This is a genomic window from Bradyrhizobium sp. UFLA06-06 (assembly GCF_054820065.1).
This window is the reverse complement of sequence record NZ_JADFUD010000018.1, coordinates 1-115,343: the sequence shown is the minus strand read 5'-3', so window position 1 is coordinate 115,343 and position 115,343 is coordinate 1. Positions and strand designations below refer to the sequence as shown.

Sequence of the window (115,343 nt, the reverse complement as noted above, 5' to 3'; positions counted from 1 at the left end):
CTGACGCGGTGGGCGATATCTGCCTGCTTCCGGACATCGCGCGACCGACGCATTAGCGGAAGCCTGCGGGGAACACCGTCCGCTGACATCGCGGCTCGGCGGCGCCTGCCGCCAAGCCGGTTCGACAGCGCCAACGCGTCAGGTGACGTCGTTGGCGATATCCTCCTCCTTGACCTCGCGCGGCTTGCCCATCAGCGCCGGCTGGAACAGCAACACCGCCGCGAGCGTGGTGACGAGCGAGAGCGCCAGCAGCTTGCCCATGCTCGCGGTGCCGGGATGGCTGGACAGCCACAGGCTGCCGAACGCGGTCGCCGTGGTCAGCGCGCTGAAAAAGATCGCGCGTGTCAGGCTCGACTGCAGCAGATTCGTCCTGCCCTGCCGCCACGCCGTGACATAGTAGATCTTGAACGCCACGCCGACGCCGAGCAGCAGCGGCAGCGCGACGATGTTGGCGAAGTTGAGCGGCAGCCCGATCAAGACGCAGATCTCCAGCGTGACGATGCCGGCGACCAGAAGCGGTACCAGCGTCATCAGCACGTCGACGACGCGGCGCAGCGTGAGCCACAGCAGCAGACCGATCGTGACCAGCGCCAGGATGCCGGCGTGGATGAACGCCTTCACGATGACGTCGCCCGACTTCAGGATCGAGACCGGCCCGCCGATCGCGGTCGGCTCGGCGGCGAGCACGGCGTCGGCAAAGCGCCGCAGATTGTCGTTGTCGTTCGGATCGCCCTTCGGCTCCACCTCGACACGCATAAGGCCGTCCTTGGTCTTCCAGCTGTCGACGAGTTCCGGCGGCAGACTCTGCAGCGTGACGGTCTGGGCCTGCAGCGTATTGCGGAGCTGATCGAACACGATCTTCATCGGCGCGACGAAGACGTCCTGCGCCTTGTCGCGGGTCGCCTGGTTCGAACCGGCGAGCTTCTGCAGCGCGTCGGCGAGCCGGCGCGCGGCCACCGCGCCCGGCCCCTTGCCGTCGCCCGCGGTCTTGCGCAGGCTGTCGACCGAGCTCTTCAGCGACTCGACATTCTCCTGATCCGACGGCGCCGGATCTACCGAATCCGGGTTGAGCGCGGGGCCGAGCGTCTTGGCCGCCTGCGCGATCAGCTTCAGCTTGGCCGGCTGGTCGTCGGGCACGAAGCTGTCGAGCGACATCACGCGCGACACTTCCGGCAGCTTCTCGAGCTTGGCCTCGATCTTCTTGGCGTCGGCTTCCGAGCGCGTCATCACGTTGATGGCGTTGGCGCCGGTGTTCGGATCCTTCCGCAGGTCGAGGAAGGTCGCGATCGATTCCACCTTGGAATTGCGCAGATTGATCGGGTTGAAGTCGAACTTCATGTAATGGAGCAGCGGCAGGCCCGCGACCGTGACCAGCAGCGTGCCGACGATGATCGGAACACGATGCTTCTCCAGGAAGAGATCGAGCGGCGCCAGGAAGGCGTAGCCGACCGGCTCCTTCTCGCCGGGCGGATTGAGCAGGTCGAGCAGCGCCGGCAGCACCGTGATGCTGGTAACGAACGCCACCAGCATGCCGGCGCCGGCGATCTTGCCGAGCTCCGAGATGCCCTTGTAGTCGGTCGGCAGGAAGCAGAGGAAACCGGCGGCGGTTGCCATCGCAGCGAGCGACAGCGGCACCGCGGAGCGGCGCGCCGCGTTTTCCAGCGCCAGCGTCAGATTGTCGTTCTTGAAGCGCTCGGAGCGGTAGCGAACGCTGAACTGGATGCCGAAGTCGACCCCGAGGCCGATGAACAGCACGGCGAAGGCGATCGAGAGCAGGTTCAGCGAGCCGACCATCATCAGGCCGACCGCTGTGGTGATGGCAAGCCCGATGAACAGGTTCACGAACACGGCGAAGATGATCTTGCCGGAATGCAGCGCCATCCAGAGGATGACCAGCACGATCACCACGGTGCCGATGCCGTTGGTGATCGCGCCGTCCTGCACGGTAGCGTATTCCTCGTTGGCGATCGGCACGGGTCCGGTCAGGCGAACGCGCGCGTGATATTCGGTCGGAAATTTCAGATCGGCCGCCGCCTGGCGGATCGCGTCGGTCGCGCCCTTGCCCGGCTCCAGCGCCGAATAGTCGATGATCGGCTTGATCTCGATGAAGGCGCGCTTGTCCGAATCGGTCAGCGGCTTGTCGCTGGTGAGCTCGCGCCAGGAGAAGGTCGCGTTGCCCTTGGCGAGGACGGTCTCGACCGTCTCGGAGATCAGGTTGAAGGGCGGCGCCGTATTGTCGAGCTTGACCTGCCCGCGCTTGACGCCGGCAAGGCCGGTCTCGAGCGCGCCGGTCAATCCGCGAATCGAGGGATCGCCGGCCATGATCTCGATCAACGGTGCGGCCGCTTCGAGCTGGCCCGCGACCTTGCCGACCTCTTCGGTCGGCAGGAACAAGAGGCCGTTCTTCTCGAAGAATTCGCCGGAGCCGAGCGCGGTGATCGCTTCGAAGTTCTTCTTGTCGGCCTGCAGCTTCGCGGTGAGCGCCTTCGCGGCCGAGCTGGTCAGCTCGGGCGTCGCTGCCTCGACCACCGCCAGGATCAGCCGCTCGCGATCAAACGCTTCCTCGAACTGGTTGTCGCGCTTGCGCCAATCCAGATCCGGCGAGATCAGCTTGTTGATGTCGGTGTTGATCGAGAAGTTGCGGGCCGTGTAGAAGCCGGCGCCGATCGACAGCAACACAGAGATAATCACAACCGGAAGGGCAAAACGCGTACAGGTCCTAACAACGGAGACGACAATATTTGTCAGCACTTCGTTTCTTTCTAATCTCGGGGAAGCATGGCCGAAAACGCCCGCTCTGTAGCGGAGTTCCCGGGACCGATCTAATGTTGTTTTGGTTATCTTCCTCGACGGGACGGCGAGGAGGTTCCAAAGCACAGGAACGGCCACGAATGGCCGGTATAAACCGCATGAGTGGGCGATAAAGTGACGAACAAGTGAGGGAGACGGACGGTCGCAGGAGGCAAAACCAACACTATATTACCTCCAATGCCCCCTCCTTCGTGATCCAGCCCCACTCGAAACGCTACCTTTTTGCCACAAATCCCTGTATTTCCATGCGCTTGGGGCACAGATCCCTTCCAGGAACTGTGATGGCGCGGACGTTGCAACTGACGTTGCGAGGTCCGACGTGTGGAGTGCGTTGCCGAAAAGGCCGCAGGGCATTGAACGAGATTGGTGCAATTTGCGTAACGGACGTCCGATGGAAGTGTTTCTTGCTCAGCCGCGCGGCTTTTGCGCGGGCGTCGTGCGCGCGATCGAGATCGTCGAACGCGCGCTCGAGAAGTATGGCCCGCCGGTCTATGTCCGCCACGAGATCGTGCATAACAAACACGTCGTCGAGAGCCTGAAGAAGAAGGGCGCGATCTTCGTCGAGGACCTCTCGGAAGTGCCGGCCAAGGCGGTGACCGTCTTCAGTGCCCATGGCGTTGCCAGGAGCGTCGAGGAGGAGGCGGAAGCCCGCGACCTGCCGGTGCTCAATGCCACCTGCCCGCTCGTCACCAAGGTCCATAACCAGGGCAAGCGTTATATCTCGAAGGGCCGCGCCCTGATCCTGATCGGGCACGCCGGCCACCCCGAGGTCGAGGGAACCATGGGACAGGTTCCGGGGCCGGTTCTGCTGGTCCAGAGCGTCCAGGATGTGGCGGAACTGAGGCTGCCGAGCGATGCGCCAGTCGCCTACATCACCCAAACCACCCTGTCCGTGGACGACACCAGGGACATTATCGCGGCCCTTCAGGCAAAATTTACAGATATTCAAGGCCCGGACATCAGGGATATCTGCTATGCGACACAGAACCGCCAATCTGCGGTAAGGGACCTGAGCAAACTGGTGGACATCATTTTGGTGGTGGGGGCCGCCAACAGTTCCAACTCGAACAGGCTTCGTGAAATCGGCACCGAGGTCGGCGTCGCGAGTTATCTCATTGCCGATGGGAGCGAACTCAATCCGGATTGGCTCAAGGATGCGAAGGCCGTCGGCATTACGGCGGGCGCTTCTGCGCCTGAAGTTTTGGTCGACGATGTGATCGAGGCCCTGCGCCGCATCGGACCTCTGTCGGTCTCGGTCGTTCCGGGCCGAGAAGAGAATATCGAATTCCGGCTGCCAGCCGAACTGACTGCGGGCTGATCTGAACCCACATCCCTTTGATAAGTGCAGAAAGAAATCGTCTAATGGCTATACCGTTCTTCAAGGAAATGCGTATCGGCGGTTATCTGATCAAGCAGAAGCTGCTTGGCCGCAAACGCTATCCGCTCGTGCTGATGCTGGAACCCTTGTTCCGTTGCAACCTCGCCTGCGTCGGCTGCGGCAAGATCGACTATCCCGATGCGATCCTCAATCGCCGCATGACGGCGCAGGAATGCTGGGATGCGGCCGATGAATGCGGCGCGCCGATGGTGGCGATTCCCGGCGGCGAGCCGCTGATCCACAAGGAGATCGGCGAGATCGTGCGCGGCCTCGTGGCGCGCAAGAAGTTCGTCTCGCTGTGCACCAATGCGCTGCTACTCGAGAAGAAGCTCGATCTGTTCGAGCCGTCGCCCTATCTGTTCTTCTCGGTGCATCTCGACGGCCTGAAGGAACATCACGACAAGGCGGTGTCGCAGAAGGGCGTGTTCGATCGCGCCGTCTCCGCGATCAAGGCGGCGAAGGCGCGCGGCTTCACGGTCAACGTCAATGCCACCATCTTCGACGGCCATCCGGCCGAGGAGATCGCCAAGTTCCTCGACTTCACCACCGAGCTCGGCGTCGGCGTCTCGATGTCCCCGGGTTACGCCTATGAGCGTGCGCCCGATCAGGAGCACTTCCTCAACCGCACCAAGACCAAGAAGCTGTTCCGCGACGTCTTTGCGCTCGGCAAGGGCAAGAAGTGGAACTTCATGCATTCCGGCCTGTTCCTCGACTTCCTCGCCGGCAACCAGGAATACGAGTGCACGCCCTGGGGCATGCCGGCGCGTAACATCTTCGGCTGGCAGAAGCCCTGCTATCTGCTCGGTGAAGGCTACGCCAAGACCTTCAAGGAGCTGATGGACACCACCGACTGGGAGACCTACGGCACCGGCAAGTACGAGAAGTGCGCCGACTGTATGGCCCATTGCGGCTACGAGCCGACCGCGGCCACCGCTGCGATCAACAATCCGCTGAAGACGATGTGGGTCGCGCTGCGCGGCATCAAGACCACGGGCCCGATGGCGCCCGAGATCGACATGTCGAAGCAGCGTCCGGCGCAGTACATCTTCGCCGAACAGGTGCAGAAGAAGCTCTCGGAGATCCGCCGCGACGAGGCTGCGGCCGCCGCCGCCAAGCAGCAAGCGAAGGCCTCGACCGCCGCCTGAAGCTCGATGTGAGCGAAAGCAGAAACATGAAAGCCCCGGTTCAGCGAACCGGGGCTTTTTTCTTGGATCAGGATGCCGCCTGCTCTTCCAGTCTCGTGCGCTGAAGCAATTTCTCGATCTCCACCGCGCGCGGCGCGCTGAGTGTGCCGCGCTCGATCCCGAGCGGGACATTGCGCAAAGCGAGCTCGCGATACAGCGCGCCGGATGGAGGAAATCGCTCATCCAGCGCCCGGAGGTGCTTGAGGATCGTTCCGACGTCGCCGCGCGCCACGCAGCCGCCCATGCCATTCGCCAGTCCGCCGTCGAGAACGGCCGCGACCGTCCCGCGCAGCAGCGGCATCATCGCGCGCAACGCGTCGGCCTCGCTGGCGCCAAAGCTCTTCCAGAGCTCGACGCCTTCCTTGAGCAGCGCGATCAGGAACGGACCGACGTAATATGCCGACGCATGATAGAGCGCCCGCGCACCGGCCGGCAGCGCCAGCGGTTCGCACCCGATCCAGGTCGCAAGCAATTCCAGGTCGCGCCTGAAGTCGCCCTCTGCCTCGATGCCGACGGTGCATCCGCGCAATCCCTCGAGCGCGACGTCCGGATTGGCAAACATCTGCATCGGATGAAATCCGCCTGTCGCTGCGCCCGCGAATTTCGCATGATCGAGCGCCGCCAATTCGGTCGCGCCGCTGCAATGAACCACGCGGTGACGCGGCTCCCAGCGCAAATCGCGGCACACCGGCAGGATCGCGTCGTCGCTTACGGTGAGGAAAACCATGTCGCAGCAGTCGACGACATGCTGCGCGTCGGTCATCGGCCGCGCCGACAGGATGCGGGATCCGAGCCGCTGCGCGGCATCGGCACCGCGGTTGTAGAACGCCGCGACGTTCAGCCCCGCGCGGGCGAAGGCCGGCGCGAGCGTTTGCGCCACGCGGCCGGCGCCGATGAAGCCGATCCGCAACGCCGCCAGCGCCGTGCTCATTGCGCATAGCTCCCGTCGATGCGGTCGAGCCTCCGCCGCAGCGCCGGCCATTCCAGCAGGCCGTAACCGGCCTGCAGATTTTGCGCCGCTTCATTCAGCACCGGATTGGTGTCGCGCTCATTGTCCAGCGTGATCTCGGTGCCGGCAAAGCAGGTCACCGTGTTGCCGATCGCCATCTCGGTCGGCGCATGCAGCGGCCGGCCGCAGCCGAGCGCGTCGACCTGGATCCGACAGGCCTGCTCAAGCCAGTAGATCGCATTGAACGCCTGCGGAATCGTGTTGCCGCAAACCAGGAGGCCATGATTGCGCAACACCAGCACATTGTTGCGGCCGAGATCGGCGACAACCCGGTCGCATTCGTCGCGATCGATCGCCGGCCCCTCGAAATCGTGATAGCCGATCCGTCCGTGAAACCGCATCGCCGTCTGCGACAACGGCAGCAGCCCCTCGGCAAGCGTGCTGACCGCGGTGCCGGCTCTGGTGTGAGTATGCAGGACGCAGTTCACGTCGGGCCGCGCGCGATGGATCGGGGCATGCAGATAGAAACCGGCGACGTTGACGTTGTAGCCGTGGTCGGGCTGCAGCAGGGTGCGGCCCTCGATGTCGATCTTGACGAGGCTCGACGCGGTGATTTCCTCGTAGAGCATGCCATAGGGATTGATCAGGTATTGATCGTGATGCCCCGGGACCTGTGCACTGATATGGTTGTAGATCAGGTCGGTCATTCCGTAGAGCGCGACCAGGCGGTAGCACGCCGCAAGATCGACGCGGGTCGCCCACTCCTGTTCTCCCACGACGGCCCTGATATCGTTGACGGCACAAACTTCGATCTGACGCATGTTACTGGGGCCCTTGGTGTCGGATGACGGAGGCGCGCTCGACGATACGGCTGAGGTCTTCCGATGATGGAAGCCCGCCGAATACATGCATCCCGTCCGCGCCAAGCCTGGATTTCACGAACAGATCGGCGGCAGCGGCGTCGCCATGCCGCAGCATCTCGGCAGCCTGCAACGCGTGTGCCATGCGGGTGACGAGCGCCCGCGCGTGCCCGTCGTCCGGATATTTTGCACGCAATCGATCGGCGAGATCGTCCGTGCTTCGGTCATAGACCGGATTGAGGCCCCTGCTCGCACGCAACTCGTCGACGAATGCGTCCCGGCAATTCGCATCGCGTTGCATGGCCCGCAAAACGTCCATGCACATCATGTTCGAGGTGCCTTCCCAGATCGAATTCAGCGGCGCTTCGCGATACAGCCGCGCCATCGGATTCTCCATGATGAAGCCGTTGCCGCCGTGCACCTGCAGGCATTCGTAGGTGAAGGCCGGCGCGCGCTGGCAATTCCAGAACTTCATCACGGGTGTCGCGACCCGCGCCAGCAATCGCTCGTGTTCGCTTGTTTGCAGACCGTCGGTCGCACGCGCGACCCGAAATGCGCCGAGCATCGCCGCCTCGCTCTCGAGCGCGAGGTCGGCGAGCACGTTGCGCTGCATCGGAAGCTCGGACATCGGCTTGCCAAACGCCGTTCGCGTTTGCGCGTGGTTGAGGGCGAGGCTCAGCGCCTGGCGCATCAGCCCGGCGGAGCCGACCGCGAAATCCAGTCGCGTCAGATGGGCATGCGAAAGGATTTCCGCGATGCCGCGGCCCTCTTCGCCGACCAGGATCGACCACGTATCGTGGTACTCGATCTCGCTTGACGCGTTCGAGCGGTTACCGCACTTGTCCTTCAAGCGCTGAATGTGGATACGGTTGGCGCTGCCGTCGGGCAACAGGCGTGGCACGAACAGGCAACTGACGCCGGACTGGGTGCGCGCCAGCGTGTAGAATCCGTCGGCCACCGGCACCGAGAAGAACCATTTGTGGCCGGTGATCGCATAGATCTCGCCATGCGCGCCGCGCTCGACGAAGCGCGCGGTGGTCTGGGTCTCGCGCAGATCGGAGCCGCCCTGCTTTTCGGTCATGGCGTAACCGATGACCGCGGCGCGCTTGGCCTCGATCGGAAGCCGCCGCGGATCGTAGTCCGCCGCCAGCGTTCGCTCCCGCCACAGATCGAATTGCGGCTTGCCGGAGAACCCGGCGATCGCGGCGTACGCCATCCCGGTGGGGCAGCCGACGCCGTTCTCGATCTGATTCCAGAGATAGCTCAGCGCCGCACGCGCCAGATGGCCGTGTGGTTCGCGCGTCGACCAGGCGAGGCTATGCACCTCGCTCCGGAACGCCAGCGCCATCAATTGATGCCAGGCAGGATGATATTCGACCCAATCATTGCGGTTGCCATACCGGTCATGGGTCAAGAGTTTCGGTTCGTGCTCGTTGGCCAGCCGTGCCGCCTCCTGCACGGATTCGCTGCCGGCATGGGCGCCGAGCGCTGAAAGCTTGTCTTTCGCCCACGGCGCGATCGATACGATCAGGCCACTCAACGCGCGGTCGTCATCGAATGCATTGAAGCCGAGCGCCGGCCGCGCCTGATTGCGCACTTCATGGGTCGCGAACGGAGCGGCTTTCGCTTCAGCGACGGCAACCGGCTGGACGCGCGCGTTCATGCGGAGACTCGCGATACAGGGATGAGTTCAGGCGTGGCGTGGCGAAACAGCATGCGCGCGGAAAGCCCTGCGATCGACTGTGCGATCGCCTTCGCCGCGTCGGAATCGGGGGCCGCTTCGGGCGCAAGGGGACCAACCAGCGCCTCCATGAAGGCGCCGGTCACGCAGGATGCCGCGACGTTCGCGTCGATCTCGACGAACTCACCGCCGGCGATACCGCGCCGAACCAGCCTTGCGATCTGATCGGCCAGGGCCGCCCGGTATTTCAGGCGCGCCGCGTCGATCTCGGGTTCACAGGGTTCGGCGATCAACGCGTAGGCCAGGCGGCGGCCGCGCATCGCCCGGACCGCGAATGTGTAGATCGCGTCGACCAAGCACTGGGACGCCGAGCCTTCCGCCTCGACGATCGCGGCAACCACGGCCACCTCGCGCTCAGACACCAAGGCGAGCACCTGGGCGTACAGGTCCGCCTTGGAGTCGAAGTAGCGATACACGCTGCCCGTGGCCACGCCAGCCCGTGAGGCGATCAGGGCGATCTGGGCGTCCTTCCAGCCACTCAGCGCCACGGCCTCCCTGGCGGCATCGAGAATGCGCGCTTTGGTTTCGACCAGTTGGTTGAGGCGAACGGCAGCGATTGCCATAGTGAACCTTAATTCATGAATAAAGGATCATAGTTCATTCTCGGACGGATCGCCGTGGCTGTCAAGTATATCGACCCGCCCTGCGACCGCAGGACCGTTCCGTGGGCGCCGGCACGCTGCCGGAAGGTCGTTAGAGGCTGCGGCGCGACGCAGGGGCGCGAGGAACAGGGATACGGGGGTCTCACCCCACAGCCGACGCGCACGCCGCCGCTGGGCGCGTGGAACCGGAACAGCGTGGCATCAAGCGAAACCTTCGGGCATCAAAGCAAAAGGCCCGATCGCGATGCAACCGGGCCTGTGTGTTGAGCTTGATGCGGCGAGAAACCCGGTCCCGGCCCGGCGCAGCGGATCAGGCCGCCTTCGCCGTGATCAGAACGTCTTCCACCGGCATCAACACCTCGTTGCCGAGCAGGAAGCCGCGGCAGCTGCGCAGCGAGCGCAACGCGCGGTTAAAGTCGATACCGGTCGAGACCAGCGCGCGCAGCGTGCGCGGGTTGCGCGCGATGCCGCGCAGCACCTTGCGCAGGTCGATGTCGCCGTTCGGCTTCACCGCGGATTTCGCAAGTTCCGGTAGCGCTCGGTGCGCGGGATCGCTGATTACGCGCAGCGCGGCGAACGGAATGCCGGCTTTGGCGGCATAGGCCGCCGCGATATGGCTCTCCATGTCGACCGCTGCTGCGCCCGTCATCGAGCGCAGAGCGGCCTTGCAGGCCTTCGCCGCGATCACCTCTTCCACGCCGGCGAGACCGCCGCGGACGATCCTGCGGCGCTTCAGCGCGGCGCTGGCGATCATCTCTTCGTTCAGCGCGGATGCGGCCAGGAAACGGGTATCGCCCGACATCACCTCGGTCGCGACCACGACGTCGCCGGACTTGAGCGACGGGTCGAGCCCGCCGGCCACGCCGAACGAAATCACGCCACGGAAGGTGGTCGGATCCAGCGTCGCCAGCAACTCACGCAGCTGCTGCGGATCGCTCGAACTGCAGATTACGATCATGCCGGGGCCTGCCGCGATGCGGGCCTCCTGCACCAATCCAGTCACAATCAATACCGGCCGAGGATCAATTCTACTGCCCACGGTCTCGGCGGCCCCCGCCTCAACAATCACATCCCGACCCCTACCACCCTGCTATTGGTGCTTCTCAAATTTCGATACCGCGCCAGCGCCCAGAGCGGAAAGAACTTCGAGTAGCCATGATATCGCAAGTAAAATACCCGCGGAAACCCCGTAGCTGTGTATCGCTGCTCGTCCCACAGCCCTTTTTCCGTCTGTGTTGCCTTTAGGTACTCCACCCCACGCGCAACAGCGGGATTTTCGACCTCTCCGGCCGCCATCAATCCAAGCAAAGCCCATGCCGTTTGCGAGGAGGTCGAAGGCGCGACTTCATAACCCTTGTAATCCAGCCGGTAACTGACGGCGTCTTCGCCCCAGCCGCCGTCCTGATTCTGGACTGACGCCAGCCAGTCGACCGCCTTCCGAATCATCGGGTCGTTGCGATCGATCCCTGCGACATTTAGCGCCGAGAGCACCGACCAGGTGCCGTAGATGTAGTTCAGGCCCCAGCGGCCGTACCAGGAGCCCTCGGCAAGCTGGGTGCGGCGCAGATAGGCGACGCCGTCAGCCATCGCCTTGTTGCTCTCGGCGGTCTCGCCGAGCTGGCCCAGCATCGAGATGCAGCGCGCGGTGACATCCTCGGTCGGCGGATCGAGCAATGCGCCGTGATCGGAGAACGGGATGTTGTTGAGGTAATATTCGAGGTTGTTGACGTCGAACGCGGCCCAGCCGCCGTCGCGGCTCTGCAGCCCCTCGATCCACTCGCGGCCGCGCGCGATGGCCTCGTCATATTCCCTGGTTCCGGTGTGGCGCCGCACGCGGTCCATCGCCATCACGACCACCGCGGTGTCGTCGAGATCGGGATAATGGTCGTTGTTGTACTGGAACGCCCAGCCTCCCGGGCGGACGTCCGGCGCCTTGACCGCCCAATCGCCCTTCAGCTCCAGCACCTGGCGCGGCTTCAGCCAGTCGAGGCCCTGCTTGGCCTTGGCCAGGGTGTCGTCGCCGCCCGCCTCCTGCAGCGCATGACTGGCCAGCGCGGTGTCCCACACCGGCGAGACGCAGGGCTGGCAATAGGCCTCGTGTTCGCTAATCACGAGCAGCTTGTCGATGCCGCGGCGCGTGATGGCGCGCGGCGGGAAATTCTCGTCCTTGCCGAGCGCCTCGTACATCATGACGATGTTGGCCATCGGCGGATAAATCGCGCCCATGCCGTCTTCGCCATTCAGCCGCTCTTCGGTGAAGGCGAGCGCGGCATCGATCGCTCGCTGGCGCAGGCTCTTCGGAAACATCGGCTCGATCACCCGCAGCACGGCGTCGAGCGAGCGGAACAGATAGAACCAGCTCGCGCTCTGATGCGGCGCCTTCGGCGCCATGCGGACCGATTTCGGATCCTCCAGGAACAGCTCGTCGATGCCGACGCCTTTCGGATTCTTCGCACGCGGCTTCAGCGCGGCAAGCACCATCAGCGGCACCATGGTGGTGCGCGCCCAGTAGGAGATCTTGTTGATGTGGAACGGCGACCACATCGGCAGCAGCATGATCTCGATCGGCAGCACCGGCGTCGCGCGCCAGGTCACGACGCCATAGAGCGCAAGCAGGAAGCGCGTGAACACGTTGCTGCCCGAAGCACCGCCGCGCGAACGGATCGCCTCGCGCGCCCGCACCATGTGCGGCGCGTCGACGGAATCGCCGATCATCTTCAGCGCGAAGTAGGACTTCACGCTGGCGCTCATGTCGAACGGGCCGTCATGCACCAGCGGCCAGCCGCCATGCGCGCCCTGGACGCGGCGCAGATAGTTGCCGATCTTGGCCTCCAGCCCGGCATCGATCGACTCGGCCAGATAGTGACGCAGCAGGATGTACTCGGCCGGAATGGTGCTGTCGGCCTCGAGCTCGAATATCCAGTGCCCGTCGGACTGGCGGTAGCCGAGCAGCGCTTCGGTTGCCTTGGAGATGCTCTTCTCCAGCGCGACCGGGTCGACTGCAACGCTGTGATCTCTCGCAAGCATTTCGCTCGATATCCTCTTCATCGCGGGCCGGCTGATCGAAAGCCGCGGCCGCTCCAGAGCATGATCCGATTGCTTCGGATCACGTTCTTGTCCTTTTGTTTGGTCGCGTTTTCTTCACGCGAACCGGTAACCACTTCGCTCGAAAACGTGCCAACAGGTCGAATCTAACGCCTGGCCAGAACCAGATCTGCGGCGCGATCACCGGATCGCACCGATCCCTCGATGGTTGCCGGCAACCCGGTAGCAGTCCAGTCGCCGGCAAGGAACAGGTTTTTTTGCGCCGTCGCGGGCCCCGGACGCAGGGCATTCTGTTCCGGCGTTGCCTCAAATGTGGCACGGCGCTCGCGCACGATTTGCCACGGCGGCAGGTCGCCGGAAACCCCCGACGCCTCGCAGATGTCCTGCCAGATCGCCTGGGCAAGCTCCTCGCGCGGCATGTCGACCAGACGGTCGCCGTTGCTGATCGTCACCGACAGCCGTTGCGGGAACGCGAACAGCCACTCCACGAGGCCGCCGACCACGCCGAGAATGGGCGCGGCATCGCGCGGCGGATCGACACGGAAATGCGCGTTCACGATGGCGCGGAATTTGGTCGGGGTTTTCAGGCCGGGCAGCAGGGATGCCGCAGCGCGCGGCGGCACGGCGAGCACGACCGCATCGTCGGCTCCCAGCGCAACCTTGTCGCCATTGCCAAAGTCGAGCTCGCTGATGCGATCACCCGACATGCCGAGCGCACGCAATTCGTGACTGAACTGGACGCTGTGGCCCCCCTCCTGCAGCAGCTTCACGGCCGGCTCGATCAGGACCGAGCTCAGGCCGTCGCGCGCGATCAGCGGGCGGCAGGCCTGCCCGCCCGCGAGCAGCGTCTCGCGCACGATGGCGCCAGCGAGCCCGGCCGAGCCCTCCGGCGGATCGACGTTCAGCGCGGCCAGCAGCAGCGGCTGCACCAGGCGCTCATACAGCGTGCCCTTGCAGGGAATGGTGTTGCCGACCAGCGCTCCGGCGCCGGCCCAGGCCAGCGGCGCCAAGGCGAGATAGTCGCGCAGGCTGGTGTCCGGGACGCGGCGCGCCTCGTCGAACACCCACAGCGGCAGGCGGGAATCGCCGAGGTCGAGCTGCCAGCGCTGGCCGCTGGCAAGATCGACGAACGGAAACTGCGCGCGCGCGGGCCCGACGAGGCCGGCCTCGGTGCCGATCGCGCGCGCATAGCTCAGCGCATGGCGGTTGCCCGACAGCAGCAGATGGTTGCCATTGTCGATGGTGAGATTGGTGGCGGCGTCGAAATAAGAGCGGCAGCGGCCGCCGGCCTGCTGCGTCGCCTCATGGACGAACACCTTGTAGCCGCCATTGGCTAGGCGCACGGCTGCGGAGAGGCCGGAAATGCCGGCACCGATGATATGAACGGTCTTTTGCATCAGATGATCGCGTAACGAAGAAGGATGCCGATCTTGGCGGCCTTGGACACACGTACTGGCGCACGCGGGGCGGTGAAGCCGCGCGCGATCAGGAGATCGAGAATCGCGCGGTAGTATTTCGACATGATCCGCGGCGCGCGCACGGCGCGGCGCGAATTGCGCTTCATGATCTCATCGGATTTCTGGAAATGCATCTTGGCCCGCTCGGCCAGCGGCGCGCACACTTTCGGCAGCGCGCGGTCGGCGGTGACGCGGGCCGGATCGTTATTGGTGATGCCGGCGTGCCAGAGCCACTCGCGCGGCAGATAGAGCCGGCCGAGGCCGGCATCCTCGTCGATGTCGCGCAGGATATTGGTGAGCTGCAGCGCACGGCCGAGGTGGTGCGCGAGCTGGATGCCATCGTCCTCGGGCAGGCCGAATACGCGCACCGACAATCGGCCGACCGCGCTCGCGACGCGATCGCAATACAAATCGAGCGTCGCAAGATCCGGCGCGCGGATATCCTGCGGCACGTCCATTTCCATGCCGTCGACGATCGCAACGAAATCCTCGCGCTTCAGGCCGAAGGTCTTCACCGAGGCGACATAGTCCTTCAGGCGCTCCGGCGGACGTCCCTCATAGAGCGCGTCGATATCGTCGCGCCACTGCTGCAGCGCGGCCAGCCGCTCCGGCCGCGGGCCGTCGGAATCGGCGATGTCGTCGACCTGCCGGCAGAAGCTGTAGATCTGGAACATCGCCTCGCGCTGAGCGTGCGGCAGGATGCGCATCGCGGCATAGAACGAGCTGCCCGACGCGGTGCTTCCGTAATTTGCGTTGGCCGCCGCCTCAGCACTCATGCGCCTGCCGCCGTCTTGGAGACCGTACGCCGTCCAGTCGCACGCTGCGCGGTCTCGCCGGCGACGCCGCCGAGACTCTGCAGCAGCAGTTCAACCTTGCTCAGATGCACGCGCTCGCTGAGCGGATCGCGCACCTTCAGCATGTTGACGATCTTGTCGGCGAACGCCTGGATCACGGAAATCTCGAGCCCCAGCCTGAAATCCTTCACTTCGGCGGCGAGCGACTTGCTCTGGTCGAGCAGCGCTTCGGTGCGCACCGCGAGCGCCTGCAGGCATTCGAGCAGGGCCGGCTGCGACTTCGCCTCGCCGAGCATCTCGACGGTCGCGCCCGCAGCGGCCAGGGCATCGCGCGGCAAGTAGACACGGTTCAGGTTGCGGTAGTCCTTGCCGCAGTCCTGCAGATGGTTGTTGATCTGCAGCCCGGCGCAGAGCGCGTCCGACGCCGCCCAGGTCGAGGTATCCTCGCCGTGCACGTCGAGCATGAACCGCCCGACCGGCATCGCCGAGTATCGGCAATAATCGATTACATCGTCCCAATTCTCGTAACGCAGCTTGGTGACGTCGAGGCGGAACGCCACCAGCACGTCGAGCGCGTGCCGCGGCGGCATGCCGCGCTCGGCGAAGGCGCGGCGCAGATTGACCGCTTCCTTCTGGGTGTCGCCATTGCCAAGCAGCTCGGCCTCCATGAGGTCGAGGTAGCGCAGCTTCTCCTCGGCGGGCAGCGTGGCGTGATCGGCGATATCGTCGGCGGTGCGGACGAAATTATAGAAGGCCAGGATCAGGGCACGATGCCGCGGATGAATGATCCACGACGCGACCGGAAAATTCTCGTCGCGGTGGGTCTTTCCGGATCGCAGGTCGCTCGCGGTGGTCATGGGAAATTTGGGCTACACTGGTCATGGCACGACGCAGGCGCGAAAGGTCAGCGCATGCGGAGGGATTTGCGAGCCCCATATAGGGGAATACGCCACCAAAACCAATGCTGTCTGTGACCGCCAGCATACGAAGCCCGTGGCCGGCACGCATGCCGAGCACGGGCCTTGCGGCGATCCATGGGACCTGAAGCGGCCTTACTGGCCGTGGGTCTTCAGCACCTGGTCGCAGGCGGCGCTGATCTTGCTGCGGTTCTGCTGCAGGCAGGCGAGAATGGTGAAATCGCCCTGATCGATCACGGCGCGGCAGTGACGCTGCACGTCGCGCGTGCAGGCCTTCTGTTCATCGGGTGTCCCGCGCGTCTGCTGGGCGAAGGCGCTGGAGGAGAGCGGGATCGACAACAGGGCAAGAGCCAAGAGAAATTTACGCATCGTATTCCTTCATTTCCGACAGCAGAAAATCTGTTCCCGAAAAGCGCTTCGGCGTGGCCGGGACGGATTTTGGGGATTGCAGACGCCACGTAACGCGGCAACGGATTGACGACAAGCACCGTTAAATGCGGCTAAATTTGCGGCGCTGTAAACCCCTACATAAGTTATTGATTCACAATGACGATTCGTGCCATCACTTTGTCGCGTTCGGCTATTGCGGATAGCAGTTGCGCAAAGCTACATGCCGTCACGAAGCCGACGGTTTCTGATTCTGTTCGATGACAATATGGGCGCCGCGCGCCGCTTCTGTCGTTTGAACCTAACATTCTTCGGTGACACTAAACCTTCGATGCGGCGAGACGCTTTCTTGCGTAGGAAGCGTTGATTTTGATGGGAAAATTCACAATGAAACTGTTTGGTTCCAGCCTTTATGGTCAGGCTCTCAGGGCTGTGGGCGTCGGCGCCGCACTGATGCTCTCTGCCTCCGCCGTCCACGCCCAGGCCAGCGGGCCGTTTGCCGGTTTTGCCGGCTCGTGGACCGGAACGGGCACGGTGGCGCTGTCCAACGGCACGACTGAACGGATTCGTTGCAAGGCGGATTACAAGGTCGCGCCGTCGGGCATGAGCCTGAAACAATCCCTGCATTGCGCCAGCGACAGCTACAAGTTCGACCTTTCCAGCGACGTCACCAGCCAGGGCGACCGGATCTCCGGCAACTGGAGCGAGGCGAGCCGCAACATCTTCGGCAATCTGCAGGGCACCGCAGGCGGCGGGCGGATCGACGTGTTCGTCGAGGCGTCCGGCTTTGCCGCGAACCTGAACCTGCAGACCAACGGCTCCAAGCAGGTCGTGCAGATCGACTCCAAGGGCGAGATCCGCGGCGTCTCGATCACGATGACGAAGAGCTGACGCTCCCGGCCGATTGCGCCCACAAGACACAAAGGCCCGGTTCCGAACGCTTCGGAACCGGGCCTTTTTGCTGCAGCTTTTTGATTGCTCGTCGATCAGGCCTTTTCGATCGGCGCGGGCTGGCCGCCCCTGCCGCGGAGCTTTTGCGACAGGTTGATCAGGAACATCGAGGTCGGCCGCAGGATGAAGAGGTCCGCGACCAGAGCTGCGACCATCGAGAACGCGCTGAGCCAGCCGAACAGGCGCAGCGACGGCAGGTCGGAGAACACGGTGACGACGAGGCCGCAGGCCAGCACCACCGTGGTCAGGATCAGCGCAGGACCGACCAGGACGGTGGCGCGCTCCACCGCAAGTTCCGGCGTGACACCCGGCTTGGTCTCGAGCCGCAGGCGATTGAGGAAGTGGATGGTGGCGCTGAGGCCGAGGCCGAACGACACCGTCAATGCCACGACGCTGGCGAATTGCAGCCCCTCCCCGAGCAGCCACAGCACGGTGCCCGACAGCACCACCGGGAAGATGCCGGGCAGGATGCAGGAGAACATCACCACGATCGAGCGGAATGCGAGCCCGATGAAGATCGCGACCAGCAGGAATTCGATGGTGAGGCCGTGGTTGAGCTTCTCGATCATGCTGGCGCTGTTGCGTGCGGCAATCACCGACAGACCCGTGACCGCGATCTCGTAGCCGGGATGCTCGGCGCGCACCTTGTCTAGCGAATGATCGAGTTTGTTCACCACCGGAAGCAACTGGCTCGAGTCCACATCCGGGACGCGGCCCGACACCACGACAGCATCCTGATTCTTGTCGATGAACCGGCGCACCAAGTGTTCGGGGATGAGGTCGACATATTCCTTCAGCGTCGCGACATCATTGCTGCCGGCCTTTTCGGCGAGCCAGCGCCGCAAGGTCTCCAGCGACCAGACGTTGCCGACGCCGGCAGAGTCCTCGACCATCGCATGGACATCGGCAATCGTCTTCAAGGTCTCCGGCGAGTATAGCGATTGCCCCTTGGGGAATTCGATCAGCACATCGACCGGATTGGCGCCGGTCAACTTGGCGTCGAGCCGGCTCGACGCCGCCACCGCCTGCCGCTTGTCCGGCACCTGATCGGCGAGCCGGTAGCGCGGCTCGAGATTGGCGTAGATGATGCCGAGGCCGCCGACCACGATCAGCGCCAGCAGGCTGAACAACCCGGGACGGCCGACCATGCGCACCGCGATCCAGTAGCAGAAATTGCGCAGCGCCTGCACGCCGGCATCCGCGCTCTGGAACTTGACCGCAAAGATCTTCTCGTTGCGCACGAACAGGACGCCGAACACCGGCACCAGCGACAGCACCGCGATCAGCGCGATGATGGTCGCCGCAAGCCCGGCCTCGCCGAACTTGCGGATCAAGTCGGAATCCGAAAACTGCAGCGCGATGAAGGAAATTCCGGCCGTGCCGTGCGTCAGCACGCAGGCCGGTCCGACCACCAGCACCGCATTCTTGAACGCGGTGAACTTGTCCTGCCCCGCGATCAGCCGGTCGCGCGCCGCGAATGTCAGCTGCATCGAGTCGGAGAAGCTGATCACCATGATGAGCGGCGTCATCACGTTGAGGAACATGTTGAGATTGAAATTGGCCCAGCCGAGGCCGCCGAGCGCGAGCAGGATCGCGATCATCGGCGGGAACGCCGCCGCCACCATGAAGGATATCTTGCGGAAGAAGATGATGGCGATGATGCAGCCGGCGAGGATGCCGAGGATGTTGTAGGTCAGGCCGTCGCGCTCGACCGCATTGCGGATCTCGAGTTGCATCACCGGCACGCCGGACAGCTGCGCGTTGAGCCCGCTGCCGCCGAGATCGTCGGCCATGATCTTCCTGATGTCGCCGACCACCTTGCTGAGCTTGTTGCTGCCGACCACCTCGGGCTCGAGCGACAGCACGATCAGCGCGAGCGTGCCGTCCTCCGACAGCAGCTTGCCGCGGATGATCTCGTTGCTTTTGACCGTCTCGACGAATTTGTCATAGGCCGCGCCCTCGGGCAGATCGTTCGGGAACAACGCCGCCGGCAGCTTGCCTCGCTCCGGCGCCTGGCGCGCGGAGAACAGCGACACCAGGCCGCGCACGCCCTCGACGAGTTGCAGATCCGTGACCATGTCACGCAGCTTGCCGAGATTCTCGCGCTCGAGCAGCGTCTTGCCTTCGACCACGACGAGCACGTCGAACTCGGTCGCCGGGAAGCGCTTGGTCACCGCCTCATATTGCTTGTAGTCCTTGGAGTCGGAGCGGAACAGCTGCGACAGCGAGTCGTCGATCTTGATCCGGTGCACGCCGAACACGGCGCCGATCAGCAACAGAACGAGGACGATGCAGGACAGGATCGGCGCCCGCATCGGGATCAGCCCGAGACGCTCGATCCCGAACGCGATGCTGAGGCCCGACCGCGGCTCTTCGATCTTCTCGACGTGGACCTGACTTTCGGAATTCTTTTCGAGCATGCCCTGTCCAGTTCTGAAAACGGCTCAATCTGTCTAGCTTGGGTCTAGGGGCGCGAATGAGGCGGGTGAGCGCAACTGATCGGCGCTAGTCCTTGAAAACACGCGAATATTGACCGGCGCCGGTTTTACCTGCCCGCCCCTTTGCTCGCAAGCGCGAGGGGCTGACCAAATCGGCAGGGAACCGCCGATCACCGCCATTAAGTATCTGATTTGTCACACCCCGGTAGCGCATTCCTCGACGATCCACCGCCGCTTTCATCTTTCAACGCGACCCCTGTGATCTGGCGTGCCAGGCCCTCGCGCACAAGCCACGAAATCCTGAAAGCGGCTTCCGCATAGCTCAGCCCGGCATGGTGGATGTTGGAGATGCAGTTGCGGTCGGCGTCGGTGAGGCCGATTCGCGGCGCGAAGGTGAGATAGGCGCCAAGGCTGTCGGGTGCGGACAGCCCGGGCCGTTCGCCGATCAGCATCACCAGCATGCGCGCGCCGATGATGGCGCCGATCTCGTCACCGAGCGCGACCCGCGCGCCGGACGCTGCGATCACCGCGCCGACGTCGATGTTGTCGGCCGCAAGCCGCGGCACGAGATGCCGGATCAGTTCGACGGCATGCACGTTGACCGCCGTCGGCGACAGGCCGTCACCGATCACGACGGCGCAGGGGCATGCGGTGATGCCGCTGCTCTCGAGCGACCGCCGCGACGCAGAATCCAGCATGCGCCCGAGATCGGGCCGCCGCAGGTAGTCGGGCCGGCTGTGCGCCTGGCTCGACACCTCAAGCGGGGTGATGCCGAGGCCGGCAAGACCGGCCGCAATCCCGCTGACGTCGAAGGCGGCGTGGACGGCGTCGCGGGCGCGGGCATGGTCGAGCGTGAAGGAGAGCAGCGCATTGGTCGGCAGGCTGGCCCCGGACCGGCCAAGACCGACGCGCGCCGGCGTGAGCTCGCGCAGATCGGCAAGCGAAGGGGACAAGGGCACCGGCGGTGTCGTCATGCTGTTATTCGGCGGGGACGGAAGCCTCGCGCAGCCGGATCGAGTAGTTCGAGGCGTTCTGCCGGCCGCTGGAGGCTGCACGCGCAAAGGTGATCAGGTGATGCGCAACCAGCGTCGCCGAGATCAACCCCTCGATGTCGCCGCGCTTGAGCCGGCCGAGCGCAAACTTCCAGAACACGCGCTTGTAGTCGCCGAGCACGCCGACCTTCCAGAAGATGTTGCGGAGCATGATCAGGCCGCGCCGGATGTTGGCCCAGCTCTTCATTTCCGGGCTGACCGGCACCTTGATGCGATTGGCATAGGTGTAATTGCATTGATGCAAATAGCGCGCGAACAGCTTCTTCGGCTCGTAGGCAACTTCCATGCATTTGCGCCAGGAACTGACCACGTCCTCATAGGGCAGCAGGAACTCGACATTGGAGTCGCGGCCCTCGTCGTCGATCAGACGCCCGGCTTTTTCGAGCCGATCCCACAATGGCGTCTTCGGCAGCGCCTGCAGCAGGTTAATGGTGAGCAGCGGAATCCGCGACTCCTCGACGAAGGAAAGCAACGCATCGCCGGTCTGGGGCTTGTCGGTATCGAGCCCCATGATGATGCCGGAGACGACCTCCATGCCGAACGAGTTGATGGTGCGCACACCCTCGAGGATCGGAACCATCATGTTCTGATCCTTGTGCATGGCCTTAAGCGCGTCGGGATCGGGCGTCTCGATGCCGACGAAGATCGTTACGAAATAGGCTTCGCGCATCTTCTCCAGGATCTCGGGGCGCTTGGCGATGTTGAGCGTCGCCTCGCAGGCGAGGCGCGTGACATATCCGGTGCGCTTCTGCCACTCGATCAGGTGCGGCAACAGCTCGCTCGCCGCCTTGCGGTTGCCGATGAAATTGTCGTCGACGAAATACACGGTGTCGGTGGCACCACACGCGCGCAGCTTGTCGAGCTCGGCGATGATCTGCTGCGGCGACTTCAGGCGCGGATTGCGGCCATAGAGCCCGGGGATGTCGCAGAACTCGCACTGATAGGGGCAGCCCGAGGAGAACTGGATGCTGCCGAGGAAATACTTCTTGGTTTCGGCGAGCTCATAGGCCGGCAGCGGGAAATCCGTCATCGGCAGACGGTCGATGGTTTTAAGCACCACCTGCTCGTCGGGACGGCTGGTATCATCAGCCAGACGCTTGATCAGCTCATTGGTCGCATCGCCGAGCTCGCCGACGTGGAGGTAGTCGAATGAGGGATAGTAGTCCGGGCAAGCACTGACCGACGGGCCGCCGATCGCGACCACCAGGTCATGGTCATGCGCGCGATGGCAGATGTCGTTCATCTGCTGGCGCTGGATGTGCATACCGCTGACGAACACGGCATCCGCCCACTCGAAATCCTCCGCCGTCGCCGGACGCAGGTTCTCGTCGACGAAACGGACCGGCCAGTTCTCGGGAAGGTATGCGGCGATCAGCAGCAGGCCCTGCGGCGGCATGAACGCCTTGACGCCGTCAGTGAGGGGGTAGGCGTGCTCGAAGGTCCCAAACGACGACGTATAGCGCGGAAAAACGCAGAGGATACGTCGTACTGTCTCTATGCCCTCAGCTCTCATCAAACGACCCCGAAGCACCGGCAAATCTAACCACGGCGCGGAACGCTGGGCCAGAAATTCTTCAACATTGTGGCACTACTTAACGTCATAACGACGAGATAGTTGCTCTGCAGAATTTCGCTATCCCCCTCAGGTCAGGAGCCTGGCAGCGAGGTCGGGCAACCGCTCCGCATCGGCCACGAGGCGGAAGTCCTGCCCGGCAAGGCCGACGCGCGCGAGCCAGTCGTCGAATTCGGGGGCCCGCTTCAGGCCGAACAGGTCGCGGACATAGAGCGCATCGTGAAACGATGTCGACTGATAGTTCAGCATGACGTCATCCGCGCCCGGCACGCCCATGATGAAGTTCACGCCGGCCGCCGCAAGCAGCGTCAGGAGATTGTCCATGTCGTCCTGATCCGCCTCGGCGTGGTTGGTGTAGCAGACGTCGATCCCGAGCGGCAGGCCGAGCAGCTTGCCGCAGAAATGATCCTCGAGCCCAGCGCGGATGATTTCCTTGCCGTCATAGAGGTACTCAGGACCGATGAAGCCGACCACGCTGTTGACGAGCAGCGGATCGAACGCGCGCGCCACCGCATAGGCCCGCGCCTCGCACGTCTGCTGGTCGACCTGGTGATGGGCATTGGCGGACAGCGCCGAGCCCTGCCCGGTCTCGAAATACATCACATTGTCACCGACCGTGCCGCGGCGCAGCGACAGCCCGGCTTCCCGGGCCTCCCGCAGCAGCGAGAGGTCGACGCCGAAACTGCGATTGGCCGCCTCGGTGCCAGCGATCGACTGGAACACGAGATCGACCGGCAGCCCCTGCCCGATCAATCCGAGCGTGGTCGTGACATGGGTCAGCACGCAACCCTGCGTCGGAATCTCGAATCGCGTGATGATGTCGTCCAGCAGCCGCAGCAGCGTGCCAATGACGTTCGGGTCGTCGCTCGCCGGATTGATGCCGATGCAGGCATCGCCCGCTCCCAGCAGCAGCCCGTCGAGAATCGAGGCGGTGATGCCCTTGGGATCGTCGAAAGGATGGTTCGGCTGCAGCCGCGTGCTCATTCGCCCGCGCAAACCGATGGTGTTGCGGAAGCGGGTCGTCACCTCGCATTTCTTCGCGACCAGGATCAGATCCTGGTTGCGCATCAGCTTCGACACCGCCGCAACCATCTCTGGCGTGATGCCGCGCGAGATCTTCTTGATCGCATCCCCGCTGGCGGCATCCGACAGCAGCCAGTCGCGGAATCCGCCGACGGTGAGCGACGACACCGGCAGAAAGCCGGCAACGTCGTGGCTGTCGAGGATCAGGCGGGTGACTTCGTCAGCCTCATAGGGGATTAGCGGCTCATCGAGGAATTGCTTGAGCGGAACATTGGCCAGCGCAAGCCGCGCTGCGATCATCTCCTCCGCGCTGTCGGCGGCGATGCCGGCCAGGCGGTCGCCTGAACGCGGCGGCGAGGCCCTGGCAAGCAGGATGCGCAGATCGTCGAATGCGTAATTGGTGGCGTCGATGGTGTGACGATAGAGCATGGGGGGTTCGTCGCGGGCTGGGGCAGCGCAATCTAGCACCTCTTTGCGAAAGGCGTGCCATCGGCTTCGCCCCGCGTGCTGGCGCCTTTGCCGGTAACGGCGGCGCACCCTTGGCACGACCGCAAGCCGCGAGCACCCGGCAGACTCAAAGCGGTCCATAAGGCATTGGGATTATTTACAGATTTTAACGGTTGCGGCTGCACAAATCTCGCGCGTTAAGAAATTGTCCATGAAAATTTTGCATAAGCTTTAATCGGCCGAAGGTACTCCCCGGCCTCTTGGAGTGCCCCGCAATGCCCGCCCCCGTCACATCCCCCATCTCCATGTCCCGGCCTCCAATGGCGTCCCGATTCTCGCTTGCTGCCAGGCTGTACTCGACGTTTGCGCTGATTGCGGCGCTGACCGCGGCCATCACCTTCCTGTCCGAATACAATGCGCGGCGCAATGCCGAGCTGACCGAGGCCGTCGACCTCGCAAGCCGTGCCGCACTCAATGTCGAGCGGGTCAATTCACTGGTCTACGCCGTGGTGATGGAATCCCGCGGCATCTACATGTCGACCGATCCGGCAGCGGTGAAGAAATACGGCGACGGGCTGCTGGCGTTCAACGAACGCATTCTCGGCGTGGTCAAGAACTGGGAAACGCTGGTGCAGGCCGACGACGCCGCCCAGTTCGCGGTGTTCAAGAAGCGCATCGAGCAGTTCATCGATTTCCGCAAAGAGTTGGTACGCCGCGGCATCGAGATCGGCGCCGCAGCCGGGCGGGAGTGGGGCGACAACGACGCCAACCGCAACGTGCGCACCGCGTTGAACAAGGATCTCGAGGCGCTCTCCAAGGTCTATGCCGAGCGCAGCAAGAAGCTGGCGCGGGAGACCGACACCAACCGCACGATGGCACTGGTGCTGACCGGCCTCGGCGCCGCGGCCCTGATTGTGGTGGTACTCGGCGTGCTGATCATCGCCCGCTCGGTGGCCCGGCCGCTGTCGCAGATCACCACGACGATCAAGCGCGTCGCCGAGGGCACCGACCATGTCGAAGTACCGCATGTCGGGCGCAGCGACGAGATCGGCGCACTGGCACGCGCCATCAAGGTCTTCCAGGACGCGATGGACCGCAATCGCAGCCTGAACGCGCAGGTCGTACAGGAGTCCGAGGCGCGCGACGCGCGCGGCCGGCATATCGAGACCTTCGTCGAAGCGTTCCGTGGCACGATCGGCGAGGTGCTCCGCGCGGTGCATGACAACGCTGCGACGATGCGCCAAACCGCGCAGACCATCGCAACCGTCGCGTCGGACGCCAGCGGCCGCGCGGTGGCGGCGGCAGGCGCAACCGAACAGGCCTCGAGCAACGTCTCCGCGGTGGCGGGCGCAGCCGAAGAACTCTCCGCCTCGGTCGAGGAGATCGGCCGCCAGGTCAAGCAGTCGTCCGGCGCCGTCGATCAGGCCGGTGTACGCACCGACCGCTCGATCACCGAGATCGAGGGCCTCGCCGCCACCACCCAGCGCATCGACGGGGTGCTGAGCCTGATCCAGGCGATCGCCGAGCAGACCAACCTGCTCGCCCTCAACGCCACCATCGAAGCCGCCCGCGCCGGCGATGCTGGTCGTGGCTTCGCCGTCGTCGCGCACGAGGTCAAGGCGCTGGCCGGCCAGACCGCGAAGGCAACCGCCGAGATCAGCGAGAATGTGGGCCTGATCCAGGCCTCGACCCGCAACTCGGTGGCCGCCGTGCGCGAGATCGGCCAGGCGGTACGCGAGATCAGCAACGTCACCGCGAACATCGCGAGCGCGATCGGCCAGCAGGACGCGGCGACGCGCGAAATCTCCGCCAATGCACAGATGGCCGCCCAGGGCAACGAGACCCTGGTTACCAATGTCGGCTCGCTCCGCGACGATATGGACCAGACCAGCAAGGCGGCGGAATCGGTGCTCGCGGCCTCAAACGATCTGACCGCAACGGCCGAGACGCTGTCGCGCGAGGTCGAGCAGTTCTTCCGCAACCTGCGCAGCGACGCGGCCGACGGCCTGCAGCGGACCGGAACCTGAGCCGATCCCGCGATGTTGCGAGGCCCTACGACAGGGCCCCGGCAATCTGGATGGTTAAGACTCTCCCAACGCACGGACGCAAATTGCGTCCGCTTCAGGTCGCATTTCTCAATTTGATGCCTCCATAGAAAGCGTCACTGCGCGGGAAAGTGGAAGTGAGCAATGAACGGGCTTTTGCCAAAGCCGAAGGCGGTGCCGACCAAACGGCTCCTTGCGCTCGGGATCGGCCTCGTTCTCTGCTTTTCGGCGATCTGCGCATCCATTCTCTGGGAGATGGCGGGCAAGGACTATCGGCATGCGAAGGAAGGCGCGACCAACCTCGTCGCCTCCATCGCCAGCGAGATCGACCGCAACATCGACCTCTACGACCTCTCGCTCCAGGCGGTCGCCGACGGCGTCAAGCTGCCGGAGCTCGGCAAGATCAGCCCGGAGCTTCGCCAGGTCGTGCTGTTCGACCGCGCCGCCACAGCCAAGGATCTCGGCTCGATCCTCGTGCTGAATGCGGCGGGGGACGTCACGCTCGATTCCAGGACGTTGACGCCGCGGGCCGCAAATTTCGCCGATCGAGACTTCTTCCGGGCGCATCAGACGCGAGCGGACAGCGGCCTGTTCATCAGTGCTCCGTGGATTACTTCTGATGGCGAATATCTGATCAGCCTCAGCCGCCGCATCAACAATGACGACGGCTCCTTTGCCGGCGTGGTCGCGGGCAGCATGCGGCTCAGCTATTTCCACAATCTGTTTCGCAAGCTGAACTTCGGCTTCGGCGACAGCATGGCGCTGTTCAACAGCGATGGCGTCATACTGATGCGCGCCCCGTTCGACATCAGCAAGATCGGGCAAAGCATCAAGGACTCTCTGGTCTTCAAGCAGTTTCCGGCACGACAATCCGGCTCCTACATCACGAAATCGATCGTCGATCATGTCAGCCGGCTCTATGTTTTCCAGGCGGTCGGCCACAATCGCCTGCTCATCGCCGAGGGTCTCGCGCTCGACGGCATCTATGCCGACTGGTGGCAGCAGCTCTGGCTGATCGGCAGCGTGGTTGCAGCGCTCTGTGGCTTCTCGATCGTCCTGATGTTCTACCTGGTGGCCGCCCTCAAACGGCGGGCCGCCGCGGAAGACCGGCTCGCGCACCTCGCGAGCACGGATGCACTGACAGGCCTCGCCAACCGCCGCCGCCTCGACGATACCCTTGACGTCGAATGGCGCCGTGGCATGCGCGCAAAGGCGCCGGTCTCGCTTCTGATGATCGACGTCGATCATTTCAAGATCTACAACGACACCTACGGGCATCAGGCCGGCGACGCCGTGCTCACCACCGTGGGACGGTGCATCGCAAGCAGCGCCAAGCGTGCAACCGATCTCGGCGCCCGCTATGGCGGCGAGGAGTTTTCAGTGTTGCTGCCAGGCATCGGCAAGACGGGCGCCCTGGAAATTGCCGAACGGATTCGTGCCAAGCTGGCGGCTGCGCGGGAATCCGAGCCTGAGTTGCCGACCGTCAGCATCGGATTGTCGTGCCTCGTCCCGGACCACGAGCGCACGTCGCGCGATCTGCTCAAGGCCGCAGACCTCGCGCTCTATCAAGCCAAGCGTGAAGGCCGCGACCGCGTCATCGTCAGCCCGATCGGGTGGGACAAATCGGGCAAGCGGCACGTCGCCTGATCGCGATCGCATTGGCGCGGTCGAGCGCGCCGCGCGCCCATCCCGGCTCACTCCACCGGCAGCACGTCGACCGCAACGGCGAGCTTTTGCTTGCGCGCGCCGACGATGACGCCGTCGACCGGCGAGACGTCGGCAAAGTCGCGGCCGATGGCGAGAATGATGTGGTCGCTCCCGACCATCAGATCGTTGGTCGGGTCGAACCCGACCCAGCCAAGCGCGCTGCCGCACCAGACCGAGACCCAGGCATGGGTGGCGTCCGCGCCCTGCAGCCGCGGCTGGCCCGGCGGCGGAATGGTGCGCAAATAGCCGCTGACATAGGCCGCGGGCAGGCCGAGGCCACGCAGCCCTGCGATCATCACATGGGCAAAGTCCTGGCACACGCCGTGGCGCTTCTCGAACACGTCGCGAAGCGGCGTTGAGATCACGGTCGCCTTGGGATCGTATTTGAAGTCGTTGCGGATGCGGCGCATCAGGTCGGCCGCACAGGCAAGGATGCCGCCACCAGGCAAAAAGCTCGCAGAGGCGTAGGCCGTCACGGGCCGCAGCACCGGCACCAGCGCGCTGGCAAAGACGTAGCCGACCGGCGAGGCCGCATCGAGGCTCAACGCCTCGAACGCGTTGTCACGCACGTCCTCCCAGGGCGGGCTGGCGGCGTCGCGCGCCGGCGGCTGCCGCGCCACCGAGACCCGCGAGCGGGCATCGATGCGCAGACTGCGATGCGCGGTCTCGATCAGGACGCTTTCCGTGAGCGTGCCGAAGAAGTCGCGCCTTGTGGTGCGCTCCGCCGGCCTCGGACGGATCTCGACCGAATGCGAAATCAACTGCTGCCCGTCGCCGCTGATCGGCTCCAGCCGCAGCGAACACCGCGCGAAACTGACCTGGGTCTCGTAGCTGTAGGTCGTGACGTGACGGATGTCGTAGATCACGCCAACCCCGTGAGCTTCTCCGGCCGGCTGGCATTCGGTCCGTGCGGGAAGTAATGCAGCCCGATCGAGTCGGCGAGGTTGAGCAGATCCTGCTCCAGCGCGAACAGCGTCTTGACGTCGAGGCTCGAGGCTTCAGCCGTTGTGAGCATCGCCTCGACCGCGACGGCGAGCCGCTGCGGCCGCTCGATCAGGCCATGCTCCTTCAGGCTCGGCAGCGCGGCGATATGCTCGTTCAGCGCCGCGACCTGGAATGCGACCGAGCGCGGATTGTAGGGGTCGAGCACCGCCAGATCGCGCACCGGTGCGAGCAGCGGCTGCACCAGATAGCGCGAGCGATAGGTGATCTGGCAGTCGACCAGCGTGAGCAGAACGTCGAGATCCTCGTCGCCGGCTTCGTCATAGGCGAACTGACGGGCAAAGCGCGTGGTGTTGACGGCGCGCTCGGCGCGGCGGCCCATCTCGAGGAAACGCCAGCCGGCGGCGCGGTTCATGTTTTCCTGTGCAAGGCCGGCGAAGCTTGCGAGCTCCTGCAGGGTCAGCTCCGCGGCGCTGACGACGCCGTCATCGTCATGAACCTCGATGGCGAGCCGATCAGCCATCTCGGTGATGACCTGCCAGGCGTCCGGCGACAGCCGCTCGCGGAGCGAAGTCGCCGTGCGCTGCGCCGATCGCACCAGCGACAGCGCCGAGCCGAATTTCTCCTCGCTCTGCAGCGCTTCGAGCGCGACCCTGGCGAGATTGGCGCGCGCGGTCTGCGAGGCCGCGCCCCAGGCGACCAGCATGCGCTGGATGCGCTCGGCCGAATGCATCGCCGGCGCCGCGCCGTTCGAATTCGCGCGCGCGGGATCGCGCAGCGGCGTGCACAGGGCGCGGATCAGCCGGATGGTGGCCTCGGCGCGCTCCAGATAGCGGCCGAGCCAGAACAGATTGTCGGCGGCACGGCTCGGCAGCACGCCCGCAATGCGGCGGATGCGGACGGTGTCGCCCGCCGGCAGCAAGGTCGAGGTCGCAACGGCCCTGTCGGAGACCACCCAGACGTCGGCGGACACCGCGCCATCGCCCATCGACACCGCGCGCGCATCGGCCCGATCGGCAATCCGGCAGAAGCCGCCGGGCAGCACGGTCCAGCCGTTCGGCGTCGCCGCCGCAAACACCCGCAACACGAATGGACGCGGCGCGATGCGGCCGTTCTCCCATACCGGCGTGGTCGACAGCCGCACCAGCTCCTGACCGACATAATCGATGCCGCGATGGCTGATCGCATCCTTCAGGCGGTCGCGATCCGCGGCCGACAATTCGCCCGGCAGCACCGGTCCGTTGCCGGGAAAATCCGCGACGCCGCGGCCATAGGCGCCTTCGATCGCGAACTCGTCGAGCCGCGACAGCACATGCTCGCGCGCGGATTTCTGGCCGCACCACCAGGTCGCGATGTGCGGCATCATCAGGTCTTCAGAGAGCAGGCGCCGGCAGAGATTGGGCAGGAAGCCGAGCAGTGCCCTCGCCTCCATCACGCCGGAGCCCGGCATGTTTGCGACCACGACGCCGCCCTTGCGCAGCACCTCGACGAGCCCGGGCACGCCGAGATAGGAGGACGCGTCGAGCTCGAGCGGATCGAGCATGTTGGAATCGACCCGGCGCAACAGAACGTCGAGCCGCTTTAATCCGGCAACGGTGCGGATGTGGATGCGGTCGCCGGAGACCGCGAGATCGTCGCCCTCGACCAGCAGAAAACCGAGATAGCGCGCCAGCGTAGCGTGCTCGAAGTAGGTCTCGCTGAACGCGCCGGGCGTCAGCAGGCCGATCCGCGGCTCGTCGCGGTCAGCGCTGGCGCGCAGTGAATCGCGGAACGCCTCGAAGAACGGCGCGACCCGCTCGACATTCATCGACTTGTAGAGATTGGAAAAGGCGCGCGACAGCACCAGGCGGTTTTCCAGCGCATAGCCCGCGCCCGACGGCGCCTGCGTGCGATCGCCGAGCACCCACCAGCGGCCGTCGGGCCCGCGGCCGATGTCGGCGGCGTAGAGATGCAGATAGCGGCCCCCCGGCGGCTTGATGCCACTGACCGCGCGCAGATACTCGCTGCTGCCGGCAATCGCCGCCGCGGGGATGGCGCCGTCGGCAACAAGGCGGCCCTCGCCGTAGAGATCGGCCAGCACCATCTCCAGAAGCTGCGCGCGTTGCGCGACACCGGCGGCGAGCTGGCGCCAGTCCGCCGCATCGATGATCAGCGGCAGATGGCTGAGCGGCCATATCCGGTCGGAAGTGTCGCCCGGCGCGCGATAGGTGACGCCGGCCTCATGCAGATGGCGGTCGGCGGAGGCGAAGCGGCGCTCAATATCGGCCGGCGACAGCGCGGCAAAGGCGTCGAAGAAGCGCGCCCAGGCCGGCCGCGGCGCGCTGTTGTCGGCAATATACTCGTCGGGAATGCCGGGCAGCCGGACATAGTCGCGGGTCCACTGCGCCATCCGGCGCTGACCGGGACGGGCCCTGCTCTCCTGACTGCTGCCTTGACTATTGCCTTGGCCACCCGATGCGGTCATTCCACTTCCCCTTGACACAATTAGTGCAGGAGCGGCGTCCGCAAGTCGAGGGTCAAGGGAAACTCAATTGTGCGTTCCTCCGGCGGCGTCTCGATCTTGCCGGGGGTGTGGCCGTGCTCCTGGAAGCGCGCCAGCCGCCGCGCCTCGGCCTCGTAGGAATTGACCGGCTTGGTCTCGTAGTTGCGGCCACCGGGATGGGCAACATGATAGACGCAGCCGCCGAGCGAGCGGCCGTTCCAGGTATCAATCAAGTCAAACGTCAGCGGCGCATGCACGGGAATGGTCGGATGCAGGCCGGAGGCCGGCTGCCAGGCCTTGAAGCGGACGCCGGCGACGGCCTCGCCGGCACGGCCGGTCTCGGTCATCGGCATCCGCCTGCCGTTGCAGGTGATGACGTGGCGGCCCTCGACGAATCCGGTCGCCTTCACCTGCAGCCGCTCGACCGACGAATCGACGTAGCGCACGATGCCGCCCGAGGTGCCCTCCTCGCCCAGCACATGCCAGGGTTCGAGCGCCTGGCGCAGCTCGAGACCCACGCCGCCATGATGAACGCGGCCGAAGGCGGGGAAGCGGAATTCAAGCTGCGCCTGGTACCATTCCGGCTCGACGTCGTAGCCGGATTGCTTGAGCTCGGCGAGCACGCCGAGAAAATCCTCCCAGAGGAAGTGCGGCAGCATGAAGCGGTCATGCAACGCGGTGCCCCAGCGTACGAACTTGCCCTGCTGCGGCTGGCGCCAGAGCTTTGCGATCAGCGCGCGGATCAACAGCTGCTGCGCCAGCGACATCCGCGGATCTGGCGGCATCTCGAGCGCACGGAATTCGACGAGGCCAAGCCGGCCGGTCGGGCCGTCGGGCGAATAGAGCTTGTCGATGCAGATCTCGGCGCGATGGGTGTTGCCGGTGATGTCGACCAGGATGTGCCGGAACAGGCGATCGACCAGCCACAACGGCGCATCCATGCCCGGCGGCGGCACGTGCGACAGCGCGATCTCGAGCTCATAGAGCCCGTCATGCCGCGCCTCGTCGATGCGCGGCGCCTGGCTGGTCGGGCCGATGAACATGCCGGAAAACAGATAGGACAGCGACGGATGCCGCTGCCAGTACAGCACGAGGCTCTTCAAGAGATCAGGCCGGCGCAGGAACGGTGAATCCTCCGGCTTGCCACCGCCGACCACGACGTGGTTGCCGCCGCCGGTGCCGGTGTGGCGGCCATCGATCAGGAAACGGTTGGCCCCTAACCGCGTCTTCGCGGAATCCTCATAGAGGCCGAGCGTGATGTCGACGGCCTCGCGCCAGCTTTGTGCCGGCTGCACATTGATCTCGATCACGCCGGGGTCCGGCGTCACCTTGATCACCTCGATGCGCGGATCGAAAGGCGGCGCGTAACCCTCGACGTGCACCTGCAGCTGCAGCTCCTCGGCGGCGGCTTCGATCGCTGCGATCAGGTCGAGATAATCCTCGACCTTTTCGACCGGCGGCATGAAGGCGCACAGCACGCCGTCGCGAACCTCGATCGACATCGCGGTGCGCACCGGCAGCGGCTCGGGAATCTCCTTCAATGCCCGCTGCAGCTCTTCGGAGAGCACGTCGCGCGGCGCCATCGGATCGCGCTCGACGACGTAGGGATAATCGTCCGGCGGGACATATTCGAGCGAGGAGATCGGAAGCCGCAAGCCCAGCGGGGAGTCGCCGGGCGACAGGAACAGGTGGCTGCGCCGGATCTTCCAACGCTCGCTGCGCCAGCGTGCCGGCAGGCGATCGCCAAGTGGCGTCCAGCGCTGGATCGGCAGCACGTAGCCTTTCGGTGTGGTCAGGCCCTCGTCGAACACCCGCGCAAGGCGCGCGCGCTCTTCCGGATCGGTCAGTTTGGAATTCGCAGGGGTCACATTGGCCGGCAGGCCGGCCTCACGCTGCAGCCAGAAGGCGGGATCTTCATAGGCGGGCATGGCATAATCGGCGCTGAGACCGAGCCTCGCTGCAGTCGCCTCGACGAAACGTCTGGCTTCCGCGATCTCGGCCTTGCGCGAATTCTCGATGCCAGCGATCAGCTCGGCATTCTTCCAGATCGGCTTGCCGTCCTTGCGCCAGTAGAGACCGAAGGCCCAGCGGGGCAGGCTCTCGCCGGGATACCATTTGCCCTGGCCGTAGTGCAGCAGGCCGCCGGGCGCGAACCGGGTGCGCAGCTTGCGGATCAATTCATCGGCGAGCGCGCGCTTGGTCGGACCGACGGCGGCGACATTCCACTCCGGCGCTTCCAGATCGTCGACCGAAACGAAGGTCGGCTCGCCGCCCATGGTCAGCCGCACATCGTCCTTCTTCAGATCGACATCGACCTGCTCGCCGAGCCGGTCGAGCCGCGCCCAGGATTGATCTGAGAATGGTTTGGTGATGCGCGGCGCCTCGCCGATGCGCTTGACACTCATCTCAAAGCCGAACTCGACATTGGCAACACCTGCGGTGCCGGTCACCGGCGCCGCCGAGCGATAGTGCGGCGTGGCGCAGACCGGGATGTGCCCCTCGCCAGTCAGCATGCCGGAGGTGACGTCGAAACCGATCCAGCCGGCGCCCGGCAGGTAGACCTCGGCCCAGGCGTGCAGGTCGGTGAAATCGCTCACGACCTCACGCGGCCCCTCGAGCGGATCGATGTCCGGCCGCAACTGAATGAGGTAACCGGAGACGAAACGCGCGGCGAGCCCGAGGTGGCGCAGCGTCTGGATCAAGAGCCACGCCGAATCGCGGCAGGAGCCGGAGTCCGCGGCCAGCGTCTCCTCCGGCGTCTGGATGCCGGCCTCCATGCGGATCACGTAGCCGATCTTCTTTTGCAGCTGCGCGTTCAGCTCGACCAGGAAGTTGACGGTGCTGTCGGCCTGGCGCGGAATCTCCTTCAGGTAAGCCGCGAGCAGTGGCCCGGGCGCATCGGTCTCCAGATAGGGCGCGAGCTCGGTCTTGAGATCGCCGGGATATTCAAACGGAAAGCTGTTGGCATAGGGCTCGACGAAGAAGTCGAACGGATTGACCACCGTCATGTCAGCGGTGAAGTCGACCTCGACCTTGAGCTCGGTGGTCTTCTCCGGAAAGACATAGCGCGCCAGCCAGTTGCCCTGTGGGTCCTGCTGCCAGTTCACGAAGTGATTGGCGGGCGTGACCTTGAGCGAATAGCTCGTGATCGGCGTGCGCGTATGCGGCGCGGGCCGGAGCCGGATGGTCTGAGGCCCGAGATCGATCGGCCGGTCGTATGTGTAGTGCGTGACGTGATGCAGTGCGACGGATATCGACACGGACCGAGGACTCCAGCAGCTTTTTTGAGCAGAACACTGGTTCCGGTCGACATCAAGCACTAACAACGGGCACGGGGTGCCCAAGGTAAGGGCGTGATCCGTAGCTCGGATGGAGCGAAAGCGAAATCCGGGATCTTCTCCGCAGAAAGAATCCCGGATTGCGCGGAGCCTGTCATCGGGCGCGCATTCGCGCGACCCGTTGGCTTCATCCGGGCTACGCGATTGCTAGCGGCCGATCGCGCCGGATACCTGCGAGGCGAGCTGCTCGGCGAGCATATGATAGCCCTCGGGCGTCAAATGCACACCATCGGGCTGATGGGGAAGTCCGCCCAGCATCCCGTTCGGGAGCATGATCACCGCGATGCCACGGGCGCTGAGGCGACTTTGAATATCCGCTGTCCGGTCAGGGCTGCCCTTGCGTCGATCATTGCCGCCTGGCTGCAAGATAACCGCGCGGATCCCGTTCGGGACGGCGCGGTCCAGGCGTTGCAGCATCCCTTCCGTGGTGTCGCCGTTGATGCCGGCGTTCACGACACGGACATTCAGTCCCTTCGCCCGCAAGATCGCTTCGAGCTGCGCGGGATAGGCCTGGTTGCGCGCCACGCCCTTGCCATAGGTATTGCTCGCGCCAAGCGCCACGATGGTTGCGGCGTCGGCCAAACCGGCGCCGAGGCTCAAGGCGGCGAGAAATACGAGGCATCCAACAATTCCCAACGGACGCGCGCGCATGCTTCCTCCGTCCAATCCGTAGCCTGGATGGAGCGCAGCGTAGTCCGGGAAGCTTCATTCGCCAACGTGCTTCCTTGTCGTCCCTGCGAAAGCAGAGACTCATAACCAACGGCCGTGGTGATGCGGAAGGTGTCTGCCACCGCCTTTAATCGATAGATCACGCGGGTATGGGTCCCGGCCTTCGCCGGGACGACAGCGAGAATGCGGCGTGGATTGTAGCTCCTAAGCCTGTAGCCCGGATGGAGCCAACGGGTCGCGCGAATGCGCGCCCGATGACAGGGTCCGCGCAACCCGGGAAGGCTGTTCGGTAAAGGTTGTCGTCCCTGCGAAAGCAGGGACCCATACCGCGTGATCCTATTGATGAAAGACGGTGGCAGACACCTTTCACATAACCACAGCCAGTGGTTATGGGTCCCTGCTTTCGCAGGGACGACACTGGAGTACAGGCTACATCGTAGCCTCTCACTTACATCGTCGCGCCGAGCACCCACGGCGCGAATTCGGCGCCGCCGAAATCAAAGCTCTCGCTCTTGGTCGGCTGGCCCGAGGCGGTCTTGAGGATGAGGTCGAAGATGCGCTGGCCGCATTCCTGCACGCTCTCCTCGCCGTCGAGGATGGTGCCGCAATTGACGTCCATGTCGTCTTCCATCCGCTTGTACATCGGCGTGTTGGTGGCGAGCTTGATCGACGGCGCCGGCTTGCAGCCGAACACGCTGCCGCGGCCGGTGGTGAAGCAGACGAGGTTGGCGCCGCCGGCGACCTGCCCGGTCGCGGCGACCGGGTCGTAGCCGGGCGTGTCCATGAACACAAAACCCTTCTTGGTGACGGGCTCGGCGTAGTTGAGGACGTCGACGAGATTGGTGCTGCCGGCCTTGGCCATCGCGCCCAGCGACTTCTCCAGGATGGTAGTGAGGCCGCCGGCCTTGTTGCCGGGGCTCGGATTGGCGTTCATCTCGGCGCCCTCACGCTGGGTGTACTCCTCCCACCAGCGCATCAGGCCGACCAGCTTCTCGCCGACCTCGCGGCTGACGGCGCGGCGAGTCAGCAGATGCTCGGCGCCATAGGTCTCCGGCGTCTCCGAGAGGATCACGGTGCCGCCGTGACGGACCAAGAGGTCGCTCGCCGCGCCGAGCGCCGGATTGGCCGACACGCCGGAATAGCCATCCGAGCCGCCGCATTGCAGCGCCACGGTGAGCTCGCTCGCCGGCACCGCCTCGCGCTTGACCTTGTTGGCATCGGCGAGCGCTTCCTTCACGAAGGCAACGCCGGCTTCCACCGTCTTGCGGGTGCCGCCGACCTCCTGGATGTCCATCGCGCGCAGCCGGCCCGCAAGCTTCTGCTCCTGCATCAGGCCGCCGATCTGGTTCACCTCGCAGCCGAGGCCGAGCACGATGACGTTGGAGAAATTGACGTGACGCGCATAGCCGCCGAGCGTGCGGCGGAGCAGCGCCAAGGGCTCGTCCTGGGTCATGCCGCAGCCGGTCTTGTGGGTCAGCGCGACGACACCGTCGACATTCGGGAAATCGGCGAGCGGATTGTCGCCGGTGAACGGGTTCTTCTTGAACATGTCGGCCACGATGCCGGCGACATGGGCGCTGCAATTCACCGAGGTAAGGATGCCGATATAGTTACGGGTGGCGACGCGGCCGTCAGCGCGGCGGATGCCTTCGAACGTCGCCGGCAGATCGAAGTTCGGCACCGGCTTGACGTCGACGCCATAGGCATAGTCCTTGGCGAAATCGCCCATGCCGCAGTTCTGGGTATGCACGTGCTGGCCGGGCGCGATCGCCTGGGTCGCAAAGCCGATGATCTGGCCGTAGCGCCTGATCGGCTCGCCTTGCGCGATCGGCTTGATCGCGACCTTGTGGCCGGCCGGAATGCGATCGACCGTCGTGACGCCCTCGGTCACCTCAAGCCCCGGCGGCAGGCTCGCGCGCGCGATCAGGACGCTGTCGTCGGCGTGCAGGCGGATCACTTGTGCCGAGGCCATGGGAGTTCTCCTTCGTCTTTTCTTCACCTCTCCCCGTCCTTTACGGGGAGAGGTCGGATCGCGTCGGCGATCCGGGTGAGGGGCGAGGCACAATGTCACTTACAACGATGGTGCTCGCCGGATAGAGGCCCCTCACCCCAACCCTCTAAGAGCCAGCTTCGCTGGTCTCGACCCCGTGAAGAACGGGAAGAGAGAGAGGATCAGCTTACGCCTTGCCGCCGGACTTCTCGCGGGTCGCGTTGACCTGCATCTTGGCGTAGACCTGCATCAGGCCGACCTCGTTCGACAGCGTCACGAGCTTGAAGCCCATGTTGATCGCGCGCACCGCGCCGTCGGCGCCCGAGCAGTGGATTCCCGGATTGAGGCCGCGCTTGCCGCACTCCTTGATGATCTTCTCATAGATCTTGAGGATCTCCGGCTCGTCGCGATCGAGCTTCGGCACCAGGCCGTAAGAGAAGCCAAGATCGGACGGGCCGATATAGACGCCGTCGATGCCTTCGACATCGAGGATCGCCTCCATGTTCTCGACCGCGGTCTTGGTCTCCATCATCGGCAGCAGCACGATCTCGTCGTTGGCGGTCTGCTGATAGGTGCCGGCCGAGCCGTACATGCCGGCGCGGATCGGGCCGTTGGAGCGTACGCCCTTCGGCGGATACTTGGCGTAGGAGACGAGGTTCTTGGCTTCCTGCGGTGTGTTGACCATCGGGCAGATCACGCCATAGGCGCCGCCGTCCAGCACCTTGCCGATGATGCCAGGCTCGTTCCAGGGCACGCGGACCATCGGAGTGACCGGATGGGCGTGCATCGACTGGAAGCATTGCACCATCGACTGATAGTCCTGCACACCATGCTGCATGTCGACGGTGACGCTGTCGAAGCCACACTGCGCGATCACCTCGGCTGAAAACCCGGAGGGAATCGCGAGCCACGCGTTCACCACCGCCTTGCCGGATGCCCAGACTTGCTTGACCTTGTTTGCCATTGATCGCGTTTCCCTTTGCGGTTTATTGGGGGACGAGCCTTCAGCTGGTCGCCCGCTGGATAGAAACTTCGCTGACGCCGACTTCGCGCGCGGTATTCACTATCGCCGCCCAGGTGTCGTCAGGCAAGGGGATGCCGTTCCTGGTGCGATCGGCACGGGTTTTCCGCTCGGGATCGCCCGGAACCAGCACGGAATCTGTTCCCGCGATCGGCTTGGTGGCGCGGATGAAATCAGTGTAGCGGGTGATTTCGCCATCGAAGAAATTGCTGGTGTCGATCACTTTGGGGTCGATGTAGAACGCCATCATGCCGTTGGCGAAGCGCCGGTCCGACGACGTCGCACCGGTGCCGGTCAGCGCGCCGCCGAGCAGTTCGCAGATGAAGGCGAGACCCGAGCCCTTGTGATCGCCGAAGGCGCGGATCGCGCCAGTTCCCTTGGTGTGGTCGCGCGGTCCGTCCGGCGTGTACGGACCATACAGCACGTGCGGATCCTCGCTCAGCGTGCCGTCGGCATCGACGAGCGCGCCGATCGGCAGCTTCTTGCCGCCGCGGCTTGCCACCAGGCACTTGCCCTCGGCGACAACCGAGGTCGCAAAATCGAGCACGATCGGATCCTGGCCCTGACGCGGAATGCCGACGCAATACGGCGCCGTGGACAGGCGCTTCTCGACGCCGCCGTAAGGCGCGACCAGCAACGAGCCCGCCGCGGTCACGAAATGAATTGAAACAAGACCTTCAGCGGCGGCCATCTCGGCCCAGTCGCCGACGCGGCCGAGATGGCCGGAGTTGCGCAGCGCGACCGCGGCGAGCCCCGCCTTCTTGCACTTCTCGATGCCGAGCTTGACCGCAACCGGCGTGACGGTCTGGCCATAACCGAACTTGCCGTCGACCACCGCGAGCGACGGCGTGTCGACCACCACCTCGGGAGTCTGGTTCGGCACGATCGAGCCCATCTTCTTCCACCTGACATAAACAGGCACGCGGATCACCCCGTGGCTGTCGTGACCTGTAAGATTCGCGGTCGTCAGATAGGTCGCAATGCGCTTCGCCTCTTCCGGAGAGGACTCCGAATGGGAAAACACCTCGGACACGAAGTTGATGAGGTTATCGACCTTGATGGTGACCATGAAAAACCAGCTCGCTCAGTAAAGCACGGGACGTTGTCAGGCGTGGGTCTTGGCGTGGCCGCCGAGATAGGCCGCGGCGATGGCTTCATTGCCCCACAATTCGTCGGGCTTGCCGCCCAGCACGATCCGTCCTGTTTCCAGGACGAAGCCGTGATCGGCAACCGAGAGTCCCATGCGCGCATTTTGCTCGACGAGCAAGACCGTGGTGTCCTTCCTGATCTGCGAAATAATGCGGAACACCGACTGCACGATGACGGGCGCCAGCCCGAGCGACGGTTCGTCGAGCAGCAGCAGCCGAGGCTTGGCCATCAGGCCGCGCGCCACCGCGACCATCTGCAGCTGGCCGCCGGACAGCGTCCAGCCGAGCGCGTTGGAGAAGGCGCGGATGTCCGGGAACAGGTCGAACATCGCGTCGGCCTCGCGCGAGATCTGCGACGCCGACACCTTTCGGTTCGACGCGCCGAGCATGATGTTCTCTTTCACGGTGAGACCCGGAAACACGCGGCGGCCTTCCGGCACATGCGAGATGCCGAGCCGGACGATCGCTTCCGGCCCGAGGCCGGCGATCGAGTGGCCGTCGAACATAATGTCGCCGGAGGCGGGCTTGGCGAGGCCTGAGATCGCGCGCAACGTGGTCGACTTGCCGGCGCCGTTGGCGCCGAGCAGCGTGACCACCTGCCCCTGCTCCACGGCGATGGTGACGCCGCGCAGCGCCTCGATCTCGCCGTAGCGGACCACGAGATTGCGGATTTCGAGCAGCGGCATCATTCGCTCCCGAGATAGGCGGAGACGACGTCGGGATGGCGCAACACCGCCATGGACTCGCCGTCCGCGATGCGGCGTCCGAAGTTCAGCACGGTGATGTGCTGCGCCGCTTCCGACACCAGCGTCATGTCGTGATCGATGATCAGGATGGTGAGACCCTGGGCTGCGATGCGCTTGAGCAGCTCATGCAACTCCAGCTTCTCGGTCGAGTTGAGGCCGGCGGCCGGCTCGTCGAGCAGCAGCAGCGTCGGGTTCGACGCCAGCGCCCGCGCGATCTCGATCAGCCGCTGGTGGCCATAGGAGAAGCTCGAGATCAATTCGTTGGCGCGGCTGCCGAGGCCGACGAAGGTCAGCGCCTCCATCGCGCGCTCGGTCAGCGCGTCCTCGCCCTTCCCGATCATGGTGTTGCCGGGACGCTCGGCGCCGATCTCGACATTCTCGAGCGCGGTCATCGAGCGGAACAGGCGGATGTTCTGGAAGGTGCGTCCGAGGCCGGCCGCCGTGCGCTGATGCGGCGCCATGTTGGTGATGTCGGTGCCGTCGAGCACGATCCTGCCCGCGGTCGCCTTGTAGAGACCGGACAGCACGTTCAGCGTCGTGGTCTTGCCGGAGCCGTTCGGTCCGATCAGCGCATGCACGCTGCCGCGCTTCACCGCGATATCGACGCCGTCGACCGCCTTGAGGCCGCCGAAATGCTTCGAGAGCCCGGTCACTTCGAGCACGATGTCGCCGCCGGACGTCGCGGGCTTGAGCTGCAAGGCCGCCGCGGCCGGCGGCGCCTTGGTGTGCGCACGCCAACGCGTGAATGCGTCCGACACAAAACCCCAGATACCGTCGGGCATGAAGCGAATGATCAGGATCACGAACAGGCCGTAGATCGCCAGATAAAGTCCCGGCACGCTCTTGAGGAAGCGCAGCCATTCCGGGATCAGGATCAGGAGGCCCGTGCCGATCACCGAGCCGATCGGCGAGGCCACGCCGCCGAGCAGCGACATGGTCAGGAACACGATCGATTCCGCGAACGAGAACTGGTCCGGGCTGACATAGGCGAAGCCGCCGGCGAACAGGCCACCGGCCAGACCGCCGAGCAACGCGCACAGCCCGAAGGCGTAGATCTTGGTGCGGAACACGTCGATGCCGTTGACGCCGGCCGCAAGCTCGTTGTCGCGCACCGCACGCATGGCGCGGCCGAGCTTGGTATCAGGAAGATGCCAGACCAGGTAACCGACGATCGCGAGCATCGCGACGCAGAAGGCCAGATAGCTCTGCGAGGACTGGAACAGCTCGGGCCGGCGAATATTGGCGACGCCGTCCGGCCCGTGGGTCACGCCGATGGCGTTGATCATCACCAGCGTCACGATCTGCTGGAACGAGATCGTCACCATCGCAAGGTAGTGTCCGCCGAGCCGCAGCGTCGACATACCGAGGAAAGCGCCGGCAATCAATGTGATCGCGCAGGCGCCAACCAGGCAGAGCCAGAAGTTCAGATGCAGGTCGGCGGTGCCGAGGCCGACCGCATAGGCGCCGAAGCCGAAGAACGCGGCCTGCGCCAGGTTGATCTGGCCGCACAGGCCGAGCACGACCGACAGCCCGAACACCGCGATCGAGAAAGTCGTGGCCTGCAGCAGGATGTTGAGGATGTAACCGTCGAACCGCATGCCGGCGGCGAGCGCCACCAGCACCGCGGCGCCGATGAAATACGGCAGATGACGGATGATCAGCGGCTTCGAGCGCACGGCCGGCGCGGGGATCATGTTGTCGGTGGCGCTCATGCTTTCTCCGCGACACGTTCGCCGAAGATGCCCTGCGGCCGGAACACCAGGAAAGCGATCAGCACCAGGAAGGCGAAGCCGTCCTTGTACGGCACTGAAATATAGGCTGCACCGAACGTCTCGATGACACCGAGCGCGAGGCCGCCGACGATGGCGCCTGCGACATCACCGAAGCCGCCGATGATGGTCGCGGCAAACGCCTTCAGCGCAATCGTCGAACCCATCTGGATCGAGACGAACAGCACCGGCGCCACCAGGATGCCGGCGAGACCGCCGAGCACGGCCGAATAGATGAAGGTGATCATGATCATGGTGGAAACGGAAATGCCGAGCAGCGAGGCCATTTCCTTGTCCTGCGAGGTCGCCTGCAGCTTCTTGCCGAGCAGCGTCTTCTCGAAGAACCAGAAATTGAACAGCACCAAGAGGATCGTGACGGCGATGATCAGAAGATACTGGCTGTCGAGATAGACCGGACCAAGCTGAATGCCGGGCGTATCGAACCAGCCCTGCAGCACCTGCGGCTGCGGGCCATAGATCGCGAGCACCGAGTTCGACAGCAGGATCGAGGCGCCAATGGTGGCGATGATCACGGGCAGATAGGTGCGATTGCGCAGCGGATAATAGACGCCGAGATTGAAGATGACGCCGAACAACGCCATGCCGGCGAGCGCGATCAGGAACGACAGCCAGTAAGGCCAGCCGAGATCGACCGAGAACACCACCATCAGATAGGCGGCGACCATCGAGAACTCGCCTTGCGCGAAGTTCACCACGTTGGTGGCGCGGAAGATCAGCACGAAACCAAGCGCGACCAGCGCGTAGACCGCGCCGATGCCGATTCCGGTAAAGAGCAGTTGGAGGACGAGATCCATGACGAGCGCTCGATCTGAGATTTGTATCGCGGACGAACGGCCTCTCCGAGATGGCCCGGAGAGGCCGAACCGCTATCAATCGTTGAAGTCGATATGCTTGTCGTAGACGATCTTGCCCTTGTCGTTCTTCACGACGTTGTAGCCGTGCAGACCGTCGCCGTTCTTGTCGAAATTGTATTCACCCTCGGCGCCGGCGAATTTCTGCGTCGCAAGGATGGCGTCGCGGACCTTGTTCGGATCGGTCGAGCCCGCCTTGTTGATCGCCGCCGACAGGATGGTGATCGCATCATAGGGCCAGGCGCTCTGGTTGTCGGGCGCGGTCTTGTAGGCATCGCGATAGGCCTTGCCGAACGCCTTCGCGGCATCGCTCGAGTCCTCGGCGAAGTCGGCGACGCCGTAGGTGTTGAACAGCGCGGGACCGGCGAGCTTGGTCGAGGAGACCGCCACCACCGAGGGCGAGCCGACCCAGGGAATATTTACGCCGAGCTGACGCAGCTGCCGGGCAAAGATGCCGAGATCGTTCTCAAAGGTGAAGTAGGTGCCGAGCACGTCAGCGCCGGACTGCTTCACGGCCAGCACGACCGGCGTGAAGTCCTGGCTCTGGTTGGCATAACCCTGGTCGAGCACCGGCGGCGCGCCGAGCTTGGTCAGCGCTTCGGTGAGCGCCTTGCCCCCCGCAGTGCCGAAGGCGTCGGTGGAATGGACGATCGCCCATTTCTTCTTGCCGAGCGTGTTGACGCCGAAGTCGGCGATCACGCGGCCGGAGTAATTGTCGTTCGGGCGGAAGCGGAACAGCCAGGGATTGCCGGAATGGGTGAGGTCGGGATTGGTGCCGCCGATCATCACCGGCTTGCCGACCTTGATCACGTCGGGCGCCATCGCCTGCACCTGAGTCGAACGGATCGAGCCAAGGAAGGCGACGATGTCGGATTGAGCGGCGAGCTTGGAGAACGCCAGCACGATGCCCGGATTGGTGGTCTGATCGTCCTCGATGACGAGCTCGACCTGCTTGCCGAGCACGCCGCCGGCCTTGTTGACCGCAGCCAGCGCCAGCTTGGCGCCGTTCTGGGCCCACAGCCCCTGCTCCGCCGCCGGTCCGGTCACCGGCACGCACATGCCGATCTTGATCGTCGCACCCTGCGCCCAAGCGCTGCGCATCAGCGCGGGTGCAGCGAGACCTGCCGCCAAGCCGGCGGAAAACTCACGCCTCGTCAGTTTCATTCAATCCTCCCTGTGGTGCGCCGAGCTTGCATGTCGGCTGCGTTGAAACGAGCTGACGCGTCAATCTGCTGCCCTATCCGCAGCCATTGAACGGCGCGGCGAACAAACATCAGCACCGCTGCAGCGCACAAGACGTGCAACGACGACCATCGATCTGGCGTTTGACGTAGCTAACCATGATTGCACATTGCACGCAATAGCCAAAAGTTCGCTGGCAGCGGTGCGTAAATGCCTGCTACCAACGACCGTGGCGCGATCACGTGTTAGTGTGACCGGCGGGCAGTCATCGATGTCGATTCCAAGAGCGAAATCGCAGACCAGACGGAAGCAGCCGGCCTACGCGCTGATCAAGAGCGCATTGGCAAAGCACATCCGCGCCGGTGACGTGCCACCTGGCACGGTTCTTTCCGAATCGGCGATCGCGACCTTGTTCGGCTCCAGCCGCTCTCCGGTGCGGCAGGCTTTCGAACAGCTCGAGCATATCGGCCTGGTGCGCCGGTTCGACGGTCGCGGCGTCATCGCCGGCAAGCGCAAGGTCGACCCTCGGCGCGTCCCGATCACGCCGGAAATGTTTGGGCTGACCGACGGCCCCGTCGACGCCGTGCGCAGCGACGCCTGGGATACTCTCTACTACAAGCTCGAACGTGAGATCATTTACCGGTCGCTGTTCGGACGCTTCCGCGTCAGCGAGCTCGCATTGGCGCGGCATTTCCGGGTGGGGCGCACGGTGGCGCGCAACCTGCTGTTACGTGCGCAGGCGATCGGCATCCTCGAGAAAGGCGCCAAGGCGCACTGGTACGTGGTGCCGTTGGACGAGGACCGCCTCCGCGACATCTTCGAGGTGCGCGCAACGCTCGAGCCGCTGCTCCTTAAATCCGCGACGGCAACGATTCCTGCCGCCCTGCTCGACCGGATGGCGGAGCGGCTGCGCGAGGGAATCCAGTATCGCGACCGCGTCGGCGTCGGCGAACTCGATGAGATCGAAGGCGACCTCCATATCCGCTGCCTGGGTTACGGCGCCAATCGCGAGATGATCGAAGCCCTCAAGCGCACCCACTGCGCGTTCGTGATCGGCAAGCACATTCAGGTCGCCCTGACCGCGCCGCAGATCGATTCCTTCATGGACGAGCATCTGGTGATCATCGAGGCTTTGCGCATGCGTGACGGCGACGCGGCGGCAGCCATCTTGCGCCGCCATATCGAATGGTCCCACTCGAAGGTCGCGGGCTGGATTGCCGAATTCCGCGCCATCAACGTGATTTCGCGCGTACCCTACATGACCTGAGCGCGAATGCCGCGCATGATCGCAACTACTCGTCAGCCTCGACCTCGGCGTCATCGGCCGAGCCCATTCCGGCCAGGCTCGCTTCGAGCGCGCCCAGCATCTCCTGCAATTCGGCAAGCTTGCGCGCCCCGAAGCGCCGGGTGATCTCGGCATAGATCGTCTCCGACGTCGGCGCCACCGCCTCGATCAGCTTCAACCCCTTGGCGGAGATCGAGACCACCGCGCGCCGCGCGTCGTTCTCAGCCGCCTTGCGCTCGATCAACGCGCGGCCCTCGAGATCGCGAAGGATTCGCGACAGGCTCGGGCCGAGCAGAAACGCCATGCGGGCGAGCTCGGTGACCTCGATCTCGTCGACCGCGGTGAGCGCGCGCAGGATCCGCCATTGCTGCTCGGTCAGCCCGTGATTGCGCAGCGACGGTCGGAATTGCCGCATCACCGCCTCGCGCGCGCGGAGCAGCGACATCGGCAGCGAGCGCGAGAACTCGCGCATCGGGGTCCGTCGCGCCGCCGCGTCGTCGCCCTGCCCCGGCCGAATGTCGTTCGAATTTTTGCGCGCCATTACCTAATCCTGCGCAACGAAATTTTGCGTTGCAACATGCCTTGATTCAGTTTGCGGGAATTCACTTAACATGTTAATCATCTCCCGACATCCACTTTTGTGTAGCACGCATGGCCCTCTCCAAGGACGATATCCGCGCTGCCGCCGAACGGCTCGACGGCGCGGAAAAGACCCGTAAGCAAATCCGCCAGCTCTCTCTGGAATACCCCCGCATCACCCTCGAAGACGCCTACGCGATTCAGAAGGCTTGGGTCGAGATGAAGGTGGAGCAGGGCCGCGTCGTCAAGGGCCACAAGATCGGCCTGACCTCGAAGGCGATGCAGAGCGCGCTCAATATCGACGAGCCCGATTCCGGAATCCTGCTCGACGACATGTTCTTCGCCGATGGCGGCCTGGTGCCAAGCGACCGCTTCATCGCCACCCGCGTCGAGGCCGAGCTTGCCTTCGTGATGAAGCATCGTCTGGCCGGGCCGAACTGCACGCTGTTCGATGTGCTGAACGCCACCGATTTCGTGGTACCGGCGCTGGAGATCCTGGATACCAGGGTCGAGCGCGTCGATCCCGAGACCAAGGCGATGCGGAAGATCTTCGACACCATCGCCGACAACGCCGCCAATGCCGGTATCGTGCTCGGCGGCCGGCCGATCCGCCCGCTGGACGCCGACCTGCGCTGGATCGGCGCTCTGTGCTTCCGAAATGGTCAGCTCGAGGAAACCGGTCTGGCCGCCGGCGTGTTGAATCATCCGGCGACCGCGGTGGCGTGGCTGGCCAACAAGATCGCGCCGAACGGACTGGCGCTGGAGGCCGGCCAGGTCGTGCTGGCGGGCTCCTTCATCCGTCCGATCGAGACCCGCAAGGGCGACACCATCCAGGCCGATTACGGACCGTACGGTTCCGTAAGCTGCTACTTCGCCTGACGCCTTCAGCAGGAGCGCTGCATGCCGCATTTCACGCTTGAATACTCCGCCAATCTCGACGATCTCGTCGACATGGGCGCGACGGTCGAACTGGTCCGCAAGGCCGCGGTCGAGACCGGCATCTTCCCGCTCGGCGGCATCCGCGTCCGCGCCGTCAGATGCGAGCACTATGCGATCGCCGACGGCCGCAAGAATTACGGCTTCCTCGACATGGTGCTGCGGCTCGGCGAAGGCCGCGATCTCGCCACCCGCAAGAAGGCCGGCGAGCACATCTTCAAGGCGCTGTCGGCCCATCTCGATCCGGTCTTCGCCAACAGCAAATTCGCTTTGTCGTTCGACATGCAGATCAACGACAAGGACACCAGCTGGAAGCGCAATAACATCCACGATGCACTGAAGGTGGAGACGGTCAATGGATAAAGCCACCCCGAAATCGTCAGCCGACGTGTTCCAGGCCAACCGCGATCGCGCCGGCCCACTGCTTGCAAAGCTGAAAGCCGAAGGCATCGGCCATGTGATCGACGGCAAGATCGTGCCGGCGGCCTCCGGGCAGATTTTTGAGACGAAATCGCCGATCGACGGCACGGTGCTGGCGACGGTCGCGCGCGGCAATTTCGAGGATATCGACCGTGCCGCGACCGCGGCGTCCAAGGCCTTCAAGGCCTGGCGCGACATGCCGGCGGCGCAGCGCCGCAAGCTGCTGCATCGCGTCGCCGATGCGATCGAGGCGCGGGCCGACGACATCGCCGTGCTCGAATGCATCGACACCGGCCAGGCGCACCGCTTCATGGCCAAGGCCGCGATCCGCGCCGCGGAGAATTTCCGCTTCTTCGCCGACAAATGCGGCGAGGCCCGCGACGGCCTCAACACGCCCTCGGAAGAGCACTGGAACATCTCGACCCGCGTGCCGATCGGCCCGGTCGGCGTGATCACGCCGTGGAACACGCCGTTCATGCTCTCGACCTGGAAGATCGCACCCGCCCTCGCCGCGGGTTGCACCGTGGTGCACAAGCCGGCGGAATGGTCGCCGGTAACCGCCGATCTGCTGGTCAAACTCGCAAAACAGGCCGGCATCCCCGACGGCGTGCTCAATACCGTGCATGGTTTCGGCGAAGAGGCCGGCAAGGCGCTGACCGAGCACCCCGCCATCAAGGCGATCGGCTTCGTCGGCGAAAGCGCGACGGGCTCGGCGATCATGGCGCAGGGCGCACCGACCCTGAAGCGGGTGCATTTCGAGCTCGGCGGCAAGAACCCGGTGATCGTATTCGACGACGCCGATCTCGACCGCGCGCTCGATGCGGTCGTGTTCATGATCTACTCGCTCAATGGCGAGCGCTGCACGTCGTCGAGCCGGCTGCTGGTTCAGGAGAGCGTCGCCGGCAAGTTCATCGAGAAACTGACCCAACGCGTGAAGGCGCTGAAGGTGGGTCACCCCCTCGATCCCGCAACCGAGATCGGGCCGTTGATCCATGAGCGGCATCTCGCCAAGGTGTGCAGCTATTTCGACGTCGCCAAGAACGACGGCGCGACGATCGCAGTCGGCGGCCAGCCGCATGACGGCCCCGGCGGCGGCCACTATATGCAGCCGACGCTGGTCACCGGCGCCAACGCCAAGATGCGCGTCGCGCAGGAAGAGGTGTTCGGCCCGTTCCTGACCGTCATCCCGTTCAAGGACGAGGCTGAGGCCATCGAGATCGCCAATGGCGTGCAATACGGCCTGACCGGCTATGTCTGGACCGGCGACATGGGCCGCGCGCTGCGGGTGGCGGATGCGCTGGAAGCCGGCATGATCTGGCTCAACTCGGAAAACGTCCGCCATCTGCCGACCCCGTTCGGCGGCATGAAGTCGTCAGGCATCGGCCGCGACGGCGGCGACTATTCGTTCGACTTCTACATGGAAACCAAGCACGTCTCGCTCGCGCGTGGGACGCACAAGATTCAGAAACTGGGAATTTAGCCAGCCGTCGTTCCGGGGCTCGCGAAGCGAGAACCCGGAACTTCGAGATTCCGGGTTCTCGCTTCGCGAGCCCCGGAATGACGATAAAATTGAGGGGAAACACCGATGCCCGTTCCGACGCATGTTTTCGATCCGCCGTTCAACATCATCCGCTGCAGCCACGCCGTGCTCGACGTCACGGATCTCGACAAGAGCGCCGCCTTCTACGAGAAGACGGTCGGCCTCCACATCGAGGACCGCGACGACAAGTCGGTGTATCTGCGCGCCAGCGAGGAGCACCAGCATCACTCGGTGGTGCTGCGCAAGGCGCCGAAAGCGGCCTGCAACCGGCTTGGCTTCAAGGTCGGCAATGACGGCGACCTCGACAAGGCCGCTGCCTTCTTCTCCGAGAACGGCATCGCCTACGCCTTCGTCGACCAGCCGTTCCAGGGCCGCACGCTGCAATTCACCGATCCGTTCGGCTTCCAGATCGAGCTTTACGCCACGATGGAGAAACGCCCGCATCTGCTGCGGCGCTACGACCTCTACAAGGGCTGCCATCCGCAGCGGCTCGACCATTTCAACGTGTTCGCCGCCGAGGTTCAGGACACCGTCGACTTCTACGCCCGGCTCGGCTTCCGCCTCACCGAATATGCCGAGGAGGACGGCGACAACGGCCGCATCGCTGCCGCCTGGATGCACCGCAAGGGCAACGTCCACGACTTCGCCATCACCAACGGCCGTGGCCCGCGCCTGCACCACATCGCCTATTGGGTGCCGACAGCGATGAACATCGTGCATCTCTGCGACGTGATGGCCTCCTCCGGCTTCCTCAAGAACATCGAGCGCGGCCCTGGCCGGCACGGCATCTCCAACGCCTTCTTCCTCTACATCCGCGACCCCGACGGCCACCGCATCGAGCTCTACACCAGCGACTATTTCACCGGCGATCACGACCATGAGCCGCTGCGCTGGTCGCTGCGCGATCCGCGCCGCCAGACGCTGTGGGGCGCGCCGGCGCCGCGCTCCTGGTTCGAGGAAGGCTCGACCTTCGCCGGCCAGGCGGTGCGCGAGCCGCGCTTCGTCGCCGACGTGCTGGTTGCGGACTAGTGAACAAGATTCCATCCCCTCGTCGTCCCGGCGAAAGCCGGGATCCATAACCACCGAATAGGGTTGCCGAAAGAATGTCTGGCCGCGTACCCATTCCGATGGCCGCGGCGTATGGGTCCCGGCCCCCGTGCGCAACTGCGCACTAGGCCGGGACGACACCAATGAATGGATTTCCGATGTCAGCCCCTCGCCTCGCCACCTATTCCGCCAACGGCGCCACCAGCTATGGCGCCGTCACCGACACCGGCATCGTCGACCTCTCGTCGCGCTTCAAGGACTATCCGACGCTACGCGAAGCAATCGCCGCCGGCGCGCTGAGCAGGCTCGTGGAGGATGCCGCCAGGCGCGCGCCCGACCATGCGCTCGACGCAGTCGCGTGGCAGCCGCCGATCCCGGCGCCGGAAAAGATCATCTGCATCGGCGTCAACTACCCGGACCGCAATGCCGAATACAAGGACGGCTCGGACGCGCCGAAGTATCCCAGCATGTTTCTGCGGGTGCCGCGCTCCTTCGTCGGCCACAACACGCCCGTGGTGCGGCCACGCATCTCGCCGCAGCTCGACTATGAGGGGGAGCTGGTGCTGGTGATCGGCAAGGCCGGCCGGCACATTGCGGAGAGCGCCGCGCTCGATCACATCGCCGCGATCACGCTCTGCAACGAAGGCACCATCCGCGACTGGGTGCGCCACGCCAAGTTCAACGTCACCCAGGGCAAGAACTTCGATTCCACCGGCAGCCTCGGCCCGTGGATCGTGCCCTATACCAGCGAAGCACAGATCGCCGATATCCACCTGACCACGCGGGTGAATGGCGAGACCCGCCAGGACGACCGCACCTCGCGCTTGATCTTCGGCTTCCGCTACCTCATCAACTACATCTCGAGCTTTACGACGCTGGCTCCCGGCGACATCATCGTCACGGGCACCCCGACCGGCGCAGGTGCGCGATTCGATCCGCCGCGCTATCTGAAGCCCGGCGATGTCGTCGAGGTCGAGGCCGAAGGCGTCGGCATTCTGCGCAACAGCGTCGTCGACGAAGCTACCTAACCTCACCAGCAAGTGGACAGTGCCATGACCTCAACATCCGGCGGCGAAGCAATCGTCAACGGCCTCGTCGCCCACGGCGTCGACACCGTGTTCGGGCTGCCCGGCGCGCAGATCTATGGCCTGTTCGATGCCTTCCACCAAGCCCAGCTCAAGGTGATCGGCGCGCGGCACGAACAGGCCTGCGGCTACATGGCGTTCGGCTATGCGCGCTCCAGCGGCAAGCCCGGCGTGTTCAGCGTGGTGCCCGGCCCGGGCGTGCTCAACGCCTCGGCGGCGCTGCTCACCGCATTCGGCTGCAACGAGCCGGTGCTGTGCCTGACCGGTCAGGTGCCGACGCAGTTCCTGGGCAAGGGCCGCGGCCATCTGCATGAGATGCCGGACCAGCTCGCGACGCTGCGCACCTTCGTGAAATGGGCCGACCGGATCGAATACCCTGATAACGCGCCCGCGCTGGTGTCGCGCGCGTTCCAGGAGATGCTGTCGGGCCGGCGCGGCCCGGCTTCGCTCGAGATGCCGTGGGATGTCTTCACCCAGCGCACCCAGGTCGCGCCCGTCAACCCGTTCGATGCGTTGCCGGCGCCGCAGCCCGATCCGGACCGCATCAAGGCCGCCGCCGACCTGATCGCCGGCAGCAAGGCGCCGATGATCTTCGTCGGCAGCGGCGCCATCGAGGCGCGCGAGGAGATCCTCGAATTGGCCGAGATGATCGACGCGCCGGTCGTCGCATTCCGCAGCGGCCGCGGCATCGTCTCCAACGCGCATGAACTCGGGCTGACCATGGCTTCGGCCTACAAGCTCTGGCCGAAGACCGATCTGATGATCGGCATCGGCACACGCCTCGAGCTGCCGACGATGTCGCGCTGGCCCTACCAGCCGGCCGGCCTGAAATGCGTCCGCATCGACATCGATCCGGTCGAGCTGCGGCGCTGGCCGGCTGATGCCGGTGTGATCGCGGACGCCAGGGCCGGCACCGCCGATCTCGTCGCCGCCGTGCGCAAGGTGGGCTACCGCAAGACCTCCGGCCGTCGCGCCGCGATCCGCGAGGCGACCGCGGCTACCGAGCAGGAAATCCAGCGCATCCAGCCTCAGATGGCGTATCTGAAGATCCTGCGCGAGGTGCTGCCGGCCAACGCCATCGTCACCGACGAGCTGTCGCAGGTCGGTTTCGCCTCCTGGTACGGCTTTCCGATCTACGAGCCGCGCACCTTCGTCACCTCAGGCTATCAGGGCACGCTCGGCTCGGGTTTCCCGACCGCGCTCGGCGCCAAGGTCGCCAACCCAAACAAGCCGGTGGTCGCGATATCAGGCGACGGCGGTTTCATGTTCGGCGTGCAGGAGCTCGCCACCGCCGTGCAGTTCAGGATCGGCGTGGTGACGCTGGTGTTCAACAACAACGCCTATGGCAACGTCCGCCGCGACCAACGCGAGCGCTTCGACGGCCGCGTCGTCGCCTCGGACCTGGTCAACCCCGATTTCGTCAAGCTTGCGGAGTCCTTCGGTGTCGGCGCCGCGCGCGTCACCTCGCCCGATCACTTCCGCCCCGTGCTGGAGAAGGCGCTGGCCGACGGCGGGCCTTACGTGATCTCGGTGGAAGTGCCGACGGATTCGGAAGTCAGCCCCTGGGCGTTCATCCACCCGGCGCGGAACAACTAGGCGGCTTTGCGCCGCGTTGCAGCCGTGACGCGGCAATCACGAGCAGGCCGGCGCCGGCGACCGACCAGCAGGCGACCGGCGCCCAGTGCACCAGCGGCGCATAGTCCGGCATCTTCTGCAGGCCGCCGGCGACGGCCGCCATCCGCGCAAAGGTCGCGAGTGCCAGCGCCGAGAAGACGAGGCCGGTGACCTTGCCTTCCGCGCCGGTCTCCCCGATCGCAAGCGCCGCGGACACCGCGCTCATCAGCATGCAGCCCCAGGCGGCCCCCGCCATGAATTGCGCCACGATCAGGCCATTGAGGCTTCCGGCGATCTCCGCGGCGACGATTGCGAATGCGCCAAGCAGCCCCGCCATGCCCATCACGATCAGGCCGCCGCGATGCTTGACGACAATGCTCGCCGGAAACATCGCGATGTTGAAGCCGATCCAGAATACCGGCATCAGCCATTGCAGATCGCCCGGCCTGGCAAAGCGCAGATAGAACGGCGCGCTGTTGATGTTGAAGTGCAGCTGATAGCCGAGCGAGAGCAGCACCATCGATCCGATCAAAAACATCGGCACCGCGCCGAGCCGCTTGGCCGGGGTCGCTAGCCGCGCCGGTTGCGCCTCCGCCGCGATGCGACGCTCGATCCCCGAGAAGGCCAGTGCGGTCAGCAGCAGCACGGCGCCCGACAGCACGAACGGCAGCCGCGCATCTTGGTTGCGCAGCACGACGCCAAGATAGGGCGAGACCGCGCCCGCGATGCCATAACCCAGCATTGCCAGCGCCGCGAGGAACGGGACCGAGGGCTGCGCGCGATACTTGCCGAGCAGCGTCAGCGGCGGCGCACGCAAGGCCGACGACGTCGCGGCCCAGATCACGATCAACACGATCAGCCAGACCTTTGCCCCCGGCCCGGTGCCGGCGACGTAAGGCAGCGCGATGAAGGCGGCGCAGGAGATCGCGGCGAGGATGCCGACGAACAAGCCAAGGCGGCCGACCAGGCTCGAAATCCTGTCGGCGGCCATGCCCATCGCCGTATCGGTGATGGTGAAGATGCCCTGATCCATCATCAGGATCAGGATCACGGTCGCCGGCGCGATGCCGACATCGGCGCACAGCTTCGGCAGATAGATCAGATAGGTGGTCCAGCCCAGCGTGAACACGAGCTGCAGCACGGCGAGATAGACGCCGGTGCGGTTGACGGCGCGGTCGGCCTGGGTGGTCATGAGCCAAGTCTAGACCACCGGCCCGATTTGCGGGAGGGGAGTCAGCGCACCTTGCGGAAGGTCAAATTGATGCGCTGGCGGCCGAGCACGCTGTGCTCGCCGTCGGCGAGCGGTGCCACGCCGTGATAAAACAACCGTGACGGGCCGCCCCACACCGCAACGTCGCCATGTTCGAGTCGATAGCGGCGCGGCGTATCGCTGCGCTTCAGGCCGCCGAACAGGAAGATCGCCGGCAGCCCGAGCGAGATCGACACGATCGGTGCGCGGTAGTCGAGCTCGTCCTTGTCCTGATGCAGCGACAGTTTTGCGCCGGGGACGTAGCGATTGATCAGGCAGGCCTGCGGCGCGAAGCCATTGAAGCCGGCTTCATAAGCGGCGCCGGCGGCAAGCCTGCGCAACACCTCCGGCATTTCAGGCCAGGGTTGTCCCGAGTCGGGATCGATCGGATCATAGCGATACCCGCTGGGATCGGAGACCCAGCCGAGGCTGCCGCAATTGGTCATCGCGACCGACATGCGGTGGCCGCCCGGCGTGATCAGATGCCGGAATGGCGCCTGCTTGACGATGACGCGCAATGCCGGGATCAGCTCGGCCTCGAACGGCCGGACAAAGCCGCGCAGCAGCACCGCGCCATCCGCGATCGTCTCGCGCGACGGCCGTGCATCGCCAATTGTCTCGAACAGATCAGCGGCCACGCCTCTCTCGCACTCACTTCGCGTCGTGGAAGATCACACCAACGGTGTGGCGGTGGCCGGAGCGAATCCGGCTGACGCCGTGGCGCAGATTGACACGATACGGTCCGCGCGTCCCCTGCACCGGGCGATGATGCACGGCAAAGGCCACCGCATCGCCCTTGGTGAGCGGCACCACCTCAGGGCGCGACTGCATCCGCGGCCGCTGCTCGGTCAGCACGAACTCGCCGCCGCTGAAATCGCGCCCCGGCTGCGACAGCAGGATCGCGACCTGGATCGGAAACACGTACTCACCGTAGAGATCCTGGTGCAGGCAGTTGTAGTCGCCCTCGCCATATTGCAGCAGCAGCGGCGTCGGCCGCGTCTGTCCGGCATCATGGCAGCGCTTCAGGAACGCCGCATGCGACGAAGGATATCGGATATCGATCCCCATCGTCTCGTTCCAGCGATTGGCTGTCGCGGTCAGCCGCGAATAGAGCGCCGGCCGCAACTCCGCGATCAGGTCCGGCAGTGGATAGGAGAAGTATTTGTACTCTCCGCGGCCGAAGCCGTGACGGCCCATCACGATCCGGCTGCGGAACTGGCTGTTGTCGGGATACAGCGCGGCGATGGCATCGCATTCCTCAGGCGTCAGCAAGCCGTTGAGGACGGCGCAGCCCTGCCCGTCGAGATCGGTCGTGATCCGGTCCCAGTCGAGCGCGTCGACGCGGGCCGGAATCCCGGTGGGTGGACGGGTGATGGTTTTGGCTGTTGCTGTCATGGGACGGAATCTGGCCCCTGATTGCGGCCCGCGCCACCCGATTTCTGACAGAAAATGTCGGCGAACAGCGTCCCAATCCCGCTGTCGTCCCTGCGAAAGCAGGGACCCATAACCACAGGTGCTGGTTGTTCGAAAGCCGTCTGGCCGCGTGCCCTTTCCGAAGGCCGCGGCGTATGGGTCCCTGCTTTCGCAGGGACGACGCGTGGAGAGGTCTCGCTCGGCTCTGACGCAGCGGCGCGCGAAAAAAGGTCAGCCCCTGACCGGCAGCGTCATCACGTCGTAGCCGTGGCTGATCTTCCGTTTGAGCACCGGGTCTTCCAGTTCGAACTCGAAGCGGCTGGCCGGGCGGATGCCGCCCTTGGCCGCGAAGGTGCCGCCAAACATGGCGCAGCCGTCGGGCAGCGCGCCCTGGTCGAAGCCGCGCGCGATCAGGTCCTTCACCGGCAGCATGTGATCCAGCGTGCCTTCCTGGTAGAGCACGCGTTGGCCGCCGATCACGGCCCAGGAGCGCAGGACCAGCTGGTCCCAGTGATCAATCACATCCTCGAGTTCCCACAGCTCCGACGCCATCGGCTTGTCGCACATCTGCTTCGACACCGTGACGCTGTAGCTCTCGACCTTGCGATCGGTATGGTCGGAGCCGCAGCCGACGAAGATGCGGCCCTGCCAGCCGATCAGCACGAACTCGACCTCGCCGCTCGAATCCTCGCCGCAGACCTCGATGGCATCGGCGAAGGTGAGCCGGCGCGCCGAGCAGCGGTAGTAGATCGGCGTGGTCGCGGGCCGTGCGATGCCGAGCGCCTCGAGCTCGGCGATATGCTTGTCGCGCGCCACCGGATCGCGGCCGGTCCAGCCGGCGATCACGGCCTGCCTGATTTCCAGCGTGAGCGGAGTGGCGACGCCCTTGTCGTCGACATTGAAGGTGAGATCAAACACGGATCGCGGTCTCCATTCCGGCAGCGAGCTCGAAAATGCGTCGATCCGAACCGCCCGCGGCGGCGAGCATCAGGCCGACCGGCGCCTCGCCCTCGCGATGCGCGGGCAGCGAGATCGCGCAGCCGTCGAGCACATTGATCAGCGTGCAGTTGCGCAGCGCGCGCAAATTCTCGGTGGCGAACGCCTTGTCGTCGGCGAGGCTGGCGATCGTTGGCGGCAGGTTGGCCGTGGTCGGCAGCACCATCGCATCATAGGGCGCGATCCGCTTCTCGGTGCGCGCGATGAAGGAGCGGCGCGCGTTGAGCAGATCGATATAGTCGGCGGCCGGGAAGCCCTCGCCGCGCTGGATGCGCACCGCGACGCGCGGATCGTAGATGTCGCCCTTGCTGGTCAGCAGGAAGCGGTGCCAGGCATAGCTTTCGGCGGCGGCAAAGCCGCCCTTGGTGTTCATGACGCCGACATCGAGCAATTCGGGCACCTCGATGCGATCGATCAAGGCGCCGGCGCGCGACAGCGCGCCAAGCGCGCGCTCGAAGGTTTTCGCGACGGCCTCATCGAGGTCGTCGAGCGCGACCGTGGTCGGCACCGCGAGCCGCATGCCCTTGACCGGGCGCGGCGTGAGCGGCGTCACCGGCTGGTCGGCGAGCACCGCGTCGAGCGCGGCGCAGCAGGCCACCGAATTGGCCAGCGGGCCGTAGCTGTCGAGCGTGAACGACAGCGGCACGCCGCCATCGAGCGGAATCCGGCGTTGCGTCGGCTTGTAGCCGACGATGCCGTTGAAGGCGGCCGGAATCCGGCAGGAGCCGCCGGTGTCGGTGCCGAGCGCGCCGAACGCCATGCCGTCGGCGATCGAGACCGCCGCCCCCGAGGACGAGCCGCCCGGCACGTGGCCGACGCTCCGGTTCCAGGCGCTCTTCGGCGTGCCGTAATGCGGATTGATGCCGATGCCGGAATAGGCGAACTCGGTCATGTTGGTGCGGCCGATCACGACGAAGCCGGCACGCTTGAGCCGCGCCACCACCGGCGCATCGACATCCGCCGGCGCCGAATCCTCCAGCGCCCGGGAGCCGGCGCGCGTCACCTGCCCCTTGATGTCGAACAGGTCCTTGATCGAGACCGGAATGCCGGCAAAGGGCGATGGCGCCGCATTGGCCTTGCGCAGCCGGTCCATGGCGTCGGCGGCCTCCAGCGCGGCCTCGCGGTCGACATGGATGAAGGTGCGCTGGCCCTCGCCTGAGGGATCAGCGATCCTGGCGATGCACTGCTCGACGAGCTTGCGGGCAGAGGTCGTGCCGCTGGCGAGATCGGCGGCAAGGGAGGCGAGTGTCGGATTCTTGGGCATGGCTTTCACTTCACGGCTTGCACTTCATGGCTTGCAGCTGATTGTCGCCCGAACCGAGGCCGATTTCCAGTGTGCGTGGCCCCTCACCTCGCATCACTTCAGCCCGAAATAGGCACGGTGCAGCTCTTCATTGCCGCTCATCTCGGCAACCGTGCCGGAGAAGCGGATCCGCCCGCCTTCCAGCACGAATACGCGGGTGGCAATCTCGAGAAAACCGATATTTTGCTCGGCGATCAAGAGCGCCAGCCCGCGGCCCTGCAGGCTCGACAAGGCGCGCAGCACCTCCTTGACGAACAGCGGCGACAACCCGGCCGAGGGCTCATCCATCACCAGCAGCTTCGGCTCCGCCGACAGCGCCTTGGCGATGCCGAGCATCTTGCGCTGACCGCCGGACAGGCTGGACGCGGGATCGCGGCGCTTGTCGCGCAGCACCGGGAACAGGCCGTACAATTCGTCGACCCGCGCCCCCGGATTGGCATGGCCCAGCGCCTGCGCGCCGACGCGGATATTTTCCTCGATCGACAGGTCGGGAAACACCGCAAGCTCCGACATGTAGGTCATGCCGCGCTTCATACGGTCCGACGAGCGCATCTTGGTGATGTCCTCACCGCCGAGCTTGATGTGCCCGCTGCGGGCTTCGATCAGGCCGACCAGCGACTTCAGGAACGTGGTCTTGCCCGCGCCGTTGGCGCCGAGCAGCAGCACGGTCTCGCCGGGGCGGACGTCGAGATCGACGCCCCACAACACCTGCATGGTGCCGTAGCCGGCATCGACGCCCCTCGTGTCCAAAAGCGACACCGCATCAGTGGGCATGCTCGCCTCCCAAAAATACCTCGATCACCTGCGGCTCGCGTACCGCGGTCGCCAGCGTCCCCTCGAAGATCTCCTTGCCCGCATTGAGCACGATGACGCGGTCGGTGATCTGCTCGATGAAGCCCATCAGATGCTCGACCACGATGATCGCCATGCCGGTCGCGGCCAAGGCCTTGATGCGGCCGGCGATCCAGTCGAGCTCCGCCGGGTTGAGGCCGGCGGCGAGTTCGTCGAGCAGCAGCAGCCGCGGCCGCGTGGCGAGCGCACGGGTCAGATCGAGCATCTTCTGCTGGGCGCTGTTGAGATCGGCGGCCGGACGGTCGGCGACCTCCTTCAGCCGGAAATCCTGGAGCAGTTCGGCGATCGACGGCGCACCGGTCGCGCCGCCATAGGCCAGCGCCACCTGGATGTTCTCGCGCACCGTCAGCGACAGGAACGGCTTCGGCACCTGGAAGGTGCGGTTGATGCCGCGATGAACGAGCTTGTGCGAGGCGACGCCGCCGGCGGATGCGCCGTCGAACACGACCTCGCCGCCGTCGGGCGCATAGAGACCGGAGATCACATTGATCGCCGTGGTCTTGCCGGAGCCGTTCGGACCGACCAGACCGAGGATCTCGCCCGGCACGACGTGAAAGCTGAGGCCATCGAGCGCGTGGAAACCACCGAAGCGCTTGACCAGCTTCGAGACCTTGAGGATCGGGGTTTTCTCAGGGGACATGCCACCCCCTGCGGGTTGCCAGCGACACCAGTCCTGCGGGCAGGAACAGCACCAGGCCCATGATCAGGAGACCATAGATCAGCTGGAAATATTGCGGCGTGGTGAAGCCGATCAGATTGTAGATGCCGTAGAGGATCAGCACGCCGACGATCGGGCCGGTGATGGTGGCAACGCCGCCGAACAGCGCGAACACGATCGCGAAGATCGAGAACTCGCCGGAGAACACGTTGTCCGGATAGAACACCGAGACGTACCAGGCGTAGATGCCGCCGGCGAGGCCCGCGACCAGCGCCGAGGCGAGCCAGGCAATCACCCGCATCTTCACGATATTGACGCCGGCCATCGAGGCCGACACCGCGTCCTCGCGCACCGCCTGCAGCGCGAGTCCAAACGGCGAGTTCTTCAGATAGACCACCGCGCCGACCGTCAGCGCCATCACGACGACCGCGGCATAATAGGCGTGGGTCGGGTTGAAGGTGCCGGTGAGCGAGACGCCGTAGGGGCCCTTGGTGATGCCTTCCAGCGCCGGGTTGGCGACGAAGTGCAGCACCGCGAGCGAGGCCGCGAGATTGGCGATCGCGAAATACGCGCCCGACAGCCGCAGCAGCGGCGTCAGCAACAGGCCGAGCGCAACCGCCACGACGCCGCCGACCAGCACGGCGAGCGGTGCGGGCGTCTGCAGATGCATCACCATGATGGCGAAGCCATAGGCGCCGGCGCCGAAGAAGCCGACATAGCCGAACGGCAGATAGCCGGTGAAGCCATAGATGATGTTCACGCCCTGCGCGAGGATCAGGAAGATCACGAAGTTGAACAGCAGCAGATGGTTTTGATAGACGCCGGGCAGCAGTGCGAACACCACCACCAACGGCGCCAGGATGAACAGCAGGTGCTTCGAGGCGCTATGCAACGCGCACCCGCCTTCCGAGCAGACCGCTCGGGCGCAACAACAGGATCACGATCAACAACACATAGGGCAGCAGGTCGGCCCAGGAACTGAGATAGGTCTGCACCAGCATGTAGCAGAGACCGTAGACGACACCGCCGAGTGCGGTGCCGAGCGGATTGCCGAGCGAGCCCAGCACGACGATCGCAAACGACGTCACCGTCGCATCGGCGCCGAACGCCGGCGTCACCGAGCCGAACATGAAGGGCGCGAACACGCCGGCGACCGCCGCGATCCCGAGGCCGATGCCGAACGCCGCCGCCGAGACGCGATCGACATCGATGCCGGTCGCCAACGCCTCGTCGCGCCGTGACATCACCGCGCGCGTCAGGGTGCCGAGCCGGGTGTGATAGAGATAGAGGTAGACCAGCGCGATCGCGATCAGGCTGGTGATGGCCGCGATCACCCACGGCGCGGGAAAACCCTGGCCGAAAATCTGGATCGGCCCTGCGCCGCCCGCCTTGCCGCCGAGCCACTTGACCTTGATGGTCGTGAACACGGTGCCCAGCAGCCGGCTCTGGATCGAGCGCTCGCTGGTACCTGCGAAGATCGTGGTGACGGCCTCGATCACTTGCGACAGGCCGAAGAACAGGATGATCGACAGCATTTCCGGATTGGCCGAGCCCTGCAGCCGCGGCACCAGCACCCAGTACAGCAGCACGCCGACCAGCACGAACACCACGAAGGCCAGCGGCACCGCGAACAGCGGGTCGACGCCGGCGATGCCGACCACGCCGAGCGCGATGAAGGCGCCCAGCATCAGGATGTCGCCATGCGCAAGGTTGACGATGCGCATGACGCCGAACACGAGATTGAGACCGATGCCGACCAGGCTGAAATACAGCCCGAACAGCACGCCGGCAACGAGCGCATAGGTCATGCTACCGCTCGCCGCCGAAGGTTACGCCCGCCGCCCTCACCTGCATCACGGAGCCGGATAGATCGGCTTGCCGGTGGCGGTCTCGTGCGGATAGATCGAGACGAACTTGATGTGATCGTGCTCGTCGACCGTCAGCTGACCGAGCGGCGTCAATTCGCCGATCTGGCCGCCCGTCTCATCCAGCGCGAAGGTGCCGTCCAGCGTCTTGAGCTGACCGCTGAGCGAGAACACTGCGCGGCGCAGCTCCATCTGCTCGAGGCTGGTCGCAACCGACAGCGTCTTCTCGATCACCAGCGCGGTGGTGTAGCCGGCGACCGCGTTGAAGCCGAACTCCATCTTGCCGTCGTTGTATTTCTTGGTCCAAGCGGCGCGGAAATCCTTCATGTTCATCCCGAAATTGACGGGATAATCCAACTCGGACGGCGGCACATAGGTCCAGATGTGCTCGAGGCCCTTGGCGCCGACATTCTTCTCGAGCAACTCGGTCTCGAGGCCGGCATAGATCGCGAACAGCATCTTGAACTTGGTGCCGACGTCCTGGACGTTGCGCAGGAAGGCGATGTCGTTAGGCGCATAGCCGAAATGGATCACCGCGTCCGGATTGGCGTTGCTGATGTTGTTGATGATGACGTTGTAGTTGGTGGTCTCGGTCGGGACGCCCTGGTCGTAGACGATCTCGATCGGCGCGCCGGACTCCTTGACGAACTTGCGGAACGCGTTGGCCTGGGTGCCGGTGAACTCGTTGGTCGAATAGAGGATGGCGACCTTCTTGATGCCGAGGCCCGGGCCGTCATGGCTGATGAAATCAGCCACCGGCTTCGGCCACACCGTCGACACCGGGTCGGCCATCAGCGCGATGTAGGGATTGTCCTTGGAGAAGAAGCTCGCGCCGGTGCCGGTCTGATCGAACAGGAACATCTTGTGGTCGCGCGCAATGGCAACGGCGGGCGCCGTCAGCACCGATCCGGAATCGGCGACCAGGAGGTCGACCTTATCCTGGGTGACGAGCTGATTATAAAGCGTCGCGGCGGTCGCGGTGTTGCTCTGGTCGTCATAGGAGACGAGCTTGATCGGGATCTTCTTGTCGAACGCCTTCACGAACACGCCACCCTCGGCGTTCTTCTGCTCGACCCACAATTTCAACGAGCTGTAGACCGGCATCGAGATCGAGGCGTAGCGCCCCGACGACGCATAGAGCGTGCCGATCTTGATCTCCGACGGTGCGTCGGCGGCCATCGCCTGCGTGGCAAATGCGAGGCTGGCAGCGAGTGCCGCGCCAATGATCCTCAGCATGATATGTTCCTCCCGGCTTTCTTGAACGTGTCTTGGACGTATCTTGGACGCGGCCCTTCTACGCGCCGGATCGGAGCGACACAAGCATCGCGGCCTTAGCAATTGTGCGAGGGGCGGAATATGCGGCATGCGCGGGACACAGGCCGCTGCGCGGAGCATGGATGGACCGTTGACGGGCCTTGGTTCAATGTCGCATCAAGATCGTAACGATTTCGGGAGGAGACATCAGACATGGCCGAGCCCGCGCGTGCGAAACCAAAGCCGACACCGGAGACCCAGCATTTCTGGGATGGCACGAAGGCCGGCGAGCTGCGTCTGCAGCGCTGCGATGCCTGCGCCAATGTCTACTTTCCGCCGCGGCCGTTCTGCCCCTCCTGCGCCTCGCGCAAGGTCTCGATCTTCAAGGCCAGCGGCAAGGGCAAGCTCTACAGCTACGTCATCAACCACCGTCCCGCAGCGCCCGGCTTCACGCCGCCTTATGCGATCGCGGTCGTCGAGCTCGACGAGGGCCCGCGCATGATGAGCAACATCATCGATTGTCCGCAGACGCCGGAAGCGCTCGAGCTCGACATGCGGCTCGAGGTCGCCTTCGAGGCGCTCGACGACAAGATCACCCTTCCCTTGTTCCGTCCGGCAAAGGGGTAATGTGATGCGCAGGAACCAGGTTGCCGTCGTCGGTGCGGCCGAAACCACCGAACTCGGCGTCATCCCGAACATGTCGCAGATCCAGCTGCACGCGGACGCGGCGCTGAATGCGATCGCGGACGCCGGCCTGAAGCTGTCCGACATCGACGGCTTCGCCACCGCGGTCGAGACCCCGCAGCAAATGGCGCATTATCTCGGCATCACGCCGACCTGGGTCGACGGCACCTCGGTCGGCGGCTGCTCCTTCATGCTGCATGTCCGCCACGCCGCCGCCGCGATCGAGGCCGGCCTCTGCAAGACCGTGCTGATCACCCATGCCGAGAGCGGCAAGTCGATGATCGGCAAGCAGCCGCGCTTTACCGCGCCCGACAGCCTCAACGGCCAGTTCGAATCGCCGTTCGGCGTCTACGGGCCGCCGAGCATGTTCCCGATTCCCGTGCTGCGCTTCATGAAGACCCACGGCATCACGCATGAGCAGCTTGCGATGGTCGCCGTCGTGCAGCGCGAATGGGCGGCGAAGAATCCGCGCGCGACCATGAAGGATCCGATCACGGTCGCCGACGTGCTGAATTCGCGGATGATCGCCTATCCGTTCCGGCTGCTGCAATGCTGCCTTGTCACCGACGGCGGCGGCGCGCTGATCCTCGCCTCGGCCGACCGCGCCAAGGATTTTCCGAACAAGCCGGTCTACATTCTCGGCACCGGCGAGAGCGTGGAGACGCCGATGGTCAGCCAGATGAAGACGTTTGACTCATCGCGCGCCTTCAAGGTGGCGGGCCCCCTCGCCTTCAAGGAGGCCGGCATCACCCACAAGGATGTCGATCATCTGATGATCTACGACGCCTTCGCGCATCTGCCGCTCTACGGCCTCGGCGACCTCGGCTTCATGCCGTACGAGGAGACCGGCAAGTTCATCGCCGACGGCAATACCCGCCCCGGCGGCAAGCTGCCGCTCAACACCAATGGCGGCGGCCTCAGCTACATGCACTCCGGAATGTACGGCATGTACGCGCTGCAGGAGAGCGTGCGGCAGATGCGCGGCATCGCGCCGGCGCAGGTGCCGAACGCGAATATCTCGGTCTGTCACGGCGTCGGCGGCATGTTCGCCGCAAGTGGCACGATCATCTTTACGAACGAGAAGTAACAGCTCCGTCGTTCCGGGGCGCGCGAAGCGCGAACCCGGAACCTCGAGATTCCGGGTCTGGTGCTTCGCACCATCCCGGAATGACGGAGAGCAAACCAGGAGAACCGACATGGCAAAATCACTGCAGGATAAAGTCATCATCGTCACCGGCGCGGGCCGCGGCATCGGCCGCGAGATCGCGCTGCTCTGCGCGGCGGAAGGCGCCAAGGTCGTGGTCAACGATCCCGGCGGCGCCGCCGACGGCGGCGGCTCGAGCGCGGCGCCCGCCGAGGAGGTGGTCGAGGAGATCAAGAAGCGGGGCGGCACCGCGGTCGCCAATTTCGAGTCGGTGGCGGAAGCGATCCCCGCCAGCAAGATCGTGAAAACCGCGACCGACCATTTCGGCCGGCTCGATGGCGTCGTCAACAATGCCGGCATCCTGCGCGACATGATCTTCCACAAGATGAGCGTGGAAGCCTTCGAGGCCGTCATCAAGGTACATCTGATGGGCTCGTTCTATGTCAGCCACGCCGCGGCACGCATCTACCGCGAGCAAGAGTCAGGCTCGTTCGTGCACTTCACCTCGACGTCCGGCCTGATCGGCAATTACGGCCAGGCCAACTACGCCGCCGCCAAGCTCGGCATCGTCGGCCTGTCGAAATCGATCGCGCTGGACATGGGCCGCTTCAACGTGCGCTCGAACTGCGTGTCGCCGTTCGCCTGGACCCGCATGATCGGCACCATCCCGACCGAGACCGACGCCGAGAAGGCGCGCGTCGAGAAGATCAAGCAGATGGGCCCGGAGAAGATCGCGCCGGTCTGCGCCTATCTGCTCTCGGACGCCGCCAAGGACGTCACCGGACAGATCTTCGGCGTGCGCATGAACGAGATCTTCCTGTTCGGCCAGCATCGTCCGGTGCGCTCGGTTCATCGTGGCGAAGGCTGGACGCCCGAGACCATTGCCGAACACGGCATGCCGGCGCTGAAGGGATCGTTCGCCAAGCTCGACCGCTCGGCCGACGTCTTCACCTGGGATCCGATCTGAACTTGATCTGATCCTCCGATCTGATCTGACAGATTTATGAACTAGTCGCCTCCGCGAAACAGCGGGGGCGACACACTCTTTGGTTGTTTCATCATGGCGTGCCCGCATTGTGCCAGAATTGCGGGGGTATGATCGTCCTCCCGATAACAAAAAAGCCTGGGAGGACTTTCGTGACAAATCCAAGCAACATTCAGAAACACGAGGGCGACGGTGCGAAGGCGTTCGACCGTCGGACAATCTTGCGCGGCGCAACCGCGCTTGCTGCAACCGCGATGGCCGCATCCGATGCCGCAGCGCGCGACTTCGGCCCCAACGCGGAACCGCAGCGCTATCCCGATCCAGACATCGTCGTGATCGACGACAAGCGCTTCAAGGCCAAGGTCGGCAACACCGCGATCAAGCGGCTCTACACCGGCTGCCTGTGGGCGGAAGGCCCGGCCTGGAACGCGCAGGGCCAGTATCTGGTCTGGAGCGATATCCCGGCCAACCGGCAGTTGCGCTATCTCGACGATGACGGCCACATCTCCGAGCAATTCCACAAGCCGTCGAACGAGGCCAACGGCTCGACCTTCGATTTCGAAGGCCGCCAGATCACCGCCGAGCGCACCCGGCTGGTGCGCTACGAGCACGACGGAACCGTCACGCCCCTGGCGGAGCAGGCCAATGGCAGGCAGCTCAACGGGCCGAACGACATGGTCGTGCATCCCAACGACAAGTCGATCTGGTTCACCGATCCCGGCTATGGCGCGATTTCGATCTATGAGGGCCAGCTGGCCAACACCGGATCGAAGCAGCCCTACCAGAAGGAAGCGGTCTATCGCATCGATGCTGCGACCGGCCAGATCACCAAGGTCGCCGACGAGCCGTTCAAGCCGAACGGCATCGCCTTCAGCCACGACTACAAGAAGGTCTATGTCTGCGACACCGGCACCACGCATTACCCGAACGCCAAGAACATCGTCTGGCAGTACGACCTCAACGGCGACAAGCTCTCCAACCCGCGCACGCTGATCGACATGACGCTAGACGGCAAGTCAGGCTTCCCGGACGGCCTGCGTGTCGACGTCGACGGCAATATCTGGGTCGGCGCCGGCTGGGTCGGACCGGGCTATGACGGCGTGCAGGTGTTTGCGCCCGACGGCCAGCGGATCGGCCAGATCCTGCTGCCGGAGACCTGCGCCAACCTCACCTTCGGCGGCAAGAAGCGCAACCGCCTGTTCATGACGGCAAGCCAATCGCTCTACGCGGTCTATGTGGAGACGAAGGGCGCGCACAACTGTTGATGCAAACGCGCTGTCGTCCCTGCGAAAGCATGGACCCATAACCACCGGTGCCGATTGTTTGAAAGGCTGGGGTTCCAGCTTCTCGCAACACTCCCGGTCGTGGTTATGGGTCCCGGCGTTCGCCGGGATGACGCTGTGGCTAGCCGCTATTCCGCAGCCCCGCCGAGATTCCGTTGATCGTGATCTGAATCCCGCGCAGCACCTGCTCGTCCGGGTTCTGCGCGCGATACTCCTTGAGTAGCTCCACCTGCACGTGATTGAGCGGATCCATGTAAGGGAAGCGGTTGCGGATGCCGCGCTCCAGCAGCGGGTTGCCCTGCAGCAGCCGGTCGTGCCCCATGATGTCGAGCAGCGTCTCGATCGACAGGTGCCATTCGCGGCGGATCTGGCCAAAAATCTTCTCGCGCAACGCGACGTCGGGCACCAACTCGGCATAGCGCGAGGCGATCGCGATCGAGCTCTTCGCCAGCACCATGTCCATGTTGGACAATAGTGTGCGGAAGAACGGCCATTCCCGATTGAGCTCCTGCAGGAACGCCATGCCCTGCTCCGGATGCCCGGATATCCAGCTCTCGACCGCGCTGCCGAAGCCATACCAGCCCGGCAGCATCAGCCGGCATTGCGCCCAGGAGAACACCCACGGGATGGCGCGCAGGTCCTCGATCTCGCGGGTCTTCTTGCGCGAAGCCGGGCGGCTGCCGATGTTCAGCGTCGCGATCTCGTTGATGACGGTCGAACCCCAGAAATAATCGGCGAAGCCTTCCGTCTCATAGACGAGGCCGCGATAGGCCTTGAAGGCGAGCGCGGAAATCTCCTCCATCGCCTTGAGATATTCGGGGCGCGGCGCGCTCCGCCGCGGCTGCAGCAGGCTGGTTTCCAGCGTCGCCGCGGCGAGGATTTCCAGGTTGCTGCGGCCGACCTCGGCATTGGAATATTTCGACGAGATGATCTCGCCCTGCTCCGTGATGCGGATCTGGCCGTTCACGGCGCCGCCGGGCTGCGCGATGATCGCGTCATAGCTCGGCCCGCCGCCGCGGCCGACCGAACCGCCGCGGCCGTGGAACAATCGCAAGCGCACGCCGTGGCGCTCGAACACCTCGACGAGGCCGATCTCGGCCTTGTAGAGCTCCCAGCCCGAGGTGACGAAGCCGCCATCCTTGTTGCTGTCGGAATAGCCGAGCATCACCTCCTGCACGCTGCCGAGACTGTCGACCAGCTTGCGATAATCGTGCAGCACCAGCATGCGGTCCATGATGCCGCTGGAGGCCTGCAGATCCTCAATGGTCTCGAACAGCGGCACGATGTTGACGGCGCTGCGGCCGGATGGATTGACCAGCCCGACCTCCTTCAACAGCACCGCGACCTCGAGCATGTCGGACATGCCCTGGCACATCGAGATGATGCATTGGGAGATCACTTCCGGTCCGAACCTGGCATGCGCCTCGGCCGCGGCACGGAACACGGCGAGCTCGCTTTGGGTCTCCTCGGAATATTTCACGAAGGGCGAGGCCAGCGGCCGTGCATTGCGCAGCTCGGCGAGCAGCAGGCTGACGCGGGCGTCCTCGCCGAGCGCCAGATAGGACATCCCTGGATTGGCGGTATCGAACAGCTCGGCGATGGTGCGCTCGTGCACCGCCGAGTTCTGGCGGATGTCGAGCCGCGCCAGATTGAAGCCGAAGCAATCCACCGCCCGCCGCAACAGCCGCAGCCGGCCGCGCGCGATCACGCTGGAATTGTTCGCGATCAGCGAGCGGTTGAGCACGTCGAGATCGGCCTGGAATTCCTTGGCGCTCGCATACGGCTCGGCCTTGCCGACCGGCGGCCGCGTAGTCTCGACCTCGAGCCGAGAGGCCGTCGCCGCAAGCCTTGCATAGATGCCCGATACGGCCAGACGATACGGTTCGCCGCTGCGATGCGGCGAGGTGTCGGGCGAACGCTCGGCGAGGCTCCGCAGCTCGTCCGAGACGTCGGCGAGATGCGCCGCCAGCGACAATTCGGCGCCAAGCGCATGCAGCTCCTCGAGGTAGAAGTTGAGCGCCTGTCTCGACTGCAGGCGCAGCGTGCCGCGCATCACCTCCGCGGTGACGAAGGGATTGCCGTCGCGATCGCCGCCGATCCAGCTTCCCATCCTGAGAAAGGATGCGAGTTCACCGGCCTCGCCGCCCTCCTTGTTCAGGCGGTCCTCCAGCGCGCAATGCAGCCGCGGCACTTCCTGCAGGAAGGTGTAGTCGTAGAACGACAGGCCGTTGGCGACTTCGTCGAGCACGGTCAATTTGGTCCGGCGCAACAGATTGGTCTGCCACAGCGTCACCACGGCGCGGCGCAGCTGCTCGTCGCTGGCGTCGCTCTCGTCTGGCGTCATCTGCAACCGCTCGCGGCGGTCGAGCAGATCGGCGATCTCCATCTCGCGGTCCATCGTGCTCTTGCGGCGGACCTCGGTCGGATGCGCGGTCAAGACCGGGCTGACGAGTGCACTCCTGAAGAAGCTGCGCAGATCGGCCGGGCTGATGCCGGCCTGGCGGGCATGCACCAGCGTCTGTTCCAGCGTGCTCGGCCGCGGCGCCCCGCTCGGGCCGCGGCTGCGCATCTGGCGGATGTTGTTCTGGTCCTCGGCGATGTTGGCGAGGTGGGAGAAATAGCTGAAGGCGCGGACGATCTGCAGCGTCTCGGCAATCGACATGCCGTCGAGGATGCTCTCCAGTTCCCGCCGCGCCAGCTTGTCCTCGTCGCGATGGAAGCGGACCGAGGTCTGGCGGATGCGCTCGACGAGGTCGAATACGTCGGCCCCTTCCTGGTCGCGCACGGTGTCGCCGAGAACGCGCCCCAGCAGGCGGATGTCGTTCCGGAGCCGCGCATCCTCCTCCTGCGCAGTCGCTTCCAGAAGGCTGACCTCCGCGGCACGCTTGGCGCGGATTTCCGTCTCGGACGGCATGGTCTGGGGAGGCATTACCTGGGGAGACATGGCTTCGCTACTCCAGAGGCTGCCCGGCTCCTCCCGAGTGTGCGCTTTTTTTGCCGCAGCGCAAGATGAACTTGGTGGCGGTGCACCACTGCCGTCGTCCCTGCGAAAGCAGGGACCTATAACCACCGATGTCCGAGGTAGACATCGGACGGGGCCACAGCCTGCGCAACGGGGACATCCGTGGTCATGAGTCCCGGGTCGCGCGGAGCCTGTCATCGGGCGGTGCTTCGCGCCGACCCATTGGCTTGCCCGGGACAACGGCGAGTCTTGTGGCGCTAGATCCTCCGCCCCGCCCGCTCCCAATACGGATCGCGCAGCCGGCGCTTGAAGATTTTTCCGGAATCCTCCCGCGGCAGGTTGGTCTGGATCTCGATGTGCTTGGGCACCTTGTAATCTGCGAGCGCCGTCTTCAGCTGGGCGCGGACCGAGGCGATGTCGAGCACGACGCCTGGCTGCGGCTCGACCACCGCCATCAGCGCCTCGCCGAACTCGGCATCCGGAATGCCGAACACCGCGCAATCGTGCACGCCGGGAACGGCATGCAGCACCGCCTCGATTTCGGCCGGATAGATGTTGACGCCACCCGAGATCACCATGTCGCGCTTGCGATCGCAGATGAAGACATAGCCGTCGGCATCGATATAGCCGACGTCGCCCGAGGTGATGAATCCCTGCCGGTCGATCTCGGCGCGCTTCTCCGACTTGTTGTGATAGGTGAAATCGGGATTGCCCTTGATCCGCGAATAGATCTCGCCGATCTGGCCTTGCGGCACCTCCTTGCCGTCGTCGCCGACGAAGCGGAGCTCGGCACCGGGCGAGATCTTTCCGACCGTGCCGGGCTTCTTCAGCGCGTCCTCGGAATTGGCGAAGGTGACCGCGCCTGACTCGGTCGAGCCGTAGAATTCATAGATCACCGGCCCCCACCATTCGATCATGGCGCGCTTGACATCGGGCGGACAGGGTGCGGCGGCATGGATGATGTGGCGCAGCGACGACATGTCGTACTTCCGGCGCACCTCCTCGGGCAGCTTCATCAGGCGGATGAACATCGTCGGCACCATGAAGATGGTGTCGATCCGCTCGCGCGCGATCAGCTGCAGAAACTCCTCCGCGTCGAAGCGCGGCATCAGCACCAGCGCGCCGCCGAGCTTGCCCGAGCGCAAGCCGAAGGAATTCGGCGCGGAATGGTAGAGCGGTCCCGGCAGGATCGCGCGTGCGCCGGGCTTCAGGCCGTAGATCATCGCGCGCATTGCTTCCGCATTGGCGGTCTGCTCCGGCGTCGGCGCGAAGCGGCGCACGCCCTTCGGATGGCCTGTCGTGCCCGAGGTGTAGATCATGTTCTGCGGCTGCGGCACCACCGGGCCGTCGTAGCGCGGGAATTGCGCGAGCCAGGATTCGAAATCGATCGCGAAATCCGGTGTCGTCAGATGGTCGGGATTGACCTTGTAGTTGGCGAGGATTTCCGGCGGCGTCGGCACGCTGAGCACGATGACACCGGGCGGGATCGCACCGCGCAGCGGATGCAGCATGTCGGCATGACCGATCAGGACGCGGGTACCGGAATCCGTCAACACATAGTTGATCTCCTCCGGCTTGAAGTGCCAGTTGATCGGCACGCCATAGGCGCCGAGTCGCATCGCGGCATAGGCAGCCTCGATGAAGGCGATGTCATTGCGCATCAGCATGCAGACGCTGTCGCCCGGCTTGACGCCGAGCTCGTTGAGGCCGCTGGCAATACGGTCGGCGCGCTCGGCCACCGCAGCGTGATCGCGCCGGCGACCGCCGCTGACGATGCCGAGGAAGGGCTGGGACGTTTCCATTGTCGTTGTCCGATCTTTCGTCGGGTTGGAGGTGTCATTCCGGGGCGCGCAAAGCGCGAACCCGGAATCTCGAGATTCCCCGATGCGCAGTGCGCATCAGAGGTCTGGTGCTAACGCGCCATCCCGGAATGACTGCCGTGTCAGCCCGCATCCGCAAACCTTGGCGCGCGCTTCTCCAGATTGGCGCGCACGGATTCGGTCTGGTTCGGGCTGCCGAGCAATTTCTGCTGCTCGACCGATTCTGCGAGCAGCGCGGCCGCCGGGTCGACCGACAGATTGTTCAGCATGCGCTTGGCGGCACGGATCGCATCCGGGCTCTTGCCGGCGATCTCGCGCGCGACCTCGAGCGCCGCGGCGCGCGGGTCGTCGCAGACACGGGTGGCAAGACCGTAACTTTGAGCCTCCTGCGCCGAGAAGATACGGCCGGTATAAGTGAGCTCGCGCAGGATGTCGTCGCGCACGAGGCTCGCGAGGATCGGCGTGCCCGCCATGTCGGGCACAAGGCCCCATTTGATCTCCATGATCGACATCCGTGCATCCTGCGAGAGGAAGCGCATGTCGGCGCCGAGCGCGAGCTGGAACCCGCCGCCGAACGCGACGCCGTGGACCGCGGCAATCACGGGCACCGGAAGCTGGCGCCAGCCCCAGACCGCCTGCTGCGGGAAATTGGCCTTGCCGTGGGTGCGGATGGTGAGATCGCGCTTCTCGCCGCCCGGCACTCCGTTACCGCCATCCTTCATGGCGGCGAAACGGCCCATGTCGAGGCCGGCGCAGAACGCCCGGCCCTCGCCGGACAGCACCACCACCCGAACGGCTTTTTCCCTGGAAAGCCGGTCGGTTGCGGCCACCAACGCCTCGAACATCGCGGCATCGAGCGCGTTCATCTTGTCCGCCCGCACCAGGCGGACATCGGCGATACCGTCCGAAATCGATATCGAAACGCGATCTTCCATTGAAATCTCCTCCGCTGTTCCTTGTTGGCGCTTTACAGAAAGGCCGTTGTCCGCTTTTAGTCAATCGACCAATTAACTGACAACCCCCGTGGAGGAAACGATGTTCTCTGATCAGCTTCTTGCCGGGCGGCGCATACTGGTAACCGGTGGTGGCACCGGCCTCGGCAAGTCCATGGCCTCGCGGTTCCTGCAGCTCGGGGCCGAGGTGCATATCTGCGGCCGCCGCAAGAGCGTCTGCGATGAAACCGCGACCGAGCTGATGGCCGAGTATGGCGGGCGCGTGGTCAGCCACGGCGTCGATATCCGCAACGCCATGGCGGTCGACGAGATGATCGAGGCGATCTGGACCACCAGCGGTCCGCTCACCGATCTCATCAACAACGCCGCCGGCAATTTCATCTCGCGTTCGGAGGAGCTCTCGCCGCGCGGCTTCGATGCGGTCGCCAACATCGTGATGCACGGCACCTTCTATGTGACGCACGCGGTGGGCCGGCGCTGGATCGCCGGCGGGCATCGCGGCAACGTGGTGTCGATCACCGTGACCTGGGTGCGCAACGGCTCGCCCTACGTGGTGCCATCGGCGATGAGCAAGTCGGCGATCCACGCCATGACCATGTCGCTCGCGATCGAATGGGGCCGTCACGGCATCCGCCTCAACACCATCGCGCCCGGCGAGATCCCAACCGAGGGCATGAGCAAGCGTATCAAGCCCGGCGACGAGGCCGGCGCGCGGACCAAGGCGATGAACCCGATGGGCCGCGTCGGCACCATGGAGGAATTGCAGAACCTCGCGGTGTTCCTGATCTCCGGCGGCTGCGACTGGATCAACGGCGAGACCATCGCCATGGACGGCGCGCAGGCGCTCGCGATGGGCGGCAATTTCTATCAGCTGCGCGACTGGAGCGACGACGACTGGACCAAGGCGCGCGAGTCGATCAAGGCCCAGAACGAGAAGGACCGCGCGGCGCGGGGCTGAAACGACAGGTCGCGCCTCAACCTCAACTGTCGTCCCTGCGAAAGCAGGGACCCATAACCACGCCTCGAGAACACCGAGCACGCTGGGGCCACAGCGCAGCTGACAACCCGATCCTATGGTTATGGGTCCCGGGTCGCGCTTCGCTTGCCCGGGACGACGATGTTGAAACAGCGCAGCCACTTCCTCCGTATTGTTTTTCGCGCGCGATGCCGCCACACTCCGCGCAACCAAAACAAGACGTCACGGGGGAAACATGTCCGACGCGCCGAAGCTGACCAATCTTGCCGACATGGTGCGCGAGCGCGCCAAAAGCCGCGGCGCTGCGCTGGCCTATGAATTCGAGGGACGGCAAACCAGCTTCGCCGAGTTCGACATCAAGACCAACCGCGTCGCCAACGCGCTGATCGCGATGGGCGTCAAGAAGGGCGAGCGGATCGCCTATCTCGGCAAGAACAGCGACTTCTATTTCGAGCTGTTGATGGGCGCGATGAAGGCCGGCGTGGTGATGGCGCCGGTGAACTGGCGCCTGGCAGGCCCCGAGGTCGCCTTCATCGTCGACGACTGCAAGGCCCCCGTGCTGTTCGTCGGCCCCGAATTCGTCACGCAGGCGCGCAACATCCGCGACAAGCTGCCGAGCGTCCGCACCATTATCACGACCGAAGGCGGCGCGCCGGAATGGCCCGACTTTCTCGCCTGGCGCGATGCGCAGGGCGGCGACGACCCGCGCGTTGCGATCGAGCCAAAGGACATCGCAATCCAGCTCTACACCTCGGGCACGACGGGCAAGCCGAAAGGCGCGATGCTGTCGCACGCCAATTTCCTCAACCTCGTGCAGAGCGGCAACGAGGCCGAGAAGCCGGAATGGAACCGCTGGACCACCGACGACGTCTCGCTGGTCGCGATGCCGATCTTCCACATCGGCGGCTCCGGCTGGGGCGTGATGGGGCTCTATCACGGCGCCCGCGGCGTGATCGCGCGCGAGTTCGACCCGACCAAGGTGCTCGACTTCTTCGAGCAATCCGGCATCACAAAGCTGTTCATGGTGCCGGCGGCGATGCAGTTCGTGGTGCGGCAACCGCGGGCACGGCAGGTCGACTTCTCCCGCCTGAAATACATGCTCTATGGCGCCTCCCCGATTCCGGCGGCGTTGCTGAAGGAGTGCATCGAGGTCTTCAAATGCGGCTTCGTGCAGATGTACGGCATGACCGAGACCACCGGCACCATCGTCGCGCTGCCGCCGGAGGACCATATCGAAGGGCTCGACCGGATGCGCTCGGCCGGCAAGGCGTTGCCCGGTATCGAGCTTGCGATCCTCGATCCGGACGGCAAGCCGCTGCCGCCGGGTGAAATCGGCGAGATCGCCACCCGCTCCGGCTCCAACATGGCCGGCTACTGGAATCTGCCCGAGGCCACCGCACGCACGATCGACAGTGACGGCTGGCTGCGCACCGGCGATGCTGGCTACATGGACAAGGACGGCTATCTCTACATCCACGACCGCATCAAGGACATGATCATCTCCGGCGGCGAGAACATCTATCCGGCCGAGGTCGAGAGCGCGCTGTGCGACCACCCCGACGTGGCGGAAGCCGCAGTCATCGGCATTCCCGACGACAAATGGGGCGAGGCGGTGAAGGCGGTGGTGGTGATGAAGCCGGGAAAAACCGCGACCGTGACCGACATCATCAACTTCACGCGCGAACGGATCGCCGGCTACAAGACGCCGAAATCGGTCGACTTCATCCCGGCGCTGCCGCGCAACCCGTCGGGCAAGATTTTGCGGCGGAGCCTGCGTGAACCGTATTGGGCGGGCAAGGACCGGCAGGTGAATTAGCCCTCTCTGTCGTCCCGGCGAAGGCCGGGACCCATTACCACCACCGTTCGTTACAGCACGACGCTGGGGCCACATCTCGTTCAACCAGTAACCGACTGTGGTTATGGGTCCCGGCCTTCGCCGGGACGACGATGGAGAGAGTCATCACGTCTTCTTCGCCTTCTCCCGCAAGATGCGCCAGCGCTCCTGCGCCTCTTTCGGCCAGACCTCTTTCCGATCGTAATACTCGGCGAACACTTTCGCGCCCGGCGGGAACGTCACCCAGGGCTGCTTCGACGACGTGAAGATGTGGACATCCGGCGGACACTGGCTCGGATCGTCCAGCGTGCCGACACAGACGAAGCGCACCGCCGGTCCCGCGCCCGGATAATTGCTCCACACCGCGACCTTGCAGATGGGGCAGCGCGCGATCTTCTGCCCCTTGCCGCTCGCCGACGGCGTGTCGACGATCTCGGGCTCGGCCGCGATGTGTGCGACCCGTTCGGCCTCGTACATCGCGTTGAGCGCATGCACGGTGCCGGTCTCGCGCTGGCACCATGTACAATGGCAGGCGTGCACGATCAGCGGCCTGCCGGTCAGGCGGTAGCGGACGTTTCTGCAGGTGCATCCACCTTCCATGCTCATGCCGCCTCCTCTGCGTCAGTGCTTGCCGGCTCCCATGTAGCCGAACAGGAAGCCCGCCACCTTGCGCTTCTGGATCTCCTCGCTGCCTTCGGTGATGCGATAGCGGCGGTGATGGCGGTAGATGTGCTCGAACGGCTTGTGGCGCGAATAGCCCATGCCGCCATGCACCTGCATCGCGCGGTCGGCGGCCTCGCAGCACAGACGGTTTGCCCAGAAATTGCACATCGAGACCCGGTCGGACAGCGTGTGCTCGACCTGCGCCTGGGTCAATTGATCCATCTCCCAGGCGGTCTTGCGGATCAATAGCCGCAGCATCTCGGCCTGGGTCGCGAGTTCGACCAGCGGCCACTGGATCGCCTGGTTCTCGGCCAGCGCCTTGCCGAACGGCTTGCGCTCGCGGGCATATTTCACGCTCTCATTGATGCAGTAGACCGCAGCGCCAAGCGAGCTCGCCGCCTGGCGGATGCGGTTCTCGTGCACGAAGCATTGCGCCAGCGACAGCCCGCGGCCGACCTCGCCGAACTGTGCATCCTCTGGCACGAACACGTCGGTGAAGCTGACGCGCGGATGATCGGTCGGCATGTTGAAGGTCCACATATACTCTTCGACCTTCACGCCCGCCGATTTCGCCGGCACCAGGAAGCAGCTGATGCCGCGGGCGTCGCCGTCGTTACCGGAGGTGCGGGCAAACAGCGCGCAGTGGGTGGCGACATGCATGCCTGTCGTCCACATCTTCTCGCCGTTGACGATCCAGCCCTTGACGTTGTCGCGCGTGGCCTGGACCGCTTTGGTTTCCATATGCGTGGCGTCCGAGCCGTGCTCGGGCTCGGTCAGACCAAACGTGATGCGGTACTTGCCGGTGATCGAGCCGTCGATCATCGCCTTCTGCTCGTCGGTTCCGTAGCGGTCGAGCATGGTCACGATCGGCAGATTGCCGACGATCGAGTGCTCGTTCTGCAAATCGTTGTGCAGACCGAGACCTTTCGAGGCAAAGTGTTCGCGGATGACAGCCATCCAGAGATTGGAGCCGTCCTTGCCGCCGTAACGCTTCGGGATCGCGAAGCGCAGATGGCCGGCGGCATCGGCCAGGTTCTTGGCCTTGCGCAGCAGCAGCTCCCATTCATGGCGCGGCAGACCGCCCTTGTCGAAATCGGTGCGCGCCCATTCACGGCGATGATCGAAGAAGCGGATGTTGTCGTCAGCCTCTTCCAGCGGCTTGATCTCGCGTTCGATGAAACGATCGAGCTCGGCGAGATAGGCTGTCAGGTCAGCCGGCAGATTGAAGTCCAAGGCGGTCTCTCCCGGAAATATTGTTGATTCTGATTTTGCGTCTAGACGCTGTCGCGCATCCGCGTTCGGATCGATTAAGGTGAGAAGCGCGCGGCCAAGTCAAGCAGGCCATTGAGGCTTGCACGCGCGGTCGCGTTGCGTAATTGGATGGCACGGAACGCCGCGCAGGCGCTAGGATAGTGGCCATATTCTTCGCCGCAGAAAATCGACGGGAGCAAACATGGATCTGAAATTCTCCAAGGTGACGCGCAAGGGTCCCATCACCATCGTGACTCTGTCGCGGCCCGAGGTTTACAACGCGCTGCATATCGACGCTCATTTCGAGCTCAACAAGGTGTTCGACGACTTCTCCGCCGATCCCGAGCAGTGGGTCGCGATCGTCACCGGCGCCGGCGACAAGGCGTTCTGCGCCGGCAACGACCTGAAATGGCAGGCGGCCGGCGGCAAGCGCGGCTGGGACAAGGGCGGCTTTGCCGGCCTCACCACCCGCTTCGACTGCGACAAGCCGATCATCGCCGCCGTCAACGGCGTCGCGATGGGCGGCGGCTTCGAGATCGCACTGGCCTGCGACCTGATCATCGCTTCCGAGAATGCGACCTTCGCCCTGCCCGAGCCGCGCGTCGGCCTTGCCGCGCTTGCCGGCGGCCTGCACCGGCTGCCGCGCCAGATCGGGCTGAAGCGCGCCATGGGCATGATCCTGACCGCGCGCCATGTCAGCGCCAAGGAAGGCCTCGAACTCGGCTTCGTCAACGAGGTGGTGCCGCAGGGCGAGGTGCTGGCAGCCGCCGAGCGCTGGGCCGAGACCATCACCAAGAACTCGCCGATGTCGATCCGCGCCTCCAAGCAGGCGATCCAGAAGGGCCTCGAAGTCTCGCTCGAGCAGGCGCTGGCGGAGCAGCGCGAGTATCCGGCGGTGAAGGCGATGGCCGCCTCACAGGATTACATCGAGGGACCGAAGGCGTTTTCGGAGAAGCGCCCGCCGAAGTGGCTGGGGCGGTAAAGACTTCGTCCACACCTCAATGGCGGGGGAGTGAGCGCATGCCTGTCTCCCCTCGTCGTCCCGGCGAAGGCCGGGACCCATTACCATCTATGTGAATTGTGGATGAAAGGCTGTAGCCCCAGCATCGCACCACAAGTGAGATTTGGGGTTATGGGTCCCGGCCCCCGTGCGCAATTGCGCACTAGGCCGGGACGACGGCGAGCTTGTTGAAGCGCAGCGAAACCCATCAGCGCTTGCCGCGCGTCCCGATGGGTTTCGCTTCGCTCTAGCCATCCTATTTTCCGAGTTCCCGCTTGTAGGATGCGTAGTTCGGCTGGTCGACGGCGAGCTTGTCCAGCGTGGTCTGCCACAGATGCTCCGATAGCCCTGGCGTTTTCAGATCGACCTCGCCACCTGCGATCTTCTCCGACAGCGCGCGGTTCAGCTCCATCAGCGTTCCGTCGGCGCCCAGCAATTGCTTCAGCCGCGCGGCCTCGGTCGCATCGCCGGCCTCGGCGAGCGCGAGCTGGCGTGTCACCAGATCGAGCGCGTTGATACCGACGCGCAGCTTGAAGCCGTTGTGCCCCTTGATCGCAGGCGCGATCTCGCTGCGCAGGAAATCGGCGACGGCCTTGATCAGTTCGGTGGGTGTCGGTTCGTCCTGCATCTCAACGACCTCTCGGTGCGAGTAGCCTAAGCAGATCAATCTCGGTCTCCGACGCGCGCCGCCCGATCATCGCGCGCTCCATCGAGTGGTCCGGGCCACTTCGGAAGCGCTGCATCATGCCGCAGCACATCACGCCCCAGCGCAGCGTGCCCATCACTTCCCAGAACATCACGCGGTCGGGGTCGGCCTTGCGGCCGGCTTCTGCATAGCCTGCGAACAGATCTTCGCGTGTGCCGAAGCCGCCGACCGGCTTGTCGATCTCGCCGAAGCGCCAGGAGTTGACGCAGATCCAGCCGAGATCCTCCATGGGATCGCCGGTATGCGCGAGCTCCCAGTCGAGCACCGCGCGCACCCCGTCGGGGCCGATGATCAGGTTGCCGTGGCGGAAATCGCCGTGCACCAGCGTCACCTCGGACGACGGACCGGGATCGTGATCGCGCAGCCAGCGCAGCGCCAGCTCGAACACCGGCCGCGGCCAGTTGAAGCTGTGATACTCGCGGGCGAGATCCTCGATCTCCTTGGTCGCCGTCAGGCCGCGCAGCTTGGGCAATTTCGCCTGCGGCAGGCCATGGATGCCGGCGATGACGCGGCCGAGCTGGCGCGCGAGGATCTGCCGCGCGCCGGCGAATTCCTCGTCGCGCAAAATTTTCCGCGCGATGGTCTCGCCTTCGACCCGCGCCATGATAAAGCCGCGGCCAAGGCCGTCCTCCGGCCTCAAGACATGCATCACCTTCGGCGACGGCAGGCCCGCGTCATGCGCGAGCTGCATCAGCGTCGCCTCGGCATCGAGGCCGGCGGCGCGGCCCGGCGCGGCACCGTAGCCCGGCGGCGCGCGGCGCAGGATCGCGCCGACATTGCCGTTCGGGTGCACGATGTCGAACGTCCAGGTCTCCTGGCTGGCGCCGCCGGAGAGCTTTGCGGCGCCGGTGACGCCGGTTGCGCCTGGATGAAACGAGGCGACGCAGCGGGTGAGCTCGGTCTCGATCATTTGCCCTTGAACTTCGCCGGCCGCTTCTCGAGGAATGCGGTGACACCTTCCTTGAAATCCTCGGCACTACCTGCAAGGCGCTGCGACTCGAATTCCAGATTGAGCTGATCCTCGAGGGTATTTTCCGGGCTGTCCCAATAGAGCTTTCGGATCAGCGACAACGCCACCGTCGGGCCGTTGGCGAGATCGTGCGCGAGCTTCATGGTTTCTTCCATCAGCGCGGCGTCGTCATAGACGCGGTTGACGAGACCCCACTCCAGCGCCTTCTCGGCCGGCAGCCGCTCGCCGAGCAGCGACAGCTCGACCGAGCGCGCCTTGCCGATCAGCCGCGGCAACAGCCAGGTCGAGCCGCAATCCGGCACCAGGCCGATGCGGCGGAACGCCTGCAGGAAATAGGACGAGCGCGCGCACAGGATGAGGTCGCCCATCAGGGCGAAGCTCATGCCGGCGCCGGCGGCCGGACCGTTCACCGCCGTCACGATCGGACAGTGCAACTTACGCAATCGGCGCAGGAACGGATGGAACGCGGTCTCCAGCGCCGCGCCGGCATTGCTCTTGCCGGGCTTCTGCTGGTTGCGGCCCTGCAGATTGGCGCCGGTGCAGAAGGCGCGGCCCGCGCCTGTGATCACCAGGCAGCGCACCTCGTCACGCTTGTCGTCGATCGCATCGAGTGCCTCCGCAAGCCCGCCGAGCATGTCGATCGAGACCGCGTTCATGACTTCCTGGTGGTCGAGCCTGAGGATCGCGACCGATCCGTCGAAGTCGAGCGTGACATGTTTGAACTGCATGGTTTCCTCTTCGCGTTGCTTCGGCGGTTGGTACCGCGGTAGGTCGATGCTTCGACCCATATTTGATTTTTGTGCCGGGCTTGTCCATGGTCGGCGGCAAGCCCATCCGTGAACGCGTGATTAGCGCGCACCAAACCAAATGGAAACCCCAATGAGTGGCATCTTCGATCTCACCGGCCGCGTCGCTGTCATCACCGGCGGCAATGGCGGCATCGGCCTCGGCATCGCGCAGGCGCTGAACGCCGCCGGCTGCAACGTCTCGATCTGGGGCCGCAACGCGGAAAAAAACGCCAACGCCGCGGCCTCGATGAAGGCCGGCCCCGGCAAGGTCGCGACGCAATTCTGCGACGTCAGCGATCCCGGCTCGGTCAAGACCGCGATGAAGGCAACCCTCGACACCTTCGGCCGCGTCGACGGCTGCTTCGCCAATGCCGGCATCGGCGGCGGCGGACGAAGAGCCTTCATCGACCGCACTGAGGAAGAATGGCGCAAGATGTTCGCGACCAATCTCGACGGCGTGTTTCACGTATTCCAGGCTGCGGCACGCCACATGACCGACCGCGCCGAGGCCGGCGACAGGTTCGGCCGGCTGGTCGCGACCTCGAGCCTCGCCTCGCTGTTCGGCACCGCGCGCAACGAGCACTATGCCGGCACCAAGGCGGCGCTGAACGCGCTGTGCCGCGCACTCGGCGTCGAGCTCGCGCGCCACGGCGTCACCGCGAACGCGATCCTGCCCGGCTGGATCAAGAGCGACATGACCGCCGGCATCATGGCCAACGACAAATTCGTCGCCAATGTGATGCCGCGAATCCCGGTGCGCCGCTTCGGCGAGCCGAGCGATTTTGGCGGCATCGCCGTCTACATCATGAGCAAGGCGTCGTCCTATCATACGGCGGATTGTTTTGTGATCGACGGCGGGTACACGGCGTTCTGAGTTGGCTCTTGCCGCAACACTGATGTCGTCCCTGCGAAAGCAGGGACCCATAACCACAGGGCGCGGTTGTCGAAGCAGGCTGGGGCCATAGCGTCTCACCCAATGTGCAACGGTGGTTATGGGTCCCGGGTCGCGCTGCGCTTGCCCGGGACGACAGCGAGTATGTGGCGCGGCCTGTGAATCATCATGCATCCACATCCTTGCGGCGCTGCTGCGTCCAAGTCTTGCGTCTACTTGCCTCCTCCGAAGCAGAGGGCACAGGGAAAGCCCGGCGCCGATCGCAGCGTCGCGCGGGGATGCGCAGTTGCGTGGCGCGGAATGACGGCCGCAGAGTGACGGGTAGAGCAACGCGCGACGCAGCGTTGCTTCCGTCGTGGCAAAACTGCTGCTAGCGTTTGAGCCGCAAGGGACGCAATGAGGCGGCTTTTAACAAGCAGGGAGGATATTTCAGATGTTTTCACACGTGATGGTTGGCACCAACGATCTGGACAAGGCCAAGGCGTTCTATGATGCGCTGCTTGGCACGCTCGATGTCCGGCCGGCCCGGGTCGACGGTCACCGCATCATGTACCTCACCAAGGCCGGCATTTTCATGGTGTCCAAGCCGATCAACGGCGAACCGGCGACGCATGCCAATGGCGGCACGATCGGCTTTGCCTGCTCTTCGCCGGAGCAGGTCGAGGCTTGGCACGCGGCCGGCGTCGCCAATGGCGGCAAGCCTTGCGAGGACCCGCCGGGTGTACGGGAAGGTTCTGGCGTGAAGCTCTACCTTGCCTATCTGCGCGATCTCGACGGCAACAAGATCTGCGCGATGCACCGGATGGTCTGACGATCCGAGCGTCGTCCGCGGCGGCGTTCAAACAACGTTTGAAACGCCGTCGCGAAATTCCGCGATGCGGTAGGGGCGATCGAAAAATCGGTGCTCGCGCTTGGCGCCGCGCGCGTCTATTGTCCGCCGCGAAACGCGCCTTCGCGAGGGAGAAAAGACAGTGAAACATGCCTATGTGCCGCGCACCACGAACTACACGCTCAATCCGGGCGACGAGCTCAATGACCTGCGGATGTCGGACAAGGTCCGCCCGCTCTACGATCATGTGAAGCAGTTCATCCGCGACACGGTCGACCCGATGTCGGTCGAGTTCTATCGCGCCGGCGAGAAGAAGACCAACCGCTGGAGCTTCACGGACGAGCAGCTCGCGATCCTGCAGAAGGCCAAGGACAAGGCCAAGGAAGTCGGCCTCTGGAACTTCTTCCTGCCCGACGCCGAAACCGGCGACGGCCTCAACAACCTCGACTACGCCTACATCGCCGCCGAGCTCGGCAAGAGCCCGCTGGCCTCCGAGACCATGAACTGCTCGGCGCCGGACACCGGCAACATGGAGGTGCTGGAGCGCGTCGGCACCAAGGCGCAGAAGGAGAAGTGGCTGAAGCCGCTGCTCAACGGCGAGATCCGCTCGGCCTATGCGATGACCGAGCCGAACGTCGCCTCCTCCGACGCCAAGAACATCTCGACCACCGCGAAGCTGGTCGGCGACGAGTGGGTGATCAACGGCGAGAAGTATTACATCTCCGGCGCCGGCGATCCGCGCTGCAAGATCATGATCGTGATGGTGAAGACCAATCCCGACGCCGCGCCGAGCAAGCAGCAATCGCAGATCCTGGTGCCGATCGACACCCCCGGCGTCGAGATCCTCGGGCCCATGCACGTGTTCGGCCATGACCATGCGCCGCGCGGCCACATGCATCTGCGCTTCAACAATTGCAAGGTGCCGAAGGAGAACATGCTGCTCGGCGAAGGCCGCGGCTTCGAGATCTCGCAGGTCCGCCTCGGCCCCGGCCGCATCCATCACTGCATGCGCACCATCGGCAAGGCCGAGAAGGCGCTCGACATGATGGTGCAGCGTGGCCTGACCCGCGAAGCCTTCGGCAAGAAGATCGCCCATCTCGGCGGCAACATGCAGATCATCGCCCAGGCGCGTTGTGAGATCGAAGCGATGCGGCTGATGGTGCTGAAGGCGGCCAAGGCGATGGACGTGCTCGGCAACAAGGAAGCCCGGGTCTGGGTCTCGATGGTCAAGGCCATGGTGCCCGAGCGCGCCTGCAAGGTGATCGACCAGGCGATCCAGATGCACGGCGCCACCGGCATCTCGCAGTGGTCCCCGCTCGGCGAAATGTACCAGGACGTCCGCCATCTCCGCTTCGCCGACGGTCCGGACGAGGTGCACTGGATGGTGGTCGGCCGCCACGAGCTGAGCATGTCGTAGCTTCTCCTCCCTTTCCCCGCTCTTCGCGGGGAGGTTGGGGTGAGGGGCTGCCTCCTCGAAGACGGTGAGAGAAGGACTCGCGGAGAGCCCCTCACCCGTATCGCATCCTCGATGCGATATGACCTCTCCCCGCAAGCGGGGCGAGGTAAGGAAGCAAGTCTGCAAGGCGGGTTCGCGCGAGCGTAACCCGCCTTTTGCTTTGCGGTCCGCTCGCGGCGGGTTACCCTTCGCTAACCCGCCCTACGAACTTCCGGACATCCCATGGAATATTCCCCAAGCGACCTCACCCAGCGCGAACGCTACAAGGTGCTGACCTCCTTCGTGCTGCCGCGGCCGATCGCCTGGGTGACGAGCCTCGGCGCCGACGGCGTGGTCAACGCCGCGCCGTTCTCGTTCTTCAACGTGTTCTGCGAGGACCCGCCGCTCTGCATGTTCGCGGTCAACCGCAGGCCCGACGGCCGCGAGAAGGACACCCTGGTCAACATCCAGCGGCTGGGCGAATTCGTGGTCAACCTGACCGACGAGCCGCTGGCGCGCGCGATGCATGAGACCTCCGGCGACTTCCCGCCCGAGATCGGCGAGCCCGATCATCTCGGCCTGAAGCTCGCGCCGTCGAGCAGGATCGCGGTGCCCCGGCTTGCGGAGGCGCCGTTCGCGATGGAGTGCAAGACCTGGAAGCTGCTCGACGTCAACGGCGACCGCCAGCTGATCATGGGCGAAGGCATTCATTTCCACATCCGCGACGAATTGTGGGACCGTGACGCGATGCGCGTCCACATGGAGCGCTACCACCCGATCGGCCGCATGTTCGCCGATCGCTATTGCCGCACCGACGACCGCGTGGTGTTTCCCGCGGCCGAGGGCGCAAGGATGAAATAACAGGGACAAGACAATGAGCGAAACATTCCGCGACAACGAAGCGCAGAGCCGGTTCGAGCTCGCCGTCGACGGCTCAACCGCCTTCGTGGTCTACCGCAAGACGCCCGACACGATCACGCTGGTTCACACCGAAGTGCGGGCGGAGCTCGGCGGCCGCGGCATCGGTTCAAAGCTCGCCCGCGCCACGCTGGATGCGGTGCGCGCGCAAGGCATCAAACTCGTGGTGAAGTGCGAATTCATCCAGGGCTTCATGAAGAAGCATCCGGAGTATGATGATCTGTTGGGGTAATCGCAGGGCGGGTTGGCAAAGCTGTCATTTCGTCATGGCCGGGCTTGTCCCGGCCATGACGCGTTTCGTTACGATGCCGCCTGCTCGACCTTGTCCTGCGTCTTCGTTTCGAAATCGCTGGCCTCATGCCGCTCGTGCAGCTGGCTCGACGGCTCGCCCCAGGTGCGGTTGACCATCCGGCCGCGCTTCACCGCCGGCCGTGCCGCGATCGCATCGGTCCAGCGCTGCACGTTCTTGTAGTCCTGCACCGAGAGGAATTCGCCGCCGCCGTACAGCAGCCCCTTGGCGAGGCTGCCGTACCAGGGCCACACCGCCATGTCGGCGATGGTGTAGACATCGCCCGCGAGATACTCATTGTCGGCGAGCCTGCGGTCGAGCACGTCGAGCTGGCGCTTCACCTCCATCGCGAAGCGGTCGATGGCATATTCGATCTTGGTCGGCGCATAGGCATAGAAATGCCCGAAGCCGCCGCCGAGATAGGGCGCGGCGCCCATCTGCCAGAACAGCCAGGAGAAGGTTTCGGCGCGGGTCTTGACATCGGTCGGCAGGAACGCGCCGAACTTTTCCGCGAGGTACACCAGGATCGAGCCCGACTCGAACACCCTGATCGGCTCCTTCCCGCTGCGGTCCATCAGCGCCGGGATCTTCGAGTTCGGATTGACCGCGACGAAGCCGCTGCCGAACTGGTTGCCGTCGATCTTGATCAGCCAGGCGTCGTATTCCGCGCCCTTGTGACCCGCCGCCAGCAGCTCTTCCAGCATCACGGTGACCTTCACGCCGTTCGGCGTCGCCAGCGAGTAGAGTTGCAGCGGATGGCGGCCCACCGGCAGTTCCTTGTCGTGGGTGGGACCCGCGATCGGCCGGTTGATGCTGGCGAAGCGCCCGCCGCTTTCCTTGTTCCAGGTCCAGACTTTCGGCGGCTCGTAGGCAGAAATGTCATTCACGTCGTTGGCTCCCGATTCATGTTCTTGCCGGGTGGCGCGGCGGCCGCCGTGCCCATCCCATGTCCGCACTAGATGGTGCGCAGGCTGCGCTTTGCCCACCCCGCGCGATCGCATTTTCTATCCAGCGGAATGCACCGCGAGGGATGCAGCCGGAGCAGCGCCTGCACGCAAGATCGCCGTGGCCGAAACCCGCTTGGCTTCGCTGACCGTGATGCGCTAGCGTTGCAGGGGCTGACGTCAACAAGCACAAGAAGCAGCCGCCGGGAGAGAACCAGTCCATGAAATCACCGATCTGCGACATGCTGGGGATAGACTTCCCCCTGCTCGCCTTCAGCCATTGCCGCGATGTGGTGGCGGCGGTCAGCCGCGCCGGCGGCTTCGGCGTGCTCGGCGCGACCGCGCATTCGCCGGAGACGCTGGAGCAGGAGTTGAAGTGGATCGACGCGCATGTCGACGGCAAGCCCTATGGCATCGACGTGCTGATCCCGGAAAACATCTCGACCGCGGGCGAGAAGAACGTCACCTGGAAGAGCCTCGAGGCACGTGTCTCGCAGGAGCATCGCGACTTCACCCGCAATCTGCTGAAGAAATACGATATCGAGCTGACCAGCCGCAACGTCGCCGACAACCAGCCGCAGCCGTTCGACGCCGAGACCGCGCTGCAACTGCTTGAGGTCTCGTTCCGGCATCCGATCAGGCTGATCGCGAATGCGCTCGGCGTGCCGCCGAAGGCGATGATCGAGATGGGACGCAAACATGGTGTGCCGGTGGCGGCATTGGTCGGCTCCAAGGAGCACGCACTGCGCCAGGTCGCGGCCGGCGTCGATATCCTGGTCGCGCAGGGCACCGAGGCCGGCGGCCATTGCGGCGAGGTCTCGACCATGGTGCTGGTGCCCGAGGTGATCAAGGCGGTCAAAAAGATCCGCGACGTCCCGGTGCTCGCCGCCGGCGGCATCATGACCGGCAGCCAGATGGCGGCCTGCATGGCGATGGGCGCGGCCGGCGCGTGGACCGGCTCGGTGTGGCTGGCCACCGTGGAATCGGAGACCTCGGAGATCTTCCGCGAGAAGATGATCGCGGCCTCCTCGCGCGATGCGGTGCGCTCCAAGGGCCGCACCGGCAAGCCGGCGCGGCAGCTCCGCTCGGTCTGGACCGACGCGTGGGACCGCTCGCCGGAGAGCCCCGGCGCGCTGCCGATGCCGCTGCAAAGCATCATCAGCCGCGACGCCTTCAACGCCATCGACCGCGCCGCCGCTGGTGGTAACGAGAAGGCCCGCGACCTCGTCAGCTACTTCGTCGGCCAGGGCGTCGGCCTGGTCGACTGCGTCAAATCCGCCGGCGCCGTGGTGCAGGAGTTCAAGGAAGAATTTGTCGAAGCCGTCGAGCACATGAACGCGCTGGTGGCGGAGTGACGATCCCTCCCCGTCATTGCGAGCGAAGCGAAGCAATCCATCTCACCCAGCGGAAGTATGGATTGCTTCGTCGCTTTGCTCCTCGCAATGACGCCCAGAACAACTATCGAGTCCAAGACCGCAGAGTGAACCAACAAGAATGTCGAACAGCATCCCCGAAGACCGCATTCCCGTCATCGTCGGCGTCGGCGAGATCGTCGATCGTCCAAAGGACATCGCCGCCGGCCTCGAGCCGCTCACCTTGCTGGAGGAGGCGCTGAAGCGCGCCGAGGCCGACAGCGGCGCCAGGCTGCTCTCCGACGTGCAGTCGCTGGACGTCGTCAACTTCCTGAGCTGGCGCTACCGCGATCCCGAGAAGCAGCTGGCGCAGCGGCTCGGCATTCAGCCTTCGCATCTCTATTACGGCCCGGTCGGCGGCGAGAGCCCGATCCGCTATTTGCATGAGGCGGCGCAGCGCATCGCCCGCGGCGAATGCAGCGTCGCCGCGGTCTGCGGCGCGGAGGCGCAGTCGACCGCGACCAAGGCGCAGCGTGCCGGCATGGAGCTGCCGTGGACGCCGTTCGCGCACGAGGTGGAGGAGCCGAAGCGCGGCGCCGCGTTCCAGAAACCGATGGCCGTTGCGCTCGGCGTGTTCAGGCCGATCACGGTCTATCCGCTCTATGAGTCCGCAACATCGGCGCATTGGGGCCAGACGCCGCGCGAGGCGCTGAAGGAATCGGGCGAGTTGTGGTCGACCTATGCGCGCGTTGCCGCCGACAATCCGAACTCGTGGCTGAAGAAGACGTTCACCGGCGAGGAGATCACCACGGCCACGCCCGACAACCGGATGATCGCCTGGCCGTATACAAAACTGATGGTGGCGAACCCGACGGTGAATATGGGCGGCGCGCTGATCCTGACCAGCCTCGCAAAAGCGCGCGCGGCCGGCGTGCCGGAGGACAGACTGATCTATCCGCTCGGCGGCGCCTCGGCGGAAGAGCCGCGCGACTATTTGATCCGCGATCAGTTCGTCGAAAGCCACGCGCAGACCGCGGTGCTGAAGGCGGTGATGGATCTCGTCCGCGGCGACGGCAGCAAGTTCGACGCCATCGAGCTCTATAGCTGCTTCCCCTGCGTGCCGAAGATGGCGCGCCGGACGCTCGGCCTTGGGTCCGACGTGCAGCCGACCGTGACCGGCGGTCTCACGTTCTTCGGCGCACCGCTCAACACCTACATGACGCATTCGGCCTGCGCGATGGTGCGCAAGCTCCGCAGCGGCGGCACGCTCGGCCTGCTCTATGGCCAGGGCGGCTTCGTCACCAAGCATCATGGCCTCGTGCTGTCGCGCGCGGCGCCGAACGTCGCGCTCAAGCAGGACACGTCCGTGCAGGCGGAGGCCGACCGCAACAGGCGCAACGTGCCCGACTTCACCGCCGAGGCTACGGGAAAAGGCAAGGTCGAGGCCTTCACCGTGATCTATCGCGCCAATGGCGAGGTCGAGCATGGCGTCACCATGCTGCGCACCGAGGACGGCCGCCGCACGCTCGGCCGCATCCCGGCGAGCGACACGGCAACGCTGGCCTATCTGCAGGACATGGACCGCACGCCGGTCGGCACTACAGGCGACATCGTCACCGCCGGCGATGGCATGCTGGAATGGCGGGTGGGCTGACAATTCCTGCCACGCCGCAAAATCCGCCGTCATCCTGAGGTGCGAGCGGAGCGAGCCTCGAAGGATGGGCTGCGAACACCGTCGTGATCCCATCCTTCGAGGCGCGCAAGGGCGCGCACCTCAGGATGACGGCAGAGCAAGCGGCTTGAGGTGAGAGGCAGGCACAGCTTACCTGTCCTCCCCTACCCCTTCACGTCCTGCTTTTCGGACGCCGTGGTCGGTTTGCCCTTGGCGCCGGCACCGGTGACGCGCACATGGTCGCCGTCGGCGAGTCCGTCCGGCGGGGCGGTGATGACGCGGTCGTCGGGCGCGAGACCGGTGGCGATCTCGATCTCCTTGCCGAGGTCGCGGCCGATCTTCACGGTCTTGAACAGCACCTTGTCGTCAGGACCGACGGTTGCGACCCGCAGGCCGCTGCTGTTGAAGATCAACGCGCTGGCGGGAATGCTGAGCGGCGTGGATTCACGCTGCAGGTTCAGCTTCACGCTGGCATAGCTGCCCGGCATCAATTCGCCGGAGGAGTTGTCGAGCCCGAGTTGCATCCGCGTCGTGCCGGAGGCGACATCGACCGCCTGCGAGGAGGCTTCCACCGTCGCCTGGAAGGTGCGGTTCGGGTAATCCGGCAGTGCCAGCGTGGCCTTGGCACCGATCTTGATCGCCGGAACGTAATTCTGCGGCACGTTGACATAGACGCGCAGCTTGGTGATGTCCGAGATCGTGAACATCGCCGGGCCCGAGTTACCGCCGGCGTTGATCAGCGCGCCGACGTCGGTGTCGCGCGAGGTCACCACGCCGTCGAACGGCGCCGTGATCTTCTTGTAGCCTGCGAGCGCTTCCAGCCGCTCGACATTGGCCTGGCCGGCCTTGACCGCACCGTTCTTGTTGGAAAGGTCGGCGGTACGCTCGTCGATCTCCTGGGCGGAGACGAAGTTCGAGGCCACCAGCGTCTTGCGCCGGTTCAGCGTGGCCTCGGAGAGCTTGGCCGAGGCCTGGGCGCTGGCGAGATCGGCGCGCGCCTGCAGCAATTGCTGATCGAGGTCGGGCGCCTCGATCTCTGCGATCACCTGGCCGGCCTTGACGCGGGCGCCGATGTCGGCGTCCCAGTTCTTCAGATAGCCGGACACCCGGGCATAGATCGGCGCGCGGGAATAAGCCTCGAGCCGGCCCGGCAGGTCGATCGTGGGACTCAGCGCCTTGGCATTGGGTAGCGCCACCGCAACGGTCGGAATGGCCTGGTCGTCGGTCCATTCCTTCAGCCGTGTGTCCTGTTCCTCACGGGCGCGGATCCCGGTGCCGACGATCAGGCCCGCCCCGACCAGGGCCACCACGCCGAAGATGCCCAGCTTCCGGCGTGAGACCGGGGGGCGCTGTTCAGTGGGCGGCATGCGGAATCTCCGATGAGGCGGCGGCTTTGGCGCCTTGCTTCTTGTGTACCATACTGAATACCACGGGAACAAACATCAGGGTCGCGAAGGTGGCGAAGATCAGGCCGCCGATCACGGCCCGGCCCAGGGGCGCGTTCTGCTCGCCGCCCTCGCCGAGCCCCAGCGCCATCGGCGCCATGCCGATGATCATGGCGAGCGCCGTCATCAGCACGGGGCGGAACCGGACGAAGCCGGCTTCCAGGGCCGCCGCGACGGGATCGCCGAGTTCCTCATAGCGCTCGCGGGCGAAGCTGATCACAAGCACGCTGTTGGCGGTCGCCACGCCCATGCACATGATGGCGCCGGTGAGCGCCGGAACCGACAGCGTGGTCTCCGTCGTGAACAGCATCCAGACGATGCCGGCGAGCGCGGCGGGCAGCGCCGTGATGATCACGAACGGGTCCGACCAGGACTGGAAGTTCACGACGATCAGGAAATAGATCAAGACGACGGCGCCGAGCAGGCCGAACAAGAGGCCGGTGAAGGCCGAGTTCATGGTCTGCACCTGGCCGAGCAGCACCACGGACGAGCCCTTCGGCACCTCCTTGGCGGTGTCGGCGATCAGCTTGCGCACGTCGGTCGCGACGCTACCGAGATCGCGGCCTTGCGTCGTGGCGTAGATCTGCACCAGCGACTGGATATCATATTGCGACACCACCGCGCTCGAGGTCGCGCGCTTGATGTCGGCGATGCCGCCGAGGATCGGCGCCTGGGTGTTGCCGGTCGCGGTGATCGGCAGCGTCTGCAGCGCGCTCAGCGAGTCGATCTGGTATTGCGGCGTCTGCATCACGATCGAATACGACACGCCGTTATCGGGATTGAGATAATAGGTCGGTGCCACCTGCGAGGAGCCGGCGAGGTTGACGACCAGCGAGTTGGTGACGTCGCGCTCGGTCAGGCCGACATATTGCGCACGGGTGCGGTCGACGTCGATGTTGAAGGTCGGATTGTTCGGCGACTGCTGGATCCGCGCATCGGCGATGCCGGGGATGCGCTTGATCCCGGCCAGCAGCTTGTTGGCATAGGCGAAGTTGGCATCGAGATTGGCGCCGCGGATCTGCAAATCGATCGGCGCCGGCGCGCCGAAGTTCAGGATCTGGCTGACGATGTCGGCCGGCAGGAACGCGAAGCTGGTACCCGGGAACAGCCGCGGCAATTGCTCACGCAGTGTGCGGACATGCTCCTCGGTCGGCTTGTGGCCTTCCTTCAGGCGGATCTGGATGTCGCCGTCCTGCGGACCGATCACGCCAGTGTTGTTGTAGGTCATGTTGATGCCGGAGATCGGCATGCCGATGTTGTCGGTCATGGTCTCGATCTCGCCGGGCACCAGCTTGCGGATCGCCTTCTGGATGTCGGCGAGCTGGTTGGCGGTCTCCTCGACGCGGGTGCCGACCTGGGTGCGGACATGCATCAGGATGTTGCCGGCGTCGACCGACGGGAAGAAGTTGCGCCCGAGGAACGGCACCAAGAGGAACGACGCCGCGACCACCGCGAGGAAGCAGCTCACGAACACCGTGCGGTGACCGAGCGCCATCGCGAGCAGGCCGCGATAGCCGCTGCGGATGCGCTCGAACCGCGCCTCGAAGCCGCGCTGGAACCAGACAAAAGGATTGCGCGACTTCGGCGGCGCGCCCTCATGATGCACATGCGCCTGCAGCAAATAGTTCGCCATGGTCGGCACCAGCGTGCGCGACAGGATGAACGACCAGATCATCGCGAACATCACCGCTTCGGCCATCGGCACGAACAGGAAGCGCGCCACGCCGGTGAGGAAGAACATCGGCACGAACACGATGCAGATACAGAGCAAGGAGACGAAGGCCGGCGTCACGATCTGGTTGGCGCCGTCGAGGATCGACTGCTCGACCGGTTTGCCCTGCTCGAGGTGATAATTGATGTTTTCGATCGTCACCGTGGCGTCGTCGACCAGGATGCCGACCGCGAGCGCGAGGCCGCCGAGCGTCATGATGTTCAGCGTCTCGCCGATCAGGGACAGCATGATGATGGCCCCGAGCACCGACAGCGGGATCGACACCGCGATGATGACGGTCGAGCGCCAGCTGCCGAGGAACAAGAGGATCATGATGCTTGTGAGCAGCGCGGCGATCACGCCCTCGAAGGCGACGCCGGTGATCGCGCCGCGGACGAACACCGACTGGTCGCCGATGAAGCCGATCTTGAGCGCGTCCGGCATCTGGTCCTTGACCTCGATCACCTTCTGCTTGATGCCGGAGATGATATCGAGCGTCGAGGTGGCGCCGGCCTTCAGCACCATCATCAAGACCGAGCGGTTGCCGTCGACATGGACGATGTTGGTCTGCGGCGGGTTGCCGTCGCGGACCGAGGCGACGTCGCGCACATAGACCATCGCGCCGTTGACCTGCTTGATCGGCAGGTCGCCGAGCTCCTCGAGCCGCAGCGGCGAGTTGTTGAGGTTGATGGTGTATTCGAAATTGCCGATCTTCTGCGTGCCGACCGGGGTGATCAGGTTCTGTGCAGCGAGCGCGTTGGCAACGTCCTGGCCCGACAGGCCGCGCGCCTGCAGCGCAGTCGAATTGAGGTCGATCTGGACCTGGCGCTGCTTGCCGCCGAACGGATACGGGATCGCAGCACCGGGCACCGTGACCAGCGGCGTGCGCAGCTGGTTGATGCCGATATCGGCGAGGTTCTGCTCGGTCAGTCCCTCGCCCGACAGCGCGACCTGGATGATCGGAACCGTCGAGGCGCTGTAGTTCAGGATCAGCGGCGGCGTCGCGCCCGGCGGCATCTGCTTGAGCAGGGTCTGCGAGATCGCGGTGACCTGCGCATTGGCGGTGCGGATATCGACGTTGGGCTGGAAGAAGATCTTGATGATGCCGACGCCGTTATAGGAATTGGCGACGATGTGCTCGATGTCGTTGACGGTCGTAGTCAGCGCGCGCTGGAACGGCGTGGTGATGCGGCCGGACATCTGGTCCGGCGGCAGGCCGGTGTACTGCCAGACCACGCCAATCACGGGGATGCGGATGTCCGGGAAGATGTCGGTCGGCGTGCGCAACGCCGCCAGCGGTCCGATAATCAGCAGCAGGATCGCGAGCACGACGAAAGTATATGGCCTGCTCAGCGCGATACGGACCAGTGCGATCATAAAACAAGCATTCCCGAAATGAAGCCCGCCCAGGCAGAGGAATCGACATTGCAAAAGTCGTTCCGCAGCGGCCGATTTACCCGATGGCGGGCAAAACGCCAACCCGCGGAGCCGCGGCGGCTTTCACTTCCTCGGCATAGTGCGTGAGGCTGCGCGCTCCGATCGGCCATGCCGGGCACTGTGCCGCCGATCGCGCGCGGATCGTCGTCAAAAAGAGACGGCTCTGCTGCGAATGCGAGCCGGCTGAGGACGCTATTTCGGCCGACGCGAGGTTAACGCATCGCTGCTCTGCGAAAATGTAAAACGTGGTGGGCCGGGTCGGCCCACCACGTCCGCATCGGTTACGCGAAGGATGGCGGCCGCCCGAGCGGCGCCGCCGGATCAGGCGGCGCGGACGGCGTCGAGGAACTTGCTGACCTCGACCTTGAGGCGGCTGCTGTCGCCCGAGAGCGATTGGGCCGCCGACAGCACCTGGCTCGACGCCGAGCCGGTTTCGTTGGCGCCATGCTGGACGTCGGTGATGTTGGCCGAGACCTGCTGGGTGCCCTGCGCCGCCTGCTGCACGTTGCGGGAGATTTCCTGCGTCGCCGCGCCCTGCTCTTCGACCGCGGCGGCAATGGTGGACGAGATCTCCGACAGTCGTTCGATGGTCGAGGAGATTTCCTTGATCGCGCCGACCGACTCCTGGGTCGCGGTCTGGATGCCGGCGATCTGCTGGCCGATCTCGCCGGTCGCCTTGGCGGTCTGCTCGGCCAGCGCCTTCACCTCGGACGCCACCACGGCGAAGCCGCGGCCGGCCTCGCCGGCGCGCGCCGCCTCGATGGTCGCGTTCAGCGCCAGCAGATTGGTCTGGCCGGCAATGGTGTTGATCAGCTCGACGACGTCGCCGATCCGCGCGGCGGCCTTCGACAGCTCGCTGACGCGATCGTTGGTGGTGCGCGCCTGGCCGACGGCATCGCCGGCCATCCGTGCCGACTCCTGCACCTGGCGGCTGATCTCGGTCACCGACGACGACAGCTCCTCGGTCGCCGACGCCACCGACTGGACATTGGTCGAGGCCTCCTCGGACGCGGCGGCAACCGACGTGGTCAGCTCCTGCGAACGCCGGGCGGTCGACGACAGCGTGCCGGCGGAGGCTTCGAGCTGGGTCGAGGCCGACGACACGGTCTGCACGATCTCGCCGATCATCTGTTCGAAATTGCGGGTGATGGTATCGACCCGGCGGCCGCGCTCGATCTTGGCTTCGGCGTCGGCAGCCGCGGCTTCATCGGCCGCCTTCTTGGCGACCAGGGCTTCCTTGAACACCTGCAGCGTATCGGCCATCGCGCCGATCTCGGTCTTCTCGCTCTGATGCGGGACGTTTGCGGTCAGGTCGCCGCGGCCCAGCGCCTGCATCGGGCTCACGATCGAGGCGATGCCGGCCGAGACGTCGCGGATCATCAGGAAGCTGACGCCGACGCCGACGATGATGGCGGCGCCAAGGATCATCGCAAGCAGCATGACGGCAGACGCGTAGCTGTTGGCCGCGTCGTGCGCCGCCTTGTCGGCACCGGCATTGTTGAGCTCGATGTCCTTGCGCAGGATCTCGTCGGCCTCGAGGCCGATCTTGTTCACGGTCTTGGCGTTCAGCTCATGCGCTTCGTGCTGGGTCTTGCCGACATCCCTGCGCGACAGCGCCATCACCTCCTCGGTGCCCTTCTTGTAGCGGGTCCAGGCATCGACCCATTGATTGTAGAGCCCGCGCTCCTCGGGGGATGCGATCAGGGGTTCATAGGTCGCGCGGACCTTGGTATTGGCTTCGACCACGGTCGCAAGGGTCTTTTCCTGCGCGAGCTTCTCCTCCAGCGTCTCGGACAGCATGTGCTCGCGGATGACGTTGCGATAGGTGATGACGCCGGCGCGCAGATCGCCGAGCGCACGCACGCTCGGCAGCCAGCTCGTCGTGATGTCGACGGTGTTGGCGTTGATCGACCGTAAATTCACGACCGCGAGCAGGCCCATGCCGGTCATCGCGACAAGCAGGAACGCAACCACGGCAATAATCTTGGCGCGGATCGAGAATTTGGCGAACATCGTGGGGTCTCTTGATATCGGGCTCGCGAAGCCCGATCGAATGGCTGGGGGCGCGGCGGGACGCCGCAGACATCAAAGCCAGCCCCCCTCCTTAAGTAGGGTTAATTTGGTCCCCCGTTGAACTACTGAGACGCTGTTCGACGCCGTGGCATGATGCGCGCCAGCCGCATCAAGGCATCAATGCCAGCGCATCCGAGAAAAACTCCGGCCCGCCGAAATTGCCTGATTTCAGGGCAAGCACCATCTCGCCTCTCCCGGTGCCGACTGCTCGCAGAACCGGCACGCCGGCGGCGATTTCCGCACCGACCAGGAATCCAGGGATGCGCAGGCGATCGACCACGGCGCCCGAAGTTTCACCACCGGCGACCACCAGCCTGTGCACGCCCGACTGCACCAGACCATCCGCGATGTCGGCCATCGCCTGTTCGATGGCATGCCCGGCTGCATCGCGACCATGACGGGATTGCACAGCTGCCACCTCATCCGGGGTCGAGCTGCTCGCAATCAGGATCGGCCCCGCCCCGAGCCGGTCCCTGGCCCAGGCGAGCGCGCGCTGCGCCTCGTCCTTGCCGGCGACCACCCGCTCGGGATCGAGGTGCAGGACCGGCATCACCTTCTCGGCGTTGGCGATCTGGCGCAAGGTCGCCTGCGAGCAACTGCCGGCAAGGCACGCCGCCGCGCCGCCGACCGGCGTCGCCAGCATCGCATCCGCGGTGTCCGGTTTGGCTTTGCTCGCGGCGACCAGCGCCCGCGCCAGGCCAAGCCCGATCCCGGAAGCGCCGACCGAAAGACGGTGTTCCAGCGCGACCTGCCCGATAGTCTCGAGGTCGCGGTCGAACACCGCATCGACGATGGCGGCGCCGATGCCGCTTTGCGTGAGCTCGGCGAGCTTTGCCCGGACGGCGTCCGCGCCACGGCTCAGCGTCGCCAGATCGACCAGGCCGACCTTGGTCGTGCTTTGCCGCGCCAGCACGCGAACCAGATTGGAATCATGCATCGGGTTGAGCGGATGGTCCTTCAGCGGACTCTCGTTCAGCGGCACCGAGCCGACGAACAGATTGCCCTGGTAGACGGTGCGGCCGGTCTCCGGGAATGCCGGCGTCACCAGCACGATGGCATCCCTTGAATCGGCGCGCAGCGCGTCCATCACGGGGCCGATATTGCCGGCATCGGTTGAATCGAAGGTCGAGCAGATCTTGAACAGGATATGTTTGGCGCCGCGGCCGCGCAGCCAGGCCTCCGCTGCGCGCGAACGCGTCACGGCGAGGCCGGCCTCGATCGAGCGGCTCTTCAGCGACACCACGACGGCGTCGACCTCGGGCAGCGCGAGATCGTCCGCGGGCACGCCGATGGTCTGCACCGTGCGCAGGCCGGCGCGGGTCAGCGTGTTGGCGAGGTCGGAGGCGCCGGTATAGTCGTCGGCGACGCAGCCAAGAGACAGTTTTCCGGCTGATGTCACGGCTTCACTCCGGCATAGGGCTTGAACCAGGCGAGACCGTCGGTGGTCTTGCCGCGCGGATTGTATTCGCAGCCGACGAAGCCGCCATAGCCGAGCCGGTCGAGCTCGCCGAACAGGAACGGATAGTTCAGCTCCTCGCCGTCAGGCTCGTTGCGCGAGGGGATCGACGCAATCTGGATGTGGCCGATGATCGGCATCATTTCGCGCAGCCGCATGGTGACGTCGCCATGGATGATCTGGCAGTGGTAGATGTCGAACTGCAGCTTCAGGTTCGCGATACCAAGCTCGTTGATCAGATCGCGCGCGAAGATGAAGTCGTTGAGGAAGTAGCCGGGCACGTTGCGCGGATTGATCGGCTCGATCACGAGGTCGAGGCCGTGCGGCGCGAAGAACTCCGCGGCATGGGCGACCGATTTGCGAAACGCGGCGACCGCCCTGGCATCGCTGCGGTCGGCTATTCCCGCCATCAGATGCACCCGCTTGACGCCGGTCGCCTGCACATAGGGCAGCGCGGTCTTCAGGCTTTGCTGGAGGTCGGCGAAGCGATCGGGCAGCGCGGCAAACCCCTTCTCGCCTGCGTTCCAGTCGCCCGGCGGCAAGTTGAACAGCGCCTGCGTCAGCCCATTGTCTTTCAGCCGCTTGCCGACCTCCTCGGCCGGATGGTCGTAAGGAAACAGGAACTCGACCGCGGTGAAGCCCGCTTTCGCCGCCGCCTCGAAGCGGTCGAGGAACGGGACCTCGTTGAACATCATGGTGAGGTTGGCGGCAAAACGGGGCATTGCAAGATCCTCTTATTTCTCGCCTGGAAGCTTGGTGCCGGTAACCTGCGCATACATCCGCGCCACCGACGCATCGTCGTCGCGGCCCATGCCGGCGGCCGCGGTCATCAGGAACATCTGCAAGGCCGCGGCCGAGACCGGCACCGGGAAGCGTGCATTGCGCGCCATGTCCTGGATGATGCCGAGATCCTTGACGAAGATCTCCACCGCGCTGCGCGGCGCATAGTCGCCGTCGAGCACATGCGGCATGCGGTTCTCGAACATCCAGGAATTGCCGGCGGAGGCGGTGATCACCTCATACACCTTGCGGATGTCGAGGCCCTGCTTGGCGGCAAAGGCGATCGCCTCGGAGGCGGCCGCGATATGCACGCCGGCCAGCAGCTGGTTGATCATCTTGAACGCAGCGCCCTGCCCCGCGGCATCGCCGAGCTCGTAGAGTTTTGCCGCCATCGCATCCAGCGCCGGCCGCGCCTTCGCAAACGCCGCCGCACTGCCGGAGGCGAGAATTGTCAATTCGCCTTGCGCCGCGCGTTGCGCGCCGCCGGAGATCGGGGCGTCGAGATAATGCCGACCGGTCGCCTCGAGCTGTTTTGCGAGGCGCCGCGCGATATCGGGGTCCATGGTCGCCGAGGAGATGAAGACCGCGTCCTTGGCCAAGGTCTCGGCGACACCGTCCTTGCCGAACAGAATCCCTTCAGTCTGCGCGGCATTGACGACGACGCTGACGACGATGTCGGCATCCCGGGCCGCCTCGGCCGGCGACTTGGCGCCCTTGCCGCCGTCGGCGACGAAGCGCGCCACCGCATCGGCCGTGACGTCGCAGCCGGTCACCTCGAAACCGGCCCGCCTGAGCGAGGTCGCCATGCCGTATCCCATCGAGCCCAGCCCGATGACGGCGACACGTGATGTTGCGGAACTGGACATGTGGCGATCCCTGAACATTTTTAGTTGTTTGAGCATGACCTTTTCGGAGAACCGGCCGCCACTTTGCGCCAGCGCGGCCTTCCGGGTCCGGATCAAGCTCGTTGCTGCTTGCCTATCACGGCTTGGCCGCGCTGCCAAAGCATGAGACAAAGCGGAAAACGGATAGCGCCAAAGCTGGCGCCACGAGCGAAACCGGATGAACGAAACAAAGCTTCGTGAGGACATCTGCCGCTTCGGCCGCTCGCTGTTCGAGCGCGGCCTGACGCCGGGGTCCTCGGGCAATATCAGCGTCCGGCTCGCGGACGGCGGCTGGCTGGTGACGCCGACCAACGCCTCGCTCGGCTTCCTCGATCCGGCGAAGATGTCACGGCTCGACGGCAACGGCCGGCTCGTCTCCGGCGACGCCCCGACCAAGGAAGTGCCGCTGCACACCGCGCTCTACCAGACGCGCGCCTCCGCCGGCGCCGTGGTGCACCTGCACTCGACCCATTCGGTCGCGCTCTCGATGCTGCCCGAGATCGACCCGCGCGCCGCGCTGCCGCCGATGACGGCTTATTATGTCATGAAGTGCGGCCGGACCGCGCTGGTGCCCTATTATCGCCCCGGCGATCCCGCCGTTGCCGACGCGATCCGGGGGCTGGCCGGGAAATATTCATCGGTACTGCTCGCCAATCATGGGCCCGTGGTGTCGGGCGATACGCTGGAAGCGGCGGTGTTCGCGACCGAGGAGCTCGAGGAAACCGCAAAGCTCTATCTGCTGCTGCGCGGGCTGAACCCGCGCTATTTGTCGCCCGACCAGGTGGCGGATTTGACCAGGACGTTCGGGCTCGTGCTGCCGGATCACCCTCACTAGATCAAGCGGAGGATCGATATGCGGAAGACAGTCATGATGAGGTTCACAGGCTTGGCGTTAGCGGTTCCGTTCGCCGTTGGCCTTGCGGCGTCTGACGCACGGACCGAAGAGACCTTGCAAGGCATGCTGGCAACCCAGCTGCGCGCGCAGGGCTATCCTTGCGACAAGCCGCTCAAGGCCGAGCGGGACGACAAGCTCTCGAAGCCCGACAACGAGGCCTGGACGCTGACCTGCAGCAACGCGACCTATCGCGTCAGCCGCGTGCCGGACCTCGCCGCCAAGGTCGAGAAGATCGACGAGGGCAAGTAGGCTGCGTGGGCTGGATCAGTAGCCCGCATGAGCGCATCGATATGCGGGACGCCCCGGATGTCGCTGCGCTCATCCGGCTACGGGCTGGATAGCGCGCACCACATACACTGGCGTCATCCCCGCGCAAAGGCGAAGCCTTTGTCGCTGGAGGTGCGAGCGTGGAGATATTCCGTCGCTACAGCCCCAGATACGCCTTGCGCACATCCGGATTGCCGCTGATCTCGGCGGCGGTGCCCTGCATCAGCACGCGGCCGGTTTGCAGGATGTAGGCGCGGTCGGCGATCTCGAGGCATTCGGCCATGCGCTGCTCGACGATCAGCACCGTCATGCCGGCGTCGCGGATGCGCTTCACGGCCTGGAAGATCTCGTCGACCAGTTTCGGCATGATGCCCTGCGACGGTTCGTCGAGCATCAGAAGCCGCGGCCGCGTCATCAGCGCGCGGCCGATCGCGAGCATCTGCTGCTCGCCGCCGGACAAGGTCTCGGCACGCTGGTCGAGCCGTTCGCCGAGTCGCGGGAACAGCTTGAACACCAGATCGAGCGGCGCGTCGCGGTCGGATTGGCTGCGGTAGAGATAGCTGCCGAGCCGCAGATTGTCGCGCACCGAGAGCCGCGGAAACAGCCGGCGGTTCTCCGGCACGTAGGCGATGCCGCTTGATGTGATGACGTGCTGCGGCTGGCCGTCGATTCGCTTGCCGTCGAAGGTGACGGTGCCTGCGCGCGGCCGCTCGGCACCGGCGATCGACTTGAGCAATGTCGACTTGCCCGCGCCGTTGGCGCCGGCGACGCAGACGATCTCGCCCTTGGTGACGTCGATCGACACCGAGGAGATCGCGACGAGGCCCTGATAGGCGGTGGTGACTTCACGCACCGACAGCATGACGATCCCCGAGATAGGCAGAAATGACTTCCGGATTGCGGACGACCTCAGTCGGCTTGCCCTCGACCAGCACCTTGCCGAGATTGAGCACGATGGCACGATCGACCAGCGGCATCACGATCTCCATGACGTGCTCGACCATCAGCACGGTGACGCCGGTGGCGCGGACCTTGCGCACCAGCTCGACGCCGGTCTGTGCCTCGACCGGCGTCAGCCCGGTGAGGACTTCGTCGAGCAGCAGCAGCTTCGGCTCGGTGGCGAGCGCGCGGGCGACCTCGAGCCGGCGCTTCTCCGACGGCACCAGATCAGCGGCAAGCTTGTCGGCGCGCGCGGCAAGTCCGCAGAACTCCAGCACCTCATAGGCCTTCTGCCGCGCAATGCGCATCTTGGTGTTGCGGATCAGGGCGCCGACGATGACGTTATCGATGACGGTCATGGTCTCGAAGCTCTTGACGACCTGAAAGGTGCGCCCGACACCGCGCTGGCAGCGTTCCGCCGCCGGCAGCTTTGTCACGTCCTCGCCGTCGAAGATGATCGAGCCCTGGGTCGGCGGCAGCACGCCCGCGATCAGGTTGAACAGCGTCGACTTGCCGGCGCCGTTCGGGCCGATCAGGCCGACGATCTCGCCGCGCCCGACCGAAATCGAGACGTCGCTGTTGGCGACGAGGCCGCCGAAGCGCTGCCAAACGCCGCGCGTTTCCAGAAGCGCCGTCATCGTGCCGCTCCCTTGCGCAGGGAGAACACGCTGACCAGGCCGCGCGGCAGCGCCAGTGAGATCACGACAATCAGCGTGCCGTAGACGATGAGGTCGACGCCGCGCCCGGAGCCGCCGATGAACGAGCGCGTCAGCTCGGTGAGCGGGATCAGGATGACCGCGCCGAGCACCGGCCCCCACAGGGTGCCAATACCGCCAAGCACCGCGGGCAGCGCCATCAGCAGCGAGAACTGGAAGCCCATCACGCTTTCAGGATCGATGTAGGAGACGAACTGGGCGTAGAAGCTGCCGCCGACCGCAACGAGAAAGGCCGAGACCGCCGCCGCGCCCATCTTGGAATTGAACACGACCACGCCGAGGCTTTCGGCCGCGTCCGGGTTGTCCTTCACCGCGCGCCACCAATAGCCCCATTTGGAATCTTCCAGCCACCAGGTGACGAACCAGGCGACGCAGGCCAACGCCAGCGCGAAATAGAAGTAAGGCAGCTTCGAACGGGTGAACTGGAATTTCAGCCAGCTGTCGCCGCGCACCGGGATGTCGATGCCGAGCGCCGCGCCGGCCCAATCCCAGTTCTGGATCAGCAGCAGCGCGATCTCGGCGATCACGATGGTCGCGATCACGAAATAATGGCCGCGCAGGCGGAAGCAGGGATAGCCGAGCGCCATCGCGATCAATGCGGAGATCGCCCCGCCGGCCAGCATGCCGAACCACGGCAGCACGCCGAACTTGGTGAACAGGAGCGCTGTGGTATAGGCGCCGAGCCCGAAATAAAGCGCATGGCCGAGCGAGATCTGTCCGCAATAGCCGGACAAGATGTTCCAGCTCTGCGACAGCGCCGCGTACATCAGCGTCAGCACCATGATGTTCTGGACGTAGACGTCCTTGACGAACAGCGGCACCAGCGCGGCGATCACCGCGAGGCAAAGCGCCACGATCAGGTCACGCCTGCGGCGTTGGGCGAACTGGGTGTCCATCACATCGATCCGAACAGGCCACGCGGGCGGATGAAGACGACCAGCAGGTAAACGGCATAGATGCCGACCGATTTCAGCGACGGCGGCAGGATCAGCGCGGTGGTCGCCTCCACCAGGCCGACGATGATGCCGCCGGCAAAGGCGCCGAACACGCTGCCGAAGCCGCCGAGCGCCACGGTGACGTAGGCGATCAGGGCGAACGACGCGCCGACATCGGGATAGACGTAGAAGAAGATCGCCATGATGGCGCCGGCGAGGCCGACCAGCGCCGCACCGAGGCCCCAGCCGAGCGCGAACACCCGGTTCTTGTCTATACCGACCAGCGCCACTGCGCCGGCGTCCTCGCGCGTCGCCTCGAGCGCGCGGCCGAAATCGGTGCGATTGATGAAGAAGTAGAGCGCGACGAAGGCCGCGATCGAGAGCATCGCGCCGATCAGCTGCGGCTCCGGCAGATAGATGCCGGCGATCGACACCGTCTTGCCGCCGACCCAGGAGTTGGTGACGCTGCGGTAGTCGGGCGTGAAGAAGAACTGGGCGAGGCCCCGCATCACGATCGCAAGCCCGAAGGTCGAGAAGATCTGCACCATGCCGGCATTGGCCTTGGCCCGCATCGCGAAGCGGACGATCAACAGATAGACCACCGCACCGAACACGAACAGCGCCGCGGCGACCAGCGGCGCCGAGAGCAAGGGATCGATCGCGAAGAACGCGAACAGGAAGAAGGTCGCGTACATCGCGATCATCAGGAACTCGCCGTGCGCGAAATTCACGACGTCCATCAATCCGAAGATCAATGCGAGGCCTGCGGCGATCAGTCCGTAGAGCAGCCCCATCAACAGGCCGCTCGCCAAACTCTGGATAATGGTCTCGGCTGTCACCGTCGACGCTCCATGTTCCGACCATTGTCCTTAGCCCCCGTCATTGCGAGGAGCGAAGCGACGAAGCAATCCATGCTTCCTTTTCGCGGAGATGTGGATTGCTTCGCTTCGCTCGCAATGACGGAACATGCGAGACTCCGAATGATGTCTTCGGCTGTCACCGCCGTCTGCCCCCTCTTAAGCCCGACCGATCAGCTGTTCATCGGCCAGATCGCCTCGGAGACGGCGGCCTGTTCCGGGAAGATCGTCACGAAGTTCTTCGCGGAGTACTGCAACAGCACCGGATCGGCGAAGTTGTTCTGCCCCATCTCGTCGAACTTGACGCGCCGCCACGGCATGATGGTCTGATCGCCCGGCATGTCGGTCGCGACCAGCGCCTCGCGGATCTTCTCGCCGTCGGTCGACTTGGCGCGGTTGATGGCGTCGGCCATCACGATCAGGCCCATGAACTGGCGCGACGAATAGTCGTTGAAGTCCTTGCCGGACTTGGCGCGGTACATCTCGTTGATCAGACCGACCATCGGCCGCTTCTGCGCCAGGTCGAGCGAAAAGCTGCCGCGCGAGATCACGCCCTCGAGCTTGTCGCCGACCGCGTCGTAGGTCGCCTTCTCGGAGAAGCCGGCGTCCTGCGCCATGATGTTCTTCGGCTTGTAGCCGAGCTCGGCCATGGTCTTGACCAGGAGGATCGCGTCGGTGGTGTAGCTCGACGGCATCAGCACGTCGGCATTTGCCGCCTTGAGCTGCTGCACCTCGGCGGTCAGCGACGGCGAGTTAGCGCGGTACTTGATGTCGGCCACGATCTTGTAGCCGCGCTCGGCGGCGAGCTTGGTCTGCGCGTTCGCAGAATCGGTGCCGAAGATGGTGTCCTCGTGGAACAGCGCCAGCGTTTCGATCTTCTGGCCCTTCTTCTTCATCGCATCGAAGAAGTCGAACATCGCGGTCGAGAACATCTCGTCATGCGGCGAGGCGCGGAAATAGTATTTCAGGCCGCGGCGATGCAGGCTCGGCGAGGAATTGTCGGCCGAGAGGAACGGAACGCCGTAGCGCTCGCAGATCTGGCTGACGGTGACGGCGACCGCGCTCTGATAGGTGCCGATCACGGCGCAGACCTTCTCTTGCGTGATCAGGCGCTCGGCTTCGGCGCGGCCCTTCTGCGGATCGGCCTGGTGGTCGGCGAACACCAGCTTGACCTTGGCGCCGCCGAGGCCGGACAGGCCCTCGCCCTTGGCGAGCGGCAGCGCGAAATCATAATTCTTGTTGATGATGTCTGCCGCGGTCTCGAACGCGCGCTGCGCGTCGACGCCGATCTGGGCGCTGGCACCCGAGAGCGGATAGATCACGCCGATTGCCACTTCACTGGCCTGCGCGCGCGCGGCCATCGGACCGAGCGCCGCGGCGGCAGTGGCACCCAGCAACACGTTACGGCGAGAGATCGTCATCGAAATTTCCCCTTGGTCAGCTTGTTATTATCGATGTGACGCTTGTAGCGCGCAGTAAAGCCTCAATGAATTGCACGAATTGCCTATTCAGAGCACAGCGAGCTGCTTGTTCCTGAGATCGGTCACCAGCATCAGGCCCGGCGAATGCGTGATCGCGAACGGCAGCTTCGCACTTGCGATCACCGATTGCGGCGTGACGCCACAGGCCCAGAACACCGGGATTTCGTCATCGGCGACCGGTACCGCATCGCCGTAATCGGGCTTGGCGATATCCTTGATGCCGATCGCATGCGGATGGCCGAGATGGACCGGCGCGCCATGCACCGACGGAAAGCGCGAGGTGATCTGCACCGCGCGGATCGCATCCGCCGGCTTGAACGGGCGCATCGACACCACCATGGGTCCCGCGAACGGCCCCGACGGGCTGCAGGCGATACTGGTCCGGTACATTGGCACACGCAGATTGCGTTCAATGTGACGGATCGGCAGGCCCTCATCCAGCAGCGCCTCTTCAAACGAGTAGGAGCAGCCGAGCACGAAGGTGACGAGATCGTCGCGCCAGTATTTGGTGATGTCGGCCGGCTCGTCCGCCACCTCGCCGTCGCGCCAGACCCGGTAGCGCGGCACGTCGGTGCGGATGTCGAGGTCGAGGCCGAGCGCCGGAATGCGGGGATCGCCGACGTCGGACATGCCGATGATCGGGCACGGCTTCGGATTGAGCTGGCAGAAGCGGTGGAAGGCGCCGGCGAGTTTTTCCGGCAGGATCGCGAGATTGCCCTGGACGAAACCGTTGGCGAGACCGGCTGTGGTGGCGGAGGCCACGCCGTCACGGCAGGCGCGGCGCGCTTCGACGCTCGCCAGCACTGGTTCCCCTTGAGATCGCTGCACTGCCGCAAAAACAGTCATGGGATTCTCCTGCCCATAATCTCGACAAGGACAAACCAACACCAAGCGTGATATAATGTCTAATCGTCCTTTCTAATCAAAATCGATAAAACAGATTTATCGATCTGGAAAATGCTTCCAATGACGGACTTCCGCTCGATCGAGACATTCCTTTGGGTCGTCAAGCTCGGCAGCTTTCGCGGCGCCGCCCAGCGGCTCAACACCACCCAGCCGGCGATCTCCCAGCGCATTGCCCAGCTCGAGCGCGAAATGGGCGTCAAGCTGCTCAACCGCGACCACCGGGTGGCCTCGCCGACCCCGAGTGGACGGCTGATGATGATCTATGCCGAGAAGCTGATCGGCCTGCGTTCGGAGATGATGGCCGAGGTCGGCGACCGTTCGGCGATGCGCGGCGCACTGCGGCTCGGTGTCGCGGAGACCATCGTGCACACCTGGCTGCCGCGCCTCGTCAAGAGCGTCAACGAGATCTACCCGAACCTGTCGCTCGAGATCGAGGTCGACATCACGCCCAATCTGACGCAGCGGCTGCTGGCGCAGGAGATCGAGCTCGCCTTCGTGCTTGGGCCGGTCTCGGCGTCCGGCGCGCACAACCATGTGCTGTGCGATTACCCGATCGGTTTCCTGGCGAGCCCGGCGCTCGGCCTCGGCGACGGCCCCGTGGCGCGGCAGGATCTGGCGCGGTTTCCGATCATCACTTTTCCGCGCAAGACCCAGCCCTACGAGACCGTGCGCGCGCTGTTCAACGCCCCCGATCTGCCGCCGATCCGGCTGCACGCCTCGACCTCGCTCGCGACCGTGATCCACATGGCCAATGAAGGGCTTGGCATCGCTGTGATCCCGGCGGCGATCGTCGAGAACGAGCTTGCCGACGGGCGGCTGCAACTGCTCGACACCGACCTCAAGCTGCCGCCCCTCACCTTCACCGCGAGCTGGCTCGCCTCGCCCGATGCGGTCGCCATCGAGCGTGTCGCCAATCTCGCCCGGCAGATCGCGCAGGCGAGCGTGGCGGTTGACGGCGCGAGAGTGGCGCGTCATTGAACGATTGCCGGAGATGAACTGTCATTCCGGGGCGATGCGCGAGCATCGAACCCGGAATCTCGAGATTCCGGGTCTGGTCCTTCGGACCATCCCGGAATGACCGAATACAAATGGAATGTCAGCATGAGCCGAGCCGCCACCAACCTGCAGATCGATTCCGCCCGCCTCTGGGGCACCATCCACGAAACCGCGCAGTTCGGTGCAACGCCCAAGGGCGGTGTGCGGCGGCTGACCCTGAGCGCCGAAGACAAGCAGGTGCGCGACTGGTTCCGCAAGGCGTGCCAGGACGCCGGCCTCGAGGTGCAGGTCGATGCCCTCGGCTCGATGTTCGGGCTGCGAAAGGGACGGGATATGTCGAAGCCGCCGATCGGCGTCGGCTCGCATCTCGACACCCAGCCGACCGGCGGCAAATATGACGGCATCCTCGGCACGCTGGCGGCGCTCGAAATGGTGCGCACGCTGAACGATGCCGGGATCGAGACCGAGCTGCCGATCTGCATCTGCAACTGGACCAATGAGGAAGGCTCGCGCTTTGCGCCGGCGATGATGGCCTCGGCCGCCTATGTCGGCGACTTCACCACCGACGACATCCTGTCGCGCAAGGACGCCGAGGGCGTCACGGTGGCGCAGGCGCTGGACACGATTGGCTATCGCGGCGACGCCCCGGTCGGCCGCCAGAAGTTCACCAGCTTCGTCGAGCTGCATATCGAGCAGGGTCCGATCCTGGAGGCCGAGAACAAGACCATCGGCGTGGTCGATTCCGGTCAGGGCGTGTTGTGGTACGACGGCAAGATCACCGGCTTCGAGAGCCACGCCGGTTCGACCCCGATGCCGCTGCGCCGCGATGCGCTGGCGACGTTGTCGGAGATCGTGCTGGCGATGGAGAGCATCGCGAAGAAGCACGGCCCGAAGGCAGTCGGCACCATCGGCGAGGCCGTGATCGCCGCACCCTCGCGCAACGTCATCCCCGGCGAGATCGCCTTCACGGTGGATTGCCGCAGCGCCGACGCTGGGATCATGGATGCGCTGGATCGCGACCTGCGTGCCGCTGTGAGCGAGATCGCAGCAAAGCGCAAGGTCGAGGTGCAGCTCGATCTCGTCTGGCGCAAGGCGCCGACGCATTTCGATCCCAAGCTGGTCGACGCGGTCGAGAACGCGGCCAAGCAGCTCGGCTATTCGCACCGCCGCATCACCTCGGGCGCCGGCCACGACGCCTGCAACCTCAACACGGTGATGCCGGCCGCGATGGTGTTCGTGCCCTGCAAGGACGGCATCAGCCACAACGAGCTGGAAGATGCCAAGCAGACCGATTGCGCTGCCGGCGCCAACGTCCTGATGCATACGGTGCTGGCGCTCGCCGGCGTCGCGTCCTGATCTTCCTTTCTCCCCTCGATGGAGGCTTTCGTGCGCGCAGTGTTTGTCGACGCCAATGAATCGCTCGCTGTCATCACGGAGCGCCTGGAAAAGTCAGGCGATCCCAGGATGCGGATCAACCGCAACCCCGACATCAAGTCCGAGGACTATCCGGCGGTGCTCGACGGCGCCGAGATCGCGGTGGTCGACCACACCGCGCTGCCGACCGATGTTGCGAAGAAGTGCGCCGGCCTGAAGCACGTCGTGTTCCTCGGCACCGGCGCGCGCAGCTACATGAACCCGGAAGAGCTCGCCGAGCTCGGCATTTCCGTGCACCTGATCAAGGGCTATGGCGACACCGCGGTCGCGGAATCGGCGATCGCGCTGATGTGGTCGTCGGCGCGGGTGATCGCGCAGATGGACCGCGAGATGCGCGCCGGCAACTGGCTGCGCGAGGACGGCATGCAGCTCACCGGCAAGACGCTCGGCCTCGTCGGCTTCGGCGGTATCGCCGCCGAGGTCGCCCGCATCGCGCTCGGCAGCGGCATGAAGGTGATCGCCTGGAACCGGTCGCCGAAGAGCCATCCGGGCATCGAATTCGTCGAGCTCGACACCGTGCTGGCCAACAGCGACGTGGTCTCGATCCATCTGCTGCTGAACGACGAGACCCGCGGCCTGATCACACGCGACAAGATCGCGAAGATGAAAGAGGGCGTGGTGCTGATCAATACTGCCCGCGGCGCGATCGTCGACGAGCAGGCGATGATCGATGCACTCAATTCGGGCCACATCCGCCACGCCGGCCTCGACGTCTACAACATCGAGCCACTGCCGAAGGATCATCCGTTGACAAAGATCCCGAACGTGACGCTGTCGGCGCACTCCGCCTTCCGCACGCCCGAGGCGAGCGAGAATTTGATCCACGCGGCGTGGGAGCACTGCCGCAGGATCGTGAAGGGGTAATTTCACCGTCGTCCCGGCGCAAAGCGCCGCCCGATGACAGGCTCCGCGCGAGCCGGGACCCATAACCACCGGCCTGCGTCATCGCGCAGGGCGGTGGTCAGAACCAGCAATACAACAAGCACTCGGGGTAATGGGTCCTGGCTTTCGCCAGGACGACCCCGTGATTGACGGCGCGAACTAATCCACCATCTCCGCGACGGCCTTGCCGCACGCCGTGGTGTCGGCATTGCCGCCGAGGTCGCGCGTCCGCAGCGTGCGTTCGCCGAGCGTGCGCTCGATCGCGCCGACGATGGCGCTAGCTGCCTGCTTCTCGCCGAGATGCTCCAGCATCATCGCGCCCGACCAGATCATGCCGATCGGGTTGGCAATGCCCTGCCCCGCAATGTCAGGCGCCGAGCCGTGGACCGGCTCGAACACCGAGGGGAAATCGCCTTCCGGATTGATGTTGCCCGACGGCGCGATGCCGATCGTGCCGGTGCAGGCCGGTCCGAGATCGGAAAGAATGTCCCCGAACAGATTGGAGCCGACCACGACGTCGAACCAGTCCGGATGCAGCACGAAATTCGCGGTCAGGATGTCGATGTGGTACTTGTCCCACTTCACGCCGGGATACTTCTTGGCCATCGCCTCCACGCGCTCGTCCCAATAGGGCATGGTGATGGAGATGCCGTTCGACTTGGTCGCCGAGGTCAGATGCTTCTTCGGCCGCGACTGCGCCAGATCGAACGCGAATTTCAGGATGCGGTCGACGCCGGTGCGGGTCATCACGGTCTGTTGCGTGACGAATTCGCGGTCGGTGTCCGGGAACATGCGGCCGCCAACCGAGGAGTATTCGCCCTCGGTGTTCTCGCGCACCACCCAGAAATCGATGTCGCCGGGCTTACGGTTCGCCAGCGGCGACGGCACGCCGGGCATCAGCCGCACCGGGCGCAGATTGACATATTGGTCGAATTCGCGGCGGAACTTGATCAACGAGCCCCAGAGCGAGATGTGATCCGGAATCTTGGCCGGCCAGCCGACCGCGCCGAAGTAGATCGCATCATGCTTGCCGATCTTGTCCTTCCAGTCGGCCGGCATCATCTCGCCGTGCTTCTCGTAATAGTCGTAGGAGGCGAAGTCGAAATGGTCGAACTTCACGTCGACGCCGTGCTTCTTGGCCGCCGTCTCGATGACGCGCAGGCCCTCCGGCATCACTTCCTTGCCGATGCCGTCACCGGGAATGACCGCAATCCGATACTGCTTTTTGCTGCTCATCGAGAACACCCTTGTGATTTGCCCGGCCGGCAATGCCGCCTATTCTGATGATCCTGCAATGGACCAAACTTCGCGCGAGCGCAACGCTGCAGTGCAGTGTTGACCGCGGCGCGACCCTGCCCCACCAAATTCGCCGACACCACTCCTCATACCAAGCGAGACATCCCATGGATCTGCATCTGCGCGGCAAGCGTGTCCTGATCACCGGCGCCTCCAAGGGCATTGGCGCAGCCGCCGCCGAAGCCTTTGCCGAGGAAGGCGCCAATTTGCTGCTCGCCGCCCGCAACGGCGAGCAATTGAAGGCACTGGCCGAGCGGCTGCGCTCCGCGCACCAGATATCTGCCGCAACCAGCGTGGTGGATCTGCGCAAGCCCGAGGATCTCGCGCGCCTCGCCGGAGAGGCCGCCGACATCGACATCCTCGTCAACAATGCCGGCGACATCCCGGGCGGCTCGATCGACAAGATCGACGAGGCGACCTGGCGGCATGCCTGGGAACTCAAGGTGTTCGGTTACGTCAATCTGACGCGCGCGATCTACGCCCAGATGAAGGCGCGCGGCGGCGGCGTGATCGTCAACGACATCGGCGCGGCCGGCGAGAAGTTCGACGCCAACTACATCTGCGGCAGCGCGGGCAATGCGGCGCTGATGGCCTTCACCCGCGCGCTCGGCGGCAAGAGCCTCGCCGACAATATCCGTGTCGTCGGCATCAATCCCGGCCCTGTCGGCACCGACCGCCACGTCACGCTGCTCAAGACCCGCGCCAGGAACCAGTTCGGCGACGAGAACCGCTACAAGGAATTGCAGAAGGGCCTGCCGCTCGGCCGGCCCGCACATGCACGCGAGATCGGCGACCTGATGGCGTTCCTGGCGTCCGACCGCGCCGGCTATACGTCCGGCGTGATCTATACCGTGGATGGCGGGCTGACGTCGGGGTGGGGTTAATCCCGATCGCGCCACTTCTTTCACCGTCATCCTGAGGAGGCCGCAAAGCGGCCGTCTCGAAGGATGGGCCACGGGCTACGTCATCCTTCGAGGCTCGCTCCGCTCGCACCTCAGGATGACGGTGATAGTACGCGTCGCTCCATCCACGTCATTGCGAGCGAAGCGAAGCAATCCATCGCGCCGCAAGCGGAGAAATGGATTGCTTCGTCGCTATCGCTCCTCGCAATGACGGCGGCGAAAGCGTCACAGCCTCTCAGGATGACGTCAACTCGCCGTCCGCTCGAACAGCTGCCGGATCAGGGTCGTGATGCGGCCCTGCGGCGCCAGCATCTGGTTCATGATGGAGAAATGATCGGCGCCGGCGATCTCCTCATAGGTCACCGGCAGGCCGTAACGGGCGCGATGGCCGGCGAAATCGGCTGTCTGCTTGCGCAGCAGCGGCAATTCGGCGCTGCCGACCACCAGCGACAGCGGCTTTGCCGTGCCGCCTTCCGCCATCATCGGCGAGTTGCGCCGCGACGCCGCTTCGTCGAGCTTGAGCTTTTCGTTGAGGTACGAATGCCTGATCGGCTCGAGGTCGTAGATGCCCGAGATCGCCATGCCGGCCCGGACATGGGCGTTCGACAGCGCCATCGATGTCAAATGTCCGCCGGCCGACCAGCCCGACACCACGATGCGCTCGGCAGCGGCCCCGAGCGCGGGCAACTGCCCGGCCAGAAAGTCGATGCCGGCATGGATCTCGGCGACGATGTCATCGAGCGTCGCATCCGGCGCCAGCGTATAGCCGATCAGCGCGACATTGATGCCATGGGCCATCGGCCCCTCGGCGAAGATCGTGAACACCTCCTTGGCACGGGTCTGCCAGTAGCCGCCGTGGATGAACAGCAGCGTCGGCGCGCCGTCGCGGGCTTTCAGGAAGTCGATCCGGTTGCGCTCGCGCGGGCCGTATCTGAGGTCGAGATGGCCGGCGTGCTTTTGCCGCAGTGCCGCCGAGCGCTGCTCCCAGCCCGCAGCGATCTCGGCGCTACCCTTGACGGCAACGCCGTTGTTCAGACCGAGATCGCGCTCCTCTTGGCTCATTGCGCGCCAGTCCAGCGCGGAAAACAACGCTGCCATCCCTGCCCCTTCCGTTCACGTCGCATTGCCACGACGGCAGGAAATGTTCTACAGCACAAGCAAACGGAAGGCATAGGAGCAACGGCGCATGGCTGATCATGGCTTGGTGAAGGAAACGGCGTGTGCCGTCGTCGAAAAGCTGAAGGCCGGTGACGTCACGCCGCTCGATCTGCTCGACGTGCTGGAGACGCGCATCGCCGAGGTGGACGGCAAGGTCAACGCACTGCCGACGCTCTGCTTCGACCGCGCCCGCGGCCACGCCAAGGCCCTGATGCAGAAGCCGGTCAGCGAGCGCGGCCTGCTCGCGGGCCTTCCCGTTCCGATCAAGGACCTCACCGCCGTCTCCGGCGTGCTGACCACGCTGGGCTCGCCGATCTTCAAGGACAACGTCCCCGCGAAGTCGGACATCCTGGTCGAGCGCCTCGAACAGAACGGTGGCGTGATCTACGCCAAGTCGAACACGCCGGAATTCGGCGCCGGCGCCAACACCTTCAACGAGGTGTTCGGTCCGACCCGCAATCCCTGGGACACGTCACGCTCGGCGGCCGGCTCCTCCGGCGGCGCCGCCGCGGCCCTTGCGAGCGGCACCGCGTGGCTCGCACACGGCTCCGACATGGGCGGCAGCCTGCGCAACCCGGCGAGCTTCTGCGGCATCGTCGGCCTGCGGCCGTCGATCGGCCGCGTCGCGCACACGCCGAAGTTCGGTGTCGACCGTACCCTCGGGGTGCAAGGACCGATGGCGCGCAATGTCGAGGACCTCGCGCTGCTGCTCGACGCGATGAGCGGCGAGCATGCCGCCGATCCGCTGTCGCTGCCCGCACTGCCGACCTCATTCCTGTCGGCGGCGCGTTCGAACCAGAAGCCGAAGCGCATCGCCTATTCGCCCGATCTCGGCATCACGCCGGTCGATCCCGAGGTCAGGGCTGTGACCCGCAAGGCGGCGGAGCGGTTTGCGGAAGCCGGTGCGATCGTCGAGGAGGCGCATCCCGATTTGCGCGAAGCCCATGAATGCTTCCACGTGCTGCGCGCGTTCGATTTCGCGATCAGCAAGGCCGAATTGCTGCGCACCAGGCGCGATTTGCTGAAGCCCGAGGTGATCTGGAACATCGAGGAAGGGTTGAAGCTCACGGTCGAGAAGCTCGAACGCGCCGAGGCGCAGCGCGTCGCGATGACGGCGCGTGCGCTCGAATTCTTCGACAAGTACGACCTGCTGCTGGCGCCCGCGACCATCGTTGCGCCATTCCCAGTCGAGAACCGCTATGTCGCCGAGTGCGACGGCAAGAAGTTCGACAATTACGTCGAATGGCTCGGCATCGTCTACGCGATCACGCTGGCCTGTTGTCCGGCGCTGTCGCTGCCCTGCGGCTTCACCGCCTCGGGTCTGCCGGTGGGCCTGCAGATGGTCGCAAAGCCGCGTGCCGAAGCGCTGCTGCTGGCCGGCGCGAAAGTGCTGGAGGACATTCTGGGCGTGCGCGGCACCACGCCGATCGATCCGCGTCCGCCGAAGTAAGGCTTTTTCCTCATGGTGAGGAGGCGCGCAGCGCCGTCTCGAACCATGAGGCCCGGTCTGTGGCCTCATCCTTCGAGACGCTTGCTGCGCAAGCTCCTCAGGATGAGGTGATGAATTTGTTGATGCGGCCCCAAGTCGCGAAGCCTACGCCCTATCCTCCGTCGCCTGCAGCGCCACCGTGAGTGCTGCCTTGGTCTGCTCGACGATTTCGTCCAGCAACTCCTCGCGGCTGATCTGCGCGGACTCGCCGGTGAGCAGGCCCTGCTCGGCGAGCATCACGATGCCGTGCAGTCCGGCCCAGATCTTCAGCGCCTGCCGCTCGCGCAAGAGCCCGACCGCCGGCGCCTCGAACGACTCGATCAGCAGTGCCAGCGTTTCCATCGCCGCGGTGTGCAGCTCGCTGCCCTTGGGCGCGCAGGCCATGGTGCGCGACGCGAACATCAGCCGGTAGATGCCGTGGCGCTCCAGCCCGAAGGCGAGCGCGGCCTGGGCAAAGCGCGACAGTTTCGAGCCCTTGCCCGACTGCTCGATCGCCTCGCGCATGATCACGTTGAACTGCCGGAACGCTTCCGCGGTCACCGCCTCCAGCAGCGCCTCGCGGTCGGCGAAATGCCGGTACGGCGCCGGCTGCGAGACGCCGAGCTGCTTGGCCAGCGCCTTGATGCTGATCGCCTCGGGACCACCGAGCTCGACCTCGCGTAACGCGGCCTGGATCAGGGCTTCGCGGAGGTCGCCATGGTGGTAGGTTTTGAACGGCTTACGAACGATTTGTCCCATTGCGGCAATGATCGCTGAATTTTCACTTGACGCGCAAGCGCGACGATAATGTAATATGCTATAACTTGGCGATCCGGTTAAGAGACCGGCCGCCCAAGCAAGCCAAGAACTTGCATAAACTGGAATGAGGAACCGGGCGCAACCCACAATGCGCCAGAGCCGAGGGAGAGCGCTTGCATGTCCAAGCTCAGAATCCGCGTCGACCAGGACAAGTGCCAGGGTCACGCCCGCTGCAAATCACTCGCCCCCGAACTGTTCGAGCTCGACGAATACGGCAACGCCCATGAGGTCGGCGACGGGACCGTCCCGGCCGGGCTCGAGGACAAGGCCTGGCTCGCGCAGACCAATTGCCCGGAAATCGCGATCGAAGTCACCGAGGAATAGCTCCGGCCAAGGGATGGCTGCGCGCCGCCCGTTGAGCCGACCAGCGTTTGATCGAACGAGAAGGAAACGAGCTGATGTCCGATTCCCCGTCCGCAAGCTATCTGCCCGAACATCCCCCGGTCTCCGACTGGGTACACGATTTCGACCATACCGATCCGGTCTGGACCGACGACCCGTTCCCGATCTGGGAGACGCTGCGCGCGGCATCGCCCGTCGTCCATACCGAGCGTTTCCTCGGCTGCTACATGCCGACCACCTATCAGGCGGTGAAGGAGATCGCCTACGACACCGAGCACTTCTCCTCGCGCCGCGTCATCGTGCGCGACATCCGCCCCGAGATCACCGCCCGCGCGCCGCCGATCACCTCCGATCCGCCGGAGCACAAGCCGGCCAAGCAGGTGCTGCTGCCGCCGTTCACGCCGGACGCGATGAAGCGGCTGGAGCCGCGGGTGCGCGCGATCTGCAACGAGCTGATCGACGACTTCATCGCCGATGGCCATTGCGACGCCGCCGCGCGCTACACCAAGCACATCCCGGTGCGCGCCATCGCCCACATGCTGGGGATTCCCGAGAAGGACGGCGATCTCTTCATCAAATGGATCCACCAGATCCTCGAACTCGGCATCAAGAACGAAGACGAGCTGATGAACGGCGTACGCGAGATGACCGGCTACTTCGTGGCCCATCTCGAGCAGCGCAAGCTTGAGCCGGGCGACGATCTGATCTCGCAGCTGCTGCGGGCCAAGGGTCCCGGCGGCCAGCCGCTCACCGACGAGCACGTGCTCGGCTCGCTGCGGCTGCTTCTGATCGCCGGCATCGACACCACCTGGAGCGCGATCGGCTCCTCGCTCTGGCATCTCGCCAAGACGCCGGCCGATCGCGAGCGCCTGACCGCGGAGCCGGCACTGATCCCGACCGCGATCGAGGAATTCCTGCGCGCCTATTCGCCGGTGACGATGGCGCGCGAGGTGATGAAGGAGACCACGATTTCCGGCTGCCCGGTGAAGGCGGGCAACATGGTGCTGTTGTCCTTCCCCGCCGCCAATCGCGATCCCGCCATGTTCCCCGATGCGGACAAGGTGGTGATCGACCGCGAGGAGAACCGCCACGCCGCCTTCGGCCTCGGCATTCACCGCTGCGTCGGTTCCAACCTCGCGCGCATGGAGATGCAGGTCGCGATCGAGGAATGGCTGAAGCGGATCCCGGATTTCCGGCTCGATCCGGCCGGCAAGGTCACCTGGTCGGAAGGCACGGTGCGCGGCCCGCGTCAACTGCCTGTTCTGTTCGGCAACAACGCCTGAGGAACCGGACAGCGG

The 115,343-nt window shown here is 64.9% G+C and carries 96 protein-coding genes and 1 pseudogene (1 of these 97 running past the window's edge); 36 read left to right on the top strand and 61 right to left on the bottom strand.

All coding sequences use genetic code 11. The features are described from left to right. Nucleotides 1–56 (top strand): annotated as a pseudogene (locus IF803_RS17730) (DUF2147 domain-containing protein); it begins 477 nt to the left of the window's first position. 82 nt (nt 57–138) lie between these two features. Here the strand turns inward: IF803_RS17730 and hpnN are convergent. Further along, nucleotides 139–2,751 carry a hopanoid transporter HpnN gene (hpnN, locus tag IF803_RS17725; RefSeq protein WP_461192946.1) on the bottom strand — a complete coding sequence of 871 codons (2,613 nt, stop codon included), beginning with the start codon at nt 2,749–2,751 and terminating at the stop codon, nt 139–141. A 451-nt stretch (nt 2,752–3,202) separates the two neighbouring features. Between hpnN and ispH the strand changes: the two genes are divergently transcribed. Both ispH and hpnH read left to right on the top strand, forming a co-directional pair. Continuing rightward, complete coding sequence (ispH, locus tag IF803_RS17720) at nt 3,203–4,129, top strand: 4-hydroxy-3-methylbut-2-enyl diphosphate reductase (protein ID WP_461192945.1); 927 nt, start codon at nt 3,203–3,205, stop codon at nt 4,127–4,129. 44 nt (nt 4,130–4,173) lie between these two features. Continuing rightward, nucleotides 4,174–5,334 (top strand): adenosyl-hopene transferase HpnH, encoded by a 1,161-nt coding sequence (gene hpnH, locus IF803_RS17715; RefSeq protein WP_461192944.1) that lies wholly within the window; start codon nt 4,174–4,176, stop codon nt 5,332–5,334. Nucleotides 5,335–5,401: 67 nt separating this feature from the next. Here the strand turns inward: hpnH and IF803_RS17710 are convergent, their stop codons facing one another. The 10 genes from IF803_RS17710 to IF803_RS17665 all read right to left on the bottom strand — a co-directional run bounded on the left by IF803_RS17710 (nt 5,402) and on the right by IF803_RS17665 (nt 16,107). Beyond that, nucleotides 5,402–6,304: a Rossmann-like and DUF2520 domain-containing protein gene (locus IF803_RS17710; protein ID WP_461192943.1), complete on the bottom strand. Its 903-nt coding sequence runs from the start codon at nt 6,302–6,304 to the stop codon at nt 5,402–5,404. Further along, on the bottom strand, nt 6,301–7,143 hold the full coding sequence (locus IF803_RS17705) for a class II aldolase/adducin family protein (RefSeq protein ID WP_016845397.1): 843 nt from the start codon (nt 7,141–7,143) through the stop codon (nt 6,301–6,303). The genes IF803_RS17710 and IF803_RS17705 overlap by 4 nt, the downstream gene beginning before the upstream one ends. A 1-nt stretch (nt 7,144) precedes the next feature. Beyond that, nucleotides 7,145–8,845, bottom strand: a complete 1,701-nt coding sequence (locus IF803_RS17700) for an acyl-CoA dehydrogenase family protein (RefSeq protein ID WP_461192942.1) — start codon at nt 8,843–8,845, stop codon at nt 7,145–7,147. Continuing rightward, nucleotides 8,842–9,486 (bottom strand): TetR/AcrR family transcriptional regulator, encoded by a 645-nt coding sequence (locus IF803_RS17695; RefSeq protein WP_057015695.1) that lies wholly within the window; start codon nt 9,484–9,486, stop codon nt 8,842–8,844. Before IF803_RS17695 ends, IF803_RS17700 begins: the two co-directional genes overlap by 4 nt. A 349-nt stretch (nt 9,487–9,835) precedes the next feature. Next, a complete protein-coding gene (locus tag IF803_RS17690) occupies nt 9,836–10,594 on the bottom strand; it encodes a phosphorylase (RefSeq protein ID WP_038375998.1) in 759 nt (252 codons plus the stop codon). Then, the gene (gene shc / locus IF803_RS17685; RefSeq protein ID WP_461192941.1) at nt 10,591–12,552 is read right to left on the bottom strand and encodes a squalene--hopene cyclase; all 1,962 of its coding nucleotides are present in this window, start codon (nt 12,550–12,552) and stop codon (nt 10,591–10,593) included. The genes IF803_RS17690 and shc overlap by 4 nt, the downstream gene beginning before the upstream one ends. A gap of 164 nt (nt 12,553–12,716) precedes the next feature. After that, the gene (hpnE, locus tag IF803_RS17680; protein ID WP_411782454.1) at nt 12,717–13,967 is read right to left on the bottom strand and encodes a hydroxysqualene dehydroxylase HpnE; all 1,251 of its coding nucleotides are present in this window, start codon (nt 13,965–13,967) and stop codon (nt 12,717–12,719) included. Then, a complete protein-coding gene (gene hpnD, locus IF803_RS17675; RefSeq protein WP_461192940.1) occupies nt 13,967–14,803 on the bottom strand; it encodes a presqualene diphosphate synthase HpnD in 837 nt (278 codons plus the stop codon). The genes hpnE and hpnD overlap by 1 nt, the downstream gene beginning before the upstream one ends. After that, nucleotides 14,800–15,678 carry a squalene synthase HpnC gene (hpnC, locus tag IF803_RS17670; RefSeq protein ID WP_304499342.1) on the bottom strand — a complete coding sequence of 293 codons (879 nt, stop codon included), beginning with the start codon at nt 15,676–15,678 and terminating at the stop codon, nt 14,800–14,802. Before hpnC ends, hpnD begins: the two co-directional genes overlap by 4 nt. A gap of 195 nt (nt 15,679–15,873) precedes the next feature. Continuing rightward, nucleotides 15,874–16,107 (bottom strand): hypothetical protein, encoded by a 234-nt coding sequence (locus tag IF803_RS17665; RefSeq protein ID WP_028331722.1) that lies wholly within the window; start codon nt 16,105–16,107, stop codon nt 15,874–15,876. A gap of 405 nt (nt 16,108–16,512) precedes the next feature. Between IF803_RS17665 and IF803_RS17660 the strand changes: the two genes are divergently transcribed. After that, nucleotides 16,513–17,016: a hypothetical protein gene (locus IF803_RS17660; RefSeq protein WP_026192497.1), complete on the top strand. Its 504-nt coding sequence runs from the start codon at nt 16,513–16,515 to the stop codon at nt 17,014–17,016. Between the two features lie 95 nt (nt 17,017–17,111). Here the strand turns inward: IF803_RS17660 and IF803_RS17655 are convergent, their stop codons facing one another. From IF803_RS17655 to IF803_RS17640, 4 genes are all read right to left on the bottom strand, one after another. Beyond that, nucleotides 17,112–19,496 carry an efflux RND transporter permease subunit gene (locus IF803_RS17655; protein ID WP_461192939.1) on the bottom strand — a complete coding sequence of 795 codons (2,385 nt, stop codon included), beginning with the start codon at nt 19,494–19,496 and terminating at the stop codon, nt 17,112–17,114. A 197-nt stretch (nt 19,497–19,693) separates the two neighbouring features. Beyond that, entirely contained in the window at nt 19,694–20,488 is a 795-nt protein-coding gene (eutC, locus tag IF803_RS17650; protein ID WP_304499340.1) for an ethanolamine ammonia-lyase subunit EutC, read from the bottom strand. Nucleotides 20,489–20,492: 4 nt separating this feature from the next. Then, nucleotides 20,493–22,079: a B12-binding domain-containing radical SAM protein gene (locus IF803_RS17645; protein WP_461192938.1), complete on the bottom strand. Its 1,587-nt coding sequence runs from the start codon at nt 22,077–22,079 to the stop codon at nt 20,493–20,495. A gap of 129 nt (nt 22,080–22,208) precedes the next feature. Then, entirely contained in the window at nt 22,209–23,591 is a 1,383-nt protein-coding gene (locus IF803_RS17640) for an ethanolamine ammonia-lyase subunit EutB (RefSeq protein ID WP_461192937.1), read from the bottom strand. Between the two features lie 338 nt (nt 23,592–23,929). Here IF803_RS17640 and IF803_RS17635 point away from each other — a divergent pair, with 338 nt between their 5' ends. Next, nucleotides 23,930–25,636, top strand: coding sequence for a methyl-accepting chemotaxis protein (locus IF803_RS17635; RefSeq protein WP_461192936.1), 1,707 nt, complete (start codon nt 23,930–23,932; stop codon nt 25,634–25,636). A 162-nt stretch (nt 25,637–25,798) separates the two neighbouring features. Then, nucleotides 25,799–27,301 carry a sensor domain-containing diguanylate cyclase gene (locus IF803_RS17630; RefSeq protein ID WP_461192935.1) on the top strand — a complete coding sequence of 501 codons (1,503 nt, stop codon included), beginning with the start codon at nt 25,799–25,801 and terminating at the stop codon, nt 27,299–27,301. A gap of 47 nt (nt 27,302–27,348) precedes the next feature. On the opposite strand, the gene IF803_RS17625 is transcribed toward IF803_RS17630, so the two are convergent. The 11 genes from IF803_RS17625 to IF803_RS17575 all read right to left on the bottom strand — a co-directional run bounded on the left by IF803_RS17625 (nt 27,349) and on the right by IF803_RS17575 (nt 43,502). Beyond that, entirely contained in the window at nt 27,349–28,227 is an 879-nt protein-coding gene (locus tag IF803_RS17625) for a transglutaminase family protein (RefSeq protein WP_461192934.1), read from the bottom strand. After that, the gene (locus tag IF803_RS17620; protein ID WP_461192933.1) at nt 28,224–30,767 is read right to left on the bottom strand and encodes a circularly permuted type 2 ATP-grasp protein; all 2,544 of its coding nucleotides are present in this window, start codon (nt 30,765–30,767) and stop codon (nt 28,224–28,226) included. Before IF803_RS17620 ends, IF803_RS17625 begins: the two co-directional genes overlap by 4 nt. A 20-nt stretch (nt 30,768–30,787) precedes the next feature. Continuing rightward, nucleotides 30,788–34,045: a transglutaminase family protein gene (locus IF803_RS17615; RefSeq protein ID WP_461192932.1), complete on the bottom strand. Its 3,258-nt coding sequence runs from the start codon at nt 34,043–34,045 to the stop codon at nt 30,788–30,790. A 225-nt stretch (nt 34,046–34,270) separates the two neighbouring features. After that, nucleotides 34,271–34,774 carry a GDSL-type esterase/lipase family protein gene (locus IF803_RS17610; protein ID WP_461192931.1) on the bottom strand — a complete coding sequence of 168 codons (504 nt, stop codon included), beginning with the start codon at nt 34,772–34,774 and terminating at the stop codon, nt 34,271–34,273. Nucleotides 34,775–35,240: 466 nt separating this feature from the next. Further along, the gene (locus IF803_RS17605; RefSeq protein ID WP_304499333.1) at nt 35,241–36,764 is read right to left on the bottom strand and encodes a UxaA family hydrolase; all 1,524 of its coding nucleotides are present in this window, start codon (nt 36,762–36,764) and stop codon (nt 35,241–35,243) included. 205 nt (nt 36,765–36,969) lie between these two features. After that, entirely contained in the window at nt 36,970–37,746 is a 777-nt protein-coding gene (locus IF803_RS17600; protein WP_028338709.1) for an HpcH/HpaI aldolase family protein, read from the bottom strand. A 40-nt stretch (nt 37,747–37,786) separates the two neighbouring features. Next, on the bottom strand, nt 37,787–38,872 hold the full coding sequence (locus IF803_RS17595; protein ID WP_028338710.1) for a malate/lactate/ureidoglycolate dehydrogenase: 1,086 nt from the start codon (nt 38,870–38,872) through the stop codon (nt 37,787–37,789). A gap of 36 nt (nt 38,873–38,908) precedes the next feature. Then, the gene (locus IF803_RS17590; RefSeq protein ID WP_028338711.1) at nt 38,909–39,637 is read right to left on the bottom strand and encodes an ABC transporter ATP-binding protein; all 729 of its coding nucleotides are present in this window, start codon (nt 39,635–39,637) and stop codon (nt 38,909–38,911) included. Beyond that, complete coding sequence (locus IF803_RS17585) at nt 39,637–41,409, bottom strand: branched-chain amino acid ABC transporter ATP-binding protein/permease (protein WP_028338712.1); 1,773 nt, start codon at nt 41,407–41,409, stop codon at nt 39,637–39,639. Before IF803_RS17585 ends, IF803_RS17590 begins: the two co-directional genes overlap by 1 nt. Continuing rightward, the gene (locus IF803_RS17580; RefSeq protein ID WP_028338713.1) at nt 41,406–42,281 is read right to left on the bottom strand and encodes a branched-chain amino acid ABC transporter permease; all 876 of its coding nucleotides are present in this window, start codon (nt 42,279–42,281) and stop codon (nt 41,406–41,408) included. Before IF803_RS17580 ends, IF803_RS17585 begins: the two co-directional genes overlap by 4 nt. A 75-nt stretch (nt 42,282–42,356) precedes the next feature. Further along, on the bottom strand, nt 42,357–43,502 hold the full coding sequence (locus IF803_RS17575; protein ID WP_028338714.1) for an ABC transporter substrate-binding protein: 1,146 nt from the start codon (nt 43,500–43,502) through the stop codon (nt 42,357–42,359). Nucleotides 43,503–43,791: 289 nt separating this feature from the next. Here IF803_RS17575 and IF803_RS17570 point away from each other — a divergent pair, with 289 nt between their 5' ends. Beyond that, a complete protein-coding gene (locus tag IF803_RS17570) occupies nt 43,792–44,787 on the top strand; it encodes a GntR family transcriptional regulator (protein WP_461192930.1) in 996 nt (331 codons plus the stop codon). Between the two features lie 25 nt (nt 44,788–44,812). On the opposite strand, the gene hpaR is transcribed toward IF803_RS17570, so the two are convergent. Next, complete coding sequence (hpaR, locus tag IF803_RS17565) at nt 44,813–45,346, bottom strand: homoprotocatechuate degradation operon regulator HpaR (RefSeq protein ID WP_092083320.1); 534 nt, start codon at nt 45,344–45,346, stop codon at nt 44,813–44,815. A gap of 110 nt (nt 45,347–45,456) precedes the next feature. Here hpaR and hpaH point away from each other — a divergent pair, with 110 nt between their 5' ends. From hpaH to IF803_RS17535, 6 genes are all read left to right on the top strand, one after another. Beyond that, nucleotides 45,457–46,263, top strand: coding sequence for a 2-oxo-hept-4-ene-1,7-dioate hydratase (gene hpaH, locus IF803_RS17560; RefSeq protein ID WP_411783532.1), 807 nt, complete (start codon nt 45,457–45,459; stop codon nt 46,261–46,263). Nucleotides 46,264–46,284: 21 nt separating this feature from the next. Then, nucleotides 46,285–46,683: a 5-carboxymethyl-2-hydroxymuconate Delta-isomerase gene (locus IF803_RS17555; RefSeq protein ID WP_157348156.1), complete on the top strand. Its 399-nt coding sequence runs from the start codon at nt 46,285–46,287 to the stop codon at nt 46,681–46,683. Beyond that, entirely contained in the window at nt 46,676–48,220 is a 1,545-nt protein-coding gene (hpaE, locus tag IF803_RS17550; RefSeq protein ID WP_461192929.1) for a 5-carboxymethyl-2-hydroxymuconate semialdehyde dehydrogenase, read from the top strand. Before IF803_RS17555 ends, hpaE begins: the two co-directional genes overlap by 8 nt. A 105-nt stretch (nt 48,221–48,325) precedes the next feature. Beyond that, nucleotides 48,326–49,309, top strand: a complete 984-nt coding sequence (gene hpaD, locus IF803_RS17545) for a 3,4-dihydroxyphenylacetate 2,3-dioxygenase (protein ID WP_028338720.1) — start codon at nt 48,326–48,328, stop codon at nt 49,307–49,309. Between the two features lie 176 nt (nt 49,310–49,485). Beyond that, nucleotides 49,486–50,355: a fumarylacetoacetate hydrolase family protein gene (locus IF803_RS17540; RefSeq protein ID WP_259244364.1), complete on the top strand. Its 870-nt coding sequence runs from the start codon at nt 49,486–49,488 to the stop codon at nt 50,353–50,355. A 24-nt stretch (nt 50,356–50,379) separates the two neighbouring features. After that, entirely contained in the window at nt 50,380–52,008 is a 1,629-nt protein-coding gene (locus IF803_RS17535) for a thiamine pyrophosphate-dependent enzyme (RefSeq protein ID WP_461192928.1), read from the top strand. Here the strand turns inward: IF803_RS17535 and IF803_RS17530 are convergent. The 10 genes from IF803_RS17530 to IF803_RS17485 form a co-directional block, all read right to left on the bottom strand. After that, on the bottom strand, nt 51,983–53,218 hold the full coding sequence (locus tag IF803_RS17530) for an MFS transporter (protein ID WP_461192927.1): 1,236 nt from the start codon (nt 53,216–53,218) through the stop codon (nt 51,983–51,985). The genes IF803_RS17535 and IF803_RS17530 overlap by 26 nt on opposite strands. A 41-nt stretch (nt 53,219–53,259) precedes the next feature. Next, complete coding sequence (alkB, locus tag IF803_RS17525; RefSeq protein WP_461192926.1) at nt 53,260–53,913, bottom strand: DNA oxidative demethylase AlkB; 654 nt, start codon at nt 53,911–53,913, stop codon at nt 53,260–53,262. Nucleotides 53,914–53,926: 13 nt separating this feature from the next. Further along, nucleotides 53,927–54,670, bottom strand: coding sequence for a 2OG-Fe(II) oxygenase (locus IF803_RS17520; RefSeq protein WP_461192925.1), 744 nt, complete (start codon nt 54,668–54,670; stop codon nt 53,927–53,929). Between the two features lie 249 nt (nt 54,671–54,919). Continuing rightward, entirely contained in the window at nt 54,920–55,606 is a 687-nt protein-coding gene (locus IF803_RS17515) for a DUF2848 domain-containing protein (protein WP_038386392.1), read from the bottom strand. Beyond that, nucleotides 55,599–56,948, bottom strand: a complete 1,350-nt coding sequence (locus IF803_RS17510) for an amidase (protein ID WP_304499321.1) — start codon at nt 56,946–56,948, stop codon at nt 55,599–55,601. The genes IF803_RS17515 and IF803_RS17510 overlap by 8 nt, the downstream gene beginning before the upstream one ends. Before the next feature lie 93 nt (nt 56,949–57,041). Further along, nucleotides 57,042–57,761 carry an ABC transporter ATP-binding protein gene (locus tag IF803_RS17505; protein ID WP_092083310.1) on the bottom strand — a complete coding sequence of 240 codons (720 nt, stop codon included), beginning with the start codon at nt 57,759–57,761 and terminating at the stop codon, nt 57,042–57,044. Continuing rightward, complete coding sequence (locus IF803_RS17500; RefSeq protein WP_461192924.1) at nt 57,751–58,479, bottom strand: ABC transporter ATP-binding protein; 729 nt, start codon at nt 58,477–58,479, stop codon at nt 57,751–57,753. Before IF803_RS17500 ends, IF803_RS17505 begins: the two co-directional genes overlap by 11 nt. Next, nucleotides 58,469–59,389, bottom strand: coding sequence for a branched-chain amino acid ABC transporter permease (locus IF803_RS17495; protein WP_461192923.1), 921 nt, complete (start codon nt 59,387–59,389; stop codon nt 58,469–58,471). Before IF803_RS17495 ends, IF803_RS17500 begins: the two co-directional genes overlap by 11 nt. Further along, a complete protein-coding gene (locus IF803_RS17490; RefSeq protein ID WP_461192922.1) occupies nt 59,382–60,305 on the bottom strand; it encodes a branched-chain amino acid ABC transporter permease in 924 nt (307 codons plus the stop codon). The genes IF803_RS17495 and IF803_RS17490 overlap by 8 nt, the downstream gene beginning before the upstream one ends. Before the next feature lie 45 nt (nt 60,306–60,350). Then, nucleotides 60,351–61,598, bottom strand: a complete 1,248-nt coding sequence (locus tag IF803_RS17485; protein WP_038386388.1) for an amino acid ABC transporter substrate-binding protein — start codon at nt 61,596–61,598, stop codon at nt 60,351–60,353. 231 nt (nt 61,599–61,829) lie between these two features. Here IF803_RS17485 and IF803_RS17480 point away from each other — a divergent pair, with 231 nt between their 5' ends. The 4 genes from IF803_RS17480 (at nt 61,830) to IF803_RS17465 (ending at nt 65,694) form a co-directional block, all read left to right on the top strand. Continuing rightward, nucleotides 61,830–62,243 carry a Zn-ribbon domain-containing OB-fold protein gene (locus IF803_RS17480; RefSeq protein ID WP_016841161.1) on the top strand — a complete coding sequence of 138 codons (414 nt, stop codon included), beginning with the start codon at nt 61,830–61,832 and terminating at the stop codon, nt 62,241–62,243. 4 nt (nt 62,244–62,247) lie between these two features. Beyond that, nucleotides 62,248–63,387, top strand: coding sequence for a thiolase C-terminal domain-containing protein (locus IF803_RS17475; protein ID WP_461192921.1), 1,140 nt, complete (start codon nt 62,248–62,250; stop codon nt 63,385–63,387). Nucleotides 63,388–63,496: 109 nt separating this feature from the next. Further along, a complete protein-coding gene (locus IF803_RS17470) occupies nt 63,497–64,411 on the top strand; it encodes an SDR family oxidoreductase (protein ID WP_028338734.1) in 915 nt (304 codons plus the stop codon). Between the two features lie 170 nt (nt 64,412–64,581). Next, nucleotides 64,582–65,694: an SMP-30/gluconolactonase/LRE family protein gene (locus IF803_RS17465; protein WP_461192920.1), complete on the top strand. Its 1,113-nt coding sequence runs from the start codon at nt 64,582–64,584 to the stop codon at nt 65,692–65,694. Nucleotides 65,695–65,833: 139 nt separating this feature from the next. On the opposite strand, the gene ppc is transcribed toward IF803_RS17465, so the two are convergent. The 3 genes from ppc to IF803_RS17450 all read right to left on the bottom strand — a co-directional run bounded on the left by ppc (nt 65,834) and on the right by IF803_RS17450 (nt 71,429). Next, nucleotides 65,834–68,641 carry a phosphoenolpyruvate carboxylase gene (gene ppc, locus IF803_RS17460; protein ID WP_461192966.1) on the bottom strand — a complete coding sequence of 936 codons (2,808 nt, stop codon included), beginning with the start codon at nt 68,639–68,641 and terminating at the stop codon, nt 65,834–65,836. A 290-nt stretch (nt 68,642–68,931) separates the two neighbouring features. After that, on the bottom strand, nt 68,932–70,476 hold the full coding sequence (locus IF803_RS17455) for an acyl-CoA synthetase (RefSeq protein ID WP_461192919.1): 1,545 nt from the start codon (nt 70,474–70,476) through the stop codon (nt 68,932–68,934). A 140-nt stretch (nt 70,477–70,616) separates the two neighbouring features. Then, nucleotides 70,617–71,429, bottom strand: coding sequence for a crotonase/enoyl-CoA hydratase family protein (locus IF803_RS17450; protein ID WP_028338738.1), 813 nt, complete (start codon nt 71,427–71,429; stop codon nt 70,617–70,619). A 100-nt stretch (nt 71,430–71,529) separates the two neighbouring features. Here IF803_RS17450 and IF803_RS17445 point away from each other — a divergent pair, with 100 nt between their 5' ends. Together IF803_RS17445 and IF803_RS17440 are read left to right on the top strand one after the other, a co-directional pair. Further along, nucleotides 71,530–72,405, top strand: coding sequence for an SDR family oxidoreductase (locus tag IF803_RS17445; protein WP_225641612.1), 876 nt, complete (start codon nt 71,530–71,532; stop codon nt 72,403–72,405). A gap of 253 nt (nt 72,406–72,658) precedes the next feature. After that, complete coding sequence (locus IF803_RS17440) at nt 72,659–74,239, top strand: fatty acid--CoA ligase (RefSeq protein WP_461192918.1); 1,581 nt, start codon at nt 72,659–72,661, stop codon at nt 74,237–74,239. Nucleotides 74,240–74,383: 144 nt separating this feature from the next. Here the strand turns inward: IF803_RS17440 and IF803_RS17435 are convergent, their stop codons facing one another. Then, on the bottom strand, nt 74,384–74,863 hold the full coding sequence (locus IF803_RS17435; protein WP_461192917.1) for a GFA family protein: 480 nt from the start codon (nt 74,861–74,863) through the stop codon (nt 74,384–74,386). Nucleotides 74,864–74,878: 15 nt separating this feature from the next. Then, nucleotides 74,879–76,153, bottom strand: coding sequence for an acyl-CoA dehydrogenase family protein (locus IF803_RS17430; protein WP_461192916.1), 1,275 nt, complete (start codon nt 76,151–76,153; stop codon nt 74,879–74,881). 220 nt (nt 76,154–76,373) lie between these two features. Here IF803_RS17430 and IF803_RS17425 point away from each other — a divergent pair, with 220 nt between their 5' ends. Continuing rightward, complete coding sequence (locus IF803_RS17425; protein WP_461192915.1) at nt 76,374–77,153, top strand: enoyl-CoA hydratase-related protein; 780 nt, start codon at nt 76,374–76,376, stop codon at nt 77,151–77,153. A 274-nt stretch (nt 77,154–77,427) separates the two neighbouring features. Here IF803_RS17425 and IF803_RS17420 read toward each other — a convergent pair whose 3' ends face one another. The 3 genes from IF803_RS17420 to IF803_RS17410 are packed head-to-tail and all read right to left on the bottom strand — an operon-like array spanning nt 77,428 to nt 79,575. Continuing rightward, a complete protein-coding gene (locus IF803_RS17420) occupies nt 77,428–77,799 on the bottom strand; it encodes a DUF6285 domain-containing protein (RefSeq protein ID WP_461192914.1) in 372 nt (123 codons plus the stop codon). A 1-nt stretch (nt 77,800) separates the two neighbouring features. After that, complete coding sequence (locus IF803_RS17415; protein WP_461192913.1) at nt 77,801–78,787, bottom strand: phosphotransferase family protein; 987 nt, start codon at nt 78,785–78,787, stop codon at nt 77,801–77,803. Continuing rightward, nucleotides 78,784–79,575 (bottom strand): enoyl-CoA hydratase/isomerase, encoded by a 792-nt coding sequence (locus tag IF803_RS17410; RefSeq protein ID WP_018270541.1) that lies wholly within the window; start codon nt 79,573–79,575, stop codon nt 78,784–78,786. Before IF803_RS17410 ends, IF803_RS17415 begins: the two co-directional genes overlap by 4 nt. A gap of 151 nt (nt 79,576–79,726) precedes the next feature. On the opposite strand from IF803_RS17410, the gene IF803_RS17405 reads away from it, so the two are divergent. The 5 genes from IF803_RS17405 to IF803_RS17385 all read left to right on the top strand — a co-directional run bounded on the left by IF803_RS17405 (nt 79,727) and on the right by IF803_RS17385 (nt 83,941). Beyond that, entirely contained in the window at nt 79,727–80,509 is a 783-nt protein-coding gene (locus tag IF803_RS17405; RefSeq protein ID WP_461192912.1) for an SDR family NAD(P)-dependent oxidoreductase, read from the top strand. Nucleotides 80,510–80,960: 451 nt separating this feature from the next. After that, nucleotides 80,961–81,338 (top strand): VOC family protein, encoded by a 378-nt coding sequence (locus tag IF803_RS17400; RefSeq protein ID WP_035630932.1) that lies wholly within the window; start codon nt 80,961–80,963, stop codon nt 81,336–81,338. Between the two features lie 160 nt (nt 81,339–81,498). Next, complete coding sequence (locus tag IF803_RS17395) at nt 81,499–82,773, top strand: acyl-CoA dehydrogenase family protein (RefSeq protein WP_304499314.1); 1,275 nt, start codon at nt 81,499–81,501, stop codon at nt 82,771–82,773. 261 nt (nt 82,774–83,034) lie between these two features. Beyond that, nucleotides 83,035–83,652 carry a flavin reductase family protein gene (locus IF803_RS17390; protein ID WP_461192911.1) on the top strand — a complete coding sequence of 206 codons (618 nt, stop codon included), beginning with the start codon at nt 83,035–83,037 and terminating at the stop codon, nt 83,650–83,652. 13 nt (nt 83,653–83,665) lie between these two features. Then, nucleotides 83,666–83,941, top strand: coding sequence for a GNAT family N-acetyltransferase (locus tag IF803_RS17385; protein WP_461192910.1), 276 nt, complete (start codon nt 83,666–83,668; stop codon nt 83,939–83,941). 68 nt (nt 83,942–84,009) lie between these two features. Here IF803_RS17385 and yghU read toward each other — a convergent pair whose 3' ends face one another. Beyond that, on the bottom strand, nt 84,010–84,885 hold the full coding sequence (gene yghU, locus IF803_RS17380) for a glutathione-dependent disulfide-bond oxidoreductase (protein WP_411781436.1): 876 nt from the start codon (nt 84,883–84,885) through the stop codon (nt 84,010–84,012). Between the two features lie 278 nt (nt 84,886–85,163). On the opposite strand from yghU, the gene IF803_RS17375 reads away from it, so the two are divergent. After that, entirely contained in the window at nt 85,164–86,297 is a 1,134-nt protein-coding gene (locus IF803_RS17375) for a nitronate monooxygenase (protein ID WP_461192909.1), read from the top strand. Nucleotides 86,298–86,436: 139 nt separating this feature from the next. Next, the gene (locus tag IF803_RS17370) at nt 86,437–87,948 is read left to right on the top strand and encodes an acetyl-CoA acetyltransferase (RefSeq protein WP_461192908.1); all 1,512 of its coding nucleotides are present in this window, start codon (nt 86,437–86,439) and stop codon (nt 87,946–87,948) included. A gap of 182 nt (nt 87,949–88,130) precedes the next feature. Here IF803_RS17370 and IF803_RS17365 read toward each other — a convergent pair whose 3' ends face one another. From IF803_RS17365 to ltnD, 6 genes are all read right to left on the bottom strand, one after another. Continuing rightward, entirely contained in the window at nt 88,131–89,333 is a 1,203-nt protein-coding gene (locus IF803_RS17365) for an efflux RND transporter periplasmic adaptor subunit (RefSeq protein ID WP_461192907.1), read from the bottom strand. Continuing rightward, nucleotides 89,320–92,499 (bottom strand): efflux RND transporter permease subunit, encoded by a 3,180-nt coding sequence (locus tag IF803_RS17360; RefSeq protein ID WP_461192906.1) that lies wholly within the window; start codon nt 92,497–92,499, stop codon nt 89,320–89,322. The genes IF803_RS17365 and IF803_RS17360 overlap by 14 nt, the downstream gene beginning before the upstream one ends. A gap of 381 nt (nt 92,500–92,880) precedes the next feature. Then, nucleotides 92,881–94,572 (bottom strand): methyl-accepting chemotaxis protein, encoded by a 1,692-nt coding sequence (locus IF803_RS17355; RefSeq protein WP_461192905.1) that lies wholly within the window; start codon nt 94,570–94,572, stop codon nt 92,881–92,883. 169 nt (nt 94,573–94,741) lie between these two features. Continuing rightward, complete coding sequence (otnK, locus tag IF803_RS17350; protein WP_411781430.1) at nt 94,742–96,031, bottom strand: 3-oxo-tetronate kinase; 1,290 nt, start codon at nt 96,029–96,031, stop codon at nt 94,742–94,744. Beyond that, nucleotides 96,028–96,810: a 2-oxo-tetronate isomerase gene (otnI, locus tag IF803_RS17345; protein WP_411781429.1), complete on the bottom strand. Its 783-nt coding sequence runs from the start codon at nt 96,808–96,810 to the stop codon at nt 96,028–96,030. Before otnI ends, otnK begins: the two co-directional genes overlap by 4 nt. Before the next feature lie 12 nt (nt 96,811–96,822). Then, nucleotides 96,823–97,752, bottom strand: a complete 930-nt coding sequence (ltnD, locus tag IF803_RS17340; RefSeq protein ID WP_411781439.1) for an L-threonate dehydrogenase — start codon at nt 97,750–97,752, stop codon at nt 96,823–96,825. Between the two features lie 178 nt (nt 97,753–97,930). On the opposite strand from ltnD, the gene otnC reads away from it, so the two are divergent. Together otnC and IF803_RS17330 are read left to right on the top strand one after the other, a co-directional pair. Beyond that, a complete protein-coding gene (otnC, locus tag IF803_RS17335) occupies nt 97,931–98,587 on the top strand; it encodes a 3-oxo-tetronate 4-phosphate decarboxylase (RefSeq protein ID WP_461192904.1) in 657 nt (218 codons plus the stop codon). Between the two features lie 33 nt (nt 98,588–98,620). Then, a complete protein-coding gene (locus IF803_RS17330) occupies nt 98,621–98,896 on the top strand; it encodes a hypothetical protein (RefSeq protein WP_018270526.1) in 276 nt (91 codons plus the stop codon). 175 nt (nt 98,897–99,071) lie between these two features. Here IF803_RS17330 and IF803_RS17325 read toward each other — a convergent pair whose 3' ends face one another. From IF803_RS17325 to IF803_RS17300, 6 genes are all read right to left on the bottom strand, one after another. Then, nucleotides 99,072–99,776, bottom strand: coding sequence for an ABC transporter ATP-binding protein (locus IF803_RS17325; RefSeq protein ID WP_018270525.1), 705 nt, complete (start codon nt 99,774–99,776; stop codon nt 99,072–99,074). After that, nucleotides 99,760–100,491 (bottom strand): ABC transporter ATP-binding protein, encoded by a 732-nt coding sequence (locus tag IF803_RS17320; protein ID WP_028338762.1) that lies wholly within the window; start codon nt 100,489–100,491, stop codon nt 99,760–99,762. Before IF803_RS17320 ends, IF803_RS17325 begins: the two co-directional genes overlap by 17 nt. After that, nucleotides 100,488–101,465 (bottom strand): branched-chain amino acid ABC transporter permease, encoded by a 978-nt coding sequence (locus IF803_RS17315; RefSeq protein WP_028338763.1) that lies wholly within the window; start codon nt 101,463–101,465, stop codon nt 100,488–100,490. Before IF803_RS17315 ends, IF803_RS17320 begins: the two co-directional genes overlap by 4 nt. Next, complete coding sequence (locus IF803_RS17310; protein ID WP_026192487.1) at nt 101,465–102,343, bottom strand: branched-chain amino acid ABC transporter permease; 879 nt, start codon at nt 102,341–102,343, stop codon at nt 101,465–101,467. Before IF803_RS17310 ends, IF803_RS17315 begins: the two co-directional genes overlap by 1 nt. 191 nt (nt 102,344–102,534) lie before the next feature. Beyond that, nucleotides 102,535–103,782: an ABC transporter substrate-binding protein gene (locus IF803_RS17305; RefSeq protein WP_304499303.1), complete on the bottom strand. Its 1,248-nt coding sequence runs from the start codon at nt 103,780–103,782 to the stop codon at nt 102,535–102,537. An 87-nt stretch (nt 103,783–103,869) separates the two neighbouring features. Continuing rightward, the gene (locus IF803_RS17300; protein WP_411781427.1) at nt 103,870–104,688 is read right to left on the bottom strand and encodes a putative hydro-lyase; all 819 of its coding nucleotides are present in this window, start codon (nt 104,686–104,688) and stop codon (nt 103,870–103,872) included. Between the two features lie 120 nt (nt 104,689–104,808). On the opposite strand from IF803_RS17300, the gene IF803_RS17295 reads away from it, so the two are divergent. From IF803_RS17295 to IF803_RS17285, 3 genes are all read left to right on the top strand, one after another. Next, nucleotides 104,809–105,726, top strand: a complete 918-nt coding sequence (locus tag IF803_RS17295) for a LysR family transcriptional regulator (protein ID WP_461192903.1) — start codon at nt 104,809–104,811, stop codon at nt 105,724–105,726. Between the two features lie 123 nt (nt 105,727–105,849). After that, nucleotides 105,850–107,100 carry an allantoate amidohydrolase gene (locus IF803_RS17290; protein ID WP_461192902.1) on the top strand — a complete coding sequence of 417 codons (1,251 nt, stop codon included), beginning with the start codon at nt 105,850–105,852 and terminating at the stop codon, nt 107,098–107,100. Between the two features lie 30 nt (nt 107,101–107,130). Beyond that, entirely contained in the window at nt 107,131–108,042 is a 912-nt protein-coding gene (locus IF803_RS17285; RefSeq protein ID WP_461192901.1) for an NAD(P)-dependent oxidoreductase, read from the top strand. Nucleotides 108,043–108,219: 177 nt separating this feature from the next. Here IF803_RS17285 and IF803_RS17280 read toward each other — a convergent pair whose 3' ends face one another. Further along, complete coding sequence (locus IF803_RS17280; RefSeq protein WP_461192900.1) at nt 108,220–109,296, bottom strand: tartrate dehydrogenase; 1,077 nt, start codon at nt 109,294–109,296, stop codon at nt 108,220–108,222. Nucleotides 109,297–109,463: 167 nt separating this feature from the next. Between IF803_RS17280 and IF803_RS17275 the strand changes: the two genes are divergently transcribed. Beyond that, on the top strand, nt 109,464–110,240 hold the full coding sequence (locus tag IF803_RS17275) for an SDR family oxidoreductase (protein WP_461192899.1): 777 nt from the start codon (nt 109,464–109,466) through the stop codon (nt 110,238–110,240). Nucleotides 110,241–110,504: 264 nt separating this feature from the next. Here the strand turns inward: IF803_RS17275 and IF803_RS17270 are convergent, their stop codons facing one another. Beyond that, entirely contained in the window at nt 110,505–111,356 is an 852-nt protein-coding gene (locus IF803_RS17270; RefSeq protein WP_461192898.1) for an alpha/beta hydrolase, read from the bottom strand. An 88-nt stretch (nt 111,357–111,444) separates the two neighbouring features. On the opposite strand from IF803_RS17270, the gene IF803_RS17265 reads away from it, so the two are divergent. Then, entirely contained in the window at nt 111,445–112,866 is a 1,422-nt protein-coding gene (locus IF803_RS17265) for an amidase (RefSeq protein WP_461192897.1), read from the top strand. Between the two features lie 144 nt (nt 112,867–113,010). On the opposite strand, the gene IF803_RS17260 is transcribed toward IF803_RS17265, so the two are convergent. Next, complete coding sequence (locus tag IF803_RS17260; RefSeq protein ID WP_018270517.1) at nt 113,011–113,643, bottom strand: TetR/AcrR family transcriptional regulator; 633 nt, start codon at nt 113,641–113,643, stop codon at nt 113,011–113,013. A gap of 177 nt (nt 113,644–113,820) precedes the next feature. Between IF803_RS17260 and IF803_RS17255 the strand changes: the two genes are divergently transcribed. Beyond that, entirely contained in the window at nt 113,821–114,027 is a 207-nt protein-coding gene (locus IF803_RS17255) for a ferredoxin (RefSeq protein WP_016842874.1), read from the top strand. A gap of 74 nt (nt 114,028–114,101) precedes the next feature. Continuing rightward, nucleotides 114,102–115,328: a cytochrome P450 gene (locus IF803_RS17250; protein WP_461192896.1), complete on the top strand. Its 1,227-nt coding sequence runs from the start codon at nt 114,102–114,104 to the stop codon at nt 115,326–115,328. The last annotated feature ends 15 nt before the right edge of the window (nt 115,329–115,343 follow it).

Excerpts from the sequence above, each read along its gene's own strand:
- ispH (WP_461192945.1), top strand. The coding sequence starts at position 3,203 with ATGGAAGTGTTTCTTGCTCAGCCGCGCGGCTTTTGCGCGGGCGTCGTG.
- hpnH (WP_461192944.1), top strand. The coding sequence starts at position 4,174 with ATGGCTATACCGTTCTTCAAGGAAATGCGTATCGGCGGTTATCTGATC.
- IF803_RS17710 (WP_461192943.1), bottom strand. The coding sequence starts at position 6,304 with ATGAGCACGGCGCTGGCGGCGTTGCGGATCGGCTTCATCGGCGCCGGC.
- IF803_RS17705 (WP_016845397.1), bottom strand. The coding sequence starts at position 7,143 with ATGCGTCAGATCGAAGTTTGTGCCGTCAACGATATCAGGGCCGTCGTG.
- IF803_RS17700 (WP_461192942.1), bottom strand. The coding sequence starts at position 8,845 with ATGAACGCGCGCGTCCAGCCGGTTGCCGTCGCTGAAGCGAAAGCCGCT.
- IF803_RS17695 (WP_057015695.1), bottom strand. The coding sequence starts at position 9,486 with ATGGCAATCGCTGCCGTTCGCCTCAACCAACTGGTCGAAACCAAAGCG.
- shc (WP_461192941.1), bottom strand. The coding sequence starts at position 12,552 with ATGCTTGCGAGAGATCACAGCGTTGCAGTCGACCCGGTCGCGCTGGAG.
- hpnE (WP_411782454.1), bottom strand. The coding sequence starts at position 13,967 with ATGCAAAAGACCGTTCATATCATCGGTGCCGGCATTTCCGGCCTCTCC.
- hpnD (WP_461192940.1), bottom strand. The coding sequence starts at position 14,803 with ATGAGTGCTGAGGCGGCGGCCAACGCAAATTACGGAAGCACCGCGTCG.
- hpnC (WP_304499342.1), bottom strand. The coding sequence starts at position 15,678 with ATGACCACCGCGAGCGACCTGCGATCCGGAAAGACCCACCGCGACGAG.
- IF803_RS17665 (WP_028331722.1), bottom strand. The coding sequence starts at position 16,107 with ATGCGTAAATTTCTCTTGGCTCTTGCCCTGTTGTCGATCCCGCTCTCC.
- IF803_RS17660 (WP_026192497.1), top strand. The coding sequence starts at position 16,513 with ATGAAACTGTTTGGTTCCAGCCTTTATGGTCAGGCTCTCAGGGCTGTG.
- IF803_RS17655 (WP_461192939.1), bottom strand. The coding sequence starts at position 19,496 with ATGCTCGAAAAGAATTCCGAAAGTCAGGTCCACGTCGAGAAGATCGAA.
- eutC (WP_304499340.1), bottom strand. The coding sequence starts at position 20,488 with ATGACGACACCGCCGGTGCCCTTGTCCCCTTCGCTTGCCGATCTGCGC.
- IF803_RS17645 (WP_461192938.1), bottom strand. The coding sequence starts at position 22,079 with ATGAGAGCTGAGGGCATAGAGACAGTACGACGTATCCTCTGCGTTTTT.
- IF803_RS17640 (WP_461192937.1), bottom strand. The coding sequence starts at position 23,591 with ATGCTCTATCGTCACACCATCGACGCCACCAATTACGCATTCGACGAT.
- IF803_RS17635 (WP_461192936.1), top strand. The coding sequence starts at position 23,930 with ATGGCGTCCCGATTCTCGCTTGCTGCCAGGCTGTACTCGACGTTTGCG.
- IF803_RS17630 (WP_461192935.1), top strand. The coding sequence starts at position 25,799 with ATGAACGGGCTTTTGCCAAAGCCGAAGGCGGTGCCGACCAAACGGCTC.
- IF803_RS17620 (WP_461192933.1), bottom strand. The coding sequence starts at position 30,767 with ATGACCGCATCGGGTGGCCAAGGCAATAGTCAAGGCAGCAGTCAGGAG.
- IF803_RS17610 (WP_461192931.1), bottom strand. The coding sequence starts at position 34,774 with ATGCGCGCGCGTCCGTTGGGAATTGTTGGATGCCTCGTATTTCTCGCC.
- IF803_RS17605 (WP_304499333.1), bottom strand. The coding sequence starts at position 36,764 with ATGGCCTCGGCACAAGTGATCCGCCTGCACGCCGACGACAGCGTCCTG.
- IF803_RS17600 (WP_028338709.1), bottom strand. The coding sequence starts at position 37,746 with ATGGCAAACAAGGTCAAGCAAGTCTGGGCATCCGGCAAGGCGGTGGTG.
- IF803_RS17595 (WP_028338710.1), bottom strand. The coding sequence starts at position 38,872 with ATGGTCACCATCAAGGTCGATAACCTCATCAACTTCGTGTCCGAGGTG.
- IF803_RS17590 (WP_028338711.1), bottom strand. The coding sequence starts at position 39,637 with ATGCCGCTGCTCGAAATCCGCAATCTCGTGGTCCGCTACGGCGAGATC.
- IF803_RS17585 (WP_028338712.1), bottom strand. The coding sequence starts at position 41,409 with ATGAGCGCCACCGACAACATGATCCCCGCGCCGGCCGTGCGCTCGAAG.
- IF803_RS17580 (WP_028338713.1), bottom strand. The coding sequence starts at position 42,281 with ATGGATCTCGTCCTCCAACTGCTCTTTACCGGAATCGGCATCGGCGCG.
- IF803_RS17575 (WP_028338714.1), bottom strand. The coding sequence starts at position 43,502 with ATGAAACTGACGAGGCGTGAGTTTTCCGCCGGCTTGGCGGCAGGTCTC.
- IF803_RS17570 (WP_461192930.1), top strand. The coding sequence starts at position 43,792 with ATGTCGATTCCAAGAGCGAAATCGCAGACCAGACGGAAGCAGCCGGCC.
- hpaR (WP_092083320.1), bottom strand. The coding sequence starts at position 45,346 with ATGGCGCGCAAAAATTCGAACGACATTCGGCCGGGGCAGGGCGACGAC.
- hpaH (WP_411783532.1), top strand. The coding sequence starts at position 45,457 with ATGGCCCTCTCCAAGGACGATATCCGCGCTGCCGCCGAACGGCTCGAC.
- IF803_RS17555 (WP_157348156.1), top strand. The coding sequence starts at position 46,285 with ATGCCGCATTTCACGCTTGAATACTCCGCCAATCTCGACGATCTCGTC.
- hpaE (WP_461192929.1), top strand. The coding sequence starts at position 46,676 with ATGGATAAAGCCACCCCGAAATCGTCAGCCGACGTGTTCCAGGCCAAC.
- hpaD (WP_028338720.1), top strand. The coding sequence starts at position 48,326 with ATGCCCGTTCCGACGCATGTTTTCGATCCGCCGTTCAACATCATCCGC.
- IF803_RS17540 (WP_259244364.1), top strand. The coding sequence starts at position 49,486 with ATGTCAGCCCCTCGCCTCGCCACCTATTCCGCCAACGGCGCCACCAGC.
- IF803_RS17535 (WP_461192928.1), top strand. The coding sequence starts at position 50,380 with ATGACCTCAACATCCGGCGGCGAAGCAATCGTCAACGGCCTCGTCGCC.
- IF803_RS17530 (WP_461192927.1), bottom strand. The coding sequence starts at position 53,218 with ATGACCACCCAGGCCGACCGCGCCGTCAACCGCACCGGCGTCTATCTC.
- IF803_RS17520 (WP_461192925.1), bottom strand. The coding sequence starts at position 54,670 with ATGACAGCAACAGCCAAAACCATCACCCGTCCACCCACCGGGATTCCG.
- IF803_RS17510 (WP_304499321.1), bottom strand. The coding sequence starts at position 56,948 with ATGCCCAAGAATCCGACACTCGCCTCCCTTGCCGCCGATCTCGCCAGC.
- IF803_RS17505 (WP_092083310.1), bottom strand. The coding sequence starts at position 57,761 with ATGCCCACTGATGCGGTGTCGCTTTTGGACACGAGGGGCGTCGATGCC.
- IF803_RS17500 (WP_461192924.1), bottom strand. The coding sequence starts at position 58,479 with ATGTCCCCTGAGAAAACCCCGATCCTCAAGGTCTCGAAGCTGGTCAAG.
- IF803_RS17490 (WP_461192922.1), bottom strand. The coding sequence starts at position 60,305 with ATGACCTATGCGCTCGTTGCCGGCGTGCTGTTCGGGCTGTATTTCAGC.
- IF803_RS17485 (WP_038386388.1), bottom strand. The coding sequence starts at position 61,598 with ATGCTGAGGATCATTGGCGCGGCACTCGCTGCCAGCCTCGCATTTGCC.
- IF803_RS17480 (WP_016841161.1), top strand. The coding sequence starts at position 61,830 with ATGGCCGAGCCCGCGCGTGCGAAACCAAAGCCGACACCGGAGACCCAG.
- IF803_RS17475 (WP_461192921.1), top strand. The coding sequence starts at position 62,248 with ATGCGCAGGAACCAGGTTGCCGTCGTCGGTGCGGCCGAAACCACCGAA.
- IF803_RS17470 (WP_028338734.1), top strand. The coding sequence starts at position 63,497 with ATGGCAAAATCACTGCAGGATAAAGTCATCATCGTCACCGGCGCGGGC.
- ppc (WP_461192966.1), bottom strand. The coding sequence starts at position 68,641 with ATGCCTCCCCAGACCATGCCGTCCGAGACGGAAATCCGCGCCAAGCGT.
- IF803_RS17455 (WP_461192919.1), bottom strand. The coding sequence starts at position 70,476 with ATGGAAACGTCCCAGCCCTTCCTCGGCATCGTCAGCGGCGGTCGCCGG.
- IF803_RS17450 (WP_028338738.1), bottom strand. The coding sequence starts at position 71,429 with ATGGAAGATCGCGTTTCGATATCGATTTCGGACGGTATCGCCGATGTC.
- IF803_RS17445 (WP_225641612.1), top strand. The coding sequence starts at position 71,530 with ATGTTCTCTGATCAGCTTCTTGCCGGGCGGCGCATACTGGTAACCGGT.
- IF803_RS17440 (WP_461192918.1), top strand. The coding sequence starts at position 72,659 with ATGTCCGACGCGCCGAAGCTGACCAATCTTGCCGACATGGTGCGCGAG.
- IF803_RS17435 (WP_461192917.1), bottom strand. The coding sequence starts at position 74,863 with ATGAGCATGGAAGGTGGATGCACCTGCAGAAACGTCCGCTACCGCCTG.
- IF803_RS17425 (WP_461192915.1), top strand. The coding sequence starts at position 76,374 with ATGGATCTGAAATTCTCCAAGGTGACGCGCAAGGGTCCCATCACCATC.
- IF803_RS17420 (WP_461192914.1), bottom strand. The coding sequence starts at position 77,799 with ATGCAGGACGAACCGACACCCACCGAACTGATCAAGGCCGTCGCCGAT.
- IF803_RS17415 (WP_461192913.1), bottom strand. The coding sequence starts at position 78,787 with ATGATCGAGACCGAGCTCACCCGCTGCGTCGCCTCGTTTCATCCAGGC.
- IF803_RS17410 (WP_018270541.1), bottom strand. The coding sequence starts at position 79,575 with ATGCAGTTCAAACATGTCACGCTCGACTTCGACGGATCGGTCGCGATC.
- IF803_RS17405 (WP_461192912.1), top strand. The coding sequence starts at position 79,727 with ATGAGTGGCATCTTCGATCTCACCGGCCGCGTCGCTGTCATCACCGGC.
- IF803_RS17400 (WP_035630932.1), top strand. The coding sequence starts at position 80,961 with ATGTTTTCACACGTGATGGTTGGCACCAACGATCTGGACAAGGCCAAG.
- IF803_RS17390 (WP_461192911.1), top strand. The coding sequence starts at position 83,035 with ATGGAATATTCCCCAAGCGACCTCACCCAGCGCGAACGCTACAAGGTG.
- IF803_RS17385 (WP_461192910.1), top strand. The coding sequence starts at position 83,666 with ATGAGCGAAACATTCCGCGACAACGAAGCGCAGAGCCGGTTCGAGCTC.
- IF803_RS17375 (WP_461192909.1), top strand. The coding sequence starts at position 85,164 with ATGAAATCACCGATCTGCGACATGCTGGGGATAGACTTCCCCCTGCTC.
- IF803_RS17370 (WP_461192908.1), top strand. The coding sequence starts at position 86,437 with ATGTCGAACAGCATCCCCGAAGACCGCATTCCCGTCATCGTCGGCGTC.
- IF803_RS17365 (WP_461192907.1), bottom strand. The coding sequence starts at position 89,333 with ATGCCGCCCACTGAACAGCGCCCCCCGGTCTCACGCCGGAAGCTGGGC.
- IF803_RS17360 (WP_461192906.1), bottom strand. The coding sequence starts at position 92,499 with ATGATCGCACTGGTCCGTATCGCGCTGAGCAGGCCATATACTTTCGTC.
- IF803_RS17355 (WP_461192905.1), bottom strand. The coding sequence starts at position 94,572 with ATGTTCGCCAAATTCTCGATCCGCGCCAAGATTATTGCCGTGGTTGCG.
- otnI (WP_411781429.1), bottom strand. The coding sequence starts at position 96,810 with ATGCCCCGTTTTGCCGCCAACCTCACCATGATGTTCAACGAGGTCCCG.
- ltnD (WP_411781439.1), bottom strand. The coding sequence starts at position 97,752 with ATGTTCAGGGATCGCCACATGTCCAGTTCCGCAACATCACGTGTCGCC.
- otnC (WP_461192904.1), top strand. The coding sequence starts at position 97,931 with ATGAACGAAACAAAGCTTCGTGAGGACATCTGCCGCTTCGGCCGCTCG.
- IF803_RS17330 (WP_018270526.1), top strand. The coding sequence starts at position 98,621 with ATGATGAGGTTCACAGGCTTGGCGTTAGCGGTTCCGTTCGCCGTTGGC.
- IF803_RS17325 (WP_018270525.1), bottom strand. The coding sequence starts at position 99,776 with ATGCTGTCGGTGCGTGAAGTCACCACCGCCTATCAGGGCCTCGTCGCG.
- IF803_RS17320 (WP_028338762.1), bottom strand. The coding sequence starts at position 100,491 with ATGACGGCGCTTCTGGAAACGCGCGGCGTTTGGCAGCGCTTCGGCGGC.
- IF803_RS17315 (WP_028338763.1), bottom strand. The coding sequence starts at position 101,465 with ATGGACACCCAGTTCGCCCAACGCCGCAGGCGTGACCTGATCGTGGCG.
- IF803_RS17305 (WP_304499303.1), bottom strand. The coding sequence starts at position 103,782 with ATGACGATCTCTCGCCGTAACGTGTTGCTGGGTGCCACTGCCGCCGCG.
- IF803_RS17300 (WP_411781427.1), bottom strand. The coding sequence starts at position 104,688 with ATGACTGTTTTTGCGGCAGTGCAGCGATCTCAAGGGGAACCAGTGCTG.
- IF803_RS17295 (WP_461192903.1), top strand. The coding sequence starts at position 104,809 with ATGACGGACTTCCGCTCGATCGAGACATTCCTTTGGGTCGTCAAGCTC.
- IF803_RS17290 (WP_461192902.1), top strand. The coding sequence starts at position 105,850 with ATGAGCCGAGCCGCCACCAACCTGCAGATCGATTCCGCCCGCCTCTGG.
- IF803_RS17280 (WP_461192900.1), bottom strand. The coding sequence starts at position 109,296 with ATGAGCAGCAAAAAGCAGTATCGGATTGCGGTCATTCCCGGTGACGGC.
- IF803_RS17275 (WP_461192899.1), top strand. The coding sequence starts at position 109,464 with ATGGATCTGCATCTGCGCGGCAAGCGTGTCCTGATCACCGGCGCCTCC.
- IF803_RS17270 (WP_461192898.1), bottom strand. The coding sequence starts at position 111,356 with ATGGCAGCGTTGTTTTCCGCGCTGGACTGGCGCGCAATGAGCCAAGAG.
- IF803_RS17265 (WP_461192897.1), top strand. The coding sequence starts at position 111,445 with ATGGCTGATCATGGCTTGGTGAAGGAAACGGCGTGTGCCGTCGTCGAA.
- IF803_RS17260 (WP_018270517.1), bottom strand. The coding sequence starts at position 113,643 with ATGGGACAAATCGTTCGTAAGCCGTTCAAAACCTACCACCATGGCGAC.
- IF803_RS17255 (WP_016842874.1), top strand. The coding sequence starts at position 113,821 with ATGTCCAAGCTCAGAATCCGCGTCGACCAGGACAAGTGCCAGGGTCAC.
- IF803_RS17250 (WP_461192896.1), top strand. The coding sequence starts at position 114,102 with ATGTCCGATTCCCCGTCCGCAAGCTATCTGCCCGAACATCCCCCGGTC.